This is a genomic window from Streptomyces sp. NBC_01429, from assembly GCF_036231945.1.
Classification (GTDB): domain Bacteria; phylum Actinomycetota; class Actinomycetes; order Streptomycetales; family Streptomycetaceae; genus Streptomyces.
In genome coordinates this window covers 7112029-7225292 of sequence record NZ_CP109599.1, presented here as the reverse complement: position 1 = coordinate 7225292, position 113264 = coordinate 7112029, and the positions used below count along the sequence as shown (strand labels likewise).

Annotated in this window: 107 protein-coding genes and 1 pseudogene (2 of these 108 only partly in view); 47 read left to right on the top strand and 61 right to left on the bottom strand. The window is 72.3% G+C overall.

Annotated features, from left to right (window positions below):
* Both OG627_RS31840 and OG627_RS31835 read left to right on the top strand, forming a co-directional pair.
* Nucleotides 1-382 carry the end of a glycoside hydrolase family 43 protein gene (locus OG627_RS31840; RefSeq protein WP_329071068.1) on the top strand. 1415 nt of this gene lie to the left of the window's left edge, so only the last 382 of its 1797 coding nucleotides appear in the window; the start codon falls outside the window, past its left edge; its stop codon occupies nt 380-382.
* Between the two features lie 17 nt (nt 383-399).
* On the top strand, nt 400-621 hold the full coding sequence (locus OG627_RS31835; RefSeq protein WP_329071066.1) for a hypothetical protein: 222 nt from the start codon (nt 400-402) through the stop codon (nt 619-621).
* A 112-nt stretch (nt 622-733) separates the two neighbouring features.
* On the opposite strand, the gene OG627_RS31830 is transcribed toward OG627_RS31835, so the two are convergent.
* From OG627_RS31830 to OG627_RS31815, 4 genes are all read right to left on the bottom strand, one after another.
* On the bottom strand, nt 734-1606 hold the full coding sequence (locus OG627_RS31830; protein WP_329071065.1) for a S1 family peptidase: 873 nt from the start codon (nt 1604-1606) through the stop codon (nt 734-736).
* Nucleotides 1607-1807: 201 nt separating this feature from the next.
* Nucleotides 1808-2065, bottom strand: a complete 258-nt coding sequence (locus tag OG627_RS31825; protein ID WP_329071064.1) for a hypothetical protein — start codon at nt 2063-2065, stop codon at nt 1808-1810.
* Nucleotides 2066-2130: 65 nt separating this feature from the next.
* Complete coding sequence (locus tag OG627_RS31820) at nt 2131-2766, bottom strand: histidine phosphatase family protein (RefSeq protein ID WP_329071063.1); 636 nt, start codon at nt 2764-2766, stop codon at nt 2131-2133.
* The gene (locus OG627_RS31815; RefSeq protein WP_329073114.1) at nt 2763-4271 is read right to left on the bottom strand and encodes an FGGY-family carbohydrate kinase; all 1509 of its coding nucleotides are present in this window, start codon (nt 4269-4271) and stop codon (nt 2763-2765) included. Before OG627_RS31815 ends, OG627_RS31820 begins: the two co-directional genes overlap by 4 nt.
* Before the next feature lie 326 nt (nt 4272-4597).
* Here OG627_RS31815 and OG627_RS31810 point away from each other — a divergent pair, with 326 nt between their 5' ends.
* The 3 genes from OG627_RS31810 to OG627_RS31800 are packed head-to-tail and all read left to right on the top strand — an operon-like array spanning nt 4598 to nt 8013.
* Complete coding sequence (locus OG627_RS31810; protein ID WP_329071061.1) at nt 4598-5398, top strand: DeoR/GlpR family DNA-binding transcription regulator; 801 nt, start codon at nt 4598-4600, stop codon at nt 5396-5398.
* A 39-nt stretch (nt 5399-5437) separates the two neighbouring features.
* Complete coding sequence (locus OG627_RS31805) at nt 5438-6454, top strand: 2-hydroxyacid dehydrogenase (RefSeq protein ID WP_329071059.1); 1017 nt, start codon at nt 5438-5440, stop codon at nt 6452-6454.
* A gap of 47 nt (nt 6455-6501) precedes the next feature.
* Nucleotides 6502-8013 carry an FGGY family carbohydrate kinase gene (locus OG627_RS31800; RefSeq protein ID WP_329071057.1) on the top strand — a complete coding sequence of 504 codons (1512 nt, stop codon included), beginning with the start codon at nt 6502-6504 and terminating at the stop codon, nt 8011-8013.
* Here the strand turns inward: OG627_RS31800 and OG627_RS31795 are convergent.
* The 4 genes from OG627_RS31795 to OG627_RS31780 are packed head-to-tail and all read right to left on the bottom strand — an operon-like array spanning nt 7974 to nt 14000.
* Entirely contained in the window at nt 7974-8798 is an 825-nt protein-coding gene (locus tag OG627_RS31795; RefSeq protein ID WP_329071055.1) for a carbohydrate ABC transporter permease, read from the bottom strand. The two genes, OG627_RS31800 and OG627_RS31795, sit on opposite strands and share 40 nt — an antisense overlap.
* Nucleotides 8795-9772 carry a carbohydrate ABC transporter permease gene (locus OG627_RS31790; protein WP_329071053.1) on the bottom strand — a complete coding sequence of 326 codons (978 nt, stop codon included), beginning with the start codon at nt 9770-9772 and terminating at the stop codon, nt 8795-8797. Before OG627_RS31790 ends, OG627_RS31795 begins: the two co-directional genes overlap by 4 nt.
* Entirely contained in the window at nt 9769-11079 is a 1311-nt protein-coding gene (locus OG627_RS31785; protein ID WP_329071050.1) for an ABC transporter substrate-binding protein, read from the bottom strand. The genes OG627_RS31790 and OG627_RS31785 overlap by 4 nt, the downstream gene beginning before the upstream one ends.
* Nucleotides 11076-14000 (bottom strand): alpha-L-rhamnosidase, encoded by a 2925-nt coding sequence (locus tag OG627_RS31780; protein WP_329071048.1) that lies wholly within the window; start codon nt 13998-14000, stop codon nt 11076-11078. The genes OG627_RS31785 and OG627_RS31780 overlap by 4 nt, the downstream gene beginning before the upstream one ends.
* A 465-nt stretch (nt 14001-14465) precedes the next feature.
* Here OG627_RS31780 and OG627_RS31775 point away from each other — a divergent pair, with 465 nt between their 5' ends.
* Entirely contained in the window at nt 14466-16016 is a 1551-nt protein-coding gene (locus tag OG627_RS31775; protein WP_329071046.1) for an alkaline phosphatase D family protein, read from the top strand.
* A gap of 42 nt (nt 16017-16058) precedes the next feature.
* On the opposite strand, the gene aspA is transcribed toward OG627_RS31775, so the two are convergent.
* The 6 genes from aspA to OG627_RS31745 form a co-directional block, all read right to left on the bottom strand.
* Entirely contained in the window at nt 16059-17468 is a 1410-nt protein-coding gene (gene aspA / locus OG627_RS31770; protein ID WP_329071044.1) for an aspartate ammonia-lyase, read from the bottom strand.
* 275 nt (nt 17469-17743) lie between these two features.
* Complete coding sequence (locus tag OG627_RS31765; RefSeq protein ID WP_329071042.1) at nt 17744-18784, bottom strand: asparaginase; 1041 nt, start codon at nt 18782-18784, stop codon at nt 17744-17746.
* Between the two features lie 2 nt (nt 18785-18786).
* On the bottom strand, nt 18787-20295 hold the full coding sequence (locus tag OG627_RS31760) for an amino acid permease (RefSeq protein ID WP_329071040.1): 1509 nt from the start codon (nt 20293-20295) through the stop codon (nt 18787-18789).
* A complete protein-coding gene (locus OG627_RS31755) occupies nt 20292-21029 on the bottom strand; it encodes a FadR/GntR family transcriptional regulator (RefSeq protein WP_329071038.1) in 738 nt (245 codons plus the stop codon). The genes OG627_RS31760 and OG627_RS31755 overlap by 4 nt, the downstream gene beginning before the upstream one ends.
* A 312-nt stretch (nt 21030-21341) precedes the next feature.
* Nucleotides 21342-22244 (bottom strand): TauD/TfdA dioxygenase family protein, encoded by a 903-nt coding sequence (locus OG627_RS31750; RefSeq protein WP_329073112.1) that lies wholly within the window; start codon nt 22242-22244, stop codon nt 21342-21344.
* 531 nt (nt 22245-22775) lie between these two features.
* Nucleotides 22776-23243, bottom strand: a complete 468-nt coding sequence (locus OG627_RS31745; RefSeq protein WP_329071036.1) for an SPW repeat protein — start codon at nt 23241-23243, stop codon at nt 22776-22778.
* Nucleotides 23244-23412: 169 nt separating this feature from the next.
* Here OG627_RS31745 and OG627_RS31740 point away from each other — a divergent pair, with 169 nt between their 5' ends.
* Together OG627_RS31740 and OG627_RS31735 are read left to right on the top strand one after the other, a co-directional pair.
* Nucleotides 23413-25158: an FUSC family protein gene (locus tag OG627_RS31740; protein WP_329071034.1), complete on the top strand. Its 1746-nt coding sequence runs from the start codon at nt 23413-23415 to the stop codon at nt 25156-25158.
* A gap of 43 nt (nt 25159-25201) precedes the next feature.
* Nucleotides 25202-25708 (top strand): MarR family winged helix-turn-helix transcriptional regulator, encoded by a 507-nt coding sequence (locus tag OG627_RS31735; RefSeq protein WP_329071033.1) that lies wholly within the window; start codon nt 25202-25204, stop codon nt 25706-25708.
* Between the two features lie 216 nt (nt 25709-25924).
* Here OG627_RS31735 and OG627_RS31730 read toward each other — a convergent pair whose 3' ends face one another.
* On the bottom strand, nt 25925-29311 hold the full coding sequence (locus OG627_RS31730) for a cytochrome P450 (RefSeq protein ID WP_329071031.1): 3387 nt from the start codon (nt 29309-29311) through the stop codon (nt 25925-25927).
* Between the two features lie 386 nt (nt 29312-29697).
* Here OG627_RS31730 and OG627_RS31725 point away from each other — a divergent pair, with 386 nt between their 5' ends.
* The 5 genes from OG627_RS31725 to OG627_RS31705 all read left to right on the top strand — a co-directional run bounded on the left by OG627_RS31725 (nt 29698) and on the right by OG627_RS31705 (nt 34069).
* Nucleotides 29698-30387, top strand: a complete 690-nt coding sequence (locus OG627_RS31725; RefSeq protein ID WP_329071029.1) for a PAS domain-containing protein — start codon at nt 29698-29700, stop codon at nt 30385-30387.
* 52 nt (nt 30388-30439) lie between these two features.
* Nucleotides 30440-31192: a GntR family transcriptional regulator gene (locus tag OG627_RS31720; RefSeq protein ID WP_329071027.1), complete on the top strand. Its 753-nt coding sequence runs from the start codon at nt 30440-30442 to the stop codon at nt 31190-31192.
* Nucleotides 31193-31269: 77 nt separating this feature from the next.
* Nucleotides 31270-32277, top strand: a complete 1008-nt coding sequence (locus tag OG627_RS31715; protein ID WP_329071025.1) for a 1-aminocyclopropane-1-carboxylate deaminase — start codon at nt 31270-31272, stop codon at nt 32275-32277.
* Nucleotides 32278-32465: 188 nt separating this feature from the next.
* Entirely contained in the window at nt 32466-33050 is a 585-nt protein-coding gene (locus OG627_RS31710; RefSeq protein WP_329071023.1) for a PASTA domain-containing protein, read from the top strand.
* A 158-nt stretch (nt 33051-33208) separates the two neighbouring features.
* Entirely contained in the window at nt 33209-34069 is an 861-nt protein-coding gene (locus OG627_RS31705) for a hypothetical protein (RefSeq protein ID WP_329071021.1), read from the top strand.
* Between the two features lie 61 nt (nt 34070-34130).
* On the opposite strand, the gene OG627_RS31700 is transcribed toward OG627_RS31705, so the two are convergent.
* From OG627_RS31700 to lnt, 3 genes are all read right to left on the bottom strand, one after another.
* On the bottom strand, nt 34131-35834 hold the full coding sequence (locus OG627_RS31700; protein WP_329071020.1) for a purine-cytosine permease family protein: 1704 nt from the start codon (nt 35832-35834) through the stop codon (nt 34131-34133).
* A 150-nt stretch (nt 35835-35984) separates the two neighbouring features.
* Nucleotides 35985-36467: an NUDIX hydrolase gene (locus OG627_RS31695; RefSeq protein ID WP_329071018.1), complete on the bottom strand. Its 483-nt coding sequence runs from the start codon at nt 36465-36467 to the stop codon at nt 35985-35987.
* Nucleotides 36468-36476: 9 nt separating this feature from the next.
* Nucleotides 36477-38081, bottom strand: coding sequence for an apolipoprotein N-acyltransferase (gene lnt / locus OG627_RS31690; protein ID WP_329071016.1), 1605 nt, complete (start codon nt 38079-38081; stop codon nt 36477-36479).
* Nucleotides 38082-38310: 229 nt separating this feature from the next.
* Between lnt and OG627_RS31685 the strand changes: the two genes are divergently transcribed.
* The gene (locus OG627_RS31685; RefSeq protein ID WP_329071014.1) at nt 38311-39396 is read left to right on the top strand and encodes an O-antigen ligase family protein; all 1086 of its coding nucleotides are present in this window, start codon (nt 38311-38313) and stop codon (nt 39394-39396) included.
* Between the two features lie 27 nt (nt 39397-39423).
* Here OG627_RS31685 and OG627_RS31680 read toward each other — a convergent pair whose 3' ends face one another.
* Both OG627_RS31680 and OG627_RS31675 read right to left on the bottom strand, forming a co-directional pair.
* Nucleotides 39424-39984, bottom strand: a complete 561-nt coding sequence (locus OG627_RS31680; protein ID WP_329071012.1) for a hypothetical protein — start codon at nt 39982-39984, stop codon at nt 39424-39426.
* 160 nt (nt 39985-40144) lie between these two features.
* Entirely contained in the window at nt 40145-40945 is an 801-nt protein-coding gene (locus OG627_RS31675) for a glutamate racemase (protein ID WP_329071009.1), read from the bottom strand.
* Nucleotides 40946-41003: 58 nt separating this feature from the next.
* Between OG627_RS31675 and OG627_RS31670 the strand changes: the two genes are divergently transcribed.
* Nucleotides 41004-42242 (top strand): glycosyltransferase, encoded by a 1239-nt coding sequence (locus tag OG627_RS31670; protein ID WP_329071007.1) that lies wholly within the window; start codon nt 41004-41006, stop codon nt 42240-42242.
* A gap of 99 nt (nt 42243-42341) precedes the next feature.
* Here the strand turns inward: OG627_RS31670 and OG627_RS31665 are convergent, their stop codons facing one another.
* Nucleotides 42342-43661, bottom strand: a complete 1320-nt coding sequence (locus tag OG627_RS31665; RefSeq protein WP_329071006.1) for a TerD family protein — start codon at nt 43659-43661, stop codon at nt 42342-42344.
* 251 nt (nt 43662-43912) lie between these two features.
* On the opposite strand from OG627_RS31665, the gene OG627_RS31660 reads away from it, so the two are divergent.
* From OG627_RS31660 to OG627_RS31645, 4 genes are all read left to right on the top strand, one after another.
* Entirely contained in the window at nt 43913-44401 is a 489-nt protein-coding gene (locus OG627_RS31660; RefSeq protein WP_329071004.1) for a DUF6643 family protein, read from the top strand.
* A 72-nt stretch (nt 44402-44473) separates the two neighbouring features.
* Nucleotides 44474-45355 carry an MOSC domain-containing protein gene (locus OG627_RS31655; protein WP_329071002.1) on the top strand — a complete coding sequence of 294 codons (882 nt, stop codon included), beginning with the start codon at nt 44474-44476 and terminating at the stop codon, nt 45353-45355.
* 190 nt (nt 45356-45545) lie between these two features.
* Entirely contained in the window at nt 45546-46154 is a 609-nt protein-coding gene (locus OG627_RS31650) for an Rv1733c family protein (protein WP_329071001.1), read from the top strand.
* 174 nt (nt 46155-46328) lie between these two features.
* Entirely contained in the window at nt 46329-48758 is a 2430-nt protein-coding gene (locus OG627_RS31645) for a right-handed parallel beta-helix repeat-containing protein (RefSeq protein ID WP_329071000.1), read from the top strand.
* Here OG627_RS31645 and OG627_RS31640 read toward each other — a convergent pair.
* The gene (locus tag OG627_RS31640; protein WP_443073574.1) at nt 48728-51241 is read right to left on the bottom strand and encodes a hypothetical protein; all 2514 of its coding nucleotides are present in this window, start codon (nt 51239-51241) and stop codon (nt 48728-48730) included. The genes OG627_RS31645 and OG627_RS31640 overlap by 31 nt on opposite strands.
* 211 nt (nt 51242-51452) lie before the next feature.
* Between OG627_RS31640 and OG627_RS31635 the strand changes: the two genes are divergently transcribed.
* Nucleotides 51453-52301 carry a DeoR/GlpR family DNA-binding transcription regulator gene (locus tag OG627_RS31635; RefSeq protein WP_329070998.1) on the top strand — a complete coding sequence of 283 codons (849 nt, stop codon included), beginning with the start codon at nt 51453-51455 and terminating at the stop codon, nt 52299-52301.
* 113 nt (nt 52302-52414) lie between these two features.
* The gene (locus OG627_RS31630) at nt 52415-52933 is read left to right on the top strand and encodes an SRPBCC family protein (RefSeq protein ID WP_329070996.1); all 519 of its coding nucleotides are present in this window, start codon (nt 52415-52417) and stop codon (nt 52931-52933) included.
* Between the two features lie 62 nt (nt 52934-52995).
* On the opposite strand, the gene OG627_RS31625 is transcribed toward OG627_RS31630, so the two are convergent.
* The 3 genes from OG627_RS31625 to OG627_RS31615 form a co-directional block, all read right to left on the bottom strand.
* Nucleotides 52996-53607 (bottom strand): hypothetical protein, encoded by a 612-nt coding sequence (locus OG627_RS31625; RefSeq protein ID WP_329070994.1) that lies wholly within the window; start codon nt 53605-53607, stop codon nt 52996-52998.
* A gap of 92 nt (nt 53608-53699) precedes the next feature.
* Nucleotides 53700-54605 (bottom strand): aldo/keto reductase, encoded by a 906-nt coding sequence (locus tag OG627_RS31620; protein ID WP_329070993.1) that lies wholly within the window; start codon nt 54603-54605, stop codon nt 53700-53702.
* A 126-nt stretch (nt 54606-54731) separates the two neighbouring features.
* A complete protein-coding gene (locus tag OG627_RS31615) occupies nt 54732-55871 on the bottom strand; it encodes a PLP-dependent cysteine synthase family protein (protein WP_329070990.1) in 1140 nt (379 codons plus the stop codon).
* A 263-nt stretch (nt 55872-56134) separates the two neighbouring features.
* On the opposite strand from OG627_RS31615, the gene OG627_RS31610 reads away from it, so the two are divergent.
* The 3 genes from OG627_RS31610 to OG627_RS31600 all read left to right on the top strand — a co-directional run bounded on the left by OG627_RS31610 (nt 56135) and on the right by OG627_RS31600 (nt 57899).
* On the top strand, nt 56135-56446 hold the full coding sequence (locus OG627_RS31610) for a hypothetical protein (protein WP_329070988.1): 312 nt from the start codon (nt 56135-56137) through the stop codon (nt 56444-56446).
* A gap of 132 nt (nt 56447-56578) precedes the next feature.
* A complete protein-coding gene (locus tag OG627_RS31605; RefSeq protein ID WP_329070987.1) occupies nt 56579-57169 on the top strand; it encodes a TetR/AcrR family transcriptional regulator in 591 nt (196 codons plus the stop codon).
* Between the two features lie 205 nt (nt 57170-57374).
* Nucleotides 57375-57899 carry an ATP-binding protein gene (locus OG627_RS31600; RefSeq protein ID WP_329070985.1) on the top strand — a complete coding sequence of 175 codons (525 nt, stop codon included), beginning with the start codon at nt 57375-57377 and terminating at the stop codon, nt 57897-57899.
* Between the two features lie 113 nt (nt 57900-58012).
* On the opposite strand, the gene OG627_RS31595 is transcribed toward OG627_RS31600, so the two are convergent.
* From OG627_RS31595 to rfbB, 6 genes are all read right to left on the bottom strand, one after another.
* Nucleotides 58013-58330, bottom strand: coding sequence for an SHOCT domain-containing protein (locus OG627_RS31595; RefSeq protein WP_329070983.1), 318 nt, complete (start codon nt 58328-58330; stop codon nt 58013-58015).
* A gap of 179 nt (nt 58331-58509) precedes the next feature.
* Nucleotides 58510-59727, bottom strand: a complete 1218-nt coding sequence (locus OG627_RS31590; protein ID WP_329070982.1) for an ROK family protein — start codon at nt 59725-59727, stop codon at nt 58510-58512.
* A 221-nt stretch (nt 59728-59948) separates the two neighbouring features.
* The gene (locus tag OG627_RS31585) at nt 59949-61142 is read right to left on the bottom strand and encodes a UDP-N-acetylglucosamine--N-acetylmuramyl-(pentapeptide) pyrophosphoryl-undecaprenol N-acetylglucosamine transferase (RefSeq protein WP_329070980.1); all 1194 of its coding nucleotides are present in this window, start codon (nt 61140-61142) and stop codon (nt 59949-59951) included.
* 158 nt (nt 61143-61300) lie between these two features.
* The gene (locus tag OG627_RS31580; RefSeq protein WP_329070978.1) at nt 61301-62461 is read right to left on the bottom strand and encodes a DegT/DnrJ/EryC1/StrS family aminotransferase; all 1161 of its coding nucleotides are present in this window, start codon (nt 62459-62461) and stop codon (nt 61301-61303) included.
* On the bottom strand, nt 62458-63693 hold the full coding sequence (locus tag OG627_RS31575) for an ATP-grasp domain-containing protein (protein WP_329070976.1): 1236 nt from the start codon (nt 63691-63693) through the stop codon (nt 62458-62460). Before OG627_RS31575 ends, OG627_RS31580 begins: the two co-directional genes overlap by 4 nt.
* Entirely contained in the window at nt 63683-64708 is a 1026-nt protein-coding gene (gene rfbB, locus OG627_RS31570; protein WP_329070974.1) for a dTDP-glucose 4,6-dehydratase, read from the bottom strand. Before rfbB ends, OG627_RS31575 begins: the two co-directional genes overlap by 11 nt.
* Before the next feature lie 481 nt (nt 64709-65189).
* On the opposite strand from rfbB, the gene OG627_RS31565 reads away from it, so the two are divergent.
* The 3 genes from OG627_RS31565 (at nt 65190) to OG627_RS31555 (ending at nt 67013) form a co-directional block, all read left to right on the top strand.
* Entirely contained in the window at nt 65190-66314 is a 1125-nt protein-coding gene (locus tag OG627_RS31565) for a sporulation protein (protein WP_329070972.1), read from the top strand.
* Nucleotides 66315-66455: 141 nt separating this feature from the next.
* Nucleotides 66456-66707 carry a hypothetical protein gene (locus OG627_RS31560; RefSeq protein WP_443073573.1) on the top strand — a complete coding sequence of 84 codons (252 nt, stop codon included), beginning with the start codon at nt 66456-66458 and terminating at the stop codon, nt 66705-66707.
* Between the two features lie 42 nt (nt 66708-66749).
* Nucleotides 66750-67013: a DUF6332 family protein gene (locus tag OG627_RS31555; protein ID WP_329070970.1), complete on the top strand. Its 264-nt coding sequence runs from the start codon at nt 66750-66752 to the stop codon at nt 67011-67013.
* On the opposite strand, the gene OG627_RS31550 is transcribed toward OG627_RS31555, so the two are convergent.
* The 5 genes and pseudogenes from OG627_RS31550 to OG627_RS31530 all read right to left on the bottom strand — a co-directional run bounded on the left by OG627_RS31550 (nt 66974) and on the right by OG627_RS31530 (nt 70017).
* Nucleotides 66974-67153 carry a response regulator transcription factor gene (locus OG627_RS31550; protein ID WP_443073572.1) on the bottom strand — a complete coding sequence of 60 codons (180 nt, stop codon included), beginning with the start codon at nt 67151-67153 and terminating at the stop codon, nt 66974-66976. The genes OG627_RS31555 and OG627_RS31550 overlap by 40 nt on opposite strands.
* 260 nt (nt 67154-67413) lie before the next feature.
* Nucleotides 67414-67803, bottom strand: a pseudogene (locus OG627_RS31545) (response regulator); the annotation flags it as partial.
* The gene (locus OG627_RS31540) at nt 67701-68339 is read right to left on the bottom strand and encodes a hypothetical protein (protein WP_329070968.1); all 639 of its coding nucleotides are present in this window, start codon (nt 68337-68339) and stop codon (nt 67701-67703) included. The pseudogene OG627_RS31545 and the gene OG627_RS31540, both read right to left, overlap by 103 nt.
* Before the next feature lie 10 nt (nt 68340-68349).
* The gene (locus OG627_RS31535; RefSeq protein ID WP_329070966.1) at nt 68350-68625 is read right to left on the bottom strand and encodes a hypothetical protein; all 276 of its coding nucleotides are present in this window, start codon (nt 68623-68625) and stop codon (nt 68350-68352) included.
* Between the two features lie 81 nt (nt 68626-68706).
* The gene (locus OG627_RS31530) at nt 68707-70017 is read right to left on the bottom strand and encodes a geranylgeranyl reductase family protein (protein ID WP_329070964.1); all 1311 of its coding nucleotides are present in this window, start codon (nt 70015-70017) and stop codon (nt 68707-68709) included.
* Between the two features lie 149 nt (nt 70018-70166).
* On the opposite strand from OG627_RS31530, the gene OG627_RS31525 reads away from it, so the two are divergent.
* The gene (locus tag OG627_RS31525; RefSeq protein WP_329070962.1) at nt 70167-71531 is read left to right on the top strand and encodes a dipeptidase; all 1365 of its coding nucleotides are present in this window, start codon (nt 70167-70169) and stop codon (nt 71529-71531) included.
* Between the two features lie 127 nt (nt 71532-71658).
* Here the strand turns inward: OG627_RS31525 and OG627_RS31520 are convergent, their stop codons facing one another.
* A complete protein-coding gene (locus OG627_RS31520) occupies nt 71659-72696 on the bottom strand; it encodes an NUDIX hydrolase (RefSeq protein ID WP_329070960.1) in 1038 nt (345 codons plus the stop codon).
* Nucleotides 72697-72927: 231 nt separating this feature from the next.
* Here OG627_RS31520 and OG627_RS31515 point away from each other — a divergent pair, with 231 nt between their 5' ends.
* Nucleotides 72928-73104 (top strand): hypothetical protein, encoded by a 177-nt coding sequence (locus OG627_RS31515; RefSeq protein WP_329070959.1) that lies wholly within the window; start codon nt 72928-72930, stop codon nt 73102-73104.
* Between the two features lie 85 nt (nt 73105-73189).
* On the top strand, nt 73190-73570 hold the full coding sequence (locus OG627_RS31510; protein ID WP_329070957.1) for a hypothetical protein: 381 nt from the start codon (nt 73190-73192) through the stop codon (nt 73568-73570).
* A gap of 103 nt (nt 73571-73673) precedes the next feature.
* Here OG627_RS31510 and OG627_RS31505 read toward each other — a convergent pair whose 3' ends face one another.
* Nucleotides 73674-74636 (bottom strand): ROK family protein, encoded by a 963-nt coding sequence (locus tag OG627_RS31505; protein WP_329070954.1) that lies wholly within the window; start codon nt 74634-74636, stop codon nt 73674-73676.
* A gap of 190 nt (nt 74637-74826) precedes the next feature.
* Here OG627_RS31505 and OG627_RS31500 point away from each other — a divergent pair, with 190 nt between their 5' ends.
* Entirely contained in the window at nt 74827-75870 is a 1044-nt protein-coding gene (locus tag OG627_RS31500) for a LacI family DNA-binding transcriptional regulator (protein WP_329070953.1), read from the top strand.
* A 54-nt stretch (nt 75871-75924) separates the two neighbouring features.
* Here the strand turns inward: OG627_RS31500 and OG627_RS31495 are convergent, their stop codons facing one another.
* The 5 genes from OG627_RS31495 to OG627_RS31475 form a co-directional block, all read right to left on the bottom strand.
* Nucleotides 75925-77205 carry a DUF6986 family protein gene (locus OG627_RS31495; RefSeq protein WP_329070950.1) on the bottom strand — a complete coding sequence of 427 codons (1281 nt, stop codon included), beginning with the start codon at nt 77203-77205 and terminating at the stop codon, nt 75925-75927.
* Nucleotides 77206-77371: 166 nt separating this feature from the next.
* Nucleotides 77372-78334 carry an electron transfer flavoprotein subunit alpha/FixB family protein gene (locus OG627_RS31490; RefSeq protein ID WP_329070948.1) on the bottom strand — a complete coding sequence of 321 codons (963 nt, stop codon included), beginning with the start codon at nt 78332-78334 and terminating at the stop codon, nt 77372-77374.
* 60 nt (nt 78335-78394) lie between these two features.
* Nucleotides 78395-79180 (bottom strand): electron transfer flavoprotein subunit beta/FixA family protein, encoded by a 786-nt coding sequence (locus OG627_RS31485; protein WP_329070946.1) that lies wholly within the window; start codon nt 79178-79180, stop codon nt 78395-78397.
* A 199-nt stretch (nt 79181-79379) separates the two neighbouring features.
* A complete protein-coding gene (locus OG627_RS31480; RefSeq protein ID WP_329070944.1) occupies nt 79380-79901 on the bottom strand; it encodes a flavin reductase family protein in 522 nt (173 codons plus the stop codon).
* Between the two features lie 192 nt (nt 79902-80093).
* Nucleotides 80094-80528 (bottom strand): TlpA family protein disulfide reductase, encoded by a 435-nt coding sequence (locus tag OG627_RS31475; RefSeq protein ID WP_329070942.1) that lies wholly within the window; start codon nt 80526-80528, stop codon nt 80094-80096.
* 55 nt (nt 80529-80583) lie between these two features.
* On the opposite strand from OG627_RS31475, the gene OG627_RS31470 reads away from it, so the two are divergent.
* Together OG627_RS31470 and OG627_RS31465 are read left to right on the top strand one after the other, a co-directional pair.
* Nucleotides 80584-81000 carry a DUF4395 domain-containing protein gene (locus OG627_RS31470; protein WP_329070940.1) on the top strand — a complete coding sequence of 139 codons (417 nt, stop codon included), beginning with the start codon at nt 80584-80586 and terminating at the stop codon, nt 80998-81000.
* A gap of 141 nt (nt 81001-81141) precedes the next feature.
* Nucleotides 81142-81870: a lysophospholipid acyltransferase family protein gene (locus tag OG627_RS31465; protein WP_329070938.1), complete on the top strand. Its 729-nt coding sequence runs from the start codon at nt 81142-81144 to the stop codon at nt 81868-81870.
* A 112-nt stretch (nt 81871-81982) separates the two neighbouring features.
* Here OG627_RS31465 and OG627_RS31460 read toward each other — a convergent pair whose 3' ends face one another.
* The 4 genes from OG627_RS31460 to OG627_RS31445 all read right to left on the bottom strand — a co-directional run bounded on the left by OG627_RS31460 (nt 81983) and on the right by OG627_RS31445 (nt 85947).
* Nucleotides 81983-82594 (bottom strand): transglutaminase domain-containing protein, encoded by a 612-nt coding sequence (locus tag OG627_RS31460; protein WP_329070936.1) that lies wholly within the window; start codon nt 82592-82594, stop codon nt 81983-81985.
* 76 nt (nt 82595-82670) lie between these two features.
* A complete protein-coding gene (locus OG627_RS31455) occupies nt 82671-83759 on the bottom strand; it encodes a threonine aldolase family protein (RefSeq protein WP_329070932.1) in 1089 nt (362 codons plus the stop codon).
* Complete coding sequence (locus OG627_RS31450; protein WP_329070929.1) at nt 83738-84523, bottom strand: SDR family NAD(P)-dependent oxidoreductase; 786 nt, start codon at nt 84521-84523, stop codon at nt 83738-83740. The genes OG627_RS31455 and OG627_RS31450 overlap by 22 nt, the downstream gene beginning before the upstream one ends.
* Nucleotides 84524-84549: 26 nt before the next feature.
* On the bottom strand, nt 84550-85947 hold the full coding sequence (locus tag OG627_RS31445; protein WP_329070927.1) for a DUF6421 family protein: 1398 nt from the start codon (nt 85945-85947) through the stop codon (nt 84550-84552).
* 232 nt (nt 85948-86179) lie between these two features.
* Here OG627_RS31445 and OG627_RS31440 point away from each other — a divergent pair, with 232 nt between their 5' ends.
* On the top strand, nt 86180-86863 hold the full coding sequence (locus OG627_RS31440; RefSeq protein WP_329070925.1) for a glycerophosphodiester phosphodiesterase: 684 nt from the start codon (nt 86180-86182) through the stop codon (nt 86861-86863).
* A 128-nt stretch (nt 86864-86991) separates the two neighbouring features.
* Here OG627_RS31440 and OG627_RS31435 read toward each other — a convergent pair whose 3' ends face one another.
* Nucleotides 86992-87543, bottom strand: a complete 552-nt coding sequence (locus tag OG627_RS31435) for a GNAT family N-acetyltransferase (protein ID WP_329070923.1) — start codon at nt 87541-87543, stop codon at nt 86992-86994.
* Between the two features lie 174 nt (nt 87544-87717).
* Here OG627_RS31435 and OG627_RS31430 point away from each other — a divergent pair, with 174 nt between their 5' ends.
* The 6 genes from OG627_RS31430 to OG627_RS31405 all read left to right on the top strand — a co-directional run bounded on the left by OG627_RS31430 (nt 87718) and on the right by OG627_RS31405 (nt 92799).
* Nucleotides 87718-88377 carry a ThuA domain-containing protein gene (locus OG627_RS31430; RefSeq protein WP_329070921.1) on the top strand — a complete coding sequence of 220 codons (660 nt, stop codon included), beginning with the start codon at nt 87718-87720 and terminating at the stop codon, nt 88375-88377.
* Complete coding sequence (locus OG627_RS31425) at nt 88362-89441, top strand: Gfo/Idh/MocA family protein (protein WP_329070919.1); 1080 nt, start codon at nt 88362-88364, stop codon at nt 89439-89441. The genes OG627_RS31430 and OG627_RS31425 overlap by 16 nt, the downstream gene beginning before the upstream one ends.
* Nucleotides 89442-89578: 137 nt before the next feature.
* Complete coding sequence (locus tag OG627_RS31420; protein ID WP_329070917.1) at nt 89579-90205, top strand: DUF5134 domain-containing protein; 627 nt, start codon at nt 89579-89581, stop codon at nt 90203-90205.
* A gap of 85 nt (nt 90206-90290) precedes the next feature.
* On the top strand, nt 90291-91226 hold the full coding sequence (locus OG627_RS31415) for a M56 family metallopeptidase (protein WP_329070915.1): 936 nt from the start codon (nt 90291-90293) through the stop codon (nt 91224-91226).
* A gap of 135 nt (nt 91227-91361) precedes the next feature.
* Nucleotides 91362-92069: a phosphatase PAP2 family protein gene (locus OG627_RS31410; RefSeq protein ID WP_329070913.1), complete on the top strand. Its 708-nt coding sequence runs from the start codon at nt 91362-91364 to the stop codon at nt 92067-92069.
* A 19-nt stretch (nt 92070-92088) separates the two neighbouring features.
* Nucleotides 92089-92799, top strand: a complete 711-nt coding sequence (locus tag OG627_RS31405; protein WP_329070911.1) for an HAD family hydrolase — start codon at nt 92089-92091, stop codon at nt 92797-92799.
* Nucleotides 92800-92833: 34 nt separating this feature from the next.
* On the opposite strand, the gene OG627_RS31400 is transcribed toward OG627_RS31405, so the two are convergent.
* Nucleotides 92834-93628, bottom strand: a complete 795-nt coding sequence (locus tag OG627_RS31400) for an AraC family transcriptional regulator (protein WP_329070909.1) — start codon at nt 93626-93628, stop codon at nt 92834-92836.
* 92 nt (nt 93629-93720) lie between these two features.
* On the opposite strand from OG627_RS31400, the gene OG627_RS31395 reads away from it, so the two are divergent.
* Together OG627_RS31395 and OG627_RS31390 are read left to right on the top strand one after the other, a co-directional pair.
* Nucleotides 93721-94539: a sulfite exporter TauE/SafE family protein gene (locus OG627_RS31395; RefSeq protein ID WP_329070907.1), complete on the top strand. Its 819-nt coding sequence runs from the start codon at nt 93721-93723 to the stop codon at nt 94537-94539.
* Nucleotides 94540-94698: 159 nt separating this feature from the next.
* Nucleotides 94699-95589, top strand: coding sequence for a cellulose-binding protein (locus OG627_RS31390; RefSeq protein ID WP_329070905.1), 891 nt, complete (start codon nt 94699-94701; stop codon nt 95587-95589).
* A gap of 56 nt (nt 95590-95645) precedes the next feature.
* Here OG627_RS31390 and OG627_RS31385 read toward each other — a convergent pair whose 3' ends face one another.
* Complete coding sequence (locus tag OG627_RS31385; protein WP_329070903.1) at nt 95646-97526, bottom strand: protein kinase domain-containing protein; 1881 nt, start codon at nt 97524-97526, stop codon at nt 95646-95648.
* 294 nt (nt 97527-97820) lie between these two features.
* Here OG627_RS31385 and OG627_RS31380 point away from each other — a divergent pair, with 294 nt between their 5' ends.
* Nucleotides 97821-98813: a hypothetical protein gene (locus OG627_RS31380; protein ID WP_329070901.1), complete on the top strand. Its 993-nt coding sequence runs from the start codon at nt 97821-97823 to the stop codon at nt 98811-98813.
* Nucleotides 98813-99514 carry a hypothetical protein gene (locus tag OG627_RS31375; protein WP_329070899.1) on the top strand — a complete coding sequence of 234 codons (702 nt, stop codon included), beginning with the start codon at nt 98813-98815 and terminating at the stop codon, nt 99512-99514. Before OG627_RS31380 ends, OG627_RS31375 begins: the two co-directional genes overlap by 1 nt.
* Before the next feature lie 21 nt (nt 99515-99535).
* Here the strand turns inward: OG627_RS31375 and OG627_RS31370 are convergent, their stop codons facing one another.
* A complete protein-coding gene (locus OG627_RS31370) occupies nt 99536-99817 on the bottom strand; it encodes a hypothetical protein (RefSeq protein WP_329070897.1) in 282 nt (93 codons plus the stop codon).
* Between the two features lie 366 nt (nt 99818-100183).
* Here OG627_RS31370 and OG627_RS31365 point away from each other — a divergent pair, with 366 nt between their 5' ends.
* The gene (locus OG627_RS31365) at nt 100184-101581 is read left to right on the top strand and encodes a hydrolase (RefSeq protein WP_329070895.1); all 1398 of its coding nucleotides are present in this window, start codon (nt 100184-100186) and stop codon (nt 101579-101581) included.
* A 273-nt stretch (nt 101582-101854) separates the two neighbouring features.
* The gene (locus OG627_RS31360; RefSeq protein ID WP_329070893.1) at nt 101855-102508 is read left to right on the top strand and encodes a TetR/AcrR family transcriptional regulator; all 654 of its coding nucleotides are present in this window, start codon (nt 101855-101857) and stop codon (nt 102506-102508) included.
* Here the strand turns inward: OG627_RS31360 and OG627_RS31355 are convergent.
* Nucleotides 102484-103980 (bottom strand): LVIVD repeat-containing protein, encoded by a 1497-nt coding sequence (locus OG627_RS31355; RefSeq protein ID WP_329070891.1) that lies wholly within the window; start codon nt 103978-103980, stop codon nt 102484-102486. The genes OG627_RS31360 and OG627_RS31355 overlap by 25 nt on opposite strands.
* Nucleotides 103981-104138: 158 nt before the next feature.
* On the opposite strand from OG627_RS31355, the gene OG627_RS31350 reads away from it, so the two are divergent.
* Nucleotides 104139-104825, top strand: coding sequence for a DUF305 domain-containing protein (locus OG627_RS31350; RefSeq protein WP_329070889.1), 687 nt, complete (start codon nt 104139-104141; stop codon nt 104823-104825).
* A 73-nt stretch (nt 104826-104898) separates the two neighbouring features.
* Here OG627_RS31350 and OG627_RS31345 read toward each other — a convergent pair whose 3' ends face one another.
* From OG627_RS31345 to OG627_RS31305, 9 genes are all read right to left on the bottom strand, one after another.
* The gene (locus tag OG627_RS31345) at nt 104899-105654 is read right to left on the bottom strand and encodes a DUF6214 family protein (protein ID WP_329070887.1); all 756 of its coding nucleotides are present in this window, start codon (nt 105652-105654) and stop codon (nt 104899-104901) included.
* A gap of 91 nt (nt 105655-105745) precedes the next feature.
* Nucleotides 105746-106114, bottom strand: coding sequence for an ArsR/SmtB family transcription factor (locus OG627_RS31340; protein WP_329070885.1), 369 nt, complete (start codon nt 106112-106114; stop codon nt 105746-105748).
* Between the two features lie 97 nt (nt 106115-106211).
* A complete protein-coding gene (locus OG627_RS31335; protein ID WP_329070883.1) occupies nt 106212-106742 on the bottom strand; it encodes a RidA family protein in 531 nt (176 codons plus the stop codon).
* Nucleotides 106739-107887 carry a M24 family metallopeptidase gene (locus tag OG627_RS31330; RefSeq protein ID WP_329070881.1) on the bottom strand — a complete coding sequence of 383 codons (1149 nt, stop codon included), beginning with the start codon at nt 107885-107887 and terminating at the stop codon, nt 106739-106741. Before OG627_RS31330 ends, OG627_RS31335 begins: the two co-directional genes overlap by 4 nt.
* Nucleotides 107862-108800 (bottom strand): carbon-nitrogen hydrolase family protein, encoded by a 939-nt coding sequence (locus OG627_RS31325; protein ID WP_329070878.1) that lies wholly within the window; start codon nt 108798-108800, stop codon nt 107862-107864. Before OG627_RS31325 ends, OG627_RS31330 begins: the two co-directional genes overlap by 26 nt.
* Nucleotides 108791-110086 carry a M20 family metallopeptidase gene (locus OG627_RS31320; protein ID WP_329070876.1) on the bottom strand — a complete coding sequence of 432 codons (1296 nt, stop codon included), beginning with the start codon at nt 110084-110086 and terminating at the stop codon, nt 108791-108793. Before OG627_RS31320 ends, OG627_RS31325 begins: the two co-directional genes overlap by 10 nt.
* Entirely contained in the window at nt 110083-111306 is a 1224-nt protein-coding gene (locus OG627_RS31315; RefSeq protein WP_329070874.1) for a mandelate racemase/muconate lactonizing enzyme family protein, read from the bottom strand. The genes OG627_RS31320 and OG627_RS31315 overlap by 4 nt, the downstream gene beginning before the upstream one ends.
* Nucleotides 111303-112529, bottom strand: coding sequence for a pyridoxal phosphate-dependent aminotransferase (locus tag OG627_RS31310; RefSeq protein ID WP_329070872.1), 1227 nt, complete (start codon nt 112527-112529; stop codon nt 111303-111305). Before OG627_RS31310 ends, OG627_RS31315 begins: the two co-directional genes overlap by 4 nt.
* A 98-nt stretch (nt 112530-112627) precedes the next feature.
* A protein-coding gene (locus tag OG627_RS31305; RefSeq protein ID WP_329070871.1) for a GntR family transcriptional regulator crosses the window boundary here: on the bottom strand, nt 112628-113264 show its 3' portion. 95 nt of this gene lie beyond the right edge of the window; the window shows 637 of its 732 coding nt (coding positions 96-732); the start codon falls outside the window, past its right edge; the stop codon is at nt 112628-112630.

The window sequence follows — 113264 nt, the reverse complement described above, 5'->3', positions numbered from 1 at the left end:
CAGCCTGGGGGCGGGGGCGAGGATCAGCCCGGCCTCGGGCACCCGGCGCGACTTCCGCACCCCGCGGACGTACACCGTGACGGCGGCGGACGGGACCAGCAGGGTCTGGACCGTGACGGCACTGCACATGCGCAGCCCGGTGCTGCCGGGTCTCACCGCCGACCCGGACATCCACTACTTCGACTCCTCCGACTCCTCCGACTCCAGGGTGGCAAGGACGCGGGTGATCAGCCGGGCGCGGACCGGGCGCTCGCCGGCGTTGCGCACCTCCGTCTCCACACACACCGAGGGCTCGTCCCGGTCCAGCCCGGGTGTGGTGACACGGGTTCCGTACCAGTCCACGTGCAGCGGGCTCATGGTGTCGAGCCATACGTCCCGGTAGAGGCCCCCGGAGAAGGCGTGCTCACCGGACAGCTGCCGCTCGTCGAGCGTGAGGCTGAAGGAGTGCGGCAGGCCGACCTCCTGCCAGTCGGCGTCGTCGAAGTCCTCGCGCTGCGCCCCCGGGTGCTCACCGAGGGCGAAGCGCCAGGCGCGGTTGACAGTGCTCCGGTGTCGCACGGTGGCGGCTCCTGCGTGCTCAAGGGATTTTTACCGGTAAAATCGCGGCGGGTGCGACCCTAGTCAGCGGTGGCGAGGAGCGTCAATACGTGGGAGGCGCCGCCGGGTGACCCGGCGGCGCCTCTGTACGGGTGCGGACCGCGGCCCCTTCGGGCCGTCGTGCGGGGGCGGGCCGTTACGGTTTCGGCAGGGTGCACCCCGTACGGCTCAGGTCGATCTGGCTGCCCGAGCCGACGCAGGCCACGATCCCGTAGGTCTGCTGGGCGTAGTTGATGCCCCGGCGCACGGTGACCGTACCGTTCTCGGCCACCTCACACGGGTTGTTGACGGTGCAGCGCGCGCCGTCCTCGTTACCGGTGTTGTTGACGGCGACGACCTTGCCGGTGGCGTCGTCGATCACGGGCGAGCCCGAGGTGCCGCCGATCGTGTTGCAGGAGGAGGTGTAGCGGACCGAGTCCTTCCAGGTCCAGCTCCCCTCCTTCAGCTGATAGGCGAAGCCGTCGATGGAGCAGCTGTAGATGCGCTTCCAGTAGCCGGAGACCACCTTGATGGCGGTGCCCTGGGTGGGCCGCACGGAGTTCAGCTCCAGCGCCGATATTCCGTACGCGCTCTGTATCTGGGCGTAGGTGCTGGTGAGTTGGTACAGCGAGACATCGGTGTCGGTCATCGTCGCGTACGCGACCTTGCTGGCGCGCAGCGTCGCGACTCCGGTGCCGGCGGAGTTCAGCAGGGTGAAGGTACGGGTGGACGCCTGGTTGACGATGACCTGACCGGCGGCGGGGAATCCGGTCTCCAGGCAGTGGCCGTTGGACAGCACGAGAGCGGGATCGGTGGACAGGGATCCGGGGGTACGCACGACGGAGCCGGAACAGTTGCTGAGCGCCACCGTTCCGGCGAAGTCGACCGCCGCGACGGCCTCCTGGGCCGGGGCCGCGGCCTGGACGGTTCGGGTGGACGCGCCCGCTTCATGGCTTGTGGCCATCGCGGGTGCCGCGCCCGTTCCGAGGAGCAGTACGGCGAGGAGCGCGCCGAGGAGAGGCTTTCTCAATGTGGGGTCCCCTCTGTGACCGAAGATCTTTCGGTGACTTGTCATGAGCATTGAGCATTGTTGACTCATGTACGTCGGGGGGCAACCACGCCTCGGCAGCACGAAGAGCGGGACACCGGGGGCGGATCGCGAGGATCACGCTCCCGGTGTCCCGCTCCGTCGGGCGGTACGAGAAGGCCGAGAAAGGTCGAGCGGTACTTACTAGTTGATGAGGTCGTTACCGGCCTTGACCGCGTCGGACCCCGCCTGGACGGCGCTCTTGACGGCGCCGACCTTCTTGTTGACCTTGTCCCCGGCGACCGCGTCGAGCACCGGCTTGGCCTCCGTGCCGACGGCGACGGCGGTCTGCGCGGTGCTGTTCAGGGTGGATCCGAGGTCGCCAGGGGCGGCCAGGGCGGCGGGAGCGACGGCGGCGAGGAGCGCGGAGCCGGCAGCGGCGGCGGTGAGAATGCGTTGCACGTTCATGATCCATACAACGAGCGGGAGCGCCCGAGGGCACGCCGTCCGGCCCCTTTGTCCGCGTTTCAGCCGCGCGCGACCCGGGCGGTGGGGACGTTGTACGACATCAGAGCCGCCTGACCGTCCGCCATCCGGAGTTCGGTGACCGCGCAGTTCAGCGGCGCGGGGAACACCCTCCGGTACTCACTCGGCGGGATGGAGAGCAGCCGGCAGAGCACCAGCCGCAGCAGCGTGCCGTGCGCGACCACCAGCACCCGGCCGCCCGGGTGACGGTCCGCCAGCCGGAGCAGCGCGGCGACGCCCCGGGCCGCCGCTGCGGCGGGGTCCTCCCCGCCCGGCAGCGGGTGGGCGGCCGGGTCGCGGAGGAACGCCGCGCAGCGCTCCGGATGCGACGCCCGGACTTCGGCGAGGGTTCTGCCCTCGGCCAGTCCGAAGCCGAGTTCGGCCAGATCCGAGTCCACCCCGGCCTCCAGACCCGTCACCAGGACGGCGGGCGCCGCCGTACGCCGGGCCCGCGACAGGGGCGAGGTCACGATCGCGTCCAGAGCGGCGCCCGCCGCCCACGCGCCGAGATCCTCGGCCTGTTCGGTCCCGCGCGGGGTCAGGGCGATGTCGCTGACGCCGGCGTACCGGTTCTCCTCGTGCCAGACGGTCTCGCCGTGCCGGGCCAGGAAGAGAGTGGTGCGAGGGGTGTGTGTCATCCGTGCTCCCGTGCGTGGGCGGCCGTCTCCGGGGGCAGCCAGCCGCGTTGTTCGAGTGCGTCGACCAGCGTGGCGAAGGGCTCGGCGAAGCGCGCCCCGACCCGTGGCCGGTGTTCCAGGACCGTACGGATACGCACCATGCCACGGGGCGGGGTCTCGCCGCGCACGCCCCGGGCGGCCAGCACCGCCATGCCCAGGGCGGAGTCGGTGTGCGCCGGGACCCTGGCGTTCCTGCCCAGGATGTCGGCGCGCAGCTGGTTCCAGTAGCCGCTGCGGGTGGCGCCGCCGGTGAAGGTGAGCGGACCGTCGACGGGCGCGCCCAACTGGCGTACGTAGGACAGCGCGAGCCGCTCGACGAGCGCGACGCCCTGGAGCAGCGCGGCGTACCGGTCGGCGTCGTCGGCGGGCCTGCCGAGGGTGAATGCCTCCGCTTCGGCGGCCAGGAACGGGAAGCGTTCGCCGCGCGAGACCAGCGGGTAGGACACGGCGCCCGCCGGTTCGCGGTGTGCGGCGAGCCGGTCGAGGTGGCCCAGGTCGGCGCCGGGGAACGCCAGGGTGAGCGCGCCCGCGCCGACGCTGGAGGCGCCGCCCGGGAGCCAGTCGCCGTCGGGCGAGAGGTGGTTGTAGAGCACTCCGGCGGGGTCGTGCAGCGGGGTCGCCGTGACGCCTTTGAGGACGAGAGTGGTGCCGAGGACGGTGTTCCACTGCCCGACCTCCCAGGCGCCCGAGCCGAGCTGCGCCGCGCAGCCGTCGGTCATGCCCGCGACGACGGGGGTGCCCTCGGCGAGTCCGGTACGGTCGGCCGCCGCGCCGCACACCGTACCGAGCGGGGAGCCGGGGGCGACGACGGCCGGGAAGTCGAGGCCGGAGAGGCCCAGCCGGTCGTGGACGGCGCCGGGCCAGGCGCCGGTGGCCAGGTCGTAGCCGGTCTTGAGGGCGTGGCTGGTGTCGGTCGGCACGGGGCGTCCCACCAGCCGGGTGGTGACGAAGTCCGCCTGGTGGCAGACGCGGGCGCCGGGCCACCACGGCGGCCGGCCGTCCGCCGGATTCCCGGCCAGCCACAGCAGCTTGGCGAGCGCCCAGGTCGGCTGGATCCGGTGGCCCAGCGCGCGCCACACCTCGTCGCCCGCCTCCTGGGCGCGCCGGGCCTGCTCCCCCGCCCGGCCGTCGTCGTACATCAGCGCGGGTGTCAGCGGCTCCCCGGCGGGGTCGGCCAGCAGGACGGTGCCGGAGGTGGAGCACACCGCCACCCCGCGGACCCGGGTGGCGGGGATGCCGCGCAGGGCCCGGGAGAGCGCGGTGACGGTGCCTTCCCACCAGTCGGACGGGTGCTGTTCGTGCCGGTCGCCGTCGCGGTGGCCGGTGAGCGGGGCGGAGCCGCGCCCGAGCACCCGGCCGTCGTCGGTGACGGCCAGGGCGCGGACGCTCTGGGTCCCGAGGTCGACGCCCATCCACACGTCCTGGTGGCGTGCGTCCGTCAGTCCGCCCGTGGTCGCCGGGCCCATCTCAAGGTCCGTCACTGGTCCGCCTTCTCGTCGGCCGGCGATCCCCCACCGTGTTCGGCACGCGCCGCGTTCCGCACCCTTCATGCCTTTCACCCGTGCGGCTTTTCACACCCGCGGCCACGCGTTCGGCCGGGTGCGCCGGCGGCCGGTCGCGGAGCCGCGCTCGGCTTGTCACGCCTGGTGAGGTACGTGTCGCCGGGGTCTTCCACGCGTCGGCCGAAGGGTTGACCGGTGCGTGTCCGTGGTGAACACTGCCGACGGTACATCAAAAAACTATGTTATATCCTCAGAACTTGATGTTACTGAGGTGCGGACAGGACCGAGGAATGTCAGACCGAGGAATGCCCCAGGACGAGAGCCGCCGTGGCCCGCTGCGACGGCGCCGGGAGATCTCCGATCATGTGCTGTCGGAGGGATCGGCGTCGGCGTCGGACCTGGCGGAGCGGTTCGGCGTGAGTGTGATGACGATCTACCGCGACATCGACGAACTCGAACGCGAGGGCGTCCTGCGCAAGTTCCGCGGTGGTGTGACCGCGCAGCCCTCCGGGGTGTTCGAGAGCAATGTCGCCTACCGCAAGACCTCCATGCGGCGGGAGAAGGAGGCGATCGCCGCGGAGGCGGTGAGCCTGGTCGAACCCGGCATGTCCGTGATGATCGACGACTCCACGACCGCGCTGGAGCTGGCCAGGCTGCTGCCGGGCATCGAGCCGCTGACCGTGGTGACCAACTTCCTGGAGGCGCTGAATCTGCTGGCGGACGAGCGCGGTCTGCATCTGATGGCCCTCGGCGGCGACTACGATCCGCTGCACGACTCGTTCCTCGGGGTGCCCTGCGTGGAGGCCGTCGAGGCGTTGCGGGTCGATCTGTGCTTCGTGTCCGTGTCGTCGGTCTCCGGCGACTTCGCCTTCCACCAGGAACAGCGCATAGTCGCGGTCAAACGGGCCATGCTCAAGGCCGCAGACCGCAGCGTCCTGATGATCGACCACTCGAAACTCGACCGCACCGCGCTGCACCGGCTGACCCCGCTGTCCGCCTTCGATCTGATACTGATCGACGACCGCGTCCCGCCGGACACGCTGCGCTCCCTGGACGAGAGCGGCGTCCCCTACCGGCTCGCTCCGACCTGACGAGGCACCTCCCCTCCACCGCCAAGGAGACCCCCGCCGATGAGAATCCTCGCCGCGGGCGACCACTTCGTCGCCCCCGAACTGTTCGCCCGCGAGCTGACGGCCGAGATCGGCGCCGGTCATACGGTCGACCGGCTGTGCCTGCCGTGGCCGCTGACCCCGTTCGGACCGGTCGCCGAGGTCGACGAGGCGTCCGGCGACGAGCGGACCGTACTCGAAGCGCTCGCCGGAGCTGAGGTCTGCGTCACCCAGATGGCTCCGCTGACCCGGAAGGTCATCGAGGGCTCCCCCGGTCTGCGGCTGGTGGTCGTCGGGCGGGGCGGGCCCGTCAATGTCAGCCTCGACGCGGCGCGCGAGCACGGTGTCCGGGTGTGCAACACGCCGGGCCGCAACGCCGCCGCCACCGCCGAGTACACCGTCGGGCTGCTGCTGGCCACGATGCGCCGCATCCCGGAGACCTCGGCCGCGCTCGCCTCGGGACGCTGGGCGGGCGAGTTCTACACGTACGACAACTGCGGCCCCGGAGTGGACGGGGCGGCCGTCGGGCTGATCGGCTGCGGAGCCGTCGGCAGCCGGGTGGCCCGCGCCCTCACCGCGCTGGGCGCGCGGGTGTCTGTCCACGACCCGTACGCGGATCCCGCCGCCCTGCGTGCGGCGGGCACGCCCGTGGACGACCTGGACGAACTGCTGCGGCGCTCGGACATCGTCTCGCTGCACGCCCGGCTGACCCCCGGGACACGCGGTCTGCTCGGCGCCCGGGAACTCGCCCTGCTCCCCGAGGGCGCGGTCGTGGTCAACTGCGCGCGCGGCGCGCTGCTGGACGAGGACGCGCTGTGCGACGCGCTGGAGTCCGGCCGGCTCGCGGCGGCCGGGCTCGATGTGTTCGCGGTCGAGCCGCCGCCGCCCGGCTCCCGGCTGCGGTCCGCCCCCCGGCTGGTCATGACGCCCCATCTGGCGGGCGCCAACACCTCTGTCGCGCACAACGCCGCGCGGATCGCGGCGGCCGAGGTCGGCCGGTATCTGCGCGGTGAACCGCTCGCCCACCAAGTGGCCTGACGCCCCGTCACGGAACGGCTCATCTCTCAACGGCAGGAGGAGACAGGGTGTTCGTCGGACTGGACATGGGAACCTCGATCGTCAAGGCGGTGGCCTTCGCCGAGGACGGCTCGGCCCTGGCGTCGCACTCCACACCGATCTCGCTGGGCGGGCACGGTGAAGACGTCGAGCAGGACGTCGAAGAGGTGGTGGGCGCCGCTGCCGGAGTCCTCGCGGCGGTGGGCGCCGGCCGTACGCCCGCGCTGGTCGCCATCACCGGACAGGGCGACGGCCTGTGGCTGGTCGACGCGGCGGGCCGGGCGGTGCGCCCCGCGCTGTCGTGGATGGACGGCCGGGCCGGAGGGCTGGTCGCCGAGTGGATGGCCGACGGCACGGCGGAGCTGATGTACCGCCGTACGGGGAACGTGCTCTTCCCCGGCTCCCCCGGCCCGCTGCTGGCCTGGCTGGACCGCAACGAGCCGCGGTCCCTGGACGCGGCGGCGACCGCCGCCTGCTGCAAGGACGTCGTGCAGCTGCGCCTGACCGGCGAGCGTTCCACCGATCTGTCCGACGCCTCGGTCCCCTTCCTCGACCCGCGCACCCGCGCCTACTCCCCCGAGGCGCTCGACGCGCTGGGCGTCGGGCACCGGGCGGGGCTGCTGCCGCCCATCGCGGCGACGCTGCCCTGCGGTCGGGCGCGCGGACACCTGCCGGGGCTGCCCGACGGGACACCGGTCACCTCGGGCCCGTACGACCTCCCGGCGAGCGCGATCGGCGCGGGTGTGACCGAACCGGGCGACGGGCTGCTGATCGTGGGGACGACCCTGGCGTGCCAGGTCGTGGTGGAAAGCGTCGCGTTCGACGCGGATCCCGTCGGGTTCCATCTGGCCACGGCCCGGCCGGACCGTCATATGCGCGCCCTGCCTGCGATGACCGGCACGGTGGCGCTGGACTGGGTGCTCGGGATCACCGGCGCCTCGCACGAACAGGTCTCCGGCATGCTGGAGGAGTCGCCGCGGGGCGCCCGGGGCGTCGCAGCGCTGCCGTATCTCTCGCCCTCCGGGGAGCGCGCGCCGTTTGTCGCGCCCGCCGCGCGCGGAGAGTTCACCGGGCTGGATCTGCGGGCGTCGCGCGCCGATCTGGTCCGGGCCATGTGCGAGGCGATCGCGTTCGCGGCCCGGCACTGTCTGGAGGCCGGGGGCCTCACCGGCGAGCTGGCGGTGTGCGGCGGCGGGGTGCGCAGCCTCGCCTGGCTGCGGCTGTTCGCCGATGTGCTGGGCAGGCCGCTGCGGGTGGCGCGCGGTCCCGAACCGGGCGCGCGCGGCGCCGTACTGGCCGCGCTGGCGGCCCGGGGCGAGGAGCTGGGCCACGCGCCGGACACCGCCGCGTGGACGACTCCCGAGGCGGTGGTGGACCCGGATCCCGTCGGGGTCGCCTTCTACGAACAGGCGTACGCGGACTATCTGTCGCGGGTCGCCGCCGCGCGGGCCCGCTGGCGGGGACCGGCCGCCGCGCGCCCGCCGCGCCGGAGTCCGGCGCCTCAGCCCTTGAGGCCGCCCGCGAAGCCCTTGATCACGTAGCGCTGGAGCAGCAGGAACACCAGGAGGATCGGCAGGGCGGCCAGGACGAGCCCGGCGAAGACGAGACCGTAGTCGGAGACGTACTGGCCGACGAAGGAGAACACTCCGACCGGGACGGTCTCCTTGCCCGAGCCGCCCAGATAGAGCAGTGGTGTGAAGAAGTCGTTCCAGATGAACACCGCGTTGAGGATGATCACGGTGCCGGTGATGGGGCGCAGCAGCGGGAAGACGATCCGGGTGAACGCCTGCCGGTGGTCGCAGCCGTCGATCAGCGCCGCCTGCGCGTAGTCCGGCGGCAGGGCGCGGATGAAGCCGGTGTAGAGGAACACGGTGAACGGGAGCTGGATGCCGGTGTAGAAGAGCACCATGCCCTGGTACGTGCCGAGCCAGCCGACGCTGTCGACCAGTTTGTACAGCGGGATCATGCCGAGCTGGAAGGGCAGCACGATGCCCAGCAGGAAGAGGATGTACAGCCCGTAGCCCAGTCCGCGCACGCGCCGCGCGAGGTAGTAGGCGCCCGTGGAACCGAGGACGATGAGCAGCAGCAGGCTGACGGCGGTGATGACGGTGCTGTTGACCAGGGCGGGGCCGAGCGAGGCGGAGGACCAGGCGTCGCCGAAGTTGGCGAGGGTGGGCGGCAGGGGCGGGGCCAGTGGGGAGTCGGCGATCTGCCGGGGGTTCTTCATGGACAGGGTGATCAGGGCGTACACCGGGAAGAGGAAGACCACCGCGGCGGCGATCATGAGGAGTTCGAGTCCGTAGGTGCGGTACTTGGCGGGGCTCACGCGGTGACCTCCCGGGCGCGCAGATAGCGGAGCTGAATCAGGGAGACCGCCGCGACGAACAGCGCCAGGACCAGGGCGACGGCGGTGCTGTAGCCGAACTTCCCGAAGACGAACGCCTCTTTGTAGAGCACGGTGGACAGCGTCTCGCTCGCGGTGCCGGGGCCGCCGTTGGTCGCCGCGTACACCTGGTCGAAGAGTTTGAGGCCGCCGATGGTCGACAGCATGAGGTTGATGGTGAGGGCGGGGGCCAGCAGCGGCCAGGTGACGTAGCGGAAGCGCTGCCACGTTCCCGCGCCGTCGATGGTGGCGGCCTCGTGGAGTTCGGCGGGGACGCCCTGGAGTCCGGCGAGGAAGATGACCATGGAGTAGCCGGCGTACTGCCACACGACCATCGCGGCCACGGACCACAGGGCGAGCGAGGGGTTGCCCAGCCAGTCCTGGCGCAGTCCGCCGAGGCCGAGGGCGCCCAGGACGCCGTTGAGCCCGGCGCCGTCGTCGGGGTTGTAGACGTACTTCCAGAGGAACGCGACCATGACGGGGCTGACGACGGCGGGCGCGAAGAAGATCACGCGCAGCAGTGCCCGGGATCTGATGTTGGCGTTGACACCGAGCGCGAGGAGCAGTCCGACGGCGTTCTGGACGACGACCACGGCGAGGGTGAGCAGCAGTGTGTTGCCGACGGACCGCAGGGCACGGTCGTCGCCGAGCAGCGTACGGAAGTTGTCCAGGCCGACGAAGCCGAAGTCCCCGATGCCCGACCAGTCGGTGAAGGCGTAGCCGACCCCGGCCAGGCTCGGGTAGAGGACGACGACGGCGTACACGGCGAGCGCGGGGACCACGAACGCCCAGGGCGGGACGGTGGGGTCGTGGCGGCGGCCCCCGCGGCGGGTACGGTCCGGTTCGCCGGTCGTGGCGGGCTTCCCGGGGGCTCGCGCCGGGAGGTCCGAAGCGGCGGTCTCGGGAAGGGAGTTCACGGCTTCTTCCGGTAGGCGGTGTCCATCTGTCCCAGTGCTCCTTTGACGTCGGTCTTGCCTGCGAGCAGGTCCTGCACGGCGGCGAAGTGGGCGGGCTGCACCTCGGCGTTGGGCCAGCTCTGGTCCATGAAGGGCACGGCGCGGTTGGCGTCGACGACGGGCAGGAAGTCCGTGAGTACGGGGTCGATCCTGGTGGAGGCGTCGCGGGTGAACGGGATCGCCGAGACGTCTGTCGCCCAGCGGTTGATGTTCTCCTGCCGTCCGAGAAAGGCGACGAACTCCTTCGCGCGTGCCGGGTTCTTGGCGTGGGCGGCGACACCGAGGCCGACGACGATGCCCGCCGGGATCCACTGGTCGGCCGGGTCGTCACCGCCGGGGAAGGGGAACATGCCCAGGTCGGCGGGGTGGGCGGCGGCCTCGCGGAAGGTGCCGAGGACCGCCGAGACCTGGACGGCCATGGCCGCCTTGCCGCCCGCGACGAGAGAGGTCTGCTGCTCGAACGTGGTGCCGTTGGGGTTGGCGTTGAAGAAGCCCCGGCGTTGCAGCTCCTGGTACTTTCCCAGCGCGTCGGCCCAGCCGGAGTCGGCGAACTTCGCCCGCCCGGCGGCCATTTCGGCGTCGAAGTGCGGGTTCTTGGCGTACACCGCGTTGGGGACGAGGGCGTAGCTGATCAGCTGGGTCACCCAGGGGGTCTGCGCGCCGAGCGCGAGCGGGACGATGCCCTCGGCCTTGAGTTCGGCGCAGACGTCGAGCAGCTCGCTCCATGTCCTGGGCGGCTCCACCCCCGCCTTGGCGAAAGCCTTCTTGTTGTAGATGGCGCCGATGACACTGCTGCCCGCCGAGTACAGATAGGTTTTGCCGTCGTGCCGGTAGGCGGCGTCGAAGTTCTTCGGGATGGAGCGGGTCCACTCCTGGTCCGAGAGATCGGTGAGCAGTCCGGCCCTGGCGAGTTCGACCATGGACATCGCGCTGCCGCTGCCGGGGAACAGCACGTGCGCGTCGGGGGCGTTGCCGCCGGCGAGCTGGGTGCGGACGACGGTCTGCACCTGGTCGGTGGGGGCGAAGGAGGTGGAGAAGCTGGCATCCGGGTGGTTCTCGCGGTAGCGCTCGATGAGCGTGCCGAGAGGTTTCTGCTGGTCGGCGACGCCGACCACCCGCACCGTTCCGGAGCGGTCGGATCCGGAGCACGCGCCGAGGAGCGGGGGCAGCGCGAGGGCGGCCGCGGCGCCGCCGCCGATGCGGAGCAGTCCCCGGCGGCTGACCGGGGGCCCGGCGGGAGCTGTGGGGCGGTGCGGACCGGTGGTCATGGTGTGCTCTCCTCGGGTGAACCGACGCGGGTGAGCGGCGCGGGCGCGTGTTCCGCCGGGGCGGGAGCGAGGGCGGTGGCGGGCGCGAAGGCGGTGGCGGGAGCGGCCGGGCCGGGGGCCGTCGCGGTGAAGTGGTACGTCCCGGAGGCGACCCGGTAGACCGTGTGGCCGGGTGCGGCCCGCAGGAGTGTGAGGTGGTCGCGGTCCGCCGGATCGCCGCCCGACTCGCGGACCGAACCGGGCTCGTCGGTGGGTACGTACACCTCGGCGTCGGCCCCCGGTGGCACCCGTACCCGCAGGGAGAAGGTGTCGTCCCGGCGCTCCCAGCGCACCTCGGCCGTGCCGCGCGCCGATAGGTAGCGGCTGTTCGCGTGGGTGAGCGCGCCGGGCCGGGGCCGGACGCGCAGCCGCCGGTATCCGGTGGAGTCCGGGTGCTGGTCGAGTCCGGCGACACCCCGGTGGAGCCATTCGCCGATGGAGCCGAGCGCGTAGTGGTTGAAGGAGTTCATCGACGGCGCGCGGAATCCGGCGTCCGGGGTCCAGCCGTCCCAGCGCTCCCAGATCGTGGTGGCGCCGTGGCGCAGCGGGAACAGCCACGAGGGCACCTCGGCGCGGCGCAGCAGGGCATGGGCGAGATCGGCCCTCCCGTACGTGTCCAGGACGGGCGCGGCGAGCGCGACGCCGAGGAAACCGGTGAGGAGGGCGGGGCCTGCGCTCTCCACGAGTTCGGCGAGCCGGCGCGCGGCGGCGGGGGCGCGGTCCTCGGGCAGCAGTCCGAAGGCGAGCGCGAGGAGATAGCCGGTCTGCGTGTCGCCCTCGATGGACAGGGTCTCCCCGTCGGAGATCACGAACCGGTCGGTGAACACGGCCCGGATGTCGTCGGCGAGCCGGTGGTAGGTGTGTGCCGTGTCCCGCTCCCCCAGTACCTCTGCGGCGCGTGCGGTGAGCCGGGCACTGTGCGCGAAGTACGCGGTGGCGACGACGTCGCGCGGGGTCGGGGTGCCGGGTGCGAGCCAGTCGGCGAAGTGCGGGCCCACCTTCCGCCGCCAGACGAGATCGGGGTTGTGACGGTGGATCAGGTCGATCCAGGCGCGCATGCCGGGCAGCGCGCGGGAGAGGAAGCGCGGATCGCCGTAGGTGCGGTAGAGGTGCCAGGGGATGATGACACCGGCGTCGCCCCAGCCGGGGGCGCCCTCGTCAGCCACTCCGGTGAGCCGGGGCGCGACATTGGTGAAGCCGCCCTCGGGGGTGCGGGCGTCCTCGACGTCGCGCAGCCATTTGGTGAAGAAGGCGGCGACATCGGCGTTGAGCGCGGCGGTCGGCAGGAACACCTGCGCGTCGGCGAGCCAGCCGAGCCGCTCGTCGCGCTGCGGGCAGTCCGTGGGCACGCTGACGAAGTTCGACCGCTGGCCCCACTCGACGCAGGTGTGCAGCCGGTTGATCTCGGGGTCCGAGCAGTCGAACGCGCCGGCCCACGGCGTGTCGCTGTGCAGCGCGACGGCCACGACGTCGGCGGCGCGCAGCCCGGGGACCCCGCTGATCTCCGCGTAGCGGAAGCCGTGGTAGGTGAAGCCCGGCTCGAAGACGGTGTGTTCGCGGCCGTCGCCGATCAGTACGTCGGTGGCGGCGGCGGTGCGCAGATTGGCGGTGTACGGGCGGCCGGCCGCGTCCAGCGCCTCGGCGTGGCGGACGGTCACGCGCGCGCCCCCGGGGAGCGCGGCCACGCGCAGCCGTACCCGGCCGGCGAGGTTCTGGCCGAAGTCCACCACATGGACCGCCTCCCCGGTCCGGGTGACGGAGCGTGCGGGCAGCTCGGCCATGGCCCGTACGGGCTCGTCCACGGATGCCACGAGCAGCCCGTGGTCGGCGTCGGTGACCAGGGCGGGCGTCCAGCCGGAGTCGTCGTAGCCGGGCAGCTCCCAGCCGTCGGCGGCGTGGCGCAGATCGTGGCACTCGCCCATGAGCAGATCGGCGTGGCGGACGGCTCCGGTGCCGGTGCGCCAGGCGGAGTCGGTGGCGATCACGGTCGTACGGCCGTCCGCGCCGGTGAGGTGCAGTTCGGCGAGGAGCTGGGGGAAGGCGCCGTAGTGGGCGCCCGCCCTGCGCGGTTCGAAGCCGACGAAGCCGCTCCACCAGCCGTCGGCGAGGGTCGCGGCGAGGACGTTCTCGCCCTCGCGGAGCAGTGCGGTGACGTCGTAGGTCTGGTACTGGATACGGCGGGTGTAGTCGGTCCAGCCGGGGGCGAGTTCCGCGTCGCCGACCCGGACGCCGCCGAGCCGGATCTCGTACAGTCCGCGCGCGCTCACATAGAGCCGGGCGCGGGTGACGTTCGAGGCGGTGAAGGTCCTTCGGAGCAGCGGGCAGGGGGCGAGACCGTGGCCGTCCAGGGCGTGTGCGCCCTCGGTGGGCGCGTCCATGACGGCGAGGGGGTGCGGGTCGTGGCCGATCCAGGAGGCGCGCCAGTCCGGTGTGCCGGTGAAGGCCGTCTCGAACCAGGACGTCTCCTCGGCGGGCGCCGAGGGACCGGCCGGCCAGACGGAGAGCCGCCAGTGGTAGCGGGTACGGGCCGTCAGGGCGGGCCCCGCGTAGAGGACTCCGATCGCGCCGGGGTCCTCGACCCGGCCGGTGTCCCAGAGGGGGCGGCCGCCCTCGTCGAGATCCTCGGGCCGCTCGGCGACCCGTACCCGGTAGGCGGTGGGGTCGTCGCCGCGGCGCTCGGAGACCAGCCGCCAGCCGAGAAGCGGGGTGCTCTCGTCGATGCCCAGGGGGGTGGTGCGGTGGTCGCAGCGCAGGGCGTAGGGGCGAAGGCCCTGCGACCCGCCGTGCGCCGACGTGCCGTTCGACGACGCGCCATCCGCCGACACGCCGTTCGACGACACGCCGTTCGCCGACGCGCCATCCGCTGCCGGGGGACCGGACACGGGCACGTCCTTCCTTGGCGCCGGACAGACGGCGCGTCACCTCGGCCGCCCGCCGGGCCCACCTGGCGTGAACTCGACGTGAAGACGGCCACTCTCGAATGTGAAATCTAACGCCATTTATGTGGCGTGGACAGTATGAGCCGCCCGCGAGGAGTGTCAAGGGTGTTACGTGGGCACCGGAGAAGTACCGATTCCGCCACCTCATGGCGCAACTGATCTTCCTCGTAAAGCAGCCGTAGAGTCAGCCGTGACAAGCCTTGTCAGCTCGGCGGCGGGTGCTCTTGTGACGCGTGATACCGATGTGATATTCACCGTGTGATTACAACATGAACTGACGTTAAATCACGCGCCGATCTCGCCTCGGCTCCGCCTCGGGCCGGGCGGGATCCCCGCACGACGAACGGACCAGGATTCATGCGTAAGAACTGTGGGATCAGCGGAACTTCGGGCTTCGGGAGACGGGCGATGCTCGGCGCGACCGGAACGCTCGCGCTGGCGGTCGCCGCCGGGACTCTGTCGGCCGGACGGGCCGGTGCCGCCGAGCGGTTCAAGGAGGATCCCTTCACCCTGGGGGTCGCCTCGGGCGACCCCTGGCCGGACGGCTTCGTGCTGTGGACGCGGCTCGCCCCCCAGCCCCTCGCCCCCGACGGCACGGGCGGCATGTCACCGCGCGCGGTCAAGGTCCTCTGGGAGGTCGCCGACGACGAACGCTTCCAGCGTGTCGTCGCCCGGGGCTGGACCCGCGCGGTCGCCGAACTCGCCCACTCGGTCCATGTCGAGGTCTCGCGCCTCCAGTCGGACCACACCTACTTCTACCGCTTCCAGGCCGGCGGCGTGGTCAGCCCGGTCGGCCGCACCCGCACCGCGCCCGCCCCCAACAGCCGCCCCAACTCCCTGAAGTTCGCCTTCGTCTCCTGTCAGGCGTGGTTCGAGGGCTTCTACACCGCCTACCGCCACATCGCCGAGGAGGACGTCGACCTCGTCCTGCACCTGGGCGACTACATCTACGAGAACGCCATCGACGCGATGGGCGGCGTACGCAAGACCCCGGTCGCCGCCGAGCTGCGGGCGGAGCCGATGGATCTGACCGGGTACCGCAACCGGCACGCCCTGCACCGCTACGACAGCGACCTGATCGCCGCCCACCAGGCCCACCCGTTCGCCGTCGTCTGGGACGACCACGAGGTCGAGGACAACTGGGCGGGCGACCACTCCAAGCACACCGACGTGGACCCGGCGGTCTTCAGGAAGCGCGCGGCGGGGGCGTTCCAGGCGTACTACGAACACCTCCCGCTGCGCCTGCCCAACAAGCCCGACGGTTTCGACGCCCGGATGTACCGCAGTCTGCGCTACGGCCGGATGGGCACCTTCCACATCCTCGACACCCGGCTGTTCCGCGACGACCAGGCGTGCGGCGACGGGACGAAGACCGGCTGCGAGGAGCGGCTGTCGCCGGACCGCACCATCCTCGGCGCCGAGCAGGAGAACTGGCTCTACAACAGTCTCGGCCGCTCCGACGCGACCTGGAACCTGATCCCCCAGCAGATCGCGATGAACCAGGTCGACACCGACCCCGGCCCCGGCCAGTCCTTCGTGATGGACTTCTGGGACGGCTACGCGGCGTCCAGGCAGCGGCTGTTCGACGAGATCGACGCCAGGAACGTCCGCAACCCGGTGGTCCTGACCGGCGACATGCACCGCCATCTCGTCGCGGACCTGAAGCGGGACTTCGACCGGCCGGACTCGCCCACCATCGGGGTGGAGTTCGTCGGCACCTCGATCTCCACCAAGATGGACGGTGTGGACCTGGACCCCTCCGGGGCCAGCCTGCTCGCGGCCAACGAACACATCAAGTTCACCAACTACCAGCGCGGATACGTGCGTTGCACCGCCACGGCGGAGAGCTGCCGCGCCGACTTCCGGGTGCTGCCGTACGTCACGAGGCCGGGCGCCCCGGTCTCGACCCGTGTCTCGTACCTCACCGAGGCGGGCCGGCCGGGGGTCCAGCCGGTCTGAACCGGGAGCCGCGCGCGCCCTGTCGGCGCGCGCGGCCCTCTCTCACGAGACGGTGCCGGTGCCCGCGATCACCTCGGGACGCAGCAGGGCGGCCAGGGTGTCGGCGGGCAGCAGCCCGCGTTCCAGGACCAGTTCGGCGACGCCCCGCCCGGTGGCGAGGGCCTCCTTGGCGATCTCGGTCGCGGCGGTGTAGCCGATGTGCGGGTTGAGGGCGGTGACCAGCCCGATCGAGTTCTCCACGGTCGCGCGCAGCGTCTCCGTGTTGGCGGTGATGCCGGAGACACAGCGCTCGGCGAGGGTCAGGCAGGCGGCCCGCAGATGGGTGATGGACTCCGAGAGGGAGTGCAGGATCACCGGCTCGAAGGCGTTGAGCTGGAGCTGTCCGGCCTCGGCGGCCATGGTGATGGTGACGTCGTTGCCGATCACCTCGAAGGCGACCTGGTTGACCACCTCGGGAATCACCGGGTTGACCTTGCCGGGCATGATGCTGGAGCCCGCCTGGACCGGCGGCAGGTTGATCTCCGCGAAGCCGGCGCGCGGCCCGGAGGACAGCAGCCGCAGGTCGTTGCAGCTCTTGGAGAGCTTGACGGCGATGCGCTTGAGGACGCCGGAGAGATGGACGAAGGCCCCGCAGTCCTGGGTGGCCTCGACCAGGTTGGCGGCGGTGACCAGCGGCAGTCCGGTGATGGCCGCGAGATGGCCCCGGGCCGACTCGGCGTAACCGGCGGGGGCGTTGAGCCCGGTGCCGATGGCGGTCGCGCCGAGGTTGATCTCGTGCACCAGCAGGACGGCCTCGGCGAGCCGGCTCTCGTCCTCCTCCAGCATCACCGCGTACGCGGAGAACTCCTGCCCCAGTGTCATGGGGACCGCGTCCTGGAGCTGGGTGCGCCCCATCTTGAGGATCTCGCGGAACTCCTCGGCCTTGGCGGCGAACGCCCGGCGCAGCACCGCCATCGCGTCGAGCAGTTCGCGCACGGCGATGATCGTGGCGACATTGACGGCGGTCGGGTAGACGTCGTTGGTGGACTGGCTGAGGTTGACGTCCTCGTTGGGGTGCAGCCGGCCGTAGTCGCCCTTGTCGTGGCCGAGGATCTCCAGCGCCCGGTTGGCGATCACCTCGTTGGCGTTCATGTTGGTCGACGTACCGGCGCCGCCCTGGATCACATCGACGACGAACTGGTCGTGCAGGGCGCCGTCCTCCCTGATCTCCCGGCAGGCGGCGGCGATGGCGCCGGCCTTCTCGGCGGTGAGCAGCCCGAGGTCCTCGTTGGCGCGGGCGGCGGCCTCCTTGACGGCGGCGAGCGCGTTGATCAGGTGCGGGTACGCGGAGATCGGCGTCCCGGTGATGGGGAAGTTCTCCGAGGCGCGCAGGGTGTGCACGCCCCAGTACGCGTCGGCGGGTATGTCGCGGTCGCCGAGCAGATCGTGTTCGCGGCGGTGGCCGGCGGTCATGGCGGAGGTGTCCTTCGTGTGGTGGGGACGTACGGGTCGGCCGGGCGGAGACGGAACTGCGGGGGCGGCGGGCCCGGGGCTTTCGGCCCCGCCGCCCCCTGCTTGCGGGGTGGCCAGGGCGTGTTCCGAGTTCTCCCGTGGAGGAAGGAGCGGTGTCTGGTGCCTGTGGATCCAAGACGGAGGAGGGAGGCGACGCGGAGCGTCGTCGAGTGACGACAACGCCGGAGACGCGGGTGCCAGACACCGCGACGCCGCGGGAGAACTCGGAACACGCCCTACGCGGCGGGCTCCGGATCGGATACGGGAGCCAGCGCGCCCGCCGCCCGCAGGCTCCCCACCTCGGCGCCGCCTCCGATGACCGGCGTACGGGCGAACTCGGCGAGGATCCCGGGGTCGACCCCGCACCGGGCGAGGGCCGCCGCCGTCACCGGCATCCGGGCGCGGTCGCCGCCGTCGGCGATCTTCACACCGACGGCCCTGCCGTCCGGCAGCGCGGCGACCTGCACCCCTTCGAAGCCGTCCTTGGCGAGCAGTCCCGGCACCGCGCGCATCAGCCGGGCGACGTCACGCCCGGTGCCGGAGACGATCTCCGGGTGGGCGCGCATCGCGTGCGCGACCCGGCCCTCGTCGGTGCCGGGCGCGGCGCTCGCCAGCCGGGCGACGGCGCGGGTGAGGCCGTGCAGGGAGACGGAGTAGAGCGGCGCGCCGCAGCCGTCGACCGTCACCCGGGCGATGCGCTGTCCCGTGAGGTCCTCGACGGTCGCGGCGAGCGCCTGCTGGAGCGGGTGCCCGGCGTCGGCGTAGCTGTCCAGCGGCCATCCCCTGGCCCGCGCGGTCATCAGCATGGCGGCGTGCTTGCCCGAGCAGTTCTGGGCGAGGCGGGTACGGCCGTGGCCCAGCCGCAGCCACTCCTCGCGCCGCTCGGCGCCGTAGGGCAGGTCGGGGACGTTGCGCAGATCGTCCTCGGTCAGCCCGGCGGCGTCCAGGATGCGCCGGGCCGTGGTCAGATGCCGTTCCTCACCGGAGTGACTGGCCGCGGCGAGGGCCAGTGACTCGTCGTCCAGGGGCGGCAGCCCCGCGCGCAGCAGGCCGACCGCCTGGAGCGGCTTGAGCGCGGAGCGCGGGTAGAACGCCGCCTCGATGTCCCCGGCCAGGAACTCGACACTGCCGTCGGCGGCCAGGACGACCACCGAGCCGTGGTGGACGCCCTCGATGACACCGCCCCGTACGACATGGGCGAGCGGCACGTGGGCCGGTTCGCGGACGGGGGGCGGCGGGCCCGGGGTTCGGCGCGGAGTGGTGATGATCTCGGTCATGCTCAGCTTTCGGTGTCATCGGTGGTGCGGGTGGTGCCGTCGCGTCCGGTGCGTGCCGACGCGGCCGTCTCGCGGATGGCCCCGACCCGGCCCCGTACCAGGAACCAGCCGCCGACCAGCGCGGCGATGATCACGGGCAGCGACAGGACGGTGGTGCGGCCGGCGCCGCCGTCCGCGTACATCAGGACGAGCACCGAGGCGAGGAAGAGCAGGGTGATGATCTGGGTCCACGGCGCGAAGGGCAGCGAGTAACCGGGCCGCGAGAGCCGTCCGAGCTGCGTCTTCCGCCAGAAGAGGAGGTGACAGACCATGATCATGCCCCAGGTGGACAGGATGCCGATCGCCGCGAAGTTCAGCACGATCTCGAAGGCGTCCTTCGGTACGACGAAGTTGAGGCCGACGCCCAGGACGCAGATGGAGGAGGTGAGCAGGATGCCGCCGTACGGGACCTGGCTGCGGCTCATCACGCCGGTGAACTTCGGCGCGGAGCCGGACATCGCCATGGAGCGCAGGATGCGACCGGTGGAGTAGAGGCCGGAGTTGAGGCTCGACATGGCGGCCGTGAGGACGACCAGGTTCATCACACCGCCCGCGGCGGGCACCCCGATGTTCGACAGCACGGTCACGAAGGGGCTCTCGCTCGCGGAGTACTTGTCCCACGGCAGCAGCATCGTCAGCAGGATGACCGAGCCGACGTAGAAGAGGGCGACACGCCACATGATCGAGTTGATGGCCTTCGGCATGATCTTCTCGGGCTCGGCGGTCTCGCCCGCCGTGACCCCGACCAGCTCGACCGAGGCGTACGCGAAGACGACGCCCTGGACCACGAGCAGCATCGGGAGCATGCCGGCCGGGAAGAAGCCGCCGTTGTCCGTGATCAGCGACGGGCCGGGGCTGTGGCCGTCCACCGGCTGCTGGGTGACCAGCAGGAAGATGCCGATCAGCATGAAGACCACCAGCGCGCTGACCTTGATGATCGCGAACCAGAACTCCATCTCGCCGAAGAACTTCACGGAGATGAGGTTGACGGTCAGCACGACCGCGAGCGCGATCAGGGCGATCACCCACTGCGGGACGTCGGTGAACATCCCCCAGTAGTGGGTGTAGGTGGCCACCGCCGTGATGTCGGCGATTCCGGTGGTAGCCCAGTTCAGGAAGTACATCCAGCCGGCGACGAAGGCGCCCTTCTCCCCCATGAACTCGCGGGCGTACGAGACGAACGCTCCGGAGGACGGCCGGTGCAGGACCAGCTCGCCGAGAGCGCGTACGACGAGGAAGGCGAAGATGCCGCAGACCGCGTACGCGATGGCCAGGGAGGGGCCGGCGCTGGCGAGCCGGCCGCCGGCACCGAGGAAGAGCCCGGTACCGATGGCGCCGCCGATGGCGATCATGTTGACGTGCCGGGACTTCAGGGTCTTGCTGTACCCGGCGTCACCGGCGTCGACGTGGGCGTCGTCCTGCCCGTGCTGTGGCGCCTCGTACTGTTCCGCCTGCTGGAGTTGCTCGCTCACGCGTGGGATTCGCCTTCTTGTGGGGGTTTCGTACAGTGCGGGGTCCGCACAATGGTGGTCAGCGTCGACTCGACGCGGGCGAGGTGGTGGGTCATCGCCGCCACCGCGTCCTGCTCCGACCGGTCGACGAGGGCCTCGACGATCGCGCGGTGCTCCTGGTTCGACTGCTCACGCCGGCCGCCCAGCTCGTTGAGGAACGCGGACTGGCGGGCCAGCGCGTCGCGGATCTCCTCTATGACCCGCCGGAAGACGGGATTCTGGGCCGCCTGGGCGACGGCGAGGTGGAACAGCGTGTCCATCGCCACCCAGGCGGTGGTGTCGGTCTCCCGCTCCATCCGCTCCAGCAGATGGGCGAGGTGATCGAGGTCCTCGGGGGTACGGCGCACGGCCGCGTATCCGGCCACCGGGATCTCGACGTGCCGGCGGACCTCCAGGAGGTCGCTCGCGGTGTAGTCGCCGAAGACCGGGTCCTCCACCGGGCCGTTGGACACGATGAAGGTGCCCTTTCCGGTCCGGGAGACGGTCAGCCCCATCGTCTGCAACGCGCGCAGCGCCTCACGGAGCACGGGCCTGCTCACTTCGAGGCGACGGCAGAGTTCGGCCTCGGAGGGGAGTTTGTCCCCCACCGCGTACTCGCTCCGCTCGATCGCGCCGCGCAGATGATTCAGTACCGCTTCCATGGCGCTGATCCGTCTGGGCGCATCGCCAGCTGTCTGGCTGTCTGACAGGTTCACCCGGGCATCCTGAATCGCCCGGGGGAGCACTGTCAAGGGGTGTGCGGGGATACGAAGGGGCCGGTCACCGGTGACGGAGGGCCGTGACGGCCGGCGGCGCCGCCCCCTCGCGCGGTGTCGTGGGGGCGGCGCCGCACTGGTCTGCCGGTGCGGGTGGTGTGTCGGTGTGTACCGGGTGCCGATGGTTGAGACGTGTCGGTGTGCGGTGTGCGTGTATGTGTGCCTGTGCGGTGCGACGGTGTGCGCACTGCGGCGTGTACCGCGGTGTTGTGCGGCAGTGTCGTACGTCGGCGGGCGCGGCTCCGGGCCGGGTCAGAAGGGGCGGTCGCCCGCGATCGCGACGCGCTCCGCGACGCGCCGGTGGGAGCCGTAGTCGTTGACGGCGTAGTGCTGGGTGGCGCGGTTGTCCCAGAAGGCGATGTCACCGGCCTGCCAGCGGAACCGCACCTGGAACTCGGGCACATAGGCCTGCTGGAACAGCAGCCTCAGCAGCCGGTCGCTCTCCTCCTGCCCGAATCCCACGAGGTGGGTGGTGAAGGACGTGTTCACGAAGAGCATCCGCCGGCCCGTCTCCGGGTGACGCCGTACCACCGGGTGCTCGACCGGCGGGAACTGGTCCTGGAAGGCGGCGAGTTGGGCGGCGGGAGCGAAGCGGGCGAAGCCCGGCAGGAAGTCGTGCACGGCGCGCGCGCCGTCGATGCGGTCCTTCACGTCCTGGGGCAGGTTGTCGTACGCCGCCGCCATGTCGGCCCACATGGTGTCGCCGCCGGACGGCGGCACCTCGCGCAGTTGCAGCACCGCGCCGAGCGCCGGCCGCTCGCGGAACGTGACGTCGGTGTGCCAGACGTTCTCGAAGCTGGGGACGGCGGAACGGTCGAAGCGCACCACCTCGGGGGCGTCGCCCGTGGCGAGCAGCGGATTGGTCTCCAGCTCGCCCCAGTTGCGGGCGAAGGCGCGCTGCGCCTCGGAGGTCAGATGCTGCCCCCGGAAGAAGAGCACCTTCCACTCCAGCAGGGCGCGGTTGAGCTCCTCGCGCAGGGCGGGCGAGGGCGGCTGCGCGAGGTCGAGCCCGCGTATCTCGGCGCCGATGGTGCGGGCCTGCGGGACCAGCTCGAACAGCTCGTACGGGCGGTCCTGCCACCCCTCCGGCAGCCGGCGCAGCTCGCGGTGGCCCTCGTACAGACCGTCGGCGGGGATGCGGTACGGGCGCGGCACGGCGGGGGCGGAGGCGGCGACGGGGGGCGTGGCGGTGGCGGCGGATGCGGTGGTGACGGTCACGGATCTCCTCTGGTGAACGGGTCCGGGCGGGGCGCGGACGCGGGCGGGCGGCCCGGGGCGGGCCGGAGTGAGGGAGGGGCGTGGAGCGGGTGCCGACGGGGCGGCCGGAGCCCGGCGAGGGGCCCGGCGGCGCTCGGCGAGATATCGCGGGTCAGCGACAGAGACGGGCCGGGGGAGAACCCACCCGGCCGCGGCGGCGCAGGAAGCTCTGGCCGCGGGGCGCGCACACACCGTGGGGGCCGCTGAAGGGCGGCTCCGCTGCACGGTGGTTTACGTACGGTCCCATGGCAGGCACCGTACATCAGTTCCGTCCGCAGGTCTCCACCCCCGGGCCCGGCCGGCCGGCGAGGACGCGCGGTACGCGCGCGGGCGGGCCCGCAAAGGGCGGGCCCGCCCGGTGACTTCGGCTTCTCCCCCGTTCCAGTCCCCCCGGTTCGTGGTCTGCTCCCCCGGTTCATCCCGTCCGCGTCATGCCGCTCGTCTCACGCTCCTTCGGCTGTTGCGCATCGCCATGCCCGCACATGCCAGACCCAGCAGGAAGGTGAGGCCGCCGATGACGGCGTTGGTCCAGATGATGCCCTTGTCGGGGCCGCTCCCCACGATCCAGGGAGCCACGATCATCCAGATACCCATGGCGCAGATGGCCGGGCTCAGACCGGTCATCCTCCCCGGTGCGAAGGAGAGACCGAGCGCCAGGACGGCGAGCGCGACCCCCATGATCAGGTTGTGCGTCGCCAGCGCGGGCTGGCTGCTGGTGAAGTGGATGATCCAGGGCGACAGGGCGCAGAACAGACCGACGAGGAAGACCGGTCCCGCCATCGCCGTCAGTCCGCGTCCGCCACCGACCATGCGGGCGTAGCGCTCGCGCATCTCGGGAACGTCGGGATGGCTGGACAGATCCTGTCCCGTCTCCCTGTGGTGTGAGACGTCGGCCATACGACTCGCCTCCTTCTTTCACGCAAGTCACCGACCGTGCGGCACGGCACCGAGCCGTGCCACGTTCCATTCTGCGCGCTTTTTTATGTTTTGTGTAGGTCGATTCTCGTACATATCGCATGCACCGACATTAATATTTCACGTGTAAAACACCTGCTAATCTTTTGGGATGGGCAAGCACACCACCCGCGGTACGACGCCGCGTCAGCGTCAGCGTCCCCGTCCGGCCGCGCTCCCGATCCGGAGCACCGTCCGGCTGCGGCGGCCGGTCGACCTCTGGCACAAGCCCGCGCTGAGCGCGGCGGGCGCGCTCGCCGTACCCGATCTGACCCTGCTGGCGCTGGGCCGTCTCGATCTCGTCCTCTACACCTCGGCGGGCGCGATGTGCGCCCTCTACGCGCACGGCAGGCCGTACACGGCGCGGGCCCGCTCCCTGGCCCTGGTGGTCCTCGGGATGGTGGCGAGCCTCGGGGTCGCGCTGGTCTGCGCGGCGACGGTCTCCTCGCCCGCGCTGCTGGTGGCGCTCGCCGCGCTGGTGGCGGCCGCGCACAAGACGGTCTGCGACGCGACCGGGATCGGGCCGCCGGGCAATCTGATCCTGACGTTCATCTCGTCCTCCGCCTTCTTCGTGCCCCAGCGCCTCGCCGACGTTCCGTTCCATCTCGCCCTGGCGGTCGGTGGCGGGGCGGTGGCCTGGCTCATCTGCATGGCGCCCGGTCTGTTCCGGCCGCACGGGCCCGAACGGGCCGCCGTCGCCCGGGCGCTGGAGGCGTCGGCGGCGCTGTGGCGGGCCCAGGGGGCCGAGGTGTTGCCGGCCCGCCGGGCGGCGGCCGGCGCGGTCAACGCCGCGTGGCACACGCTCTTCCTGGTCCCGGGCGACGGTACGGACCGGGGCCGCGGTACGGAGCGGGCCGGGCTCGACCGGCTGCTCGTCCACGCGGAGTCGGCCCTCGCCGCGGAAGCCCCGCACCCGGGCGAGGCGGACCGGTGCGCCTCCCTGGCCCGCGCGCTGCGCCGGGGCCGGGCCCTGCCCGCCGTCGCGCTGACGCCCGGGGAGAGCCGGGAGGTCGCCGGGGTCGGCGCCGAACGCCGGGCGCTGTGGGAGCCGCGCCGGCCCGCGCCGGACGGCCCCCGGGGCATCCGGGCCGTACGGGACCGGCTGCGGCCGGGGTCCCCGCTGCTGCCGGTCGGCGCGCGGGTGGCCGCCGGGTGCGCGCTCGCGGGCTGGGTCTCGCTGGCCGCCGGGGTCGGCCACCCCTACTGGGCGGTGGTCACCGCGGCCTCCCTCTACCAGGCCAACACCACACTCTCCTGGCAGCGGGCCGTTCAGCGCGTTCTCGGCAATGTCCTCGGGCTGGTCCTCTTCCTCGCGCTGCTGCCCCTGATCCGCACCGGGCATCTCGCGATGGTGCTGCTCGCGCTGGCCTTCCAGATCGGCGCGGAGGCGCTCATCACCCGTAACTACTGGCTGGGTTCGGTGTGCGTCACACCGATGGCGCTGCTGCTCACCGAGTTCGGCGGCCATCTGCCGGCGGGCACACTGGTCCACGACCGCATGGTGGACACACTGGTCGGCGCGGCGGTGGGACTGGCCTGCTGCGTGCTGGTCACCAACCGCCGGGCCACGGACCGGATCGACCGGGCGCTCGCCGAGGTCACGGCGGCGCGCGGCGCGGCGGTGCGGGCGGCGGCCGGGAGTGCGGCCGAGGGTACGGGGTGGGCCGGGGAGGCCGGACGGTCCCGTGACCGGCTCGCGCTCTCCCTGGTCGAGCTGCGCGACGCCTTCGAGGTGGCCTCGGGCGAGTGGTGGCAGCGCGCCCTGCCCGCCGAACGCGTCGCCGCCGCCGAGGCCGAGGGCCACCGCACGCTGGCGCTGCTCGTGCGCCGTACCGCGCCCGTGGCCCCCGTACCGTAGACGCTTGATCCACCACACACGCAACACACGAAGGAGAGTGCGCGTGGCCGAGGACATCGTCGCCGGGGTGATGCGGCAATGGCAGCAGGTGATGCCCGCTCTGGACACCGCGCCCATGGCGGTGATCGGGCGGCTCAACCGCTGCTCCGCCCTGCTCCAGCAGGCCGCCGACGCCCCGTTGCGGCGGGAGGGGCTGACCCGCCCCGAGTTCGACATCCTGGGCACCTTGCGCCGCACGGGCCACGAGCTGACCCCGGGCCGGATCGCGCGCGAGACCTTCGCCTCCGGAGCGGCCGTGACCAAACGGCTGCGCCGGCTGGAGAGCGACGGCCTCATCGCCAGGCGCCCCGACGACCGGGACCGCCGGGTGTCCCATCTGTCCCTGACGGCCGGCGGCCGTGCGCTGCTCGACCGGCTGCTCCCCGCGCAACTGGCTTACGAGGCGGCCCTGTTGGACGGGCTCGGCGCGAACAGCCAGGAGCAGCTCGCCGGCGGTCTCGGCGAGCTGCTGGTCCTGCTGGAAGGGCGGCTGGGCAGCCTGCTCGAATGACCTCGCGGTCAGGGGACCGCTCGTCCGGGTCCCGCGACGAAGGACACAGGGCCTAGTGCCGCGACCGGCAATGTCTGCCCCGGAAGGAGCGTCGTCCGGTGCGTGCGATCGCAAGGCGGCCGGAAGTCCTTGTAGCGGAGCTACCAGGGCTTTTGGCCAACGCGGCGAGCGTGCGTGCTGGGCGGCGCGACGGGGCAGAGCTTGCCGGGAGGGGCACTAGCCCGCGTAGACGTCCTCCACGTACCGCCCCCGGTCGGCCAGCGACTGGAGCCAGCCGTGGGCCGCCGCCTCGTCGGCGCCCGGGGTCCTGCGCAGATACAGGCCGCGCAGGGTCTCGCGCACGCCGGGCGCCATCCGGGCGCCGTCGCCGCAGACGTGGACCCGGGCGCCCGCCTCCAGCAGGGCCCACACCTCGTCGCCCTCGGCGGCGATACGGTGCTGGACGTAGCGCACGTCCCCGGCCGGCGCCGCGCTGAAGGCGGGCCGCATGGAGACCGCTCCGGCCCGCTCGGCCGCGCGCAGTTCCTCGGCGTACAGATAGTCGGTGTCCGGGCCGTCGCAGCCGAAGTAGCAGAGCGCCTCGGCGAGCCGGGCCCCGCCGTCGGCCAGCGCGCGGCGGTCGGCGACGGCGCCCCGGAAGGGCGCGAGGCCGGTGCCTGCGGCGACCATGATCAGCGGGGTGGAGGCATGGTCGTCGGGGCTGACGCGGAACGCCTCGCGGCACGGCTGGACGCGGGCGAACACGGTGTCCCCGGGGCGCACGGTGTGCAGATGGCCGGACCCGGTGCCCCGGCGGCGCCCCCGGCCCGAGCGCGCGGGGGCGTCCAGCAGCGAGACCATCAGGTCGGCGTGGCGCGGGTCGGTGACCGGCGCCGAGGAGACCGAGTAGTGCCGGGGCCGCAGCGGCGGCAGCAGGTCCAGCAGTACGGGCCAGGTCAGCGCCGTACGCAGGGCGGGGTGGTCCTCGACCAGGTCGAGGAGGGTGCGGTGGTCGGCGGCGCGCGCCCGCGCGTCCTCGGCGAGCGCGCCCAGGGCCGCCCGCTCCGGCGGACAGGGGTTGAGCGCGGCCAGCGTGGCGAACTGCCCCTCGGTGGGCCGGTCCTGGAGCTCCACGTGGTGGGTGAGCAACTCCCGTACGGTCAGCGGCCGGTCGACGGCGATCGCGGCCCCGCGCGAACCGCCGGCGCCACCGGGACGGCTCGGGGCGATGCTCAGAACGGTGTCGAGCCGGACGCCGAGGAGCCCGGCGGCGCGGGCGACGAGCCCGGGGTCGTTGGCGGGGAGCACCGTCAGATGGTCGGCGGTGCGGTACGTCGTCCCCTCGGGCAGCGCCAGCCGCACCAGCCGCTTGGCGCGCGGGTGCGCCGGGTCGGTGAGCGACGCGGTCTGCGTGACGGTCATCGCCGCCATGCCGTGCCGGGCGGCCAGCGCGTCCAGCGGTCCGCCGGTGATCTCCGTGACGGTGTGCGCGGGCCCGTCGTCCACGGCCGTACGCACCGGCTCAGCGACGGCGTCCGGGTCATCGTGGCGCTCCAGCAGCGCGGTGCGCAGCGCGTCGGTGAACTCGCCGACGGCGGCGGTCAGATCGCCGGAGGCGTCGGCCGCCACGCGGTCCACGAGCCGGGTCGCGCCGAGGGCGGCGAGCCGCTCGTCGACGAGGGTCGGGACGCGCTGGTACGTGGCGGACCAGTTGCGGTCGCCGACGCCCAGGACGGCGTACGTGACGCCTGCCACGTCGCCGGGTTCCGCCCGCTCCAGCCAGCGCAGGAAGGCCGCCGCGTCGTCGGTGGGCTGCCCGTTGTAGGAGGCGGCGACGATCACGACGGCGCGGTCGGTGGGCAGTCGCCCGGCGTGTTCGTCGAGGGAGGCGACGGCGGTGTCGCAGCCGAGCGCGCCCGCGCTGTCGGCGAGTTGTGCGGCGAAGTCGCGGCAGGTGCCGTAGTTGGAGCCGTGCAGGAGCAGCAGCCCGGTGCCGCGCCGCACCCCGGAGGGCAGCCGCCGCGCGTCCCCGGCGGCGTGGGCGGGGGCGCTCGGCGCGGCGGGCCGCACGGTCGGGGCAGGCAGCGCGGCGCGGTTGGCAGCGCGGTCGGCGGGGGTGCGGCGCACCGGGGTGAGGGTGAAACCGTCGGGCTTGATGGTGAGGGTCTGCTTGAGCTCCAGCCGGTAGTCGTCCTGGTCGATCAGCCGGTACCTGTGGACCAGCATGCCGAGCAGCATCGTGGCCTCGTGCAGGGCGAACTGCCTTCCGATGCAGGCGCGTTCACCGGTGCCGAACGGCTTGTACGCGTGCGGGGAGCGACCGGCCTCCGCCTCGGGCCCGAAGCGCGCCGGGTCGAACAGCTCCGGGTTGTCGCCCCACACCGGATCGCGGTGCAGCATCGGCGTGACGACCAGCACACCCTGTCCGGCACTCAGCGGAAGACGGCCGCCGAGGACGGTGTCGTGGCGCGCCTGCCGCTGGAACCCGGGCGCGGTCGGCCACAGCCGCAGCGCCTCGTTGAGCACCTGCCGGGTGTGGCGCAGCCGGCCGACGTCCTCGTAGCTGGGCTCGGGGTCGGCGGTGTCGCCCCACAGCTCGTCCACCTCGCGCTGGACCAGGCGCAGCGCGCTCGGGTCCTTGGCGAGGTGGTAGAGGGCGAAGGAGAGCGCCCCGGAGGTGGTCTCGTGACCGGCGATCAGGAAGGTGATGACCTGGTTGCGGATGTTCTCCAGGTCCAGCGTCGTGCCGTCGGGCCCGTCCGAGGGACGGGTCGCGGTGAGCATCAGACCCAGCAGATCCCGCGCGTCCGGCGTGTCCCGGCCGCTGTCGTCCGGGCCCGAGGTGCCCGCGTCGGCGGTGCGCGCCGCGACGACCTCGTCCACCACGGCGGCGAGATGGGCCGCGTCGGCGCGGAACGCCGCGTCGCGCGCGGTGTGATCGGTGCCGGGGACCCGGGCCAGCTTGGTCATCGCCCAGTCCAGGCAGCGGACCATGGCCTCGACGAAGGGGTGCGTACCGTCCCGTTCGAACGATCCGAAGTCGAAGCCGAAGCCCGTCAGCCCGATGGTGTCCAGGGTCATCCGCGTCATGTCGTCGGCGACGTCCACCGGGGTGGCCGAGGCGGCGTCGCGGTCCCAGGATCCGATCAGCCTGCGGGCGACGTCCAGCATGACCGGGTGGTAGGTGCGCATGGAGCCGAGCGAGAAGGCGGGCATCAGGATGTCGTGCGCCTTGGCCCAGTTGGGCTCGTCGTTGTAGGCGGTGAACAGGCCGTCGGCGACGAACTCCCGTACGTTCTCCAGCGCGGGACCCACGAACTTGCTGAACCGCTGTTCGTCGGCCAGCTCCGTGACCAGTGCGAGGTCGCTGACCAGCAGGAGGTCCCGGCCGTGCCGGCGCACGACGAGGGGCGAGCCGTGGCTGCGGAGCAGCTCCATGTGGTGCAGGACGGGCGTGATCCGCGGATCGCTGTCCGAGATGTCCACGACCGGCACGGGCGGCGGGGTGACGGAGGAGGCGGAGGTGGACGTGGAGGTCGGCGCGGGCGAGGGGGCGGGGACGCGGGCCGGGGCGGGGTCGGGGCTTTCGGTCCCGGACTGCGCCGGGGAGAGGGTCTCGGTCATGCCGGTGGGTCACCTTCCGCTGAGGGCTTGGGGCAAGGCGTGTCTCAACCCTCGCCCTGCCGGGGTGCTTTGGACGGCCTCGTGACTACATGTTTGTGTAGTGTCCCGCGCCGCGAGGGCCTTGCGGTCGAGGCCAGGACGTGGAAGCGGCGGCGGAACGGAAGCGGACGGGACGGGAGGACGAGACGGAGCCCCGCACCCCCGGGACCCCAGGGACACCCGGGACCGGCGAGCCCTGTGCGGTGGGTGAGACTGGTGCGACTGACGCCACGGGTGGTGTGGGTGGTGTGGACGGGCCGGGCCACACCGAGGAGGCACACAAGCCGCACGGGACGCATGGGTCGCATGGGTCGCATGGGTCGCGAGGAGCGCAAGGAGTACAAGGGGTGCACAAGCAGCACGGAGCGGCGCCGGAAACGTTGTTCAGCGACCCGGAATCCTGGTCGGGCGACGCGGTCTCCTGGCGCAACCGCACCTTCCTCCTCTTCGACCGGCTCCCGGTACCGCTGGCGATCAGCGACCCGTACGGGCGGGTGCTGATGGCGAACCCGGCGATGGCGGCGCAGTGGGGCGAGCTGCCGGGCCGGCTGCGCGGGCGCAGCGCCATGGATCTCTTCCGGATACCGGGCCCAGGACAGCTCCATCCGATCGCCGACGCGGTACGGCAGGGCCGCAGGTCGCGCTATCCGGTCGAGGTCTCGTGGTCCACCCCCTCGGGCGCCGAACGGTACGGCGAGCTGACGGTCGACCTGCTCGCCGACGCACCGGCGTCCCACCCCGTCCTCCTGCTGTATCTGCGGGTACGGGGTGAGCGGGCCGCCGCGCCGCCGCCCGCCGCCGGCACCGGGGCGGGCGAGGCGAGCGAGGCCGAGCTGCGGATCCTCACCCTGCTGGCGGGCGGCTCCACCACGGCGCGGATCGCGGGGGAGGTGGGGCTGACCGTCGACGGCGTCAACTACCACGTGGGGCGGATGTCCCGGCGCTGGGGCGTACGCAACAGAGCGGCGCTGGTGGCGCACGCGTATGTGACGGGCCTGCTCGCCCCCGGCGTCTGGCCGCCCGCGCCCGCCGGCTGAGCGCGGCGGCCCGCCCTTGACAGGCGGACGGCGCGGGCATGCAATATATTGCATGCCGGTTCCCACCACTCCCCTGACCGCCCGGGTCCTGCTCCGCGACCGTGCCTTCACCGCGCTGCGGGACGCCATCGTCGACGGCACGCTGAAGCCCGGGGAGCGGCTGCGCGAGAGCGAGTTGCAGGAGTGGATCGGGGTGAGCCGCACCCCGATCCGCGAGGCGCTGATGCGGCTGGAGCGGAGCGGCCTGGTGATCACCAGGCCCGGCCGGTCGACCAGTGTCAGCGCGCTGGACGCCACGGCCGTACGGGACGCCCAGCCGGTGGTCGCGGCGATGCACGAACTGGCCGTACGGCTGGCCGTTCCCGTACTCGACGCGGACCGGCTCGCGGCGATGCGGACGGCGAACGAGGCGTTCGCGGCTGCGCTGGAGCGGGGCGACACCGGCGCCGCGCTGGCGGCGGACGACGCGTTGCACCAGGTGTGCGTGAGCGCCGCGTCGAACACCGTCGTCACGGAGGTCCTGGAGCAGTACTCCCCGCTGCTGCGCCGTATCGAGCGGGTGCGCTTCTCCTCGGCGGCCGGGCTGGAGTCCGTCGCGCTGCACCACCGGATGATCGACGCCTGCGCGGCGGGCGACACCGCCACCGCGGCGGCCGTCGCCCATACGACCTGGATGGCGCTCGCCGGCTCACCCGCCGAACACCGCGCGCCCTCCGGACATCCCGCACCGCCCGTACCTACCGCATCTCCCGCATCTCCCGCCCCGGCCGTCTCCGGCGGCCACGGTCTGGTCCACGCCCACTGAGCACTGTCCCCCGACCCCGACCGCCGGTTCCGCGCCCGCGGCCCGGCCGGCGTACCCCCGACGAGAGGAACTCCCCCGTGCCCATCGAGGATTTCGCCCGCTACCCGCTGCTCTTCGGCCCCAGCCCGATCCATCCGCTGAACCGGCTGAGCGAACATCTCGGCGGCGCCCGGGTGTGGGCCAAGCGCGAGGACTGCAACTCGGGGCTGGCGTACGGCGGCAACAAGACCCGCAAGCTGGAGTACCTCGTCCCCGACATCCTCGCGCAGGGCGCGGACACCCTCGTGTCGATCGGCGGCTACCAGTCGAATCACACCCGGCAGGTGGCCGCCGTCGCCGCCCATCTCGGTCTCAAGGCCCGGCTCGTGCAGGAGAAGTGGGTCGACTGGCCCGACGCGGTCAACGACAAGGTCGGCAACATCCTGCTGTCGCGCATCATGGGCGCCGACGTACGGCTCGGCTCCGACGGGTTCGGCATCGGGATCAAGGACTCCTGGCAGCGGGCGATGGACGAGGTGCGGGCCGAGGGCGGCACGCCGTACCCGATCCCGGCCGGCGCCTCGGAACACCCGCTCGGCGGGCTGGGCTTCGCGAACTGGGCGTACGAGGTGGAGCGCCAGGAGGCCGAACAAGGCGTCTTCTTCGACACCGTGGTGGTGTGCAGCGTCACGGGCTCCACCCACGCCGGGATGATCGCCGGGTTCGCCGGGCAGGACCGGCCCCGCCGGGTGATCGGCATCGACGCCTCCGCCCGGATCGAGGAGACCCGCGCCCAGGTCGGACGGATCGCCCGGCACACCGCCGCGCTGATCGGTCTCGGCCGCGAACTGCGCGACGACGAGATCACCGTGCTCGAAGGATGGGCGGGCGATCTCTACGGCGTGCCCGTCGAGTCGACGCTGGAGGCGATCCGGCTGACCGGCAGCCTGGAGGGGATGATCATCGACCCGGTGTACGAGGGGAAGTCCATGGCCGGGCTGATCGATCTGGTGCGCACCGGCGAGATCGGCCCCGACTCGACCGTGCTCTACGCCCACCTGGGCGGCCAGCCCGCACTGAACGCGTACAGCGGGGCCTTCTCCTGACACAGCGGGGTCTTCTCCTGACAGGGCGGCCGCCGCCGGTACGGCCGGCCCGGCTCCCCCGGCGTCCGGCCGTGTCCTGAACTCTTCTGTCGTATCCGGGTTTTCCGGCGTTTCCCGGCTCGCCGCGCCCCGCTTCCCGCATGATGTCCCCCTTACCCGCCCCACCCGCGATGCCCTTGGGGGGACCCATGCGTACCCGCACCGCCCTCGCGCTCCTCGGCGCCACGGCGCTTCTCACCCTCACCGCGTGCGAGGACACCGGCTCCTCCGCGCCCGACGCCACCACGAGCATGGCCCGTGCCGCCCTGCCGGACCTCGTCGGCAAGGGGCTCCGGTCGGCGCGGGACGCCGCCAGGTCCGCCGGCTTCCGCGAACTGACCTCGCACGACGCGCTCGGACGCGGCCGGGCGGTACTCCTCGACCGGAACTGGAAGGTCTGCTCGCAGACCCCGGCGGCCGGCACCCTGCCGACCGGCACGACGGTGGACCTCGGCGCGGTGAAGACCGGGGAGGACTGTCCGTCGAAGGACGCGGGAGAGCCCGCGCCGGCCGGCGGCACGATGCCCGACTTCACGGGCAAGTCGGTACGGTTCGCCCGCGCCGCGCTCGGCACCTCGGTCAGCGTCGACGCCGAGGACGCCTCCGGCAAGGACCGCAAGATCCTGCTGGAGTCCAACTGGAAGGTGTGCGGACAGGACCCGAAAGCCAGTACGAAGGTGACCGGGCAGCCCGTTCGGCTGGACACGGTGAAATTCGACGAGGAATGCCCCTAGACCCGGTCGGGGCGGGCAGCGGCCCTGGTGGGCGGGGGGTCGCCCGCGCAGAATCGACTCTCTCCAGACTGATTGGCTATTTGTCATCCATACCACTCAATCTAGTGATGTATAACGCCAAAACGACCCATAAGGCTCGCAGGAACGTTGACCCTGACATGGAACCCAGAGAGCTGTGGGAGCGTCACTCCGTACTCGCCGTGGCCTTCTGCGGCAGCGACGACCAGGTGCGCGACGCGCAGGGCGTCCTCGACGAGGCGCAGGCGGCCCGGACGCGGATGCTCGCCGCCTTCGCCGTGACCGTGGGCAGTGACGGCGCCGTGGCGGATCTGCTCGGGCTCACGGAGCGCGAGGTGCGGATCGCCCGGCGCACGGTCGGCAAGGACGACGCCCGTACGGTCGCGGAGTGCCTCCTCACCGTCGAGCCGGGCGAGCAGCAGCCCCCGCCGCAGCCGCACGGCCGGTCCGAGCCGTCGGCCGGAGTCTCCGCCGCCGGGCCCGGGAGCGAGAGCGGGGAGTTCGGGCCGGCGGCGAAGGCGATCCCGCCGCACCCCGCGCAGTCCCCGCAGGCCCCCGCACTGCCCGCCGCCGACTCCACCTGGTCGGCGGCGCTGGACGCGGTCCTGGTGGGCGGCTGGCACAACGGGCTCGATCTGACCTCGCTGGCGGCGGAGTTCGGGCTCGAACTCGCCCAGCTCGTCGCGCGGGCCCAGAAGCTCTCCGCGGAGGGCCGGCTCAACCAGCCCGTTCCCCACGAGGACCGGGCGGGCCGGCACCGCCGCCTCGACGCGGCCGGGTCCGAGCAGGGGATGTACTCCCCCGGCTCCCCCGGCGGCGCCCCGGGCCAGGCGCTGCCCGGCCCCCGGCCCAACGACGACATCTCCTGGCAGCAGGCCCCGCCGCACACGCCGCCGTGGGACAACACCACGACGACACAGACCGACTGGAACGGCATCGTCAGCCACTGGAACAACACGCCCCCGGCGCAGTCCTGGGACTACTCCACCCAGTACAGCTGACCGGCCGCGGACGCGCGGTACGGGACGGGCGGGACAAGCGTTACGGGCGGGACGGGCGGTGTCACCCGGTGACGGGCGCCGCCGGGAGCAGATGCGCGCCGGATTTGTCGGTGCTCAGGCACAACGAGCAGACCACCGCGTCGTGCGCGGGACAGGCCGCCAGATCGGGCCGCTCGAACTCCTGCCGGCAGACATGGCACTCGTACCGCACCGCGCTGGGGTTGCCGTCCGCGTCGAGCAGCGGCTCGTCGATCCCGTCCCCGCCGCGCCGCAGGTAGTAACGGCCCCGGGTGGCCACGGCCATCAGCGGGGTGACGACGAAGGCGATCAGCGCCGCCGCGACGGGTGAGTACGGCTGGAGCGTGTCGCCCAGCGCGTGGAAGTACATGGCGATCGACAGCCCGGACGCGGCGACGAAGGACACCACGCCCACCGGATTGACCGCGTGGAGCATGCCCCGGCGGAACTCGGGGATCAGCGGCGACAGCTTCAGCAGGTACTTGTTGACCATGATGTCGGTGGCGACGGTGACGATCCAGGCGATGGCGCAGTTGGAGTAGAAACCCAGGATGCTGTTGAGGAAGCTGAACATGTCGGCCTCCATCAGGATCAGCGCGAACGTCAGATTGACCAGGACGAAGACCATACGGCCCGGATAGCGCCGGGTGACCCGGGTGACGGAGTTGGTCCACGCCAGCGAACCGGAGTAGGCGTTGGTCACGTTGATCTTGATCTGGCTGATCACGACGAGCACCACCGCGAGCGGGACGACCAGCCACGACGGCATCATCGCGTCGAAGGCGCCGCGGAACTGCTGGATGGGCTCGGTGGCCGCCGTCGGTCCCACCTCGGAGAGGATGTACACGGCCAGGAACACCCCCATGGCCTGCTTGAGCGCGCCCAGCACCACCCAGCCGGGACCGGCCATCACCACCGCGGTCCACCAACCGCGCCTGTTCGCCGCGGTCTTGGGCGGCATGAAGCGCAAGTAGTCGATCTGCTCGCCGATCTGGGCGATCAGCGACAGACACACCCCGGCCCCCAGCAGCACGGACGCCGTGTCGACCCCGCCGTCGCCGCCACTGCCCGGGTACGCCAGGAAGCGGCTGACCGTGCCCGGATCGGTGCTCACCAGGTAGAGCAGCGGCCCCACCATGAGCAGCAGCCAGACCGGTGTGGTCCACACCTGGAGTTTGCTGAGCGCCTTCATCCCGTAGATCACCAGCGGGATGACCATGAGAGTGGAGACCAAGTACCCCAGCCACAGCGGCAGTCCGAGCCCCAGCTTCAGGCCCTGCGCCATGATCGAGCCTTCGAGGGCGAAGAAGATGAAGGTGAAGCTGGCGAAGATGACACTGGTCAGAACCGAACCGTAGTAACCGAAGCCGGAACCCCGGGTGATCAGGTCCAGATCGATGTTGTAGCGCGCGCCGTAGTACGCGAGCGGGAAGCCGGTGAGGAAGATGACGGCGGCGGCGAGCGCGATGGCCGCCAGCGCGTTCCCGGTGCCGTGGGTGAGGCCGATGCCGGCGCCGATGGAGAAGTCGGCGAGGTACGCGATGCCGCCGAGCGCGGTCGTGGCCACGACCATCGGAGTCCAACGGCGGTACCGGCGCGGGGCGAACCGGAGTGTGTAGTCCTCCAGCGTCTCGCTGACGGCCCGGTCGGTGTCCGCGCCGCTACCGGTGTCATTGCCGGGGCCGTTCCCGGTACGCGACGGATCCGGGCCGCCGTCCAGCGCCGCCAGCCGCGATTCGGTGCTCATGTCACGCCTCCTGCGGGGTGGGGGGATGAGGGAGCTGTGAGAGCGCGGCTCGAAGGTAGGCAGCGTGTGTTTCCCCGCCACGGTCCGCGCGTCACGAGCGCGTTTCCGAGTGATCTCAGTGCTCTTCCCCGCCCCGTGACCCCGGGCGGTCTACTCCGTTGTGGCGGCGGGCTCGAACCAGGTCGGCTCGTCCGTGAGCGCCTGCTTGATGCGGAAGAGCGCGAACTCCGGCAGCTCCGGCAGCGCGTCGACCGGGAACCAGGCCACTTCCAGGGACTCCTCGTCATTGACCCGCGCCTCGCCGCCGGTCGCGCGGCAGCGGATCGTGGTGTCCATGAACTGGCAGTGGTCACCGTTCGGGTAGCGGACCGGCTTCAGTGTCTGGACGAGCACGATCCGCTCCGCCACACAACGCACGCCGGTCTCCTCGTACACCTCGCGCACCGCCGTGAGCGCGGGCTGCTCCCCCGGATCGGGGATGCCGCCGATGACCGACCAGCGCCCCGTGTCGGCACGGCGTCCCAGCAGGACGCGGCCCTCGTCGTCGAAGACGATGGCGCTCACGCCCGGCAGGAAGAGCAGCTGCCGGCCCGCGCTGGCCCGGATCCGGCTGATGAAGTCAGGAGTTCCCATGCCGCGAGCCTAACGGGCGGCCCCGCGCCGCCTGTCGCGTGCGAAGCGCAGTACGACCCAGCCGATCCCGGCCGCGGCGACGACCGCGAGCAGCGCCTCCGGGAGCGCGCCGAGGCGGGTCGCCGGGGTGAGCGAGGTGCGCAGCGGCACCTTGTCGACCAGCGCGTCGGGCGTGAACATCTTCGTCTGCCGGACGACCGTGCCGTCCGGCCGGATGATGGCGCTGACCCCGCTGGTCGCGGGGACCACCACGGACCTGCTGTGCTCGACGGCGCGCACCCGCGACATCGCCAGCTGCTGGTACGTCATCTCGCTGCGGTCGAAGGTCGCGTTGTTGCTGGGGACGGCGATCAGTTCGGCGCCCGCCTTGACGGGGTCGCGGACGGCGCCGTCGAAGGCCGCCTCGAAACAGGTGGCGAGTCCGACCTTGGTGCCGGCGAGGTCGAACAGGCCGACCTTGTGTCCCGGCCCGAAGTCCCGCTGGACCCGGTCGACGTCGGAGCTGAAGAGCCGGACGAAGGAACGCATCGGGATGTACTCGCCGAACGGCTGCACATGCCGCTTGTCGTAGGTGGCCGTCGGGCCGCGGCCGGGCTCCCACCGGATCAGTGTGTTGCGCAGTTTGCCGGTGTCGGGGGCGACCACGGCGCCGATCACGGTCGGCACCCCGATCGCGTTCACGGCCTGGTCGATGACCGCCCGCGCATCCGCGTTGCGGTACGGGTCGAGGTCGGAGGAGTTCTCCGGCCAGAGCACGAAGTCGGGCTGCGGCTCCTTGCCGGCCTTCACATCGGCGGCGAGCTGCTCGGTCCTGCGGGCGTGGTTGTCGAGGACGGCGCGGCGCTGGGAGTTGAAGTCGAGTCCGGCGCGCGGCACGTTGCCCTGGATCGCGGCGACGGTCGCCGTGCCGTTCTCGGCCGCGTCGCTGACCAGCGGCAGGGCGGCGAGTGCCGCCGCGACCGGGGCCAGGACCGTCGCGGCGGCAACGGCGACGGCGGCGCGCGGCACCTTCCGGGTCTCGCGGTACGCGACGGTCTGCCGGACCGCCTCGTACAGTCCGAAGCCGCACAGGACGACGGCGAAGCCGAGCACCGGGGTGCCGCCCACGGCGGCGAGCGGCAGGAAGAAACCGTCCGCCTGGCCGAAGGCGATCTTGCCCCAGGGGAAGCCGCCGAACGGCACCCGCCCCCGCGCCGCCTCGCCGAGGATCCAGAGCGCGGCGGCCCACACCGGCCATACGGGGAGCCGGCTCACGGCGGCGATCCCAAGACCGACGAGACCGAGGAACAGTGCCTCGAAGAGGACCAGACCGAGCCACGGCACGGGCCCGACCTCCTCGCCCGTCCAGAACAGGAGCGGCAGCAGGAAACCGAGTCCGGCGAGATAGCCGAGGCCGAAGCCGGCCCGGAGCCGGCGCCCGTACAGGCTCCAGGCCAGCAGGGCGAAGCCGGGCAGGGCCAGCCACCACAGGGTGCGGGGCGGGAAGCTCGCGTAGAGCAGGACGCCGGACAGCACGGCCCCGCCGGGCCTGGCGAGCCGTCGCAGCAGGCGCCGCCCGCCGCTGGGCACGGGTGCGGACGGGGCGGGTTCGGCGGTGGTGATGGTGGCGCTCACCCGGCGGAGTCTACGTGGACGGTCCTCTTCCGGTCGGCGCGACCGGGGCGCCCCCGCGCCCCAGGACACCGCGGCCGTCGCGGCGCCGGGTGCCGTCCGGCCGACAATGATGCTTCGCAATCCCTCCACAAACACCCGTGCCTGCCGATACCGTATGCGCCAGTCCATGCCACCTGGCCGAATCCGGTCGTCGTGGGACAGGACCGGGCACAGCTGGGGGTAGGACACGATGGCCGCACCGGCGGAACGGTCCGTGCTGACCGAGGCGGCACGGGACCGGGGCAGGGCGGCCGACGTACTGGCCGCCGGGGCGCTCGGCGGCTGCGCCGCGTGGGCGCTGATCAGCGCGGCGGCGGGCGGGGGCAGGCCGGAGGGGGTACTGCTGGCCGTGCTCGCCGTCGCCTCGGGATATGTCTGCGGCCGGATCTGCGGGTCGCTGGTGCCGGTGGCCACCGCCACCGCCATGGCGCTCGTGGGGCTCGCCGGGGCGGTGGCATCAAGCCAGGGGGCGTTCGGGGCGGCCGTGACGGTCGCCACCCCGCCGGGCGACGCGGGCGCGGTGACCGCGCTGCTGGTGCTGGCGGCCGGGGCGGCGTGCTGCGCGGCCTCGGCCGCCCGGCGGCCGCGGACCCGCTCCGCGCTGTGGGTGCTCGCGCTCGTGATCGCGGGCGTCGCGATCCTGCTCGGTTCCGTCGTGGGCTTCCTCGCGACGCTCGGTGTCCTGCTGTGCTCGCTGGCGGCGGCGCGGACACGGCGCCGGGCGGTCGCGCTCGCCGGTTTCGCGCTGCTGACGGCGGTGGTCGTCGGGACGGGCTGGGCGGTGGCCGAGCAGGCGCTGCCGGAGGGGCTCTCGGCCTCGCTGGAGGGGCAGCTCACCCAGCACCGGGTCCGGCTGTGGCAGGACGCGGCGGCGCTGGCGAAGGAGCATCCGCTGCTGGGCGTGGGGCCCGACCGCTTCGGCGATCTGTCCGCGGCCGCCGCGCAGTCACCGGTCAACGACGGGAAGCCGCACTCGGCGCCGCTCCAGCAGGCGGCGGAGCAGGGCGCGGTGGGGGTGGCGCTGCTGGGCGCGGTCTACGGCGGGCTGCTGTTCGCACTGGGCCGCTCGCGCTGCTCCACTCCGGTGGTCCTGACCGCCGGGGCCGCCCTGACGGCGCTGGCCGCGCTGGCGAGCGTCGGCAACGCGCTGAGCTTCACCTCGGTGACGGCGGGCGCGGGGCTGCTCGCCGGGCTGGCCACGGCGCGGCCCGCCGTCGCACCGCCACCCGCCGCCCCGGCGGTGTGGCAGGACACGGTGGGCCCCACCCGGGCTTGAGCGGGGGGCCAGGTGCGGCCGTACGGCTCAGACGTTCACCGCGTCCGGTTCGGTCAGCGGGCGCAGCCGGCCGCGGATCACCCGCACTGCGGTCTCGGCGTCGTCCACCGTCACGGTGAAGATCCGGCCGTCGCCCAGCTTGAGGACCACGCCCTCGCCCCGGCGCACCACCACGGCCGTGCCCATCTCGGGCCGCCAGCGGTATCCCCAGCCGCCCCACTGGCGCGGGGTGACCCGGGGTACGAAGTCGGCGTCCACGACATGGGACAGCTCGATGCGGCGGCGCGGCAGGCCCATGTGCCCGCAGCGCACCTCCAGGCAGTCGTCCTCGACCCGGACGGACACATGGACGAAGGCCAGGGTGCCGAAGAGGATCAGCAGGCCGGCCGCCACGCAGCCGACGACGGACATCAGCAGCGCGGCGATTCCGGTGGTCCAGTTGGAGTCGACGGCCAGCTCCACGCCGAGCGCCACACATCCGGCGCCCGCGGCTGCCAGCAGCCACTGCGCACGGTTGGTCGCTCGGCCGGTCCAGGTTTCGGGCGGGGGCTCAGCGGAGTGGCCCTCTTGCCGGGGGTGCTCCCTCATGCCAAGCAGCGTACTCAGATTCCGGGCGTTCGGGAGTGCTGTGGACCGCCGGACGGGGGCATACGGTCACCCCTGCCGCAGCGCGCGAGAGGGCCCGTACCCGCGCCGTACCGGGCCCGTACCCGCGCCGTACCGTGCCGGTGCCCGTGAACCCACTCCGTCAGCGCGGCTGTCCCACGGCGGCCAGCAGCCGTCCCTCGGCGTACGCCAGCGCGGCCGCCGGAAGGTCGGCCTCCGCTCCGCCGAGGAGCACCGTCAGCCGGGGCGCGGGCCGCTCGGCGGGGTCGGCCGCCGGATCGGCGGCCGGCTCCCCGATCCGGCGCAGGGCCTGCGCGGCGACCGCGCCGGCCGATCCCAGCAGGCCGGGGTCCGGCAGTCCGGCCCGCTGGAGGGCGGTCCGGATACGTTCGGCGACCAGCTCGTAGTGCGTACAACCCAGGACGACGGTCCGCACGTCACGCGGCGTCAGCGCGGCGGCCTCGGCCACGGCCCGGTCGATCGCGGCCTCGTCGGCGTGCTCCACGGCGTCCGCGAGACCGGGGCAGGGCACCTCGGTGACCCGGACGCCGGCGGCGAAGTCACGGATCAGCCCGCGCTGGTAGGGGCTGCCGGTGGTGGCCGGGGTGGCCCAGATCGCGATGGGCCCGCCCCCGGCGGCGGCGGGCTTGATCGCCGGGACCGTACCGATGACGGGCAGCAGCGGCTCCAACTCGGCGCGGAGCGTGGGCAGCGCGTGCACGGTGGCGGTGTTGCAGGCGACGATCAGCGCGTCAGGGCGGTACTCGGCCGCCGCGCGGGCCACCGCGAGCGCGAGCCCGGTGAGGTCCTGCGGGGTACGGGGGCCCCAGGGCATGGTGTCGGGGGCCGAGGAGAGCACGAGATCCGCGTCGGGGCGCAGCTCCCGTACCGCGCGGGCCGCCGCGAGCAGGCCGATACCGGAGTCCATGAGCGCGATCTTCACCCGGTCACCATAGTCGACGGCACTTGCGGTCCCCGCGTCGTGGTGCAGACTGCGGCGAATGAGCGCCATTGCCTGGATCGCCGTGATTTCGCTGACCGCCTGGGGCTGGCTGTTGCTGGGGCAGGGGTTCTTCTGGCGTACGGATCAGCGGCTGCCCGGACGCGGGGGCCACGCGCGGGCGGAGTACGAGAGCCTCAGACGCCCCAAGGAGCTGGGGCAGGACGATCTGGCGCGGCAGTGGCCGTCCGTCGCGGTCGTGGTGCCCGCGCGGGACGAGGCGGCGGTGCTTCCGGAGTCACTGCCGTCCCTTCTCTCCCAGGTCTATCCCGGTGAGGCCGAGATCTTCCTCGTGGACGACGGCAGCTCGGACGGCACGGGCGCGCTCGCCCGTGAACTGGCCGCGCGGTACGGCGGTCTGCCGCTGACGGTGGCGTCGCCCGGCGAACCCGAACCCGGCTGGACCGGCAAGCTGTGGGCGATGCGGCACGGCATCGCGCTGGCCCGCGCCGGTGCCCGCGCCCCCGACTTCCTGCTGCTCACCGACGCGGACATCGCCCATGAGCCGGACAGTCTGCGGGAGCTGGTCGTCGCCGCCGAGTCGCACGATCTGGACCTGGTCTCGCAGATGGCGCGGCTGCGGGTGGCCAGTGCCTGGGAGAAGCTCGTCGTGCCGGCGTTCGTGTACTTCTTCGCGCAGCTGTATCCGTTCCGCTGGATCAACCGTCCGGGAGGCCGGACGGCGGCGGCGGCCGGCGGCTGCGTGCTGCTGCGTACGGAGACGGCGGTACGGGTCCGGGTGCCCGACTCGTTCCACCAGGCCGTCATCGACGACGTGTCGCTGGCCAAGGCGGTGCGGCGGGGCGGTGGCCGGATCTGGCTGGGGCTGGCGGAGCGGGTGGACAGCGTCCGTCCGTACCCGGGGCTGTCCGATCTGTGGCGGATGGTCTCGCGCAGCGCGTACGCGCAGCTCAGGCACAATCCGCTGCTGCTCGTGGGGACGGTGGCGGGGCTCGCGGTGATATATCTGGCGCCGCCGGTCGCGCTCTGCGCGGGGATCTTCGGCGGGGACGTGCCGGCGGGCCTGCTGGGGCTCGTGGCGTGGGCGGTGATGACGGGGACGTACATCCCGATACTGCGCTACTACCGGCTCTCGCTGTGGCAGGCCCCGGTGCTGCCGCTCACGGCGTCGCTCTATCTGCTGATGACGGTCGATTCGGCCGTGCAGCACTACCGGGGGCGCGGCGCGGCCTGGAAGGGCCGCACCTATGCCCGCCCGGAGGCCGCGCCGGACCGCTGAGCGCGGGGGTCGGGCGGCGGCCGGGCGGGTGCCCGGCGGTGGGCGGGCGTAGGCCGACCGGTCACGGGCGCGCCGTGTCCGGCCGGTTTTCGGCGTAGGTCACTTCCTCCCGGGTGTCCAGTTCATGCCCCATCCATAGGCGTAATCGATGGTGCGCTGCGGGCTCACGCCGCGTTCCGGCACCAGAAAACGCGCTTCGCGCTGGACGACGAGATCCGAGCCGGTATTGGTGATCAGCGCCAGCGAGCAGACCGTCGAGGGAACGGTGCATTCCCCGAGCGAGAAGTCGATCGGGGCGCCGTGCTGCGGCTGAAGAGTGACCGTCGCGTCGAGATCCGCGAAACTGCTCGCGCCTTCATAGATGGTGACGAAGATGACGAGGCGGCGCAGCCGGTCCTTGTGATCCAGGTTGATGGTGAGGTTCTCACCGCTGTCGGACCCGCCGGTGCGGTCGTCGCCGTCGAGATGGATGTAGGGCGCTCTGTCGAGTGCGCCGAAGGCATTGCCGAGCGCCTGGACAACGCCTTTGCGGCCGTCGGTCAGTTCATAGAGGGCGCACAGGTCCAGATCGAGTTCGCTCTGCGGGGCGAAGGCTCCGCCGAGTTTGGCGCCCCAGCCCTTGAGCTGTTTGCGCGACCGCCAGCTGAGGTTGACGCGCATGCTGCCCGAGGTTCCGCCCTGTTTCGCCAGGGAGACGGACGGAGCCTCCTTGGTCAGCGTCACCTTGCTCAGCCGCACGGGAGCGGCCGGTGGGGCCGGTGGCGGCGGGCTCGCCGGTACGGGGGGAACCGACAGCGACGGCAGGGTGGGCGCGTACGCGGGGGCGGAGGGCGGTGGTACGGGCGGAGCGGCGGGCGCGGCGGCCGGCCGCGCGGCGGGCGCGGGCGGCGCGGCCGGCTCGTCGACCGAGATCCCGAAGTCCGTTGCCAGACCGGCGAGTCCGCTGTCGTACCCCTGTCCCACCGCCCGGAACTTCCACTGCCCTTGGCGGCGGTACAGCTCGCCGAGGACGAACGCCGTCTCGACGCTCGCGTCCCGGCTCTCGTACCGCGCGATCTCGGTCCCGGCCGCCGCGTCCAGCACCCGTACCCGCAGCTCCGGCACCCGGCCGAAGGTGCCGCCGTCCGCCGAGGCGGCCAGGACGATCCGTTCGACGGTGGGCTCCACGCGTGCGAGGTCGACGGCGAGGGTGTCGGTGAAGCCCGCCCCACCGGGCTGTTTCCCCTCGTGCCGCACCGCCCCCGAGGTGTGTTCCGGCTGGTTGTAGAAGACGAAGTCGGCGTCGGAACGGACCTTGCCGGACACGAGGAGCAGCGCGGAGGCGTCGACATCCGGCACTCCCGGTCCTGAACTCCATCCCAATTCGACGCGCACAGCCGGTGCGGACACCGGAAGATTCGCTCCTTTAAGCATGGACATGATCGCCCCCATCATGAGTCGCGGTGTCCGAGGATTCCATCCCCCCAACCTAATCGGCTGACCGCGGTCCGACCCCGGCGGGACCCGCCGGTAACCCCCCGTCAGCTCGCCCTTTACACGATCCGAACATGTGAGGACGACCGATTTTCCCAAGTTCGCTCGCATTGGGGATCCGAAGTCACCCACACCTCCCCAAAGAAGCCTCTAATCCGACTCCCCAACCCGGTGCGCCGTGGCTTAACTTATGTTGCATGACCTCCCCCCGCTCCACCTACGGCGGCGGCTACTACTCCGCGCCGTCCTTCCCGGACACCCCTATCTACGACTCCCTGGTCGCGGAGCGGGGCACGCCTCAGATCGCCCCGATCCGAGTGCCCGCCGCGTACGACACGAACAACAGCTACCTGCCGGCCCTGCCCGCCGCGCTCCCCGCGCTGCCGTCGGGTCCGTCGCAGTCCATGCCGTCGTACGGCGGCGGCTACCAGCAACAGCAGCAGCCGGCGCCGCAGCCCATGCCGCTCCAGCAGGCACCGGCGCCGTACATCCCCCAGCAGGGCGCTCCCCGGGGCTACCAGGGCCAGCCCTACCAGCAGGCGCAGCAGCCCCAGCAGCAGCCGCAGCGCCCGATGCCCGGTACGGGGTACGAGGCGATGCGCCCCGCCGCCCCCCGGCCGGTGCCCGCGCAGCCCGCCCCGTACGACGACCCGTACAACCGGCCCTACCAGAGCCGGGGGTACTGACGGGAGCCGGCGTCCCGCGGTCTTCGGTGTGCTGACCGGTCGGAGGTCAGGGGCCGGTGACAGGATGGCGTCATGCCGAAGTCACCCGACGCCGTTCTGCACGCCTTGTGGGTCCATCCGGTCAAGTCGATGGCCGGACACACGCCCGGCAGCGCCGCCGTGGAGCCCTGGGGACTTGCCGGGGACCGCCGTTGGACGCTGATCGACGGTACGGGGAAGGTGGTCACACAGCGCCAGCAGCCGCGGCTGGCGCTCATCGGGGCCGAGTTGCGGCCGGACGGCGGGGTCCGGCTGTCCGGGCCCGGTCTGGAGCCGCTGACGGTCGCGGTGCCGCGAGCAGGGGGTGTGGCGGGGGCGGCCGGGGGTGAGGACACGGCTGTCGCCACGACGGTGGCGGATATTTTCGGGACGAAGGTCGAATCGGTGCCGGCGGCGCCCGGCACACCCGATGTGCACCGCAGGCTGAGCAGGTACCTCGGGGTGGAGGTCAGGCTCGTGCATCTCGACGACCCGGCCCGGCGCCGGCCCGTCGATCCGCTCTACGGGCGGCCCGGGGAGACGGTCAGTTTCGCGGACGGGTTCCCGCTGCTCGTCACCACGCTCGCGTCCCTCGACGCCCTCAACTCCCTGATCCGGCAAGGAGACCATCCGGCGGAGGGGCCGCTTCCCATGGACCGGTTCCGGCCCAATCTCGTGGTGGCCGGTACGGAGCCCTGGGCGGAGGACGGCTGGCGGCGCGTCGCCGTCGGAGAGGTGACCTTCCGGGTGGCCAAGCCCTGCGGGCGGTGTGTCATCACCACCACGGACCAGCGCACCGCCGAGCGCGGCCGGGAGCCGCTGCGCACCCTGGGCCGCCACCGGCGCTTCGACGGCAAGCTGGTCTTCGGCCAGAACCTGGTCCCCGAGCGCACCGGCGTCGTGCGGGCGGGCGATCCGGTGAGCGTCCTGGAGTGACTCTTCCCCGCCGCCACTCCCCTCGTCGGAACAGGGCCGCATGGTAAGCCTGTTGGGACGGCCGGACCGCTGGGCGGACGGTGCGTCGTGCGCGGCGGACGACCGGGTGAGCTTGCTCTCTCTTGCCGGACATCGCACGCGTTCTCCGTGGCCCGGAGCTACAACGGAGAGGGGAAGGGGGTGCGGATCTGTGCGCACCATCGTGGGACTCCGGCGCTGGCGGCGCAACCCCCTGTGCCGCCGCACCGATCTTGTCGAGGCGTGGGTGGCGCTGGCCGCCGCCGCGCTCATCGCGCTGGCCGCACCGGCGGTCGGTCTGCTCTGCGGGGGCGCGATCGACGCCACGCTGCGCGAGACCGTACGGCTCCAGCAGGAACAACGGCACCGTACGAAGGCCGAGGTGGTCGCGCTCTCGAAGGAGCGCGCCCCGCTGGTGTACGACGCCGAGTCGCCCGGACAGCAGAACCTGGGCCGCCGGGTGGTGGCCACCTGGCGCGCGCCGGACGGGTCCGCCCGGACCGGTGCGCTCGCCTCGCCGCTGCGTGATCCGCACCCCGGCGACACCTTCGGCTTCTGGACCGACCGGCGCGGCGACGAGGCACAGGCCCCGCTGACCGCGACCGGCGCGCGGGTGCACGCCGCCGTCGGCGGCTTCGGATCGGCTGCGCTGGCGGTCGTGTTGGTGGAGTGCGGCCGACGGCTGATCGTATGGCGTCTGGTACAACGGCGGTACGAGCGGCTGGACCGGGCGTGGGCGCAGGCCGGTCCCGACTGGGGGCGCACCGGGGCGGGCAGCTGAGCCGGCCGTCCGGTACCGCTGTCGGCCGGGCCGGACCCGGCTCTCGCGTCAACTCCGCGGTGCCACGCGCGCTACGGTGGTGCCGCCCGGTCCGCAGCCCAGGCCGGGAAACGGGGCAGGCACCCGGAACGGCACGGCACGGGCAATCGCACGAGGTGGGGACAGAACAACGCCATGGCACAGGGCACGGTCCAGGTGACGCACACCGGCACATCCCGTTGGCGCCGCCGCACGGGCGAGTACGCCTCCCTCGCCGCGGCCCTGGAGGCGGCGAGCGACGGCGACATACTCACCGTCGCCCCGGGCACGTACCGGGAGAACCTCGTGGTCACCCGGGCGGTCACGCTGCGCGGCCCGGAGGGTTCGCTCGGCTCCGTCCGTATCGCGCCCGCCGACGGCGTACCCCTGACGGTGCGCGCCTCGGCGACCGTCCAGGACCTGCATGTGGAGGGCCAGGACGCGACGGCCCCCGCGCTGCTGGTGGAGGACGGCACCCCCGACCTGGCGGATCTGCGGATCGTGACCCGCTCCGCCGCGGGCATAGAGGTGCGCGGCGCCGCCCGGCCCACCGTCCGCCGCTGCACGGTCGACAACCCGGCCGGGGTCGGCATCGGGGTGCTGGACGGCGCGGGCGGGGTGTTCGAGGAGTGCGAGATCGTCGCCGCGGGACAGGCCGGTGTCTCCGTGCGCGGCGGCGCGCACCCCCGGCTGGAGCGCTGCCGGATCCACCACGCCTCGGGCTCCGGGCTCTCCGTCACCGGGGAGGGCAGCGGTCTGGAGGCGATCGGCTGCGAGGTGTACGAGATCAAGGGCACCGGTGTACAGATCGCGTCCCGCGCCGCCGCCCATCTCACCGACTCCTCCGTGCACCGCACGTCGGCCGACGGGATAACCCTGGACACCGACGCGGTGCTGACCCTCTCCGACTGCGACATCCACGACATCCCGGAGAACGCGGTCGACCTGCGCTCCCGTTCGGTGCTGACCCTGACCCGTTCCACGGTGCGCCGCTTCGGGCGCAACGGGCTCTCCGTCTGGGACCCGGGCACCCGGGTGGACGCCAACCAGTGCGAGATCCACGACAGTACGGGCGACTACCCGGCCGTCTGGATCAGCGACGGCGCGACCGTCGTGCTCGACTCCTGCCGGGTGCACGACGTGCCCGACGCGCTCTTCGTCCTCGACCGCGGCTCCCGCGCCGATGTGGTCGACAGCGACATCTCCCAGGTGCGCAACACGGCGGTGTCGGTGAGCGACGGCGCGACCGCGCAGCTCGACGACTGCCGGATCAGGGAGGCGTCCACCGGCGCCTGGTTCCGCGACCACGGCAGCGGCGGCACGCTCAACTCCTGCACGATCGACACCGTCCAGACCGGTGTCATCGTCACCAAGGGCGCCGACCCCACCATCGAGCGCTGCACGGTCACCTCGGCCGCCGAGGCCGGCTTCTACGTCTCCGCCGAGGGCCGGGGCACCTTCCACAGCTGCCGGGTGACGGGCAGTGGCGGCTACGGCTTCCATGTGATGGACGGCTGCCGTACGACGCTGACCCGGTGCCGCACCGAGCGGTGCGCGCGCGGTGGGTACGACTTCGCCGAGGACGGGCCGACCGCCGAGGACTGCACCAGCGACGAGAGCGGCGTGCTGGCCCCACCGCCCCTGGGCACGTCCTCCCCGGCCTCCACCGCGCCGTCCACACTGACGGCGACGCAGACCTCTCCGGGGCTCCTCGGCGCGCTCCCGCCGGCCCCCGCCACCGTCACGGCGGCGGACAGCGCGCCCGTGACCGCGGCGCGCGACTCCGAGGACGTCCTCGGCGAACTCGACGCGCTGGTCGGCCTGGAGAGCGTCAAGCGCGAGGTGCGGGCGCTCACCGACATGATCGAGGTGGGCCGGCGCCGCAAGGAGGCGGGCCTCAAGGCGGCCTCGGTCCGCCGCCATCTGGTCTTCACGGGCAACCCCGGCACCGGCAAGACGACCGTGGCCCGGCTGTACGGCGAGATCCTGCACTCCCTGAAGGTGCTGGAGCGCGGCCATCTCGTCGAGGTGTCCCGGGTGGACCTGGTCGGCGAGCACATCGGATCGACGGCGATCCGTACGCAGGAGGCGTTCGACCGGGCGCGCGGCGGGGTGCTGTTCATCGACGAGGCGTACGCCCTGTCCCCCGAGGACTCCGGACGGGACTTCGGCAAGGAGGCCATCGACACCCTGGTGAAGCTGATGGAGGATCACCGGGACGCCGTGGTGGTGATCGTCGCCGGGTACACCGCCGAGATGGAACGCTTCCTGACGGTCAACCCGGGTGTGGCGTCCCGTTTCTCACGGACCATCACCTTCAGCGACTACGAGCCCGACGAGCTGTTGCGGATCGTGCGGCAGCAGTCGGACGAGCAGGAGTACCGGCTGGGCGAGGGGACGGCCGAGGCGCTGCTCACGTACTTCACGGCCCTTCCCAAGGGCCCGGCCTTCGGCAACGGCCGTACCGCGCGCCAGACGTTCGAGTCGATGGTGGAGCGGCACGCGGGCCGGGTGGCCCAGCTGCCGGAGACCAGCACCGACGATCTGACCCTGCTCTACGCGGACGATCTGCCCGAACTCTCCTGAGCGCGCCGCTCGTCGCGCTGCGGAGGCAGCAGGGGCGGCGGCAACCGGTCGAGCAGCGCGGCGCGTTCCTCGGCGAAGACGGGATCGGCCTGGTAGTCGGAGTGTCCGAGGATCGGCTCGGGCAGCGGGTGTTCGACCGTACGGCTGTAGGCCGAGGGGTCGGTCAGCGGCCCGCGGTCGACCTCGGGGCGCTCTCCGTCGGCGGGCACCCTGACGGGCCCGCCGATGGGGTCGGTGGCCCGCCACAGATTGCGCCAGCAGTGCACCTCGCCCGACAGCTGGGCCAGTTGGCCGCCGCCGAAGTACGCGGGGAACCAGCGGCCGTACAGCCGCTCCAGGGGCGATCCGTACGTCAGCAGCGCGACGCGGTGGCGGGTGGTCGCCGGCAGCTGCCAGACGGCGGCGGCGGCCAGCACACTGCCCTGGGAGTGGCCGGACAGGACCAGTCTGCCGCCGGTGCGGCCGGTCCAGGCGACGATGCGCCAGGTCAGGTCGGGGACGGCGCGCTCGGCGTAACAGGGCGGCGCGAAGGGGTGGGCGGCGCGCGGCCAGAAGGTGCCCACGTCCCACAGGATGCCGATGGTGCGGCGGGCGGAGGGGTCGCGGTACGCCCGGCGGCCCCAGGTGACGAAGAGTATGAAGCCGAGCCCGATCAGCCAGGAGCCGATCGCCTGCGCGGTGTCGGCCACGGACTCGACGAACGAGTCGGTGCCCTGCGCGGCCTGTCCCGGCACCTCGCCGCTCAGCCACGATCCGGCGACGGCGGCGGCGCCGAGCAGCAGGGAGGAGCCGGCGATCACTCCCACCAGCCGGGGCACGGCGTCGGTGAGCGCGGCGCGGGCGCGGGCGCCCGCCACCTGGCGGCTGCGCAGGGTGTCGCCGCGCACCGGGCCGTACTCCTCCTCGACGACCGGCACGAGCGCGCGGGCGGTGCGCGCGGTCCGGACGGCGAGCACGCCAGCCGGGACCAGCAGCATGACGAGCAGCACCGGGATGACGGACGCCTGCCAGCTCAGCAGCACGGGCGGGCCGGGGATCACGCCGCCGCCCATGCCGGGGGTGGCGCCCCCGTCCAGCCAGTCGGCGACGCGCTGGGCCACCCCGCCGGTCATCACCCCGCCCAGGGCGCAGGCGAGCATCGCGACGGCGGGCCCGCCGAGGCCGCGCATCGCGGTGCGCGGCTGCGGCACGCGGCGGTGCAGGCGACGGGCGATCACCACGAGCGCGACGATCAGCGCTACTTGCGCCAGGGCGAGCACCCGGAAGACCTGATCGCCGGGGGCGGCGCCGCTGGAGACCCAGTCCGGCCGCGACCAGCCCGCGTACACGACGGCGAGAGCGAGTACGGCGAGCGAGCCCTCGGGCAGCCAAGTGGTCAGCAGCCCGTCGAGGGAGCCGTCGCGCCGGCGTTCGCTGCGGCCCCTGCCGCACACCACCCACACGACAACGGCGGCGCAGCACAGCAGCGTTGCCTGGAGCAGTACGCCGGCCGCCGCCAGCGGCAGGCTTCCGGCGCGCCGGTCCTGGGCGGCTCCGGCGGCGGTGAGCGCGGCGGCGACGGTGAGGAATCCGGCGGCGGTGTGCGCGGCGCGCAGCCGGGCGACGAGCCTGCGGCCGTACCAGAAGCCGGGCCGGCCGAGTGCGGGCCGTACGGCCTCGGAGGCGGGCCGCTCGGGGGCGGCGGACGCGGACGCGGCGGAGGCGGGGTCGGGGGCCGTGGGGTCGGGGGCGGCGGATTCGGGGGCCGTGGGCCTGATCCGGACGCTCGGACGTGCGTCGCCGGGCGGGCGCTGGGCCTCGTACGCGCTCCAGGTCCGGTTGGAGAGGAACCACAACAGCCCCACCAGCGCCGTGGGCACCGTCGCGGCCAGCGCGAGCCTGCGGCCGGGCTGCGACCACCAGCCGTGCCGGTCCGCCGACAGGAAGCCGAGCCAGGAGCGGTGGGCGACGCACTCGGCGGAGCCGGCGCACTGCCACGCCGTCAGGTCGAGCGCGACCTCGCAGGCGGCGGCCGTCAGCAGGACGGTGAGGGTGAGGGCGACCAGCCGGACCAGCACCCCGTACAGCCGCTGGGACTTGCCGAGGCCCTTGGTGGCCGGCCGCATCCAGTGGGCGAGGTTGACCACCATGAAGGGGAGCAGCAGCAGCCACAGCGCCCGTGAGCCGTTGCCCGAGGTGAGGTGGGACCAGCAGTACGCCTCCGGGATCGGCCGGTCGCGGTAGCGCTCGGGGTGCAGCTCGGCGTCCACGTCGTCGGGGCGGCGGTACACGGCTGCCGTCTCGTCGCCGGTGATCCGCACGGCGCGCGGATCGTCGAGCATCTGCTGCGGGGTGGCCCCGCCGACGCCGTGGACGAGCAGTTCGAGGGCGGCTCCGCCGCCGCGCGGCTCCGGTGTCCGCGGACGCGCTGTCTGCGGCTCTGACGTTTCCGGCTCTGCTGTCTCCGGCTCTGCTGTCTCCGGATCCGTTGTCTCAGGGGGCACTTCGGGGACTCGCTCTCGCAGTGACAGGACAGGCGGTCGCGGACACGGAACGGTGGCACGGCGGCCCACCAGAATCGCCGACGACAGCCGTCGCGCACCCGGTCGTCACCGAATCTCCCCGGCCCCCGCCACCGGCAACCACCGGGGCGCGGGTCGGATCCCCGTGCGAGGATGTGTCCCCCATGGACGAAGCGGAAGGACACGCCCGGCGGTGAGCGACAACCAGAGCCTCCTCGCGGAGCAGCGCCGCGCCCTGATCCTGGACGAGGTGCGCCGGCGCGGCGGGGTCCGCGTCAACGAGCTGACGCGCAGGCTCAATGTCTCCGACATGACGGTGCGCAGAGACCTGGACGCGCTGTCCCGGCAGGGCGTTGTGGAGAAGGTGCACGGCGGCGCGGTGCCGGTGGTCGAGGCGAGCACGCACGAGCCGGGGTTCGAGGCGAAGTCCGCGCTGGAGCTGACCGCCAAGGAGGACATCGCCCGCGCGGCGGCGGCCCTGGTACAGCCGGGGAGCGCCATCGCGCTGTCCGGCGGGACCACCACGTTCGCGCTGGCACGCCATCTGCTGGATGTCCCCGAGCTGACCGTGGTGACCAACTCGACGCGGGTGGCGGACGTCTTCCACACCGCGCAGCTCCAGATGGGCGGGGCGGGCGCGGTGCGCCCCGGGGCGGCCATGGTGGTGCTGACGGGCGGGGTGCGCACGCCGTCGGACTCGCTGGTCGGTCCGGTGGCCGACCAGGCGATCCGCTCGCTCCACTTCGATGTGCTCTTCCTCGGGGTGCACGGCATCTCGGTGGAGGCCGGTCTGTCCACGCCGAACCTCGGCGAGGCGGAGACGAACCGGCACTTCATGCGGTCGGCCCGCCGGGTGGTGGTCGTCGCGGACCACACCAAGTGGGGCAAGGTGGGGCTGAGCTCCTTCGCCGGGCTCGACCAGGTCGACACACTGGTGACGGACGCGGGACTGCCGGACGAGGCCCGCGAGGAGATCACCGAGCACCTGCCGGGGCTGGTGGTGGCGGGCCCGGGAGCCGACGCGGACGCGGGCCGCTCGTAGGCCACGCGCAGGCCACGCGCAGGCCGCTCGTAGGCCACGCGCAGGCCGGACGGGCGCGGCACGACGGGCGCGGTGCACCAGGCACCGGGCGTGGTCCGGCTTACGATCGCCGCGTGAGCGTCTTCCGTATCGACCGTACGAGCCCGCTCCCCGCCGACGAGGCATGGCGGCGGCTCACCGACTGGCCAGCGCACGCGAACGGGGTCCCGTTCACCAGGATCTCCGTCGTGACCCCGGGCCCCACTCGGGTCGGGACGCGCTTCGTCGCCCGCAGCGGGCTCGGCCCGGCCGCGTTCGACGACCCGATGGAGGTCGTCCACTGGCAGCCGCCCGCGCCGGGGGTGCCGGGCCGCTGCCGCCTGGAGAAGCGCGGCAGGGCCGTCACGGGCTGGGCCGAGATCCGGGTACGCCACGGGGCGGCGGACGGCGGGGGCGTCACCCGGGTGTGCTGGGAGGAGGACCTGCGGGTCGGCAGGCTGCCGCGCCTGTTCGATCCGCTGACGGCGCGCACCGGACGGGCGGTGTTCGGGCGCGCCGTCGACCGCCTGCTGCGCGGCCGCCCCGGGGACCGCCCGGAGGCCGGTCCTGACGGGCAGTCAGCAGGCGGCCCGGCAGGCCGTACTGACGGCTGATCAGCCGGTGGGCGGACCCTGTGGCCCGAGTGGTCCCCGGGGGCCCCGGGGGCGAACTCCGGTCAGGACTCCTCGAAGTAGGCGTCCAGGACCTTGTCGAGACCGGCCGTCCACTCCTTGAGACTGCTCCGGTCCGCCGCCTCGACCTCGGCGGTGAACCAACGGCGGTCGGACACATGGACGGTGACGGTGAACCGCCGGGGGAACCGGGGGGTGGCCATCTCCACCGCCCCGATCTCGTCCCAGCGGAAGTCGGCCTCTTCCTCGTCCAGCCGGAACCGGACTCCTTCGCGGTCGGCCGTGATCGAACCCCGCCGGTCGCCGGCCTCGAAAACGGGGCCGTCCGCGGTCTCGGCTTCGGCCGCCTCCGCTGTCTCCGCCGTCTCCGCAGCCTCCGACTCCGCTGCCTTCGCTGCCTCTGGCTCCTCTGTTGTCCCTGTCTTGTCCTCCGGCTCTGTTGTGTCCTCCGGCTCCGTCTCGGGGGCGGCCGTGGCTGCTGCCGTGGCGTCGTCGGGTACGGAGACCTCGGGTTCCGGCTCCACGGCCGGATCCGTCTTCTCCTCCGTCGCGGTCCCCGCCGCCCCGGGGCGGGGGGCGGTCAGTCCGGGGATGTATGCCGGATCTGTCCCCACGGCGAACTCGGGCTGGATCTTCGGATCTATGCGCTGCTCCACGGCGGGCAGTATGGACGACGAAGCTGTATGAGACCAGTGGCCCCCTTGTGAGACCGGCCGGTGTCGCGCGGCTCACTCATGTGCCGCGCGGCTCACGCGCCGTCCCGGACCGGGTCCACGCCGTCCAGGAGCGCCATTTCGTCCGCCGTGAGGCGCAGCGCGCCGGCAGCCACGTTGTCCGCCAGGTGATCGGGATCACCGGTGCCCGGGATGGCCAGCACATGCGGCCCCTGCTGGAGGGTCCACGCCAGCCTGACCCGCGCCGGAGACACGCCGTGCGCGCGGGCGACAGCGAGCGTCTCCGCGCTCTCGGGCCCGTTCGCCCCGGCCTCGCGCCCGGCCCCCGCGATGGCGAAGAACGGCACGTAGGCGATGCCCTGTTCCCCGCAGGACCGCAGGATCGCGCGCTCCTCGGCGGGCGCGCCGATCCCGTACGCGTTCTGCACACAGACCACCGGCGCGATGGCCGTCGCCTCCGCGAGGTGGTGGGCGCGGACGTGGGAGATCCCCAGGTGCCGGATAAGCCCCGCGTCGCGCAGCTCGGACAGCGCGCCGAAGTGCGCGGCGATCGACGCGTCCTGGGCGCTGCGCGGCAGGCGCAGGTTCACCACGTCGAGATGGTCGCGGCCGAGCTGACGCAGATTCTCCTCCACCTGGCCGCGCAGCCGCTCGGGGGTGGCCCACACCCACTCCCCCGAGGGATCGCGGCCGGGGCCGACCTTCGTGGTGATGACCAGCCCTTCCCGGTACGGGGACAGCGCCCGGTTGATCAGCTCGTTGGCGGAGCGCAGCGGGGAGAAGTAGAAGGCGGCGGTGTCGATGTGGTTCACGCCGAGTTCGAGTGCCCTGCGCAGGACTCCGGTCGCCCGTTCCCGGTCGCTCGGGGTGCCGTCGGCGCTCGCCGTCAGACGCATCGCGCCGAATCCGATCCGGTTGACCTTCAGGTCGCCGAGTTCCCAGGTGCCGGCGGACGCCGCGTTGATCATCTCTGAAGCCATGGCCCGGAGTATGACCGTACGATCGCCCGGCGGGCCACTCGGATGTCCGCCGCCGCCCGAGCGCGTCGGAGCGGTTCGGAGTCCGTCCGGAGTCCGTCCGGAGTCCGTCCGGAGTCCGTCCGGAGGTCAGCCCGGCCAGGACCCCGTCGCCAGGAAGTGGTCGAGCGTGACGGTGTACGGCGCGATGTCCAGGCCGCGTTCGGCCAGCCAGGTGTCCGAGTAGTACTTGTCGAGATAGCGGTCGCCCGGGTCGCAGAGCAGCGTGACCACGCTGCCCGTGGCGCCGGCGGCGACCATCTCCGCCACGATCCTCAGCGCGCTCCACAGGCCGGTGCCGGTGGAGCCGCCCGCCTTGCGGCCGATGGCCCGCTCCAGGACGCGTACGGCGGCCACGCTCGCCGCGTCCGGGACCTTCATCATCCGGTCGATGGCGCCGGGAACGAAGCTCGGCTCCATCCGGGGCCGGCCGATGCCCTCGATGCGGGAGCCGCGCTCGCTGCGCGCGCCGGAGTCGTGGCGGGTCCAGCCTTCGAAGAAACAGGAGTTCTCCGGATCGGGGACGCAGATCCGGGTGTCGTGCTGCATGTAGTGGACGTAGCGCGCGATGGTCGCCGAGGTGCCGCCCGTACCCGCCGTGGCGACGATCCAGGCGGGCTCCGGATAGCGTTCCAGTCTCAGCTGCTGGTAGATCGATTCGGCGATGTTGTTGTTGCCCCGCCAGTCGGTGGCGCGCTCCGCGTAGGTGAACTGGTCCATGAAGTGGCCGCCGGTGCCGGCGGCCAGGCCCGCCGACTCCTCGTAGATCATCCGCGCCTCGGCCACGAAGTGGCACTGCCCGCCGTGGAATTCGATCAGCCGGCACTTCTCGGGGCTGGTGGTGCGCGGCATGACCGCGATGAACGGCACGCCGATCAGCTTCGCGAAGTACGCCTCGGAGACGGCCGTCGAGCCGCTGGACGCCTCGATCACCGGCTTTCCGGGGCGGATCCAGCCGTTGCACAGCCCGTAGAGGAAGAGCGAGCGGGCCAGCCGGTGCTTGAGGCTGCCGGTCGGATGCGTCGACTCGTCCTTGAGGTAGAGATCGATGCCCCAGTCCTCGGGCAGCGGAAAGAGCAGCAGGTGCGTGTCGGCCGAGCGGTTGGCGTCGGCCTGGACCTTGCGTACGGCTTCCTTGAGCCACGCGCGGTAGCCGGGATCGCTGCGGTCCACGTCGACGGTGGCCATGGCCCGGCCGTCGGCGGACGCCGATCCGTCCCTGTGCGTCATGTGCGGCGCTCCTCGCTCCCCGATCCGGCCCCCAACCGCACCGTACCGCCACCACCTGCGCAAACAGCGACTTTGGGGATCCATAGGGATGGCTTCTGGGGAGGCGCGCGCGGGCACGGCCTGAGCCGGGCGCGCGCGCTGTCGCGGCGCCGCTGAAGCGCTGGGGAAAGGGTGCCCTGGTGCGCGGCCGGATACTTGTGCACACTGCCTTGAGGGGATTTACAGGGATTCGCAGGGAATGGCACGGAGGGGGCTGAGAAGCCATGGCGGAGCCGGAGTTCAACGCGCGTGGAGTCCTGATCGAACGGTGGCCCCGCTCGCTCACCACGGCGGGTCAGGTGCTGATCCAGGACGGCAGGCTGGCGTTGCTGACCAGCTACGGCCGGGTGATCGACAGCGCCCCGCTGCGGGCCGTGCGGGCGGCGCGGCCGTGGTTCGCGGGGAGCGGCAGCACGGTCGCCACCGTCAACGGCATCCGCTACCGGCTGACCATGGGGCAGCGCGGCCGGAGACCGGACGCGACGGCGCTGGCGAGGCGCTTCATGGAGACCGTGAGCAGAGCGGGGCACGACTGAGGACCACCCCGCGCGTACGGGGCACCGGCCGCCCGCTCCGGTCTGGCATCATGAAGCAAGCGGAACATCGCTCCGTCAACCATTCGGGCCATCGTTCCGCCCGACAGGCCCGGCGGCGGAGAGGACTGCGCGGTGAACGAGCGCGACGGGGGCGCGGGGCAGGCGGCCCGGCCCAAGCGGGCGGACGCCCGGCGCAACCAAAAGGTCCTGCTCGACGCGGCCGCCGCGATCTTCGTGACCTCGGGCGTGGAAGCGCCGGTACGCGACATCGCGGCCAGGGCCGGTGTCGGCACGGGCACGATCTACCGCCACTTCCCGACGCGTGCCGACCTCATCATCGGCGTCTACCGGCACCAGGTCGAGGCCTGCGCCGAGGCGGGCCCGGCCCTGCTGGCGACCTGTGCGACCCCGCACGCCGCCCTGGGGCAATGGATCGACCTCTTCGTCGACTTCCTGGTCACCAAGCACGGACTCGCCGCCGTGCTGCGGTCCGGGGACTCCGGATTCGGCGCCCTGCACGCCTACTTCCTCGACCGGCTCGTGCCCGTGTGCACCCAGTTGCTCGACGCCGCGGTCGAGTCCGGCGAGATCCGCTCCGATCTCACCGCCCTGGAGCTGATGCGGGGCGTCGGGAACCTCTGCATCGGCGCGGACAGCGATCCCGGTTACCACGCACGTCAACTGGTCGAGGTGCTCATCGCGGGGCTGCGTCGGCCGAGCTGACCTTCGGCCGAGCCGGCCTTCGGGCGGGCGGCCCGTGCGGGCCCGCGAGTTGCGAAGTCGGACCCCCTGAGTCACTCTGGTCTCATATCACTCAGGGTTAACCGGCGGTGACGCTACGATCCAGCCCCGCCGGGCGGGATCAGCAGCGCACCAGTTGCGGATCCGAACTTCGTCTTCTTCCGGACTCATTCGGGGAGTCGCAGCCGTGATCAGCCTTCCCAGCAGGCACTGCACGGTGGAGCTCCATGCCCTGCCGTCGCGGATCGGACAGGTCCGCAGAATCATCTCGGCGCAATTGCGCTACTGGCATCTCGATCCGCTGATCGATCACGCGGCGCTCGGCGTCACCGAGCTGCTCACCAACGTCCACCGGCATGCCGAGCCGGACAAGATCTGCACCGTCGACATCGAGCTGCTGCTCGAACGGCTCACCGTCTCGGTCAGCGATCACGATCCGCGGCTGCCCTCGGTCAACCACGCGGGCCTCCTCGACACCGGCGGGCGGGGGCTCGCGCTGATCGCGGCCGTGAGCGAGAGCTGGGGCATCAGAGGCCGGGGCGACACGGGCAAGAGCATCTGGTTCACCTTGCCCGCGCCGTCCTCCGCCCTGACCGTGCCGCTGCGCGCGGTGTACGGCGCGACGACCGACGGCCCGTTCCCCGGGGCGGTGTTCGGCGCCGCGGCCCACGAGCACGGGCACCGGGCGGTCCGGTCCACCGTGGTCGGCTGACCGGGCCGCATCCCACCGCACGCCCCGCACCGCACGTACCGCATCCCGCCGCACGCCCCGCGCCGCACGAGGCCGGGCGCGTCCGGCGGGGGGTCACCGGAGCGACGACGGGGTCAGGCGGGCCCCGCCTTGCCCACCCGGCCGAACTGCTCGTCCAGCACGGACAGCCGGCGCCAGTACTCGTCCTCGTCGATCTCACCGGCCGCGAACCGGCGGCCGAGCATCGCGATCGGCGACTGGTCGTCGTGCGCGGGCCCCGGCGCCTGCCACGGCCCCCGGAAGCCGCCGCCGCGACCACCGCGCCCACCGCGACCGCCAGGCCGACCGGCCCGGCGCAGCAGGGTGATCACACCGAAGACGGCAGCCCCCCAGAACAGCGGGAACAGAAGAATCCATGGGCCCGGTCCGCCGTGGAATGCCAGCGTGTTCATGGTGATTCAGCTCCTCGAAGAGGTTCTCGCGGCCTTTTTCCTTGCCGCTTCCGAGCCTCGCTCCCCGAGGAGGTCCGCCGCGTCGTCCCTCCGGCGGCCCTACCCGTACCCCCCGGGAAGTACGGACGGGAAGTACGGGGCCGGTCAAGTCGGATCGGCGGGGCGCCGGGGCGCCGGCGCTATCGCGCGAGCGCGCCCAGCGGGTCGTCCAGCACCGGCTGCCACGCCAACTCGGCCGCGCCGACCAGGCTGTTGTGGTCGAGCGTGCACGGCAGGATCGGCACACCGCCGCTGCGGCCCCACAGGCTGCGGTCGGCGACGACGGCGCGCAGCCGCTGGGGGTCGGCGTCGAGCAGTTCCCGGTGCAGCCCGCCGAGGATGATCCGGTCGGGGTTGAGGATGTTGACCAGGCCGGCGAGCCCGAGTCCCAGCCGGTCGATCAGCTCCTCCGCGGCTCCCCGCACGGAGGGGTCCGCGTACTCCGTACGGAGCAGATCGCGCGACTGCTGGAGCAGCGAGACCTCGGGCCCCGGGGCGCGGCCCGCCGCCGTGAGGAAGGCGAGCGGATCAGCCTCGACGTCGAGGCAGCCCTTGCTGCCGCAGTAGCAGGGGCGCCCCTCGGGGTTGACCGTGAGATGGCCGACCTCCAGGGCCAGGCCCGAACTGCCGCTGTGCAGACGGCCGTCGAGGACCAGCGCGCCGCCCACCCCGCGATGTCCGGTGGCGACGCAGAGCAGGTGCTGGGCGCCCCGGCCCGCGCCGTGCCGGTGTTCGGCGAGCGCGGCGAGGTTGACGTCGTTGCCGGTGAAGGCGGGGCCCTCGATGTCAGCGGCGCGCACCCGCTCGGCGAAGATCTCCCGCACCGGGGCCCCGGCCGGCCAGGCGAGGTGCAGCGGGTTGAGGGCGGTGCCCTCCGGTTCCGCGACCGCCGACGGTACGGCGAGACCCGCGCCCACGCAGCGGTGTCCGCCGGCCCGCAGCAGTGCGGCGCCCGCCTCGACGACCTCGCCGAGCACCTGCGCGGGGTCGGCCGTGACCGTACCGCGCGTGGGCGCCGTGGCGACGATACGGCCGCCGAGCCCGACCAGCGCGACCCGGAAGCCGTCCGCGTGCACCTGGGCGGCGAGCGCGACGGGTCCGCTCTCGTCCACGGACAGCCGGTGCGAGGGCCGCCCCTGCGATCCGGCGGCCGCGCCGGGCCTGGAGTCCACCAGGATCAGGCCGAGGGCCTCCAGTTCGGCGGCGACGGCGCCCGCCGTGGCCCGGGTCACGCCCAGTTCCGCCGTGAGCACGGCGCGGGTGGGCGCGCGGCCCGTGTGAACCAGTTCCAGTGCCGGGCCGAGCGCGCCGCGGCCTCTCTCCAGCCTTGTCCGGGTGGTGGTCCCCTTGCCGTCCATGGAGGCGAGTCTCCCATGATCCCAAGGCGGTACGGCGCCCCGTACGGATGCCTTGTACCGAGGGACCGAGGCCCCTATCCTCACTTTGTGCCGAATCTGAACAAAATAAGGTCCGCCGTTCTGGGAGGGCGCGCCGGATCCCTCGGCGCACGGTCCCGCCCGCCCCGGCGCCCACGCCCGTTCCCGCTGTCCCGCCCGTCCCAGCTGTCTCCGCTGTCGTCTCAGCGTGCCAGCCCGACGTTCAGCAGCAGGTCGACCAGCCTGGCCGCCGCGTCAGGCAGTCCCTGGGCAGCTGCTCGTTCGGCCATGTGCTCCCGGTGCTGCTGGGAGGTGATGAGCGGTTCCAGCACCCGCCGCAGTCCCTCGGGATTTTCCTTTGTCAGAGCAACGGCTGCCCCGGCCTCCTGGAGGTGCAGGGCGTTGTGCTCCTGTTCGTTCCCGGCTGACGATGCCAGCGGGATCAGAACGGACGGCTTGCCCAGTGCGGTCAGCTCGGCAATGGTGCCGGCGCCGCTGCGGGAGATGACGACATCGGCCAGGGCAAGGACATCGGGCAGTTCCGGCCCGACGAAGTCGCTCACCCAGTACCGGCCGCGCAGCCCGTCCGGGAGCGTTTCGGCGAACTGGCGCGACTGCTCCAGCGTCGTCGCTCCGCACTGGTGGATGACGTTGGCGACCGTCAGCAGCCACGGCAAGATGTCGCGGACCATGCCGTTGATCTGCGCGCTGCCCTGTGCACCGCCCGTCACGTACACGCTGGGCAGGGCACTGTCGAAGCCGGACAGCCCGAGCGAGGCCACGGCCTTCTCGGGCTCTCCTGTGAAGACTGCCGGGCGTACAGGGTTGCCGGTCACCACCGTTGAGGTGGCCACGCTTTCCGGCAGCAGTTTCAATGAGGACTCGGAGGAGACCGCGACGGCCGTCGCGAAGCGCGACAGGATGCGGTTCGCCAGCCCGAGGCGCACGGTCTGCTCGTGCACCACGAGCGGAGTCCGCGTCATGCGGGCCGCGAGCCCTACCGGTACGGCGACGTAGCCGCCCGTCGACAGGATCACGTCGGCCTTGTAGTCGGCGGCGATCAAGCGGGCCTCCGCGACACCCTTCGGTACGCGACCCATGTCCCGCATGTTCTCCCGGTTGATCATGGCCAGCGGGTTGGAGGAGCGACGCAGCTTGCCCGTGGGCACCGTCTTGAAGGGGATGCCCTCGGCCGGCGCCACGCGCGCTTCGAGTCCTTCGGCCGTGCCCACCCACAGGACGTCGAGGGACGATCCGTGAGAGGCCAGCCGGGTCTGCAACTCGCGAACCGCGGTGAGTGCGGGATAGGTGTGGCCACCGGTTCCTCCGCCCGTCACGATGAGCCGGAACGGCCGGTGCAAGGAGGCCAGACGGGTGGAAAGTTCGTCGCTGTTCACTGGAGGAAGGCATCCGATCGTGAGGTCTTGGCGCACGCCAGCAACCGACGGGCATACGAACCTTGCGGACGATATCAGGCGTTTCTCGCCTCAGTGAGCGGTCACCCTTTGACGGCCGCTCACTGTCCATCTGGGTTTGCCTCGACGGGAGTTGGCGACTATCGGCCTGTCTTACCGGCCGCGAAAGCCTCCTCCCGGACGGTGGCCAGGGCCCGCCCCAGGGCCGACACCACCTGGTGGACGTCTCCCGCGTCCATGGCCGGGTGGAACGGCAGGCTCATGATCTGCCCGCCGACCATTTCAGTTACCGGCAGGGGGCGGTGCCATGGGGCGAACGCGGGCTGCGTGTGATTCGGCGGGTAGTGCACTCCGACCCCGAGGCCCTGGGCGTGAAGGACCTTGTGGACTCTGTCCCGCTCCGGCACCCTCACGACACAGTTGAAAGGCACGGAGCGGTCCACGTCCACGTCGACCAGGACCACATCCCTCATGCTGTGCAGCTCGGCCTCGTACGCTCGCCACAGCGCTTTGCGCTTGGCCGCGACGATGGGGAACTGCTCCAGCTGAACGCTGCCCACCGCCGCGTGAACGGATGACAGGGTGGCACGGAGCCCGAAACCGGCGACAGCGTAGGTCGTCGTACGGCCGCGCTCTGCCTGCGACTGGGTGATGCCCAGAGTCCGCAGACGCCGGGCCACTCCCGCCTCCTGGGATGTACGCGGGACAATCGCGCCGCCCTCGATGCACGTCAGGTTCTTGATCGGGCCGAAGCTGAAGCACGTCAGCGCGCCAGTGCTGCCGACCAGCTGGGTCCCGAGGCTGGATCCGAAAGCGTGGGCGGCGTCCTCGACGACGGTGATGCCGCGCTCACCGAGGACTTCCTCAGCGGCGGTCAGATCGACAGCCCTGCCGCCGTACAGCACCGGCATGACCGCGCGTGTGGCCGGAGTGATCGCCTCCAGCACCGTCCCGCTCTCTACACACAGAGTGTCCGGGCTGACCTCCACGAAGCGCGGGCTCGCGCCGCACGCCACGATCGCCTGTACGGTCGCACAGAACGTTTGCGACGGAACGATCACCTCGTCTCCCGGCCCGATTCCGGCGACCAGGAGAGCAATGTGCAGAGCCGCGGTGCCCGAGGAGACCGCCACGGCGTCGTCGACACCAAGGAACGCGGCGATCCCGCGCTCGAACTCCTCGGTGACGCCGGTGTGCCCGTACTGGCCCGACTCCAGGACCTGGGCGACGGCGGCGGCCTCCTGGCCGTAGAGGTACGGGCTGGCGTTGCGCCGGGCATCCGGCCTTGACGAGTTGATCATGACTCCCCCTTCGCCACCGTGAGCGGTCGGACGATCGGTCGAACCAGCGCGCCGGCCGTCTCCAGAGCCGAGGACACACCCGCTGCCGACCGGCCGGCAGCGAGGAACATGCCGATCTTGTGGCCGGACTGGTCATGCGGCCGTACCAGGTCACCCGGCTTGGCATACAGCACGACGTCGGTGATCCCGGGGACGTCGCGGGCTTCGGCGACGCCTTCCCACGCGACCAACTCGCCGTCCGTGACGAGCGGTGATCCGATCAGCTCCACCGCCGCATGCTCATTGCGCGTCCGCACCAGATGACCGTCGAACGGCTCACCGAGCGCGAGTGCGACAAGCGCACCCACGACGTTCACGCCATAGGCGGCGGTGTGCAATCGCGGGATGCTGTCGCCGCTGAGACGCGGGTTGGCCTCGATGATCCGCGCCCGACCGTCCGCACCGAGGACGAGGTCGAAGTTCGCTGGTCCATCGACGATGCCGAGCGCACGGCACAACCGTTCGGCCCTCGTCTCAAGGTGGTCGTGCTCCGCCGAGGACAGGTGCACCGTGCTGATCCGCCTGACGACGAAACCCCCGGCAAGCTCTTGCTCCTTGACGCAGGTCATCATCGACCTGCCGTCCCGCAGGAAGAGATCGATGGTCAACTGTCGGCCCTGAACGAACTCCTCCGCGATCACGGTCTGAGAGGCGGAGTGGACACGGGCGTGGGCGACGGCGGTGGGCAGGTCGTCAGGGCGGTTGACGCGGGTGACGCCCTTACTTCCCGACCCGTCCACCGGCTTGACCACGAGCGGGAAGCGCAGCCCCGCCGCCTTCGCGACGACCTCATCCGGATCGCTCGACGCGGCCCAGCCGTAGTCGGTGATGCCACACGACGCGACAACCGCATGGAACGCCGCCTTGTCGAGACCCGCGAATGCCTTCTTCGGGTACACGTAGGGGGCGTCGTACCGCAAGCCGAGGGCGTGCCAGGTGGCCAGTGCGGCGTCACTCGCGCCGCCGACGATCCCGGCGGGGCGTACGTCGCCCAGCGCGTCGGCGATCACGTCGGCGCCGCGGGTGGAGATCTGAAGGGTCGCGTCGGCGAACGGGAACGCGGGAGCGTCCGCTCGCATGTCCACAGCGATGGTCGGAATCCCGCGACGCCGCGCCTCCTGGTACAGCGGGATGTGCTCCTCCGACGCGCCAAGCACCAGCAAGGCGTTCTGTGGCAACTGGTCACAGGACATGGTCACGCTCCGACCTCGGGGCCGCGATGTGGACGGCCGGCATCGCGGCCTGCGGGTTGCGGGAGAGCGGCGCCCAGCGGTCCGGGTTGCGCCGGTACCACTCCACGGTCTCGGCGAGACCTTCGTCCAGGTCGCGGGTGGGCCGGTAGCCGAAGTGGTCGGCAATCTTCGTCCAGTCCATCGCGTAACGAAGGTCGTTGGACCGCCGGTCGGGGATGTATGTGACCGCGTCCCAGTCGGCGCCGCAGATGCGCAGGAGTTCGCCGGTGAGGTCGCGGCTGGTGAGGTCGGTGCCGCCGCCGATGTTGTAGATCTCGCCCGGGGTGCCGCCGCGCAGGACGAGTTCGATCGCCGCGCAGTTGTCCTCCACGTGCAGCCAGTTGCGTACGTGCTGACCGCGACCGTGAAGGGTGACCGGCTCGCCCCTGAGCAGACGAGTGACGAACAGCGGGATGATCTTCTCCGGGTGCTGGTAGGGCCCGTAGTTGTTCGAGCTGCGCGTGACGCACACGGGGACGTCGTAGGTGTGGAAGTAGCTCAGGGCCACGAGATCGCTGGCAGCCTTCGACGCCGCGTACGGGACACTGGGGCGTAGCGGGTCGTCTTCCGTGGCGGTGCCGACCGGCAGCGGCCCGTACACCTCGTCCGTGGAGACATGGACGAACCGCTGGATGCCGTGCTTCACAGCCGCGTCCGCGAGGGTCTGGGTGCCGAGGACGTTCGTCGACAGGAACGTCCTTGCCGCGGAGAAACTGCGGTCGACGTGGGACTCCGCGGCGAAGTGCACGATGGCCGTGTGCTGGCTGACGAGGTCGTCCACCAGGCCGGCGTCCAGGATGGTCCCGTGTACGAACGTCAGCTTCGGGCTGAGGAACGCCTCGCCCAGATTTTCGATGTGCCCCGCGTAGGTGAGGGCGTCGAGAACCGTCACCTTGGCCACGTCGTCCGATCGCAGGAGACGTTTGACGAAGTGCGAGCCGATGAAGCCGGCCCCACCCGTAACAAGAACTTTCATGAGCCCTCAGTCCCATCCGGAGAAGCGGATACGAGTCGCGCCCCTCTCACGTCGGGAGAGGCACGGCACCAGGGAACCGCGCGGCGGCGCCCGCGCAGCAGGCACACAAGGGGGGCTCACAACTCATGGAACCTGTGCCCGGAACGAGGCTTTGTGCCTACGCTCGCCTCAGCGGCCTGTGGCAAACGGGGCCACAGCCAGAACCGTTGAGGGAGCCGCCGTGGCAGCGTCGCCGCGCCGGACCAAGCAGCCGAACGAGGCCCTGGCCCGACTCGTCACAGCCTCCGGCGCCAGCCATAAAGCGCTGGCCCACCGCATCAATCAGCTGGCCCGGAACGCCGGAAAGACCAGGGAATACACCCATACGAGCGTCGCGAACTGGGTTGAGCGTGGAATGCGGCCACGGTCCCCGATACCGTCACTGATTGCCGTGGCGGTAGGAGAGCGCCTCGGCCGCCCTGTCGGTCTCGCGGAAATCGGGATGGACAGCCCCAGCGTGCCGGACGCCACGGGCCTGGACTTCGCGAGAGACCCGCAGGACGCCGTACGCCTCGCCTCCGACTTCTGGAGTCATGTGGACCGCCGAGCACTCATCGGTACCAGCACCTTCGCCATCAGCGCCTTCGCAACCCCTGTCACCAGATGGCTGGTCAAGCAGACAGACGACGACGGCGCCCACTACGAGGGCCGCCGCGTCGGACGCGCCGCCGTCACCGAACTGTGGGAGGAGGCCCGCGAGGCGCAGAGCTGGGACTCCAAATACGGAGGCGGGAACTGGAAGTCGAACCAGGTCACCGACTGCCTCACCCACCGTGCCGCGCCACTGCTGCGCGGCCGGTACTCCGAGGCGGTCGGCCGGGAACTCTTCTCCGTCACCTCCGAACTGTCACGGGTGGCCGGCTGGAGCGCCGTCGACATCGGCCACCACGACATCGCGCAGCGCCACTTCATCCAAGCCCTTCGACTGGCGCGCGCGGGCGCTGACGTCCAACTCGGCTCGTATGTCCTGACCACGATGGCCCTCCACGCCCTCTTACGGGGGTATGCCAGCGAGGCCATCGACATGGCGCAGGGCGCGTACGAACGAGGCAAGCGGGTCGCGGCCCCGCGCGTTCTCGCGTTCACCAAACTCATTGAGGCACGAGCCCACGGCAAGGCCGGCGACCCGCGCAGCGCGGCCTCCGCCCTCGCGACGTCCGAAGCCCTACTCGATCGGGCCCGCAAGGGAGCGGACGAGCCGGAGTGGATCGGCTACTTCACCCATGCCCGCATGAGCGCCGACGCTGCCGAGATCTACCGCGACCTGCGCATCCCCCACGTCGCCCTCAAATGGCACTCCCAGGCAGCCGCCATGTCCGCAGGAACGTTCACCAGGTCCGTGGGACTTCGCTACGCCGTGGTCGGCACGGTGCATCTCCAGAACCGAGACCTCGACCAGGGCCTTCACCTGGGCCACCAGGCCGTGAGTATCCTCGCCAACGTCGAATCCAGCCGGGCCCGTGACTACGTACGCGACTTCACCACCGCGCTCGCCCCCTGGGGTGCCGAAACTCGCGTCACCGAGTTCGTCAAGCACGCGCGACGGGAACTCTCTATGAGTGCGTGAACAGCGCCGGCAGCAGCCGGAACACGAAAGTGCGCCCCTCCGTCCAGCCCCTCAAAGGGCTGGACGGAGGGGCGTGGTGTATCAGCGGTAGAGCGCGATGAGGCCGGACGCCGCAGCCGGGTCAGGTCCGAGGTGCCGCGAGTGCTGCGGGTACGGGCCACCGACACGGACAACGTGTGGACCGTGCGGATCTCCCGGGAGCCCCCGCGCACCGCTCACGCCCGGTCCGTACGGGACGGCGAAGCCGTCACCGCCGACTGCGAGTTGAGCGGACCCGCCGGGACGCTCCAGCTGACTCTCTGGAACCGGCTGCCGCTCGACTCCGTCGCCCTGACAGGCGACCCGGATCTCGCCCGGCTCTGGCGGGACACCTCGGCCGCCGTCATGTCGTAAGGCGACTTGCCGCGGCTCATGGCCTCGGCCAGACTCGTCCGCATGGGGACACGGAGCGACGCCGAGCGGGACGCCATCACGGTCGAGATCGGCTTCGCGCTGCTAACCGGAGTCCTGGCGGCGGGGCTGGTGTTCGCCGCCGTCGCGGTTCCCACGTACGTCTTCGAGCTGCCGGCCGCGCTGCTGACCGGCGGTGGCGCCGTCGCGGGGCTCGTCTTCCCGGCGCGGGTCGTGCATGTGCTGTGGCGCTTCCGCGGCGGTGGCGGTCAGCCCAGCCAGCCCGGTCTCACCAGCCCGGACTCGTAGGCGAGGACGACCAGTTGGGCGCGGTCGCGGGCGCCCAGCTTCACCATCGTCCGGCTGACGTGCGTCTTGGCGGTGAGCGGGCTGACCACCAGCCGGCGGTCGATCTCGTCGTTGGACAGGCCGATTCCGACGAGGGCCATCACCTCGCGCTCCCGTTCGGTGAGCCCGGCCAGCTCCCGCAGCTCCGTCGGCTCCTTGGAGCTAGGGCCTTTCGTTTGGATCAGGCCGGATGAGGGAGCGGGGTCTGGTGCCGTGGATCGCAAGGCGGAGGAGGGAGCCCACGCGGAGCGGATGGGGTCTCCCCTGGTCGAGCGAAGCCGAGACCTTGGGGATGACTGACGACAACGCGGCGAGGCGCGGTGCCAGGGCTCGCGAGCCCGGCATGATCCAAACGAGAGCCCCTAGACGCGAACTCGGCGATGAACCGGCGCGTGACCCCGGGCGACAACAGCGCGTCGCCCGCCACCACCGCCCTGACGGCCCGCAGCAGCTCCTCGGGCTCGGTGTCCTTGACCAGAAACCCCGAGGCTCCGGAGCGGATCGCCTCGAAGACGTACTCGTCGAGTGCGAAGGTCGTCAGCATGACCACCTTCACCGGATCGAGCCCGGTGCCCTCGGTGATGCGGCGGGTGGCCGCCAGCCCGTCGAGCCGGGGCATCCGGATGTCCATCAGCACCACGTCCGGGCTCAGTTCGCGCACCCCGCGCACCGCTTCCTCGCCGCCGCGCGCTCGGCGGCTTCCCGGGCCCACTGCTCGCGGCGCACCCGGGCGAGTTCCGAGGCGGCGCAGAGCGCCACCACGAACGCCGTGCCGACCAGTTCCTGTCCCCACGGCGCGGCCCGGTCGTGCGGGGGCGGCAGCCAGCGGAAGAGCCAGTGCGAGATGAGCAGATGGCCCGCCCAGAGCGCGCCGACGGCCCACCGGGCGGCGCGCCGGTGGCCCGCGACGATCGCGTGGAAGACAGCGACGGCGGCGGTCAGGAGGACCGGCCCGTACGGATAGCCCCGGGCGAAGTAGGCGAGCACGGTGGCCTGGACGGCGAAGACGCAGACCACGGGGTGGCGGTGGCGGAACAGCAGCAGGGCGGGGCCCGCGAGGAGGAGCAGCCGTGCGTACAGGTCCAGCGGCATCCGGTCGGGCTGGGTGCGCGCGATGAAGGTGGTCCCCACCAGGACAAAAAGGGCCAGGAAGAGGGAGGACCGCCAGGCCGGCCCCGTCGGCGCCGGGTCGCCGCCGCGGGCCCAGTACGGCCGGTGGAAGCGGCGCGCGCGGCCCCCTCCCCACGGGGGAGCGCCGCGGCGCCGACGCGTGTGCCGGTGTTCCATACCCGTCACGCTAGACCGGCGGTGGCGCTCCGGGCGTCAGCCGGACGTGGTGATCACTCGTACTCCCCGCGGAGTACGGACCGCCCGGCGCGCCGGGCGTCACGCTCGGCCCGAAGCGCGCGTGCGGGGTGCGCGGCGGCTTCGGTGCCCACCGGTTGGCGCGTCCGGCCGGCCGCACGGAGACCGGGAGGAGCAGCACACGGATGAGCGTGGCGTCGACCGGGACGGTAAGGGCCGTGCCGACGCCCCGGTCGCGCTCCTCCGTGATCCGGGCGAGCGGGAACACCTCGTCGTCCGTCGACAGCCCGTGGGCGACGGGAGAGCCGGGGACGGGAAGCCGGGACCGCGGGTCGGTCCCGGAAGCCGCTCAGCCCCGGGCGCCCGTCTCCGGCACACCGGCGTCGGGGCCCGCGCCCGCGGGCGCGTCGGGCGAGCCGGTGCCGCCGTCCTTCTCCGCCGCCGCCTGCTTGCGGTCCAGCACGTCCAGCGCGCGCCGGGCCACCGGATGGGTCCGTACGATGCCGGCCAGCGTGGTCGAGCCGCGGGTGATGTCCGCGAAGGCGTTCCAGGCGGGCCGCAGGCCCGTGATCGCCGCGTGCACGACCCCCGGGCGGCGCGCGAAGATCGAGAGCATCCGCCGTCCGACGCCCATCTCCACACCGAGCCCCGCCTTGACGGCGAACGCGTAGTTCAGCGCCTGGCGGCGGGCGTCCACGGCGTCGTGCGACTCCGAGATCCGTACCGCCCACTCCCCCGCGAGCCGGCCGGAGCGCAGGGCGAAGGAGATCCCCTCCCTGGTCCACGGCTCCAGCAGCCCCGCCGCGTCCCCGCACACCAACACCCGGCCGCGCGACAGCGGCGAGTCGTCGCTGCGGCACCGGGTCAGATGCCCGGACGACACCGAAGGCTCGAACCCGGCGAGCCCGAGCCGCGCGACGAAGTCCTCCAGATAGCGCTTGGTCGCCGAGCCCTCGCCCCGCGCCGAGATCACCCCGACCGTGAGCGTGTCCCCCTTGGGGAACACCCAGCCGTAACTGCCCGGCAGCGGCCCCCAGTCGATGAGCACGCGGCCCGCCCAGTCCTCAGCGACCGTCTCCGGGACCGGGATCTCCAGCTCCAGCCCCAGATCGACCTGTTCCATCTTCACGCCGACATGGCCGCCTATCCGGCTGGCGCTGCCGTCCGCGCCGACCACGGACCGCGCCAGCACCGTCTCGCCGTCCGAGAGGACGACGGCGACCGTACGGCGGTCGGGCACGGCGGGACCGTGCTGCTCCACGCGGGAGACGGTCGCGCCGGTACGGAGCACGGCCCCGGCCTTCTGCGCGTGCTCCACCAGACTCGCGTCGAACTCCGGGCGGTTGACGAGTCCGAAGAGCATGCGCTTGGAGCGGCGGGTGCGGGCGAGCTTCCCGTTCAGCGAGAAGGTCACCGCGTGCACCCGCTCCTTCAGCGGCAGCTCGAAGCCCGGGGGCAGCGAGTCGCGCGTAGGACCGATGATTCCGCCCCCGCAGGTCTTGTAGCGGGGCAACTCGGCTTTCTCCAGCAGCAGCACCTGACGGCCCGCGACCGCCGCCGCGTATGCCGCGGAGGCTCCCGCCGGCCCTGCGCCGACCACGACGACATCCCACACCGGCTCGTCGTGCACGCTTCCGGCGTCTGCGTTCTCGCTGCTCACGATGTGCTTCTGCTCCTGATCCGACCGGTGGCCCCTGCTGTCGAACGGCATCCTACGGCGCTGGCGCCACACACCGGCTGTGGGAGGATCGACACTGCCTTCGACGTACACCTGACTGAAACAACGTCGTACCCACCTGGAGCGTGCCCATGACCGCGAATCCGATCGCCGAGACCGTAGCCTCCCTGATGCCCCGCGCCCGCACGGAGCTGGCGGAGCTGGTGGCCTTCCGTTCGGTGGCGGACGTCGCGGTGTTCCCCCGGAGCGAGTGCGAGGCCGCGGCCGGCTGGGTGGCCGACGCGCTGCGGGCCGAGGGGTTCCAGGACGTCGCCGTCCTCGACACCCCCGACGGGACGCAGTCCGTGTACGGGCTGCTGGCGGGCCCCGAGGGCGCGCCGACGGTGCTCCTGTACGCACACTACGACGTACAGCCGCCGCTGGACGAGGACGCCTGGCTGAGCCCGCCGTTCGAGCTGACGGAGCGCGGGGGACGCTGGTACGGGCGCGGGGCGGCCGACTGCAAGGGCGGCTTCCTGATGCATCTGCTGGCCCTGCGCGCCCTCAAGGCGAACGGCGGGGTGCCGGTGAGCGTCAAGGTCATCGTCGAGGGCTCCGAGGAGCAGGGCACCGGCGGCCTGGAGCGCTACGCCGAGGCGCACCCGGAGCTGCTGGCCGCCGACGCGGTCGTGATCGGCGACACCGGCAACTTCCGGACCGGGCTGCCCACGGTCACGGCGACGCTGCGCGGAATGACCATGGTCAGGGTCTCCGTCGACACGCTCGAAGGCAACCTGCACTCGGGCCAGTTCGGCGGGGCCGCGCCCGACGCGCTCGCCGCCCTCATCCGGATCCTCGACTCGCTGCGCGCCGAGGACGGCTCCACGACGGTGGACGGGCTGGCCGCCGAGGGCGACTGGGACGGACTCGACTACCCGGAGGCCGACTTCCGCAAGGACGCGAAGGTGCTCGACGGCGTCGGGCTGATCGGTCACGGCTCGGTCGCCGACCGGGTCTGGGCCCGCCCCGCCGTGACCGTGCTGGGCATCGACTGCCCGCCGGTCGTGGGTGCCACGCCGTCCGTGCAGGCGAGCGCGCGGGCGACGGTGAGCCTGCGGGTGCCGCCGGGCCAGGACGCCACCGAGGCGACGCGGCTGCTGACCACGCACATCGAGAAGCACACGCCGTGGGGCGCGCGGGTCGCGGTGGAACAGGTGGGCCAGGGCCAGGCGTTCCGCGCCGACACGTCCAGCCCGGCGTACACGGCGATGGCCGACGCGATGCGGGTGGCGTACCCGGGCCAGGAGATGCAGTCCTCCGGTATGGGCGGATCCATCCCGCTCTGCAACACACTGGCCGAGCTGTACCCGGCCGCCGAGATCCTGCTGATCGGGCTGAGCGAGCCGGAGGCGCAGATCCACGCGGTGAACGAGAGCGTGTCACCTCGGGAGCTGGAGCTGCTCTCCGTGGCCGAGGCCCACTTCCTGGCCAACTACGCGCGGTCCAAGCGGGCCTGACGGCGCGCGGCGCGGCCCCGCCCGGCACGGGAACGCCCCGGTGCCGGGCGGGGCCGTACGGCCCGGGGCCGCTCAGGGCCGCTCAGGGCCCCGTGCCGGACCCGTAGCGCGCCCGTACGCAGCGGCGTCAGCCGACCGGGACGCCCTCCTCCAGGTTGAGCACCACTCCGCGCTCCCTGGCCCGCAGCGCCCAGCGCAGCCGCGCGTAGCGGGCCGGGGGCAGCAGCCCGGCCGCCTCCTCCTCGTCCACGAAGCGCCAGCCGCGCAGCTCGGGCCCCGGCAGCAGCAGCCGGCCCGCGTCCCGGGCGGGCAGCACACCGCCGTCGAACAGCAGCCGCAACCCGCCGTAGCCCGGGGGCCGGGGCGCCTCCCAGTCGACCACCAGCAGGCCGGGCACCTCGGTGAGTTCGATGCCTATCTCCTCGGCGACCTCGCGTATCCCGGCGCGGGCGGGCGCCTCGCCCCGCTCCACCACACCGCCGGGAAACTCCCAGCCCGGCTTGTACGTGGGGTCGACCAGCAGCACCCGGTCCCGCTCGTCGAAGAGCAGCACGCCCGCGGCGACGGTCTCGGCCGTCGGCTCCGGCGTCTGGACGATCTCGCAGACACCGGCCGCGCCGGTCTGTACGGCCGCAGCGAGGGACACCGCCGTCTGACGGGCCGTGAGGGCGGTGTTGTCGATCACATGGGCATCGCCGGTGAGCCAGTCGAGCGCCATGCGGTAGGGCTCGATGTGCTCGTAACACCACTGCCGGACGCGCTCGTTCGCGTCGTGGTCGTCACCGTGGGCGGCGCGGCCCGCGATACGCTTGAGCAGGATCGTTTCATCTGTTGCCAGCAGGACATGCCGTACAGGGATGCGGCGCGCGGCGAGCCCGCCGAAGATCTCGTCGCGGTACTCCTGGCGCAGCAGCGTCGTCGGGATGACCAGCACGCCCCCGACCTCCGCGAGCAGCGCCGCCGCGGTGTCGACCACCAGCCGGCGCCAGATCGGCAGGTCCTGGAAGTCGCTCACCTCGGCGAGCCGCTTCTGCGGCACGAGTTGTTCCAGTCCCGCGCCGGTCAGCTCGGGGTCGTACAGAGTGCAGTTCGGGAGCAGGTCGACCAGTTCGCGTGCGGTACTCGTCTTGCCCGCTCCGAACGCACCGTTGATCCAGACGATCACGGTTCCCCCTCTTTCATAGCCCCCAGAGGACTGCCCGCAACACCCTGCCACGGAAACACCCGCCGGGATCGGAGAGCCGGCCCGGCCGTGCGGCCGTGGGCGAGCTGTGACCGGTTCGATGTCGTTCCGAGGCCGGAGAGCGGTCAACTGTACGGATCCATGTACGGCTCGGGCCGTAACACAAACCCCGGGCACGTCGTTGAACGGGCAGAAGTGGCGAGGGGGTTCACAATGCGCCGAACGGTGCTGGAGAGGTTTCCCGCGGGCGGACCGCGCGGCAGCCGGCCCGCCGAGGAGTTCGCGCGGGCGCGGCGGGACGAGGGGACACCGGCGGAAGTCGTGATGGACCTCGACTCCGACGTGTTCCTGGTGGTCGTGCCGCAGCAGGCGACCGACTCCCCCGCCTAGCCGCCGCCCCCCGCGCCGCGGCCGGCGGTGCGCGCCGTCGCGCCACCGGCCCCCGAAGAGTTCCGTACGACCGGAGAATCCCGACATGCGCAGAACACCCGCCACGCCCCGGCGGTCCGCCCTGACACTCGCCCTCGCGGGCCTCGCCTTCTCGCTGTCCGCCGCCCCCGCGGTGGCCGACAGCAGCGCCTGCACCCACCACTTCTCGGGGCCGCAGATCTGTATCCGGCTGGAGGGCCAGGGCGCGCGGAACGCGGTCACCGGGATCTGGACCAACCCGCCAGCGGATCTCGCCTCCCGCGAGGTCTCGCTGCACCGGGGCGGTCAGGTCGTCGGCACGGCGACGGCCACCCGCTCGGGCAAGGCGCTGACGTACACCTGGCCGACCGGGGACACCGGCACCGGCACCGAGCTGTGCGTGAAGTTCCGGGGCAGTGAGCGCATGGCCTGCCAGACCCCGCGCTGACCGCCCCAACAGGCGCCGCCCGTACGGCTCGTACCGCTTGCACGGCGCGCTCGTACGGTCCCCTCGGGCCTGCTCGCACGGCCCGCTCGTACGGCCCGTGCGGTCAGCCGCCCACCGCCGCCGTCTTCGTCCCGTCCCGGCTCGCCAGCAGAGCGGCCGCCGCAGCGCCCACCAGGCCCGCGTCCGTCCCCATGCGCGCCGGGACGACCTCCAGCCGCTGGACGAAGGAGAGCGCCGCGTAGTCGCGCAGGGAGCGGCGCAGCGGCGCGAAGAGCACCTCGCCCGCGCCCGCCACCCCGCCGCCGATGACCGCGATCCGGATCTCGACCAGCGTGGCCGTCGCGGCGATGGCGGCGGCCAGCGCCTGGGCCGCCCGGTCGAAGGAGGCGATCGCCACCGGATGCCCGGCGCGGGCGGCGGCGGCCACGGCGGCCGCCGAGCGGTCCCCGTCGGGGCCGGGCTGCCAGCCGCCCTCCAGCGCCCGGCGGGCGATGTTGGGGCCGCTCGCGATGCGCTCGACACAGCCACGGCCGCCGCACGGGCAGAGATCGCCGTCCAGATCGACACTGATGTGGCCGATGTGGCCGGAGTTACCGGTGGGGCCCGGGTGGAGCCGGCCGTTCAGGACGAGCCCGCCGCCCACGCCCGTGGAGACCACCATGCACAGCGCGTCGTCGTAGCCGCCGGCCGCGCCCTGCCAGTGCTCCGCCGCCGTGATGGCGACGCCGTCGCCGACGAGCGTCACCGGCAGCCCGCCCGCGGCCGCCCGCACCCGCTCCACCAGCGGGAATCCGCGCCAGCCCGGGACGTTGACCGGGCTGACCGTGCCGGCGGAGGCGTCCACGGGACCGGCGCTGCCGATACCGACGGCCGTGGCGGACGACCAGAGCGGCGAGGCGGACACCTCGGCGAGGACCTCCTCGACGGCGCGCATCACCGTCTCGCCGTCCTCCCGGGCGGGGGTGGGCCGCTGGGCCCGTACGAGGATCCTGCCGCGGCCGTCCACCAACGCACCGGCGATCTTGGTGCCGCCGATGTCGAGTGCGGCGACGGATTCGGTATGCATCGGTCTGGGATCTCCCGGCGACGAGGTATCCCCCCGAGAGGGGGATCTACGGAACTATGGCTTCGTTCCACAGTCTCCATTCCCTTGACAACGTTGTCCAGGCCCTATGCTCGACGTCACCGCCCGGACGAGACCCGCGGCGCCCCGGACCCGACGGAAGAACCGCCGAGAAACGACAGGACAGCGCACTGTGGCCGATACCGCTCACCGCCCCGAGAGCCGCTACGGCAACCGGCCCACCATGAAGGACGTGGCCGCGCGCGCCGGAGTGGGGCTCAAAACGGTCTCCCGCGTGGTCAATGGAGAGGCGGGCGTCACCGCCGACACCGAGCGCCGGGTGCAGGAGGCGATAGACGCGCTGGGCTTCCGCCGCAACGATTCGGCGCGGGTGCTGCGCAAGGGCCGTACGTCGAGCATCGGACTGGTCCTGGAGGATCTCGCGGACCCTTTCTACGGTCCGCTGAACCGCGCCGTGGAAGAGGTGGCCCGCGCGCACGGCGCGCTGCTCATCAACGGGTCGAGCGCCGAGGACCCGGACCGCGAGCAGGAGTTGGTGCTCGCGCTCTGCGCACGCCGGGTGGACGGCCTCATCGTGATCCCCGCCGGGCACGACCACCGCTATCTGGAGCCGGAGATCAAGGCCGGGGTGGCGACGGTCTTCGTGGACCGGCCCGCCGGGCGGATCGACGCGGACGCGGTGCTCTCCGACAGCTTCGGCGGTGCCCGCTCGGGCGCCGCGCACCTGATCGCGCACGGCCACCGCAGGATCGGTTTCGTCGGGGACCAGCCCGGCATCCACACCGCGAGCGAGCGGCTGCGCGGCTACCGTACGGCGATGGCGGACGCCGGTCTGGCCATCGACGACGACTGGGTCTCGCTCGGTACGACCGCGCCGCGCCGGGTGCACGAGGCCGTGCGCGCGATGCTCGCCCTCCCCGAGCCGGTCACGGCGATCCTCACCGGCAACAACCGGGTGACGGTGACGGTGGTACGGGTGCTGGCGGACCATGACCGCCCGGTCGCGCTGGTCGGCTTCGACGACATCGAGCTGGCGGATCTGCTGGACCCCGGCCTCACGGTCATCGCCCAGGACGCGGCCACCCTGGGGCGTACGGCGGCCGAACGCCTCTTCCACCGGCTGGACGGCGGGGCGGACGCCCCGGCCCGGGTCGTGGTGCCGACGCGGCTGATCGCCCGGGGCTCGGGCGAGATCCCGCCGCCGGCGGATGGCTGAGGAACCCCGTACGACAGGCCGGGAGACCGGGGAACGGGGAGGCCGGGAGGCGGATCAGCTCGCGCGGCGCGGGTCGCGGAAGCCCTCCAGGTCCGCGCGGGTCAGCCCGGTCAGCCCGGTGACCTCGTCGTCGTCGAGGGCGCCGCAGTCGAGACCCCGCAGCAGATGGCCGCTGAGCGCCTTGGCGGTGGCCGGCTCGTCCATGACGGCGCCGCCGGACCTGGCGACATAGGCGGCCAGCCGCGCCGCCGCCGGTTCGAGCCCTTCCCGGTAGAAGGCGTAGACGGCGGCGTACCGGGTCGGCAGATGGCCCGGGTGCATGTCCCAGCCCTGGTAGTAGGCGCGGGCGAGGGCGCGCCGGGTCAGGCCGTAGTGCAGCCGCCACGCGTCGTGGACCTGGGCGGTCGGGCCGACGGGGAGGACATTGGTGGAGCCGTCGCTGACGCGTACGCCCGTTCCGGCGGCGGCGACCTGCATGACGGCCTTCGCGTGGTCGGCGGCGGGGTGGTCGCTCGACTGGTGGGCGGCGCTGACGCCGACGCAGGCGCTGTAGTCGAACGTGCCGTAGTGCAGCCCGGTGGCCCTGCCGCCCGCCGCGTCGATCATCCGGGCGACGGTGGCGGTGCCGTCGGCGGCCAGGATGGCCTGGCTCGTCTCGATCTGGATCTCGAAGCCGATCCGGCCGGCCTCCAGACCGTGCGCCTTCTCGAACTCCCCGGCCAGCCGCGCCATCGCCGTGACCTGCTCGGCGTAGGTGACCTTGGGCAGGGTGAGCACGAGCCCGGCCGGCAGGCCCCCGGCCGCCATCAGTCCGCTGAGGAAGATGTCGAGGGTACGGATGGAGCGGTCGCGGACGGCCTCCTCCAGGCACTTCATCCGGATGCCCGTGTACGGGGCCGCCGTGCCGTTCGCGTACGCCTCGTGGACCAGCCGGGCGGCGCGGGCGGCGGCCTCGTCCTCCTCGTCGTCCGGGCGCGGGCCGTAGCCGTCCTCGAAGTCGACGCGCAGGTCCTCGACGGGCTCGCGGGTCAGCTTGGCCCGTACCCGCTCGTACACCGGCGCCGCCAGCTCGTCGGGGAGAGCGAGCACGCGGGCCAGGGAGGCCGCGTCCGGGGCGTGTTCGTCGAGGGCGGCCAGCGCCTGGTCGCCCCAGGAGCGGAGGGTGGCGGCGTCGAAGGCGTCGGCGGGTACGTAGACGGTGTGGACGGGCTGACGGGTGCCGGGGTCACCGGGGTAGCGGCGGGCCAGCTCGGCGTCGACGCCCGCGAGGGAGGCGCCGACGGCGTCGGTGACCTCCACCGGGAGGCTGGTGGCGATCTTCTCCTGCTGCCCCATTCCGGCACCCTTCTTATTCCGTCTTACGGAATCGATAGTCCGTTGCCGGAAGTTAAGCCGCAGGTCCCGGCCACGTCAATGGCGACCGGCGGCGTGCCCGGGAACGACGCGGGGCCGCGTGGTGGAGTCCCCCACGCGGCCCCGGGGACGTACCGGAGGGGTCGGTTCAGCCCTTGCGGGCCTTGACCTCGTCGGTGAGTTGCGGGACGACCTCGAAGAGGTCGCCGACGATGCCGTAGTCGACGAGGTCGAAGATCGGCGCCTCGGCGTCCTTGTTGATCGCCACGATGGTCTTCGAGGTCTGCATTCCCGCGCGGTGCTGGATCGCGCCGGAGATGCCGGAGGCGATGTACAGCTGCGGGGAGACGCTCTTGCCGGTCTGGCCGACCTGGCTGGAGTGCGGGTACCAGCCGGCGTCCACGGCGGCGCGGGAGGCGCCGACGGCCGCGCCGAGCGAGTCGGCCAGCGCCTCGATGACCGCGAAGTTCTCCGCGCCGTTGACCCCGCGGCCACCGGAGACCACGATCGCGGCCTCGGTCAGCTCCGGACGCCCCGTCGACTCACGCGGAGTGCGCGAGACGACCTTCGTACCGGTCGACTTCTCGCCGAAGGTGACGGCCAGCGCCTCCACGGCGCCCGCCGCGGGCGCGGCCTCGACCGGGGCGGAGTTGGGCTTGACGGTGATGACCGGGGTGCCCTTGGAGACGCGGGACTTGGTGGTGAACGCGGCGGCGAACACCGCCTGCGTGGCCACCGGCCCCTCGTCGCCGGCCTCCAGGTCGGTGGCGTCCGTGATGATTCCGGAGCCGATGCGGACCGCGAGCCGGGCCGCGATCTCCTTGGTCTCCGCCGAGGACGGCAGCAGGACGGCGGCCGGCGAGAGCGCCTCGTAGGCGGCCTGGAGCGCGTCGACCTTCGGCACGACGAGGTAGTCGGCGAACTCGGCGGCGTCGGCGGTGAGGACCTTCACGGCGCCGTGCTCGGCGAGCACCGGCGCGGTGGCCTCGGCGCCCGCGCCCACGGCGAGCGCGACGGGCTCACCGATCCGGCGGGCGAGCGTCAGCAGCTCCAGAGTGGGCTTGCGGACGGCACCGTCCACGTGGTCGACAAAGACGAGAACTTCAGCCATGGGTGGGATCTCCTGCGCGTACGAAGTATCGGGGCGGGCGGTGGGGTGAGCGACCGGGGCTCAGATGAACTTCTGGTCCGCGAGGAACCCGGCCAGCTGCTTGCCGCCCTCGCCCTCGTCCTTCACGATCGTGCCCGCCGTGCGGGCCGGACGCTCGGTGGCCGAGTCGACGGCGGTCCAGGAGCCTTCGAGACCGACCTCGTCGGCGTCGATCTCCAGGTCCTCCAGGTCCAGCGACTCCACCGGCTTCTTCTTGGCGGCCATGATCCCCTTGAAGGAGGGGTAACGGGCCTCGCCCGACTGGTCCGTCACCGAGACGACGGCCGGCAGGGACGCCTCCAGCTCCTCGCTCGCGGTGTCGCCGTCACGGCGGCCCTTGACGACCGTGCCGTCGACCGAGACCTCGGACAGGAGCGTGACCTGCGGAACCCCGAGCCGCTCGGCGAGGATCGCGGGCAGCACGCCCATGACGCCGTCGGTGGAGGCCATACCGCAGATGACCAGGTCGTAGCCGGTCTTCTCGATGGCCTTGGCGAGGACCAGCGAGGTGCCGATGACGTCCGTGCCGTGCAGATCGTCGTCCTCGACGTGGACGGCCTTGTCCGCGCCCATCGACAGCGCCTTGCGCAGCGCGTCCTTGGCGTCCTCCGGGCCGACGGTCAGCACGGTGATCTCCGCGTCGTCCGCCTCGTCGGCGATCTGGAGCGCCTGCTCGACCGCGTACTCGTCCAACTCCGACAGCAGACCGTCGACATCGTCACGGTCGACCGTCAGGTCATCGGCGAAGTGCCGGTCGCCGGTGGCGTCGGGCACGTACTTCACACAGACAACGATCCTCAAGCTCACGCCGGCTCTCCTACTGCATCGTCATTTCCGGGCTGCCTTGTAGCACGCAGCATAGGCGCCTCGTCGGGCGGTTTCCGGTCGGGGCGACCGGCACACCGGAGTCATATTACTCGCCAGTACATTCCAGAGCCTGCCCGCTGAGCAAGCGCTTGGAACTGTGACCTACCCAACGCGGCGGGAGAGCGCGGCGCGGGAACTCTCAGTCCCGCAGCGCGTTGAAGCGCCCCTGGTGGTACAGGAGGGGGCGGCCCGCGCCCGCGGGGTCGCCGGCGACGACCTGGGCGACGACCAGACGGTGGTCGGCGGCCGGGACGCGGGCGACCACCCGGCAGACCAGCCAGGCGAGTACGCCGTCGAGCACCGGCACGCCCTCGGGCCCATCCTGCCAGGCCGTGGGCGGGGCGAACCGGTCGGCGCCGGAGCGCGCGAAGGTGGCGGCCAGCTCGGCCTGGTGCTCGCCGAGTATGTGCACGCCCACGTGCGCGGCCTCGGCCAGGACCGGCCAGCTGGAGGACGCCGCGTCCACGCCGAAGGAGACCAGCGGCGGTTCGGCGGCCACGGAGTTGAGCGAGGTGGCGGTGAAGCCGACCGGCCGCTCGCCCCGGGCCGTGATGACGGCGACGCCCGCCGCGTGGCGCCGGAAGACGGAGCGGAGCAGCGCGGGAGAGCCGGGCCGGGCGGTGGCGGGACCGGCGGTGGACAGATCAGGTGAGGCCGTCATGGAAGGGTCCTTCCGCGAGGGGGGCGAACGGGTCCGTGGACACTCGGACGCCCGGACAGCGCGTAAGCGCGCTGCGGGCCGGATCCAGCTGGGTCCGCCAGGAGCGGAGGGGTTCCCGGGGCACCTCGCCAGGGTGGCGACAGCCGGTCGGCGCGGTCAAGTGGGCGCCCGCGCGGGGCTCCGGACGGCCCCTCATACCGCTTCCCCCAGCGCGGCGATCACATCCGCCTTGCGCGGCTGCCCGGACGCCCTGCGGACGACGCGGCCCCCGGCGTCCAGGACGAGCACGGTCGGGGTCCGGAGAATGCCCAGTTCCCGGACGAGCGCGAGCTTCTCCTCGGCGTCCAGCTCCACATGGGAGACGCCGTCGACCATTCCCGCGACCTCGCTGAGGGTGCGTCTGGTGGCGCGGCAGGGCTGGCAGAACGCGCTGGAGAACTGGAGGAGCGTGGCCCGCTCCCCCAGTTCGACGCCCAACTCCGCCGCGCCGAGCCGCCGCTCACCGTCGTCCCGCACTCTCAGCCTCCCGTCACGGCGCTCGCGCGCCAGTCCGAACACGGCCGCCGCCACGAGCACGGCCGCGCAGACCACCAGTCCACTCGTCTCCATCCCACGAGCAGCGTTCATACAACCGCAAAAATTCCTGGCTCCCCCAGCGGTGAACAGGCGCGATGCTGGTGTCATGGACATCGACATACGAGGACCACGGTTCGGCGCGACCGTCACCACCGTCGTGCTGGCCGTGGTGCTGATCACCGGTAGCGGAGCCCTGCTGGGCTGGCAGGCACTCTGCTTCGCGGCGGGCGCGGCGCTGGGGGTGCCGCGGTCGCCGTACGGGCTCGTCTTCCGTACCGTGGTACGCCCTCGCCTGGGGCCGCCGTCAGAGTTCGAGTCGCCCGCTCCGCCGCGCTTCGCCCAGGCGGTGGGCCTGGTGTTCTCGCTGGTGGGGCTAGTCGGCTACCTCTGGGGGCCGTCGTGGCTGGGGCTGCTGGCCACCGGCTGCGCACTCGCCGCCGCGTTCCTGAACGCGGCCTTCGGCTACTGCCTGGGCTGCGAGCTGTATCCGCTGGTCCGGCGCGCGGTGGCGGTGGTGCGGTGACGTGACGAGAATCTCGCCCCGCACGCGGGCCAGGACTGGCCACAGGGCCTCGTTTGGGGCACGATCGGCGGAATGCCGAAAACCTACGGCTGCGTAACTTCCGCCGGGAGAACCTCCCCGGAACAGAAGGGTCCTCCCCAGATGGCAGAGCTCGTCTATCGGCCGGTCATCGGCGCCGCTCGCACGATGTTCAAGGCGCTGGACCTGAAGATCGACACGCAGGGTTCCGAGCACATCCCGCGTACCGGCGGTGCCGTGCTCGTCAGCAACCACATCAGCTATCTGGACTTCATCTTCGCCGGACTCGCCGCCCTGCCCCAGAAGCGCCTGGTGCGCTTCATGGCGAAGGACCAGGTCTTCCGGCACAAGATCTCGGGGCCGCTGATGCGCGGCATGAAGCACATCCCGGTGGACCGCAAGCAGGGCGAGACGGCGTACGCGCACGCGCTGGCCTCGCTGCGGGCGGGTGAGATCGTCGGGGTCTTCCCCGAGGCGACCATCTCGCAGTCCTTCACGCTGAAGAGCTTCAAGTCGGGCGCGGCCCGCATGGCGCAGGAGGCGGGCGTCCCGCTGATCCCGGTCGCGCTGTGGGGCACCCAGCGGGTGTGGACCAAGGGCCGGCCGCGGAACTTCAAGCGCAGCCACATCCCGGTGACGATCCGGGTCGGCGAGCAGGTGGAGGCGCCGGCCGACCAGTACGCGGGCGCGATCACCCGGCGGCTGCGCGACCGGGTGCAGGAGCTGCTGGAGGCGGCGCAGCGCGCCTATCCCGTACGCCCCAAGGACGCGAACGACACCTGGTGGGTCCCGGCCCACCTCGGGGGTACGGCGCCGACGGCGACCGAGGCCCGCGAGGCCGACAGGAACTGACGGCGGTACCGGTGCGCGGAGGGACGGCTGAAACGTCTCTCCGCGTACGTGTGTGCCGGTGCGCGGGTACGTCCTGTGTACGTCCTGTGAGCAGGTACGTGCCCGCGTCCGGTCAGTCCGTGGCGGGGAGCCCGGTGGGAAGCGTCCGCCACAGGTGCGACCGGTCGGGGGCGGCCTTCAGCGCGCCGAGCACGGCCGGATGCGGTGCCGCGTAAAGCAGCGGGTAGTCCACCTCGCCGCACTCCGGGCGTACGGTCCAGGCCAGCCGCTCGTCCTCCACGGAGAACTGGGCGTCGACTCCGGGCTTGTTGCCGCGCGGATCCTGCCGGAACCACCGCGTCCCCCCGGGGAGCCGGACGGCGATCAGCCCGTGGACGACCGGGTCCCCGCCGTCGTCGTCGGTGAGCCGCTGGTAGCACAGGGCCGCCGGGACGGCCTCGGCGCGCAGCAGCGCGGCCAGCGCGTGGGCCTTCGCGTAACAGATGCCGGTGCGCAGCGCGAGGACGTCCGAGGCGCGCCAGGTGACCCGCGGGTCGTCCGCGTCGTGCGAGTGCGGGATGTGGTCGCGGACGAATTCGAAGGCCGCCTTGGCGTATGAGTATGCGTCGAGGCCGGGGCCACGAAGGCGCGCGGCGGTGGCCCGCACCAGCGGATGCTCATGATCGATGACATCGTCAGCGACCAGATAGGCGGAGAGATCGGGGTCCTGCCGGGTCAGACGCATGACAGTCAGCATAGATATACGCCCGACCGGAATGCAATACTTTTCCGATCGAGCGTATATCTATGCGCACCTCCGGCTATCCGGCCATCTCCTCTTTCAGTGCCTGCACGAAGGCGTCGACATCGCCCTCGGTCGTGTCGAAGGAGCACATCCAGCGGACGTCCCCGGCCTTCTCGTCCCAGAAGTAGAACCGGAAGCGTTCCTGGAGGCGCACGCTCACCTCGTGCGGCAGCCGGGCGAAGACCGCGTTGGCCTGGACCGCGTGGAGGATCTCCACGCCGTCCACCGCCCGCACGCCCGCCGCGAGCCGCTGGGCCATCGTGTTGGCGTGCCGGGCGTTGCGCAGCCACAGATCGCCCGCGAGCAGCGCCTCCAGCTGGACCGACACGAAGCGCATCTTGGACGCCAGCTGCATGGAGAGCTTGCGCAGGTGCTTCATCGCGCGGACGGCGTCCGGGTTCAGGACGACCACGGCCTCGCCGAAGAGCATGCCGTTCTTCGTCCCTCCGCAGGACAGGACGTCCACCCCGACGGTGTTGGTGAAGGTCCGCATCGGGACGTCCAGCGACGCGGCGGCGTTGGCTATCCGGGCGCCGTCGAGATGGACCTTCATGCCGAGGCCGTGGGCGTGCTCGCAGATGGCGCGGATCTCACCGGGCGTGTAGACCGTGCCCAGCTCGGTGTTCTGGGTGATCGACACGGCCTGGGGCATGGCGCGGTGCTCGTCGTCCCAGCCGTACGCCTGCCGGTCGATCAGCTCGGGCGTGAGCTTGCCGTCGGGCGTCGGTACGGTCAGCAGCTTGAGCCCGGCGACGCGTTCGGGCGCGCCGCCCTCGTCCACGTTGATGTGGGCGGACTCGGCGCAGATGACCGCGCCCCAGCGGTCGGTGAGCGCCTGGAGCGCGACGACGTTGGCGCCGGTGCCGTTGAAGACCGGGAACGCCTGCGCCGACTGCCCGAAGTGGCTGTGCATGACGCGCTGGAGGTGGTCGGTGTAGTCGTCCCCGCCGTACGCGATCTGATGGCCGCCGTTGGCGACGGCCAGCGCCGCGAGGATCTCGGGGTGGGCGCCCGCGTAGTTGTCGCTGGCGAAGCCGCGCACCTCGGGGTCGTGGTGGCGGCGCGCGTCCGTCGTACGGGACCTCACGGTCCTGGGGTCAGCCACAGGCGGTTTCCATTCACTTCCCGGGCGGGCCGGTCCCAGACTCCGACGATGGCCTCGGCCAGGTCCTTGACGTCCGTGAAGCCCGCGAACTTCGCGTTCGGTCGCTCGGCGCGCATCGCGTCGTGCACCAGTGCCTTGATCACCAGGATGGCAGCCGCGGTCCGGGGCCCCTCCTCGCCCCCCGCCTTGCGGAACGCGTCGCCGAGCGCGAGGGTCCACGCCTCGGCGGCGGCCTTGGCGGCGGCGTAGGCGGCGTTGCCCGCCGTGGGCCTGCTCGCGCCCGCCGCGCTGATCAGCACGTACCGCCCCCGGTCGCTGCGCAGCAGTCCGTCGTGGAAGGCCAGGGAGGTGCTCTGGACGGTGCGGATCAGCAGCTTCTCCAGCAGCTCCCAGTCCGCGAGGTCGGTCTCGGCGAAGGTCGCGCTGCCGCGCCAGCCGCCGACGAGGTGGACCAGGCCGTCGATCCGGCCGAACTCCTTCTCCGTGCGGTCGGCCCAGGCGCGGGTGGCGGCGGGGTCGAGCAGGTCCACGGTGTCACCGATGACGGTGGCTCCACCGTGCGCGTAGCGGGCGGCGTCGACCGCCTCGGCCAGCCGCTCGGCGTCCGCGTCCGCGCCGACGACGGTGGCGCCGGCCTCGGCGAGCCTCAGCAGCGCGGCGCGTCCGGCGGGTCCGGCCGCTCCGGCCACCGCGACGACGGCGCCGTGCAGCACGCCGTCCGGGTCGGCGGCGCCCGCTCCGCTCGTACGGTTACTGGCGTCCATACCGGTCTCCTCCTGGCTACGGGCGCTCACGCGGCCACGCGTCCGGTGTCCGTCGCGGTGATCCCCTTGGTGGAGGCGATCACACTCTTCAGCTTCTTGGAGAGCGCCTCGTAGAACATGCTGAGCGGAAACTCGTCGGGAAGCACGTCGTCGACCAGTTTGCGCGGCGGCTGGGTCAGGTCGAGGGCGTCGGGGCCCTTGGCCCAGCGGGAGCCGGGGTGCGGGGAGAGATAGGTGGCGACCAGGTCGTAAGCGGCGAGCCAGTGGACCAGCTTGGGGCGGTCGATGCCCGCCCGGTAGAGGTCCTCGATCTCCGCGCAGAGCTGGTTGGTGACGGCGGGCGCCCGCTCCCAGTCGATACGCAGGGTGTTGTCGGTCCAGCGCACCACGTCGTGCTGGTGGAGGTAGGAGAAGAGCAGCTGGCCGCCGAGGCCGTCGTAGTTCTTCACGCGCGCGCCGGTGACCGGGAAGCGGAACATCCGGTCGAAGAGCACGGCGAACTGGACGTCACGGCCCTGCGGGAAGCCGTCGGCCTCCAGCCGCACGGCCTCGCGGAACGCGGTGAGGTCGCAGCGCAGCTCCTCCAGCCCGTACATCCAGAACGGCTGGCGCTGCTTGATCATGAACGGGTCGAAGGGCAGGTCGCCATGGCTGTGGGTGCGGTCGTGGATCATGTCCCAGAGGACGAACGCCTGCTGGCAGCGCTCCTGGTCCCCGACCATCGCGCGCAGGTCGCCGGGCAGCTCGACCCCGAGGGTCGACACGGCCGCGTCGATGACCCGGCGGAAGCGGGCCGCCTCCCGGTCGCAGAAGATCCCGCCCCAGCTGAACCGCTCGGGGGCCTCGCGGACGGCGATGGTCTCGGGGAAGAACACCGCCGAGTTGGTGTCGTACCCGGAGGTGAAGTCCTCGAAGGTGATGCCGCAGAAGAGCGGGTTGTCGTAGCGGGTGCGCTCCAGCTCGGCCAGCCACTCGGGCCAGACCATCCGCAGGACGACGGCTTCGAGATTGCGGTCCGGGTTGCCGTTCTGCGTGTACATGGGGAAGACGGCCAGATGCTGGCGGCCGTCGGCCCGGTCGGCGGCGGGCCGGAAGGCGAGCAGCGAGTCCAGGAAGTCGGGTACGGCGAAGCCGCCGTCGGACCACTTACGCAGGTCGGCGAGGAGCGCGCGGTGGTAGGCGGCGTCGTGCGGGAGCAGCGGGGCGAGCTGCTCGACCGCGGCGGTCACCCGGTCGAGCGTGACATCCACGAGCGCGCGGGCCGGGGCGCCCTCGGCGGCGAAGTCGATCGATCCGTCCGGGGACTGCCAGGGGCGGATCTCCTCGACGGCATTCTTGAGTTCCGGCCAGGCCGGGTGGTCGATCAGCCTGGCAACGCCGGATATCCCGGATACAGCGGCGTCCTGCGCAAGAATTTCCGTCATGTCACTTCCCTCACCGTAGAACCTGGCGTGATCTCACCGTATAGGCCCCAGGTTCTCCCGTACAACCGGAGGGGGCGGAAAATATCCTGCCGTAACCCCGTGGTCACCGCCGATTTTCCTGCGGTACGCGGTGAGGGCGCGCACTTTCCGCAGCCGGCGCGCGGCCGGGTCCAGTGACAGTGGCGCCTACTAGGCTCGACGCGGAGCCGCCTTCGACGGAAGCGAGACAGTCTTGACTTTCCACACCATCGGTCATCGCGGAGTGATGGGTGTCGAACCGGAGAACACCCTGCGCTCCTTCCGGCACGCCGAGCGGGTCGGTATGGACGCCATCGAGCTGGATCTCCATCTGAGCAAGGACGGCGCGCTCGTCGTCATGCACGACACCGAAGTGGACCGTACGACCGACGGCACGGGCGCCATCGCGGACCGGACCCTCGCCGAGCTGCGGGAGCTGGACGCGGGGCAGGGCGAGCGGGTACCGGTCTTCGAGGAGGTGCTGGAGGCGGTCGCCTCGCCGATCCAGGCCGAGATCAAGGATGTGGCGGCGGCGCGCGCGCTGGCGGAGGTGATGCGTGAGCGCGGACTCGTGGAGCGGGTCGAGGTGTCGTCGTTCCACGACGAGGCGGTGGCCGAGATCGCCTCGCTGGTGCCGGGCGTGCGCACGGTGCTGATCGCCAGCCGCTGGGGCCCCGACGTGGTGGACCGCGCCAAGGCGGTGGGCGCGGCGACCCTGGCGCTGAACATCCGCAGGCTGACGCTGGAGGTCGTGGAGCGCGCGCACGGCGAGGGGCTGGGGATCATCGGCTGGGTGGTGAACACCCAGGATCAGCTGCGGCTGGCGCGGGCGTTCGGGCTGTCCGCGGTGACCACGGACCTCCCGGAGATCCGGCGGACCGGGCGGTTCACGGCCTGAGCGGACGGCGCCCGGCCGCTCGGGCCGCCCGGCCGTGAACCGGGCGGCGGACGCGGCGGCGGGAACGGCTGGAGCAGGAACGGAAAAGGCTGGAGCAGGAGCGGGAAAGGCCGGAACGGCCCGCGCCGTCAGACCAGCGGCTTGACCAGCAGCTCGAACTCCAGGTCGGTCCGGCGCGGCACGCCGAAGCGCTCGTCGCCGTACGGGAAGGGCAGCATCTTTCCCGTACGGCGGTAGCCGCGCCGCTCGTACCAGGCGATCAGATCCTCGCGGGCGGTCAGTACCGTCATCTGCATCTCACGGACGCACCAGCTCTCGCACGCCATGCGCTCCGCCGTGGCGATGATCTGCCTGCCGAGGCCGCCGCCCTGCGCCCCGGGCCGTACCGCGAACATGCCGAAGTAGGCGGCCTCGCCCCGGTGTTCGAGCTGGCAGCAGGCGGTCAGCCGGCCGTCCTGCTCTATGGCCAGCAGTCGGCTCCCGGGCGCCCGTATGACATCGAGCACCGCCGCTGTGTCGGTGCGCTGCCCCTCCAGGAGATGTGCCTCCGTCGTCCATCCCGTACGGCTGCTGTCACCCCGGTAGGCGGATTCCACCAGGTCGACCAGGGCCTGCGCGTCGGCGGCCGTGGCGTCCCGGAAGGTGAGTTCGCCGAGGGGGTGCGGTGCGGTGGTTTCCATGGTGCGGGTTCCTGTTCCGGGCCGGTGCTGGGACGCCGCAGCGTAGCGCGGGGGCGCGGCGTAGCCGGGGGCCGGGGCGGGCAGGGTCACCGAGGGGGACGGCGCGTCGGCACGGCGCAGATCCGAAGCGAACCAAAGCGAACCTGAGCGAACCGACAGGAGTGTGCGAGGACCTTGACATCCCAAGCCCGGCAGGCACTGGTCGTCCGTGGCGGCTGGGAGGGACATCGGCCCGTGGAGATCACGGAGCTGTTCCTGCCCTTCCTGCGCGACCACGGCTACACCGTCCGGACATCCGGCACCCTGGACGTCTACGCCGACGCCGAACTGCTCGGCACCACCGACCTGGTGGTGCAGTGCTGGACCATGGGCGAGCTGTCCCCCGAGCAGAGCGCGGGACTCGCCTCGGCGGTCGCCGCGGGCACGGGGCTGGCGGGCTGGCACGGCGGCATCGTCGACTCCTTCCGGGGAGATCTCGGCTATCAGCTGCTGACCGGCGGCCAGTTCCTCATGCACCCGGAGGGTTTCTCCGAGCACGGCGTGACGCTGGTCAAGGAGCGTGCCAACCATCCCGTGATCGCCGGTCTCGGTGACTTCCGGGTGCACACGGAGAAGTACTGGCTGGCCACGGACCCGCTGATCGACACCCTGGCGACCACGGAGTTCGCGGCGGACGAGCACCACTCCCGGCCGGTGACCATGCCCGCCGTATGGACCAGGAACTGGGGCGCGGGACGCGTCTTCGTCTCCGCCATCGGCCACAAGCCGGACGACTTCGACGTGCCCGAGGTGCGCACGCTCACCGAGAGGGGACTGCTGTGGGCGAGCCGCTGAGGATCGGCATGGTGGGGGCGGGCGCGATCAGCGGCGCCTATCTGGACACGCTGGAGAAGCTGGCCGACGTACGGCTCACGGTCGTCACGGATCTCGATCCCGGCCGCGCCGCCGCCGTGGCCGGGCGCGTGCCGGGCGTGCGCGCCACGGGTACGGTCGCCGAGCTGGTGGCGGCCCCCGATGTCGACGCCGTCCTCAATCTGACGATTCCGGCGGTCCACGCGGAGGTGGCGCTGACCGCGCTCGCCGCGGGCAAGCACGTGTACGGCGAGAAGCCGCTCGCCACCACCCGCGCGGAGGCGGACCGGCTGCTGGCCGCCGCCGCGGCCTCCGGTCTGCGGATCGGCTGCGCGCCCGACACCGTACTGGGCACCGGCGTCCAGACCGCCCGCGCGGCCGTCGACGCCGGGCTGATCGGCACTCCGGTCGCCGCGACGGCCTTCATGACCACCGCGGGACACGAACGCTGGCACCCCGACCCGGAGTTCTACTACCGGCCGGGCGGCGGGCCACTGCTCGACATGGGGCCCTACTACCTCTCCGCGCTCGTCCATCTGCTGGGCCCGGTCGTCGAGGTCACCGGCGCGGCCGCCAGGCCCCGGGCCGAGCGGGAGATCGGCGCGGGGCCGCGCGCCGGCGAGCGCTTCGCGGTGGAGGTGGACACCCATGTCACCGGGGTGCTCCGGCACGCGGGCGGCGCGCTGACCACGCTGGTGATGAGCTTCGACATCCAGGCCGCCCGGCTGCCGCGCATCGAGGTGCACGGCACCGGAGGGTCCCTCTCGGTCCCCGATCCGAACCGCTTCGACGGACCCGTGGAGCTGCACCGGTCCACCGGCGGGTGGAAGACGCTCCCCGTCTCGGCCGGCAGTCCGGGGGCGGCGCGCGGCCTCGGTCTCGCGGATCTCGCGCGGGCGCTCGCCGAGGGCCGTCCGCACCGGGCCTCCGCCGAGCTGGCGCGCCATGTCCTCGATGTGATGCTGACGCTGCTGGACGCCGCGCGGGAGGGCCGGGCCCTGCCGGTGGCCAGCTCGTGCGCCCGACCGGAACCGATGCTTCCGTGAAGTGCGCTCCCTCTGTGTCCCGTTGCGCCCATATGCGCCCGTATCCGGGCCGGGCGTACGGGGCATGACCTTGCCGACACCGTTGCCGACGCCGTTGAGCGGCTGATCGGACGAGGGGTGACCGGGGGGGGTGCGCGGTGCACGGACCGGCGACGGCCGGCTGGCTGCTCGTCGCGCTCTGCGCGGTGTCCGGGGGGCTGTGTCTGCTCCGGACGCGCAGTGGCGTGGCGGAGCAGCGCGGTTCGGCGGGTGGCGAGGCGCTGATGGGGTTCGGGATGGCGGCGATGGCGGTGCCCGCCGCCGTACTGACGCCGCCCCGCTGGATCTGGCTGGTGTACGGGGTGGTGTTCGGCGGGGCGGCGCTGCACGCGCTCCTGCCGGCGCGCGGCCGGATGCGCGGGCGGCGGCACCCGCACCGGTCGCACCACCTGCTGGGCATGCTGGCGATGGTCTACATGGCCGGGGCGATGGCCGCCGCGCCGAGCGGCGCGCACACCGCGCACGCGGCGGGCGGCGCGGGCGGGGCGCCGCTGCTCACCGGCGCCCTGCTGGTCTACTTCACCGGCTATGTGCTGTGGGCGGGCAGCCGTCTGGTACCGCTGCCCGCAGGGGCGGCAGGGGCGGCGGGGGCGGCGGGGGTGGCGGGGGTGGCGGGGGCGAGGGGGCCAACGGGCTTGTGGGGCTGGGGCGACCGGCCCGAGCTGGCGTTCGCCTGCCGGTTGTCCATGGGGGTGGCGATGCTCGCGATGCTGCTGACGATCTGAGCCGTACCGCGGCGAAACGTGTCCTGGATCACTTGCCAGCCAAGACGATACCCATGAGCGGGGCCGCGCTCATATTCTGGTGCCCATGATGGTCTCCCTGGCACTGCTGCTGCTCGGAGCGCTGGCCGCCGTCGTCGCTCCGCGACTGCTGGCGCGAGCCGAATGGCCCGAGCGCGAGCCGGTGGTGGCGCTGTGGGTGTGGCAGTGCGTGGTGGCGGCCGTCCTCCTGAGCTTCGCGCTCTCCATGGTGTTCAGCGCGGCCGCCGCCTGGCTGGCGGTACGGGGACACGTCTTCGCGCCCGCGCCGCGCGGCGTGGTCGAGGCGTATGCCTTCGGCTCGCACCGGCCCTGGTCGGCGGTGCTCGCGGTGGTACTGGCGAGCGGCGGGCTGTGGACGGCTGCCATGCTCACCCGGGAGATCCACCGGGCGCGCAGCCGGCGCGGGCAGCGGCGCCGGGAACTGCTCGTACGCTCGCCCGTGCTGCCCGGCGAGGAGCCCGACGGCGAGCGGCTCGTCGTGCTGGAGGGTGAGCGTCCCGACGCCTGGTGGCTGCCGGGCACCGCGCCCCAACTGGTCATCACCACCGCCGCGCTGCGCCGCCTGAAGGGCCGTCAGCTCGATGCCGTGGTCGCGCACGAGCAGGGCCACGCGCGTGCCCGGCACGACTGGCTGCTGCACTGCTCGGGCGCGCTCGCGAACGGCTTTCCGCAGGTCCCGGTGTTCGCGGCGTTCCGCGACGAGATGCACCGGCTGGTCGAACTGGCCGCCGACGATGTCGCCTCGCGCCGCTTCGGCCGGCGGACGATCGCGCTCGCGCTGGTCGAACTCAACGAGGACCGGGGCGTGTTCGGCCCCGGCAACACGCAGGACGCGCAGCTGCCGCAGCGCGTCAACCGGCTGCTGTCCCCGGTCCCCCGGCTCACCGCGGCGCGCAGGCTGCGGCTGACGGCGGCGGCGGCGCTGGTGCCGGTGGTGCCGGTGCTGGTCGCCTTCGTACCCGCGCTGCGCGCGCTGGGCTGAGACCGGCCGACAGCTGCCGGCCGACATCCGCCGACCGGTCCCGGGCCGCCCCCGCCGGCTCCTGCCCGGTAGCGCCGGGCCGGTCCGGGCGAAGAATCTGGCTCGACGGGTCCGCGATGAGCGAGGATCACCCGCATGCGCCCGTCCTCCCTTCCCGCTCCCCCGCCGCCCGCTCCACGCCCGGAGGCCCGCGACACCCCGCCGCCGGGGGCCGTCACAGCGGTCGGGGCCGGACTCCTGGCACTCGCCCTGCTGGTCACCGCGCTGGTCGTGGCCGAGTGGGGACCGCTGGTCGCCCTCGACCGGGAGGTGGCCCAGTGGCTGCACCGGCAAGCGGTGGCCGAGCCCGGCCTCACCCGGGCCAACCGGATTCTCAGCGACTGGGTCTGGGACCCGTGGACGATGCGCGCGCTGACGGCGCTCGCGGTGGTCGTGGTGTGGCGGCGCGGTGAACGGCCTCTGGCGATGTGGGTGGCGGCGACGAGCGCGCTGGGCTCCTCGGCGCAGCAGACGCTGAAGTGGGCCGTGGACCGTGACCGTCCGCGCTGGCCCGACCCGGTCGACTCGGCGCATTTCGCGGCGTTCCCGTCCGGACACGCCATGACGGTCACCGTCACCTGCGGTCTGCTGCTCTGGCTGACACAGCGTCATGGCGCGGCCCCGTGGGTGTGGCGTACGGCGGTGGCCGTCGCGGCCGTATCGGTGGCCGGGGTGGGGTTCACCCGATTGTGGCTGGGGGTGCACTGGGGTTCGGACGTCGTGGGTGGCTGGCTGCTCGGCGGGGGTCTGGTCTGGCTCTCGGTCGTCGGGTACGGGCGGTTGGCCTTGTCCCGGGGGTGGTGACCCGGCAAGGATCGGACCCATGACGTTCAAGGGTGTACTTTTCGACTTCTCCGGGACTCTGTTCCGTATCGAATCAGCGGGGTCCTGGCTGCGGGCCGTGCTCGACGAGTCGGGCATCGCCGTACCCCCCGACGAGGTGCGGCGGTACGCGATGATGCTGGCCGTGGCGGGTGCGCTGCCCGGCGGTTCCTCGCCGCAGCGGGTCCCGCCGGAGCTGGCCGGGGTGTGGGCGACCCGGGACGAGAGCGCGGAACGGCACCGCGCCGCCTACACGGGGCTGGCACGCCAGGTGGAGCTGCCGGCCCCCGGGCTGTACGACGCGCTCTACGACCGTCATATGACACCGGCCGCCTGGCGCCCGTACGCCGACGCCGCCGAAGTGCTCGGCACACTGCGGCGCGCGGGTGTCGGCATCGGTGTGGTCAGCAACATCGGCTGGGACCTGCGGCCCGTCTTCCGCGCCTACGGACTCGACGCCCTGGTGGACACGTACGCGCTGTCGTACGAGCACGGCGTGCAGAAGCCCGACGCGCGGCTGTTCCGGGTGGCCTGCGAGGAACTGGGGCAGGATCCGCACGACGTGCTGATGGTCGGCGACGACCGGGAGGCCGACGCGGGCGCCGCCGAACTGGGCTGTTCGGTCCACTTCGTGGACCACCTGCCGGTGGAGGAGCGGCCGGCCGGGCTGCGCCCCGTCGTCGCCCTGGCGGGCGCGGGCCCGCTGGCCTGACCCCGTAGCACCCCGCCCGGTCCGGGCGGCGGCCTCATCCCCCTTCCCGCCCGCGTACGGCGGCGACCGAGCCGGCGTACGCGGTCGGCGGCCGCCCGAGGAGCTTCTTGAAGGCCGTCGTGAACGCGGCGGGATTCTCATATCCGAGCGCGGCCGCGACCCGGGCGACCGGCACCCCGGCGGCGAGACGGCCCAGCGAGTGCAGCACACAGGCGCGCTGTCGCCACTGCGCGAAGCTCAGGCCGGTGCCCGCGCGGAAGAGACGGCCGAGGGTACGTTCGCTCACCGCGAGGGCCGCTGCCCAGCGGGCGGGCGGGTCATGGATGCCGGGGTCGCGCAGAAACGCGTCGCACAGCGCGCGCAGCCGGGGATCGGCGGGCAGCGGCAGGTCGAGCGGCAGCGGGGCGAGGTTCCCGATCTCGTGCAGGATCAGCCGGACGACGGCCGCGTCACGCCCGTGCTCGGGGTAGCGGGGCGCCATGTCGACGGCCGCCAGGACGAGTTCCCGCAGCAGCGCGGAGACATCGACGACACGGCAGCGCGACGGGAACCACGGGACAGCGCCGGGTTCGATGTAGAGGCTGCGGGTGCTGACCCCCTCCATGGCGACCCGGTGCGGTGTCATGGCCGGGATCAGTACGGCGCGGTGCGTGGGCACGGTCCAGGTGCCGTCGGCCGTCCCGACCCGCATGACACCGGTGGCGGCATAGAGGAACTGGGCGCGGCGGTGCTCGTGGAGCGGCAGGAGGTGGTCGGGCGGATAGTCGGTGCCGATGGCCAGGACGGCACGGTCGAGGCCGTCGACCTCGGCGACGGGAACGTTGCGCACACCACGAGCGTAGCCGGAGCTGTCCGCTGCGCGTAAGAACGTGGCGAACAGTCGATTGCCCGCCAGCACGGGACCTCCGTAGCGTCGCCCGGGTGCTGACCTCCTCGTTCGATCTTCTTCTCGTCCTCTTCCTGTTCGGGTGCCTGACCGGCGTCACGACGGTGCTCTTCGGCTTCGGCGGCGGCTTCATCACCGTCCCGGTGCTCTACGGCTCCCTGACCGTCGCGGCGGACTCCGGTACGGACGCGATGCATGTGGCGGTGGCGACCTCGACGGCGGTCATGCTCGTCAACTCCCTGAGCGCGACCTGGGCGCAGCTGCGCGCGGGACGGCTGCGCCGGGAGTACATGTGGCCGCTGTCGGCCTTCGTGGCGGCCGGCGCCGTCGCCGGATCGTGCGCGGCCACCTGGACCGGCGGCCCGCTGCTGCGCGTCCTCTTCGCCGCCTACCTGGTGGTGACGATCGCCGACAGCCTGCTGCGCCGCGGCTTCCTCGCCCTGCCGGACAGCTCGGGGCCCGCGCCCCTCGGACGGTTCACCACCACGTTCGGCGGGGTGGGGATCGGCGCGGTCGCCGCGTGTCTGGGCGTGGGCGGCAGCGTCATGACCGTTCCGCTGCTGCGCCGCAGGGGGCTCGCGATGGCCGAGGCGACGGCCATGGCGAACCCGCTCAGCGTTCCGGTGGCGGCTGCCGGGAGCGTCGTCTATCTGCTCGCCGCCGCCGCGCCCGCCCACCCGGGGCAGGTGGGCTACGTCGATCTGGCCGCCTGCGCCGCCCTGCTCAGTGGATCGCTGCCCACCATCGCGCTGGTGAAGCGCGTCACCGGACGCGTCCCCGACCGCGTGCACTCCGTCGCGTACCTGGTCCTTCTCGTGCTCGTACTCCTGGCGATGGTCATCACGGGAGCGTGATCCACGTTCCGGACGTTCCGGCGGACGGACCGAGGAGGCCGGGGACGGCGGAGGCCGGGGAGGCCGGCCCCCTTCGGCGGAGTGTCGCTTTATGGCGGTTTATTGCCTTCTGGAAGGATTGCGAATCCTACCAATCTGCTTCCGAGAGGGGCTTCGGCGATGGCTGTTGTTTCGGTGTCGGCGCACGGCTTCACCTCCGTCCGCGGGCGTGGATACCGCCCCGAACAGGTGGACCTGCGGGTGTCCGTCCTCTGCCGCCAGCGGGACGAACTGTGGGAGCGCGCGGCGCGGCTCACCGTTTTCGTCACGCGGCTGGAGGAGGAGACCAACCAGCTGTGGGAGCGCGTCGCCGCTCTCGAACCGCAGACGTACGAGGCCCTCGGCCCCGGCGCGCAGCGGGTACTGGCCGTCGCGGTGGCGGAGGAGGAGGCGGTGAGGACCCGGGCCAGGGCCGAACGCCGGGCGCTGCTGGACGCGGGGGACGCCGAGGCCCGCGAGGTGAGCGAGCAGGCCGGCGAACAGGCCGACGCCGTACGGAAGAAGGCGGAGGCCCGAGCCCAGCGGGTCCTGGCCGCCGCGGGCGAGGCCGCCGCGTCGATGCTCGGCGCGGCGGCGGTGGCGATCGAGGAGGAGGGCGCGGAGGGACGCGCCGAACTCGATGAGGTACGGCGGCGCACGCAGTGCGTGATCGATGACGCCGAACGGAAGCGCGGTGAGCGGCTGGCCGCGCTGGCGCGCGAGTTCGGCGAGCGCGCCCGGGCCCTGGAGGCCGAGCGGGCCGAACTCACCGCACGGGCGGAGGCCCGGCTCGCCGAGGCCCGCCGGGCCTTCGCGGACGCGGGGAAGCAGGGCGAGCGCGTGGAGGAGGCGGCGCGGGCCCGGGCCGCGGAACTGGTGTCGGGGGCGGGCGCGCGGGCGGAGGAGATCGGGCGGGAGACGGAACGGGTGCTGGAGGGGCACGCGCGGGCGCGGGAGGAGACGCACGCTTCCCTGGCGCGCGTGGAGGAGAGCCTGGTGGCGCTGGTGGGCCGGCCCTCGCCGGAGGGGTAATCACGCCGGGGCTCCAGGGGCCCCCGGGGCACGGTGGGCGGAGGGCGGAGGGGCGTTCAGGAGACGGCGGGCGTCAGCTTGGTCACCTTGCCCTTGCTGTCGGCCTCCAGATATCCACTGCCGTACTCGTTCGACAGATAGAGCGCCATCCCCGCGGCGGAGCCGATCAGCTCGTTCGGCTGACGGATCAGCAGATAGCGCGAGGTGGGCTTCTCCACCTTCAGCTCCCGCTCCGCCCTGCGCAGCAGGGCGGGCACCGTGTCCCAGTCGAACGTGTCCAGGCTCACCGGGAGTTGGCCTCCGAAGAGCGTTCCGCTGATGGGATCGCGGGAGACACTCCCGTCCCGGAAGCTGTAGCTGTCGTACCGCTTGTCGCTGCCCTTGACCATGGTCCAGGCGGAGACGTGCTCCGGGTACACGGAGAAGCTCGCCACGCGGTCGGTTCCCGCCTCCGCCTCGATCGCCTCGACGGCCCGCCGGATGCCCTCCGGCGTCAGCAGGTCGCGCTCCGCCTCCCCGTCCCCGGGCGGCGAGTCCACCGCTGAGTCCGAGGACGAGGACGAGGACGGCGAGGACGGCGAGGGCGAGGACGGCGGGGTCGCGCCGGCGCCGGGCGTCCGTGCCCCGGTGACGGTGGAGCCGGGCGACGCGGACGGGTCTCCGGCGTCGTCGGTGCCGGGGAGCAGCGCCCATACCGCCACGCCCACAGCGACCGTGGTCAGAAGCGAGGAGCCGATCGCGATCCGGCGGAGGGCGCGGCTCCGTGGACCGTCCGCGTCGGCCGTCCGGGGAACGTCGCTTCGCGCGATGCCCGTCTGGTCGATACCGGGCTGGGGGATGCCGGTCTGGTCGATACCGGGCTGGGGAACGGTGTTCGGCGGCGGGACACGGGGGTCGGCTCCCCGGGACATCCCGTCCTGCGGGGGCGTTCCCTCCGGTCCCGGCGCGGCCACCGGAGGGGGCAGGGGGTACGACGTCGGGGCGGGCGCCCCGGTCCCCGCGTCGTCGCCGCCCTCGCCACCACCCTCGCCGCCGGCCTCGCCACCGGCCGCTCCCCGGGCCCCTCCCCCGGCGGCCTCGGCCGCCCCGGCCGACTCCCCGCGCGCCGCGGCCGCCAGCATGCGGTCCACGGCCTCCGGTCCCGGACGCGCCGCCGGATCCTTGACCAGCAGGGCGTCGAGCACCCCGGTCAGCGCTCCCGCCCGGCGCGGAGCGGGCAACTCCTCGTTCAGCACGGCGGCGAGGGTGGCCAGCGTCGTGGCCCTGCGCAGGGGGTGGCGGCCCTCCACGGCCACGTACAGCATCATCGCCAGCGACCACAGGTCGGCCCCCGGGCCTCCGTCGTCCCCGGTGATCCGCTCGGGCGCCATGTAGTCGGGCGTACCGATCAGTGAGCCGGTGGCGGTCAGGGCGGTCGACTCACGGATGGCGGCGATGCCGAAGTCGGTGAGCACGGGGCGGCCGTCGGGCCGCAGCAGGACGTTCGCCGGCTTCACGTCCCGGTGCTGGATCCCCGCGTCGTGCGCGGCGCGCAGGGCCGCCAGTACCTCCCGGCCGAGCCGGGCGGCCTCGACGGTCTCCATCGGCCCCCGGTCCAGCCGGTCCTGGAGGGATCCGCCCGGCACCAGCTCCATCACGAGCCACGGATAGGTGTTCTCGCCGCCGTCCACGACATGGTGGATGGTGACGACATTGGGGTGCTCGACCCGCGCCAGCGCGCGGGCCTCCCGCAGCACCCGGGCCCGCAGCACGCGCGCGGCCTCCGGGTCGTACTCGGCGAGGCCCGGATCGGGCGGCCGTACCTCCTTCAGCGCGACGGCCCGGTCCAGCACCACATCGCGTGCGCGCCAGACCGTACCCATGCCGCCACCGCCGAGCCGCGACTCCAGCGCGAACCGCCCGTCGATGACCCGTCTTTCCGTATCCCCGCCGCTCATGGCCCGGAGCATACGAGACGGGAGACGGGTCGCGGGCGAGTGCCTGCCACGGCTTCCCGGAATGCGGGAGCGGCTGACCACCGATCAATCCGGAATCACACATTCAATTTCGGTGTGGAGACCCCCGGCGCGTTCAGCTTCGGAATCAGCGCAGGTAAAGGGCGGTACAACTCCCTTGCACCGTAGATACGTTCACATAGGCTACGTGCGTTCTTCCGGCTCCACCACGGACAACCCGGTGGACGCGAGCCTCCCGGCCACGCACGGCAGCTGCACGGACTGGCAGTGATGAACATGATGCGCAGAACACGCCTCAGCAGGTACTACGCCATGAACCCGCTGCTGGCCATGAGCGTGGTGGCGGCGTCCGCCGCCCTGATCCCGCCGGCTTCCGCGGACACCACGGTGGCCCCCGCCGCCGCGAACGACACGACGCCCCGCCTGTTCTCGACGCCCAGCGCGGACGATGACGACGAGCCCCGCACCCTCGGCGAGGGCATGCTGGAATCGCAGTGCCTGTCCGGATCCGGTGCGGCCGTCTACGGCAAGGTCCCGGGGATGGAATCCCCGTGCATCGTCAAGGCCCCGCCGCGCACGCTGTTCTGCGACCCGTCCGTCAACGCGTGCGACCCGGCCGCGGCCGACCCGTGCCCGAGCTGGAACGACAGCTGCCGCTGGAGCGGCAGCGTGGACTGGATGGGCCCGCAGAGCACCGGCAACTCCAGCGCCGAGAAGCTCAGCTACTCACTCGGCTCGAAAGAGCCCGAACTCAAGAGCAAGTACGGTCACGGCCCGTGCATCGACCACCCGAGCGTCTACTCCAACGCCATCATCGTGGACGACCTCGGAGAGCACGAGAACACCTATGGCTGCGGGGACTTCGAGGCCGCAGACGACGGCAGGTTCACCCTCCGGAGCGGTGACAGCATCACCACGCTGAGGGACGACGGCACCTTCCGCGCAACGCCCTGCATCGCCCCCATCGACCTACACCAGCTCGGCGCCGGGTACGACCCCCACGTCTACTTCACGCACAGCTACGGATACACCGAGCCCTTCCACAAGATCACCGGTCGCTGGCAGGTCAACCAGGGAACCCGCAGCGCGGGCAAGGACACCTGGTTCGAGATGGGCACCTTCAGCTTCCGGAAGGGTGGCCGGATCGAGGCGAACAACATGCGCGAGGACGCCACCGGAGACGACAACGTGGTGTTCGACGCGATCGCCTTCGTTCCGTTCAACTACTCCGAGCCCGGCCCGCGCAACCTCAATGACGGTGGCCTCTGATGCGCGCCGCCGTCCGCGTTTCCGCCGTGCTGATGACTGTCGTCATCGGCGCGGCGGGAGCCGCCTCCTGTAGCCGGGACAGCCCCGCGCCCGCGGCGTCCGAGCCGACGAAGGCCATCGCGGCGCCTCACCCCGAACCGTCCGGAACGCCGACCGCGCCGCAGGCCGCCGAGTTGCCGACGCACGCGGTATCCGGCGACAAGCGGCCCGCTCTCGGCGCGGGGGACACGATGGCCACCGGATACACCGGGAGGGAATTCCTCGCCGGGCTCTCGGGGGACTGGAAGCTGAAGCTGGACAAGCCCGTCGCGCAGGAGATGCCCGACGGGGAAAAGAGGACGTACGTCCACGGGCGCGGCGCGGGCGGGATGACGATTTCGGCCGGATACGCCGATCACGAGGACATGTCGTCCCTCCTCTGCAGAACCGGCACCGACCAGTCCGACGGTCCCGGCTTCCTCGCCGCCTGTACCGGGCTCGACGTGGCGGGAGTCGACCGCGGCAAGGCGTCCTCGTGGCTCAAGAAGGCGAAGAAGGAGACCGATTCCCTGTATGAGAAGCGGGTCGCCGAGACCGGAAACAAGAAGGAGTACGTCGTCAGCGGGGTGTTCACCTCGGGGCCGGTGACCATGGTTCTGCACCGGGCTTACGACAAGTACTCGCTGAGGATTCTCGGAGGCGCGGTGGCACGGAGCAAGTAGCCGGTCTTCGCTCCACCGGGGTCAGCAGATGAGTTCCGCGGTCTTTTCCTTGTAATCCCGCATTTCGCCCGCCTCGTAGCCCGCGTCCTTCAGGCTCTGCATCAGCGCCACCGTGTCGCCGCACAGGCGGGGACGCTGCTGATCGAGATAGGACTTGACGTCTTCGGCGGGCAGTTCTTCCCACGCCCGTCTGGTGTCTTCGTTCTTCTCTTGCGCGTAGGAGAACTCGACCCATTCCTTTTCCCGGTCGGTCAGACGGGATGTGTCAATGGACGTGTTGCTTCCGCCGCATGCGCCGGCCATGAGAGCGCATGCCACCACGAGACATACGCGAACTTTCCTCATAACGCCCTCTTCTGAGTGGATTCCAGAGGCGCACTGTACTGCATGTACGCGCCAACCAGTTGAATGGAATCATGCGGGTGCGCGCACGTGTTCACATAAGCTGCGAATAGCCTTCCGGCACCGACCCCGCAGACTTACCGGAACACCACAAGAACCTGCCGGGGCGGTCCCGCACGCCGGAGTTCCGCCCTTGCTACCCACGAGTACGGAGAGCGTCTGCATCGGCGCGACAGGGAAAGAAAGGCAGAGCCCTCGGCCATCGGGGCAGCGTTCTTCGCCCCTGCGCTACCTGACGGACAGTCGCGCGCCCGCTAACGTCAGCGCGTGAGCCTCTGGACTTCCCTTGAGCCCGCGTCCACCACGGTGGACCCGGGCGACACGACCACCGTGCGGCTGCGCATACGCAACACCGGCGATGTCGTCGACGAGTACCGCTTCGTTCCCGTCGGTGATGTTGCCCCGTACATCACCATCGAACCCTCATCCATCCGGCTTTTCCCGGGGACCACGGGCATCCTCCAGCTCACCTTCTCGCCACCCCGTACCCCGGACGCGATCGCCGGGCCGCATCCGTACGGGGTGCAGGTCGTCCCGACGGAGCAATACGACTCCACCACGGTCATCGAGGGCAACGTCAGCTTCACCCCCTTCACGGAGGTGCGGACCGAGTTGGTGCCGCCGACCGTGAAGGGATGGTTCCGCGGCCGGCCCAAGCTGGCCATCGACAACCTCGGCAACACCCGCCTCACCGCCTCCCTCGCCGGCAGTGACAACGGCGATTCCCTCTCGTACGAACTCTTTCCCGCCAGTGTGCAGATCGAGCCGGGCCGCGCCGCGTTCGTGGGCGCGAAGCTCAAGCCCCGGCAGATCATCTGGTTCGGCCAGAAACAGGAACGGCCGTACGTACTGGGCCTGCAGCGGTCGGGAACGGCTCGGCTCGACACGGAGGGGACGTACGTACAGCGGGGCTTCCTGCCCCTCTGGCTCGCCACCCTGCTGAGCATCCTCCTCGCGCTGGCGATCACCTTCACCGTGCTCTGGTTCGCCTATCAGCCCTCCGTGAGCAGCCTCGCCCGGGAGCAGCCGCAGTCGGTCGCCGCCCGTGCGATACCCGAGGCGGAGCCGTCGAAGCCGCCGACTCTGCCCACGGCCGAACCGCCCGCCGCCGCGCCCAGCACCCCCGTACAGGAGTCGCCGGCCGAGGAGGAGGACAGCGGGAAGCCGGACGGCGGCGAGGAGAAGGAGGAGGAGCCGGCCGAGCCGGTGGAGAACACCGCGGCGGTCGCCGTGACCAAGCTGAACGAGCGGACGCCGGGCCGGCACATCTGCTACCGGGCCTATGTGCGGGGCACCGGCTGGCAGGACCCGGTGTGCGACGGCCTCACGTCGGGCACGGAGGGGCAGGACCGGCCCATCGAGAGCATCAACATCGCCGTGTCCGGCACGAACGGAATGGCCGCCAACGGGTACATCGAGAACACGGACTGGGAGCCGAAGTGGAAGGGCGCCACGGATCTCAAGGACGTGTACATCGGCACCCCGGACCAGGAAGCGTTCATGCGGGGGCTGGCGCTCAGCGTCAGTGAGGGCAGCGTCTGTGTCACCGCGCGGGTCCACAGCCAGGAGTGGCTGGAGAAGGCGTGTTCCGAGCCCGGCGGCTACAAGTTCGGCGGAACCTTGATCAAGGACCTGGCGCTCGAAGCCTTCAAGCTCATCGTGTGACGGCCGAAGGCCGGAAGGCCGACCATCCGAACGCCCCACATGGCATAGGGGCTCAGTGCCTGATGCCGGCCCGCTACCGGGCCGGCATCAGGCCGTCACGGCGGCGCTTCTGGAGGGAATCGGCCGCATCACGCGACCGTTCAGCTGCCGCTGACCTTGGGCGATCCCCCGCGTCGCCCAAGGCAGCCGACAGCCCGCTCACCGGTCCGGCAAGGGCCGGGGCGGCACGCTGCGAGTATATTGGCTTGGAGCCAGTCAACGCAGGAGTCAAGCATGTCCCCGCGGAGCCCATCGGTCAATGAAGAGCTTCGTCGGCGTTCCCGGGAACGGCTGCTCGACGCGACGGTGGAGCTGGTCGCCGAGCGCGGTTACGAGGCCACGACGCTCGCGCACATCGCCGACCGGGCGGGGTGCGCGCGGGGGCTCGTGTCGTACTACTTCCCGGGGAAGCGGCAGTTGCTCCAGTCGGCCGTGCACCGGCTGATGCACCGCACGCTGGAAGCCGGGCTGCGGCGCGAGCCGGCCACGGAGGACGGGCGGGAGCTGCTGGCGCGGGCGATCGACGCCATCCTGGGGCTGACGGAGCGCTGGCCCGTACTGATGCGTACACACATGGCCGGCATCCTCCAGGCCGAGGGGTTCGTACAGTGCCCGGAGCAGCGGCGTCTGGCCGCGCTGCTGCGCGAGACGGTGGAGCGGTACGGGTCGAAGGCGCCGGACAGCGACTATCCGATGCTGCGCGCCCTGCTGATGGGCGCGGTCTTCGCGGCCCTGCTGCCGGGGGCGCCGATGCCGCAGGACCGGCTGCGCGCTGAGCTGTTCACGCGCTACGGGCTGGACTGGGAGCTGGGTGTTCCGCCGGACGGGGAGCCGCCCGGCGGAACGGGTCAGAACATCTTCCTTCAGTGCCGGAAGTCCGCGAAGTAGTCCGGCTGCGTCTGCACGTTCAGCTCATGCATCCGCACCCGCTTCGCGGGGTCGGTGAGGCGGTCGTCGAGCTTCAGTACGTCGAAGCCCTTGACCATGTCGTTCGAGTAGATGTGGCCGTTGTAGTAGTACGCCGACCAGGTGCCGCCGCCGACCAGCGACTCGGTCGAGAGGGGGCCGCGCTCGAAGAACGCGATCTCCTTCGGCTTCGAGGAGTTGGTGAAGTCCCAGACGGAGACGCCGCCCTGGTACCAGGACTGGACCATGATGTCGCGGCCCTTGACCGGGATCAGCGAGCCGTTGTGGGCGACGCAGTTCTCGGTGTCCGCCTGGTGGCGGGGGATCTTGTAGTAGCTGCGGAAGACGAGCTTGCGCTTGTCCCCCTTGCCGACGATGTCGTAGATGCCGTCGGCACCGCGGTTGGGCCCGATCTCCGCGTTGCAGGTGGCGGCGCCGCCGCCGCCCAGCTCGTCGGTGAAGACGACCTTGTTGGCACCCTGGTTGAAGGTGGCCGAGTGCCAGAACGCGAAGTTGACGTTGTCCTGGACCTGGTCGATCACCTTCGGCTTTTCCGGGTTCTTGATGTCCATCAGGACGCCGTCACCCATGCAGGCGCCGGCCGCCAGGTCCTTGGAGGGCAGCACGGTGATGTCGTGGCAGCCGGAGGTGGCGGAGACGCCCGGGTTGGTGGGCGCGCCCGGGTTGCCGCCGTCCGGGAAGAGAACCTCGAACTTCACCAGCTCGGCCTTCTGGGGGGCCTTGCGCGGCACCTTGATGATGGAGATGCCGTCGTGCGGCGGCTGGCAGTCGGGGAAGGCGGCGCTGGGCGCGTACGAGGAGACGTAGATGTAGACGTCCTTCGCCTTGGGCACCAGCGTGTGGGTGTGCGAGCCGCACGCGGTCTCGACGGCGGCGACGTACTTCGGGTTCCGCTTGTCGCTGATGTCGAAGACCTTCATGCCCTCCCAGGACTCCTTGATGGTCGCGGACTGCGCGACGCTGTCGCAGGAGTTGTCACTGCGGGAGGAGTCGGTCGACAGGAAGAGCAGGTTCCCGGAGACGGATATGTCGTTCTGTGATCCGGGGCAGAGCACCTGGGCGACGGTCTTCGGAGCCTTCGGGTTGCTGATGTCGAAGATCCGGAAGCCGTCGTAGTTGCCGCTGAAGGCGTAGTTGCCCTGGAAGGCCAGGTCCGAGTTGGTCCCCTTGATGAGGTCCTTCGGGACGTTGGCGAGGTGCTTGATGTTGGAGCTGTGGACGATTTCGTCCACGCCGGGTATCTCGCCCTGCTCTATGGCGGCCTTCACCTCGGCGGCCTGGCTGCTGGAGATCTTCTCCTTGGCCGGGCTGTCGCCGGGATCGGGGCTGGCGATCGCCGGCCCTGCGGTCAGCAGAGTGGCGAAGAGGCCGGCCGCGGCTGCCGCCACGCCCAGACGTCTGCGCCGCACGCGGGTGGTGTGCAACGAGGTCACTGCTTCCTCCCTAGTATCCGTTCGGATGAACGGCACGGACTCGGCAGTATCGTCCTTCTCATGTACATCTCAACAGATGGCAACAGAGACGTAATGAAAGTTTTCGATCACTCATACACGGAAGCGTGCTAGGAACATGACATGTTCCATCACCCCATATGCCGCAGGAGGTAGCCGTGTTGGTCCGTCGCCGCAGTCAGCGCATCCGCCGGTCCGTGTCCGCCGTGGCGGTGGCCGTCGCCGTACTCGCCCTGGGAGCCTGCGACTCGGGGGACGACGACGGCACCGACGCCGCGAAGGCCAGGGCGGGCCAGGGCCCCAGTGTGGTGGCGCCGGGCAAGCCGGGTGAGCCGGCGAGGACGCTCTCGGCCGAGGAGGCGGTGAAGGCCGCACCCGACAACACTCCCAACTCGGCCGACTTCCTGTACGCGCAGATGATGATCGTTCATCATGGCCAGGCGCTGAAGATGACCGAACTCGTCCCGGAGCGGGCGAAGTCGGACGCGGTGAAGCGGCTCGCGGCCCGGATCGCCGCGTCCCAGAAGCCCGAGATCGGCGCGATGCGGGGCTGGCTGGACAACAACGGCGGCGCGAAGAAGCAGCAGGGACATGACCATGGCCCGATGCCGGGGATGGCCACCGAGCCCCAGCTCAAGCAGTTGCGGACGGCCAGGGGCGCGGCCTTCGACGAGCTGTTCCTCAAGCTGATGATCACTCATCACCAGGGCGCGGTCACCATGGCCACGGACGCGGTCTCGGACGGCAAGAACATCCAGGTCGCGGACATGGCGAAGGACGTCATCTCCCAGCAGAGCATCGAGATCAACCGGATGCGCTCGATGTGAACGGGGCGACGTGAACGCGTCGCGGCCGCGCGTTCCGGTTGAGCGGCGTTCCGGTTGAGCGCGTTCCTAGCCGTCAGCGCCGATGGTGACGGGGCGTCAGGTGACCTTCGTCGCGGGCGCCCGCGATCAGCTTGAGCGCCTTGCGGCGGCTGAATCCGGTGGCGGCCATCACCGCGAGCACCGGGTCCTGACCGGCGCGCTGGGCGACGCGGTAGACCTCGGCGACGCCGCGCCGGGCGGCGCTGCCGCGCGGCAGGGACGGGGCGGCCCGGTGCCGGCCGGACTCGGGGGCGGGCATCGACTCCGGCTCCGGCTCCACCGCCCCGGGCTCGGACTCGGGTTCGGGCCCGGACTCGACCTCGGCCTCGACCTCGGCCTCGGATTCGAGTTCGGGTTCGGGTTCGGGTTCGGCGGCGTGTACGGGCGCGGGGGCGGGATACTGCTCGGTACCGGTGGCCACCTCGTCACCGGCGGCGGCGACAACGGCGGTCTCGGGTACGGGCGGCCGGTGCGGGCCGGCGACGATCTGGCAGGCGTTCTGGAGCGGCGCCTCGATCGCCTCGGCGAGCGCGGCGAAGCCCTCCAGGGCGAGCGGCGGATCGGCCTGCGCGTCCTCGATGGCGATATGGCCGTCGCGCACCACCGCGAGCACGTCGATCCGGGCGCCGTCAGCGAAGGTCAGCCGGACATCGACCCAGGGCGGCAGGATCTCGCGCCGCGCGGCGTCGTCCCTGGGGTCACCGGCGCCGGTGACGGTGCCGTGCCCCTGCACCTCCCATGCGGGCCACTCGCACGCGTCACGCTCATGTGGTTCCTGGGCGGAAATCAATTTATGTTCCGACACATTCACCACTTAATCAGGCAATCCGCCCTTATTGTCATGGCGCGCACGCACATGATCCGTACGGCACTCTGTCGGCTCATCGCACCGGTACGGCCGTGGCATCCGGAAGCCGGGCGTCCTGGGCCGCCGCCGCGCCCAGGACGCTGTCCAGCAGCCCGGGGAAGAGGGCGTCCAGATCCTCGACGCGCAGCCCGCTCATCTTGGCCGTCCCCCGGTAGACCTGCCGGATCACACCGCTCTCGCGCAACACCCTGAAGTGGTACGTGGTGGTGGACTTGGAGACCGGCAGCGCGAAGTGCGAGCAGGACAGCTCGCTGTCCGCGCGGGCGAGGTCCCGGACGATACGCAGGCGCAGCGGGTCGGAGAGCGCGTTCAGCACACCTTCGAGGCGGATCTCCGCGCACGAGGGGTGAGCGAGTTCGCGGGTGCTGGTCGCGACGGTCACGGCGGCTCCACTTCGTCGAGGTGACCCATGGTACGACGTCCTTCGTAATGAGAAGCATTTCGTACGATGAGGCGGCCGGGGCCTCCGTCCCCGTCGCTTACGGCGCCTCCGTCACTTCCGCCGGTTCCGCCGGTTCCGCCACTTCCGCCGTGGACAGTACGAGCGTCACCTCCACCGGCGCCCCCGACGGCAGCGCGGCCACCCCGACCGCCGTACGGGCGGGCGGCGGGCCGTCCAGCAGGGAACGCACCCGCGCGCTCGCTCCGTCGGCGACCCGGCTGTGCTCGGTGAAGCCGGGTACGACGGCGAGGTGGACCGTCATCGAGACGGCGGAGTCCAGGCGCAGCCCGGCCTCCCGCGCCGCCTCCCGTGCCGCCTCGACCGCGCGCCCGGCCGCGAGCGCGGCCAGCGGGGCCGCGTCCGCGACGGACAGACCGGCCCCGAGGACGCCCGCCGCGATGACGCCGCCGCCCGCGCGCGGGGTCATCCCCGCGGTGAAGACCAGCCCGCCCGCGATCCGCGCGGCGGCGTAGTCCCCCGCCGGGACGGGCGCGTCGGGCACCGGGCCGCCGGACGCCGGCTCGGCTCGCTCCGTACCGCCCACCGCACCGCTCGCCGCGCCACTCACAGCAGCGGTCCCGTGTCGCAGGAGGTGAGGACCTCGTGGCCGCTCTCGGTGATCAGGACGGTCGCCGACAGACCGATCCCCGCGCTGTCCCGCACCCGCAGCGTGGGCACCACATGGACCACCATGCCGGGCTCGAAGAGGCGCTGCTCGTTCTCCCCCAGGGAGAGCAGGTGTCCCTCGCCCCAGTCCGGGGCGAAGGCGATCCCGACCGAGTAGCCGCTGCGCTTGCGGTAGGTGTGGGCCAGGCCCGCGTCGGCGATGGCCGCCTTGCAGGCCGCGTGTGCCGCCGCCGGGGAACCGCCCGGGACGACATGGTCCAGGGCCGCGTCCCTGGCCGCCGCGCAGGCCGTGGCCATGGCGGCGGGCTCACCGGAGAGCGGGCCGGTCCATACGGTGTGCATGAGGGGCGCGTTGTACCGGCCGACGGTCGCGGACATCTCCAGGAGTACGGGTTCGTTCGGGCGGATGACCCGGTCCGTCCAGCTCGCGTGGATGGTCCCGGCGCGCGGCCCCGAGGCGACGAACGGCTCCATGCCGAAGTACTCGGAGCCGGAGGCGATGAGCCCGCCGAACGCGGCGGCGGCCACCGTACGCTCCGAGGCGCCGGGAACGGCCGCAGCCGCTGCCGCCGCCATGCCCGCGTTGGTGGACCGGGCGGCCGCCCTGATCCGCTCGATCTCCAGCGGCGACTTGACGAGCCGGGCGGCGGCCAGCACGCCGTCGATGTGGGTGACCCGCGCGCCGGCCGTGTCCAGCAGGGCGGTCAGCTTGAGGAACGGCTCCGGCGGCAGGAACCAGGAGCGGGCCTCCATCCCCACGGCGCGGGCGCCGGGCGCCACCCGGGCGAGGAGTTCGGCGGTGGCCAGGATCGGGTCGGAGCTGTCCGGATAGCCGGTGATCCGCTCGAAGTACGTGGTCTCGGCGGCGTTGACCGTCTCGGTCTCGCGCATCAGCAGCGCGGCCTCGCCGTCGGCCGTGACGATCAGGCACTGGTAGGTGTAGTAGCCCGGGGTGGCGTGCCCGGAGAGGTAACAGACGTTCTCCGGCGTGTGGACGATGACGGCGTCCAGCTCCTGGGTCTTGAGCGTGGCGCGCAGCGCGGCCAGGCGCCGCGCGTACTCAGCGGCGGGAAAGACGGGCGGCATGGGGTGCTCCTGAGGTGTCGTCGGGGGAATCGGATCGCTCGGGACGGACAGCTCCCCCGGGCAGGGAGATCCGGGTGAGCGGGGGCGCCGGGGCGGGCCCGAGCAGGTCGGTACGGAGATCGGTCAGGTACGGCAGCTCCTGCCGTACGGTGGCGGTCGCGGCGGCCGACACGGTCACGACGCGCAGGTCGCTCCGGCCGTCCGCGCAGGCGGTGATCGGGTGGCCGTCGGGGCTCCAGGCGCCGCTGCGGCCGAAGTAGCGCTCTCCCGCGATGTCGCCGACCGCGTTGACGACCAGGGTGGAGACGGTGTTCTCCACGGCGCGCGCCGGGTGGTAGACGCCGTAGCGGTACTCGGTGGGGCCGTGGGCGAAGGCGGAGGAGAACAGGACGGCGTGGGCCCCGGCGCGGGCGTAGGCGCGGGTCAGCTCCGGGAAGCCGGCGTCGTAACAGATGCCGAGGCCGAGGGAGATCCCGCCGTCCTCGATCATGACGAGCCCGGTCCCGGGGTCGAAGGCGTCGCGCTCGCCCTGCCACAGGTGCGCCTTGGCGTAGTGGCCGCGCGCCCTGCCGTACGGGTCGATGACGAGGACGGCGTTGCCCGGCCGTCCCCGGGCGGCGACCGCCGCTCCGAGGAGCACCCAGACGCCGTGCTCGGCCGCCGCCCCCGCGAGGGGGGCCAGCGGGGAGCCGGGCGGTGGCTCCGTACCGGCCGGGGGCTCGGCCAGGGACCAGCCGTCGGGGTCGGCGCTGATCGAGTCGGGGTCGTATCCGCAGGCGAACAGCTCGGGCAGGGCCAGGACGCGCGCGCCGCGCGCGGCCGCGACGGCCACCAGCCGGGTCGCCGTGGCGAGGTTGGCCGCGAGGTCGCCGGGGACGCTCTCCGCCTGGCCGAGCGCGATCGTCAGCTCCATGCGGGGCTCTCCGGGTCCGCCGAGAGCGCCTCGGTGAGGATCGCCCGGTAGAGGCCGACGGAGTCGCGCAGTTCGTCGACGACGATGTGCTCGTCGACCGCGTGCATCACCTCCAGGCGCCCGGGACCGCAGACCAGCGCCGGGACGCCGGCCGCCCTGAAGTGCGTCATGTCGCAGTTGACGGTGAGTCCGCCGAGCGAGTCGTCGGCGCCGGCCGCAGCGAGCGCCCGGCGGCACAGCCCCACGAACGGATGGTCCCCGGGGGTCTCCGAGGGGCCGCCGGTGCTGGGCGCGCAGGCGACCACGGAGGCGCTCGCGCCTTCCCCCGCCGCGTTGAACCGGTCGAGGACCTCCCCGACGGCCGCCACCACTGACTCCTGGGTCTCCCCCGGCAGCAGCCGCCGGTCCAGGGTGATCCGGCAGCGCTCGGGGACGGCGTTGGGCGCCTCGCCTCCCTCGATGAGTACGGGGGTGCAGGTGGGCGCGCCGAGCAGCGGGTGGCCGTGGTCAGTGAGCGAGGCGCTGTACTCCTCCAGCAGGGCGATGACGCGCGCGGCGGCCGTCACCGCGTTCACGCCCTGTCCCGGGGTGGCGGCGTGTGCCGCGACGCCGACGACCTCGATCACCGGACGGACCGAGCCCTTGTGGGCGGTCAGCAGCCGCATTCCGGTGGGTTCGCCGACGACGACCGCGTCGGGCAGCCTGCCCTCGCGGGCCAGCAGCGGTACGAGATGACGGGCGCCCATCGAGTCGCCCTCCTCCTGCGACACGGCGGAGAAGACGATCTCGCCGCGGGCCGGGGCCGTGGCGTCGCCGGCGTCCGCCGCGCGGGCCAGCTCGATCGCGGCGCACGCCATGGCGGCCAGCGGTCCCTTGGCGTCGGCGGTGCCCCGGCCGTACAGCCGTCCGTCGCGCAGGGTGGGCAGGAACGGCGGGCTGGTCCAGCCGCCGCCCGCCGGGACGACGTCCAGATGCGAGTTGAGCATGATCACGGGGCCGCCCGCGCCGAACCCGCGGCGCGCGGTGAGGTTGACGCGTCCGGGTGCCAGCCGCTCGGTCTCCACCTCGAAGCCGGCGGCGGCGAGCGGCTCGGCGAGCAGCGCGGCGGTGGTCTCCTCCTCGCCGGTCGGGGTGGTGGAGTCGCACGCGACCATGGCGGTGAGCAGGGCCAGTACGTCGGGGGTGCCGGTGGTCCGGCCGGACGCGGACCCGAGGGGGGTCGGAGTCGGGGCCGAGGTCCGGGCGGTCGTGCCGGTCGGTCCGGTCGTTTCGGGGGCAGTGGTCATGGTGAGAACGTCCTTGCTCGGTCGGGGGGTTGTACGGGCGCCGCCGTCGGCAGGGGCGTGCGCGTGCCCACCGGGGTCAGCCGCGCGGGGTCCACCGAGACCCGGACGCCGAGTCCGGGGGCGTCGGGCAGGCGGACGGCACCGTCACGCAGGTCGATTCCCTCGGTGACGTCGTGCGCGAGGTTGGCGCAGCCCCACAGTTCGGCCACCGCGACCCCGAGCCCGGCCGCCAGCTGGGCGGTGGTCGCGCAGCCGAGGCGTCCGCAGTCCATCTGGCCGAGCCCGACGTCGAGCCCTCGGGAGCGAGCGGCGTCGATCGCGGCGGCCAGGGCGGCGACGGTGCCCGCCTTCTCCAGCTTCAGATGGACTCCGTCGGCGGCGCCCGCGTCGGCGACGGCGTGCACCGAGGCCGCGTCGCGGACCGACTCGTCGGCCCACACCGGCACGCGCGAGGCCGCGCGCACGGCGGCCAGCGCCGCCAGATCGCCCGGCGCGACGGGCTGTTCGAGCCAGGCGACGCCGCTGTCCGCGAGCCACCGCGTGGCGGCGATCGCGGTGTCGGGGGTCCAGCCGCCGTTGGCGTCGGCGGCGAGTGCGACCGTACCGCCGCCCGCGATCCGGTCGACGGCCGTGCGTACGGCGGCGATCCGGGCCCGGTCCAGGCCGGGGTCGCCGCCGACGCGCACCTTGACCCGGCGGAATCCGGCCCGTGCGGCGGCGGTGGCCAGCTCGGCCGCCTCTGGCGGAGTGCCGAAGCCGATCGGCGCGTGGGTGGGCAGCGGCCCGGGGGGCGCCGCGGCCGACGGGTCGAGCGTCGCCCACAGTGGCAGGCCCAGGGAGCGGGCCGAGGCGTCGCGCCAGGCGATGTCCAGCAGCGCGGCGGCCGGTGGGCAGTGGGCGGCCAGGGCGTCCGCGAGGGCGTCGGGAACGGCCCACGCCGGATCGCTGGCGGGGGGCAGTGCGGCCAGGGCGGCGGCGATGTCACCGGCGGTGTGATGGGTGGCGTACGCGCCGTTGCCCCGGGTCTCGGCCCAGCCGGTGTGTCCGTCGGCGAGCCGGACCCGGAGGAAGACCTCCGTCAACTCCGCTGTGTCGACGGTGGTGTGACGGAGTCTCAGTCGCAAGGGCAGACCGATCACCCCGTACCGCGCCTCGACCACGACCGACGGTGTCACGGGGGCGGCGGGTGACACCGCGCGCGGGCCCCGGCCGGCCGTCATGCCGGGTCCAGCGAGCCCACGACCTCGATGATCCGGTCGAGGGCGGTGTCCCAGGCGGTCTCGTCCTGCGCGAAGCACAGCCGCATCCGGCCGGTGCCCGCGAGTCCGAACTGGTAGCCGGGGTTGACGATCACACCGGCGTGTTCCTTGAGGGCGAGTGCCACGGCCTGGTCGCTGGCTCCGGTCAGCACCTCGGGGAAGAGGTAGGCGGTGCCGTAGGCGGCGTTGACGCGCATGACCGAGGACGCGTTGATCTTCTTCACGGTGGTGTCGCGCAGGGCCTGGTACTCCACGAGCCGCCGGTCGAGGAAGTCGACGTCGTCGGCGATCCAGCGCGCCAGCAGGTGCTGGGCGTACGAGGGAGCCCGCAGCGCCGTGCAGGACTGCACGTCCTCCATCGCGTCGACCAGCGCCGTGGGCGCGACGGCGACACCGAGCCGGTAGCCGGACAGCGACTCGGTCTTGGAGGGGCCGAGCAGGGTGACCGTACGTTCGGCCATGCCGTCGAAGGCGGCGAGGTGGTGGAACTTCTCGCCCTCGTACACGAGTCGGCAGTACAGCTCGTCGGCGATGACGGTGAAGTCGTGGCGGCGGGCGGCGTCGGCGATCGCCTCGACCGTCTCCTCGCCGTAGATGGCGCCGGTGGGGTTGTTGGGGTGCGAGAAGACCATCAGGCGGGGGCCCTCGGCGGCGGCGTCCTCCAGCGCCTGGAGGTCCAGGGTGGGGCGGGTGCGGGCGCCGCCGGTGGACTCGTCCGGCCAGATCATCGGGATACGCCGGACCCGGGCGCCGAAGTAGCGCAGCATCCGCTCGGTGGAGAGGTAGTCGGGGTCGGGCAGCAGGACGAGGTCCCCGGGCGAGAGGATCGCGGCGAGCGCGGTGAACAGCGCGCCCTGGGTGCCGGGGGTGAGGATGACGTCCGCGGGCCCGGTGGCGGGGATGCCGAGGTGGGTGGAGACGTTGTGGGCGACGGCCTCGCGCACGGCGCGGTCGCCCCGGTAGGGGGTGTACGTCATGCCGTCGCCGCCGGCGGCCGCGTTGAAGGTGGGCAGCGCCCACTCGGGGGCCGGGAAGCGGTGGGTGTCGGCGTAGGTGGCGTCGAGAAGGCGGTCGGGGCCTGGGCCGTTCTCCAGCTCGCGTTCGGCCTCGCGTACGGACATCCCCAGCCGGGCGGTGTGTTCGGGCAGGGACAGGCGCTCGATGGCCCCGGGCAGATGGATCACGATCGGGTTCCTCACTGTGTCTGGTACGTCGGGTGTGGTGGCGGGCGGGGTGACGGGCGGTGCGGGGCGGGACCGGACCGGCCCCACCCGCCCGCACGTCAGACGGCGGGGTCGGCCAGGCGCGCGGGCTGGCCGACGATGGAGCCGGTCAGCAGCGTCAGCCCGCCCAGTACGTGGGTCCGGGTCAGCGCGGCGGACTGTTCGGCGTCCCCGCTCAGCAGGGCGTCGAGGATGGCGGTGTGTTCGTCCACCGAGATCTGGGCCCGTTGGGAGTCCGCCAGATAGAGAGCGAGATAGCGGTCGCTCTTGGCCCGCAGTTGATTGAGCGCGGCCAGGGTGGCGGGCATGGCCGCCATCGCGTAGACGGCGTCGTGGAACTGCCGGTCCAGCATGCGCACTTGGGCGGCGTCGCCGAGCGAGACGGCGATGCGCTGGCGCTCCAGCAGTAAGCCGAAGTCGGCTGCCTGGAAGTCACGTTCGTCCGCGTCCGCCTGAGCGGCCGCCGCCGCGAGCACCCCTTCCAGTGCCGCCCGGCCGTTGTAGATGTCCCGGGCGTCCGCCACCGAGACCTCGGCGACGATGGACTTCTGGTGCGGGCGGTCCACCACCAGGCTCTCGGCGGCCAGCCGGGACAGGGCGTCGCGCAACGGGCCCCGGCTGATGCCGAGTTCATTGGCCAGGGCCTCCTGGCTGAGCTGTTCCCCCGGGGCCAGCGCCCCGGTCAGGATGCGCTCG

Excerpts from the sequence above, each read along its gene's own strand:
- OG627_RS31820 (WP_329071063.1), bottom strand. The coding sequence starts at position 2,766 with ATGACACACACCCCTCGCACCACTCTCTTCCTGGCCCGGCACGGCGAG.
- OG627_RS31815 (WP_329073114.1), bottom strand. The coding sequence starts at position 4,271 with ATGGGCCCGGCGACCACGGGCGGACTGACGGACGCACGCCACCAGGAC.
- OG627_RS31810 (WP_329071061.1), top strand. The coding sequence starts at position 4,598 with ATGTCAGACCGAGGAATGCCCCAGGACGAGAGCCGCCGTGGCCCGCTG.
- OG627_RS31805 (WP_329071059.1), top strand. The coding sequence starts at position 5,438 with ATGAGAATCCTCGCCGCGGGCGACCACTTCGTCGCCCCCGAACTGTTC.
- OG627_RS31785 (WP_329071050.1), bottom strand. The coding sequence starts at position 11,079 with ATGACCACCGGTCCGCACCGCCCCACAGCTCCCGCCGGGCCCCCGGTC.
- OG627_RS31775 (WP_329071046.1), top strand. The coding sequence starts at position 14,466 with ATGCTCGGCGCGACCGGAACGCTCGCGCTGGCGGTCGCCGCCGGGACT.
- aspA (WP_329071044.1), bottom strand. The coding sequence starts at position 17,468 with ATGACCGCCGGCCACCGCCGCGAACACGATCTGCTCGGCGACCGCGAC.
- OG627_RS31765 (WP_329071042.1), bottom strand. The coding sequence starts at position 18,784 with ATGACCGAGATCATCACCACTCCGCGCCGAACCCCGGGCCCGCCGCCC.
- OG627_RS31745 (WP_329071036.1), bottom strand. The coding sequence starts at position 23,243 with ATGGCCGACGTCTCACACCACAGGGAGACGGGACAGGATCTGTCCAGC.
- OG627_RS31740 (WP_329071034.1), top strand. The coding sequence starts at position 23,413 with ATGGGCAAGCACACCACCCGCGGTACGACGCCGCGTCAGCGTCAGCGT.
- OG627_RS31730 (WP_329071031.1), bottom strand. The coding sequence starts at position 29,311 with ATGACCGAGACCCTCTCCCCGGCGCAGTCCGGGACCGAAAGCCCCGAC.
- OG627_RS31720 (WP_329071027.1), top strand. The coding sequence starts at position 30,440 with ATGCCGGTTCCCACCACTCCCCTGACCGCCCGGGTCCTGCTCCGCGAC.
- OG627_RS31710 (WP_329071023.1), top strand. The coding sequence starts at position 32,466 with ATGCGTACCCGCACCGCCCTCGCGCTCCTCGGCGCCACGGCGCTTCTC.
- OG627_RS31705 (WP_329071021.1), top strand. The coding sequence starts at position 33,209 with ATGGAACCCAGAGAGCTGTGGGAGCGTCACTCCGTACTCGCCGTGGCC.
- OG627_RS31700 (WP_329071020.1), bottom strand. The coding sequence starts at position 35,834 with ATGAGCACCGAATCGCGGCTGGCGGCGCTGGACGGCGGCCCGGATCCG.
- OG627_RS31695 (WP_329071018.1), bottom strand. The coding sequence starts at position 36,467 with ATGGGAACTCCTGACTTCATCAGCCGGATCCGGGCCAGCGCGGGCCGG.
- OG627_RS31685 (WP_329071014.1), top strand. The coding sequence starts at position 38,311 with ATGGCCGCACCGGCGGAACGGTCCGTGCTGACCGAGGCGGCACGGGAC.
- OG627_RS31680 (WP_329071012.1), bottom strand. The coding sequence starts at position 39,984 with ATGAGGGAGCACCCCCGGCAAGAGGGCCACTCCGCTGAGCCCCCGCCC.
- OG627_RS31670 (WP_329071007.1), top strand. The coding sequence starts at position 41,004 with ATGAGCGCCATTGCCTGGATCGCCGTGATTTCGCTGACCGCCTGGGGC.
- OG627_RS31665 (WP_329071006.1), bottom strand. The coding sequence starts at position 43,661 with ATGTCCATGCTTAAAGGAGCGAATCTTCCGGTGTCCGCACCGGCTGTG.
- OG627_RS31660 (WP_329071004.1), top strand. The coding sequence starts at position 43,913 with ATGACCTCCCCCCGCTCCACCTACGGCGGCGGCTACTACTCCGCGCCG.
- OG627_RS31655 (WP_329071002.1), top strand. The coding sequence starts at position 44,474 with ATGCCGAAGTCACCCGACGCCGTTCTGCACGCCTTGTGGGTCCATCCG.
- OG627_RS31645 (WP_329071000.1), top strand. The coding sequence starts at position 46,329 with ATGGCACAGGGCACGGTCCAGGTGACGCACACCGGCACATCCCGTTGG.
- OG627_RS31620 (WP_329070993.1), bottom strand. The coding sequence starts at position 54,605 with ATGGCTTCAGAGATGATCAACGCGGCGTCCGCCGGCACCTGGGAACTC.
- OG627_RS31615 (WP_329070990.1), bottom strand. The coding sequence starts at position 55,871 with ATGACGCACAGGGACGGATCGGCGTCCGCCGACGGCCGGGCCATGGCC.
- OG627_RS31610 (WP_329070988.1), top strand. The coding sequence starts at position 56,135 with ATGGCGGAGCCGGAGTTCAACGCGCGTGGAGTCCTGATCGAACGGTGG.
- OG627_RS31595 (WP_329070983.1), bottom strand. The coding sequence starts at position 58,330 with ATGAACACGCTGGCATTCCACGGCGGACCGGGCCCATGGATTCTTCTG.
- OG627_RS31590 (WP_329070982.1), bottom strand. The coding sequence starts at position 59,727 with ATGGACGGCAAGGGGACCACCACCCGGACAAGGCTGGAGAGAGGCCGC.
- OG627_RS31580 (WP_329070978.1), bottom strand. The coding sequence starts at position 62,461 with ATGATCAACTCGTCAAGGCCGGATGCCCGGCGCAACGCCAGCCCGTAC.
- OG627_RS31575 (WP_329070976.1), bottom strand. The coding sequence starts at position 63,693 with ATGTCCTGTGACCAGTTGCCACAGAACGCCTTGCTGGTGCTTGGCGCG.
- rfbB (WP_329070974.1), bottom strand. The coding sequence starts at position 64,708 with ATGAAAGTTCTTGTTACGGGTGGGGCCGGCTTCATCGGCTCGCACTTC.
- OG627_RS31565 (WP_329070972.1), top strand. The coding sequence starts at position 65,190 with ATGGACAGCCCCAGCGTGCCGGACGCCACGGGCCTGGACTTCGCGAGA.
- OG627_RS31555 (WP_329070970.1), top strand. The coding sequence starts at position 66,750 with ATGGGGACACGGAGCGACGCCGAGCGGGACGCCATCACGGTCGAGATC.
- OG627_RS31550 (WP_443073572.1), bottom strand. The coding sequence starts at position 67,153 with ATGGCCCTCGTCGGAATCGGCCTGTCCAACGACGAGATCGACCGCCGG.
- OG627_RS31540 (WP_329070968.1), bottom strand. The coding sequence starts at position 68,339 with ATGGAACACCGGCACACGCGTCGGCGCCGCGGCGCTCCCCCGTGGGGA.
- OG627_RS31525 (WP_329070962.1), top strand. The coding sequence starts at position 70,167 with ATGACCGCGAATCCGATCGCCGAGACCGTAGCCTCCCTGATGCCCCGC.
- OG627_RS31515 (WP_329070959.1), top strand. The coding sequence starts at position 72,928 with ATGCGCCGAACGGTGCTGGAGAGGTTTCCCGCGGGCGGACCGCGCGGC.
- OG627_RS31510 (WP_329070957.1), top strand. The coding sequence starts at position 73,190 with ATGCGCAGAACACCCGCCACGCCCCGGCGGTCCGCCCTGACACTCGCC.
- OG627_RS31505 (WP_329070954.1), bottom strand. The coding sequence starts at position 74,636 with ATGCATACCGAATCCGTCGCCGCACTCGACATCGGCGGCACCAAGATC.
- OG627_RS31495 (WP_329070950.1), bottom strand. The coding sequence starts at position 77,205 with ATGGGGCAGCAGGAGAAGATCGCCACCAGCCTCCCGGTGGAGGTCACC.
- OG627_RS31490 (WP_329070948.1), bottom strand. The coding sequence starts at position 78,334 with ATGGCTGAAGTTCTCGTCTTTGTCGACCACGTGGACGGTGCCGTCCGC.
- OG627_RS31480 (WP_329070944.1), bottom strand. The coding sequence starts at position 79,901 with ATGACGGCCTCACCTGATCTGTCCACCGCCGGTCCCGCCACCGCCCGG.
- OG627_RS31475 (WP_329070942.1), bottom strand. The coding sequence starts at position 80,528 with ATGAACGCTGCTCGTGGGATGGAGACGAGTGGACTGGTGGTCTGCGCG.
- OG627_RS31470 (WP_329070940.1), top strand. The coding sequence starts at position 80,584 with ATGGACATCGACATACGAGGACCACGGTTCGGCGCGACCGTCACCACC.
- OG627_RS31465 (WP_329070938.1), top strand. The coding sequence starts at position 81,142 with ATGGCAGAGCTCGTCTATCGGCCGGTCATCGGCGCCGCTCGCACGATG.
- OG627_RS31460 (WP_329070936.1), bottom strand. The coding sequence starts at position 82,594 with ATGCGTCTGACCCGGCAGGACCCCGATCTCTCCGCCTATCTGGTCGCT.
- OG627_RS31450 (WP_329070929.1), bottom strand. The coding sequence starts at position 84,523 with ATGGACGCCAGTAACCGTACGAGCGGAGCGGGCGCCGCCGACCCGGAC.
- OG627_RS31445 (WP_329070927.1), bottom strand. The coding sequence starts at position 85,947 with ATGACGGAAATTCTTGCGCAGGACGCCGCTGTATCCGGGATATCCGGC.
- OG627_RS31435 (WP_329070923.1), bottom strand. The coding sequence starts at position 87,543 with ATGGAAACCACCGCACCGCACCCCCTCGGCGAACTCACCTTCCGGGAC.
- OG627_RS31415 (WP_329070915.1), top strand. The coding sequence starts at position 90,291 with ATGATGGTCTCCCTGGCACTGCTGCTGCTCGGAGCGCTGGCCGCCGTC.
- OG627_RS31410 (WP_329070913.1), top strand. The coding sequence starts at position 91,362 with ATGCGCCCGTCCTCCCTTCCCGCTCCCCCGCCGCCCGCTCCACGCCCG.
- OG627_RS31405 (WP_329070911.1), top strand. The coding sequence starts at position 92,089 with ATGACGTTCAAGGGTGTACTTTTCGACTTCTCCGGGACTCTGTTCCGT.
- OG627_RS31390 (WP_329070905.1), top strand. The coding sequence starts at position 94,699 with ATGGCTGTTGTTTCGGTGTCGGCGCACGGCTTCACCTCCGTCCGCGGG.
- OG627_RS31385 (WP_329070903.1), bottom strand. The coding sequence starts at position 97,526 with ATGAGCGGCGGGGATACGGAAAGACGGGTCATCGACGGGCGGTTCGCG.
- OG627_RS31380 (WP_329070901.1), top strand. The coding sequence starts at position 97,821 with ATGATGCGCAGAACACGCCTCAGCAGGTACTACGCCATGAACCCGCTG.
- OG627_RS31375 (WP_329070899.1), top strand. The coding sequence starts at position 98,813 with ATGCGCGCCGCCGTCCGCGTTTCCGCCGTGCTGATGACTGTCGTCATC.
- OG627_RS31370 (WP_329070897.1), bottom strand. The coding sequence starts at position 99,817 with ATGGCCGGCGCATGCGGCGGAAGCAACACGTCCATTGACACATCCCGT.
- OG627_RS31360 (WP_329070893.1), top strand. The coding sequence starts at position 101,855 with ATGTCCCCGCGGAGCCCATCGGTCAATGAAGAGCTTCGTCGGCGTTCC.
- OG627_RS31350 (WP_329070889.1), top strand. The coding sequence starts at position 104,139 with ATGCCGCAGGAGGTAGCCGTGTTGGTCCGTCGCCGCAGTCAGCGCATC.
- OG627_RS31330 (WP_329070881.1), bottom strand. The coding sequence starts at position 107,887 with ATGCCGCCCGTCTTTCCCGCCGCTGAGTACGCGCGGCGCCTGGCCGCG.
- OG627_RS31325 (WP_329070878.1), bottom strand. The coding sequence starts at position 108,800 with ATGGAGCTGACGATCGCGCTCGGCCAGGCGGAGAGCGTCCCCGGCGAC.
- OG627_RS31320 (WP_329070876.1), bottom strand. The coding sequence starts at position 110,086 with ATGACCACTGCCCCCGAAACGACCGGACCGACCGGCACGACCGCCCGG.
- OG627_RS31315 (WP_329070874.1), bottom strand. The coding sequence starts at position 111,306 with ATGACGGCCGGCCGGGGCCCGCGCGCGGTGTCACCCGCCGCCCCCGTG.